This window comes from Cupriavidus necator (assembly GCF_013141915.1).
In the GTDB taxonomy this organism is placed as follows: Bacteria; Pseudomonadota; Gammaproteobacteria; order Burkholderiales; family Burkholderiaceae; genus Cupriavidus; species Cupriavidus necator_B.
Genome location: NZ_SROX01000008.1, coordinates 1 through 114,129 on the forward strand (window position 1 = coordinate 1; position 114,129 = coordinate 114,129).

Consider the following 114,129-nt stretch of genomic DNA (forward strand, 5'->3'; position numbering starts at 1 on the left):
GGAACCCCTCCAGCGTCCATCACCGTTCTTGCTCAAATCCCCACGCTTTCGGCATCACGAAAGCTGCTTATGCACACCAACCCCTCGCTGGATGCGATCGAAACCCTGGCCACTGCACTTCGGATTAGCGTGGCGGAACTCTTCAGTACGCTTTAAACCTAGTGATCTGCAAGTCCCTGGTCTGAAAGGTTTCTATGAAGAGCCAAGGGGGCGCCGCATAATCACAGGCGCCGAACTCTCCCACGGCACGCACCGCTGGTGCGCCTTCCTGGACCGGTCAGCCATAGACCGGCGCCAGAATCGTGCTAGAATCCGCTCCCAAGCCAACGCGGGCGTCGTATAATGGCTATTACCTTAGCTTCCCAAGCTAAAGACGTGGGTTCGATTCCCATCGCCCGCTCCACTTCCCGTCGAGACAAGCCGCCCTTGCCACCGTTACGGTGATCCGCCCGGCGGCTTTTGTTGCCATGCTTCCCCAAGACCCCAGCACCGGGCCGGCCGACGACGCCGCGCCCGCAGACAGCGCCGCACCAGCGTCCGCCCCCTCACCCGCCGATCCTGAAGGCGTTGCGCATCCACGCCGGATCCGTTCGTTCGTGCGCCGCGCGGGCCGGACCTCCACCGGGCAGCAGCGCGCCATCGACGAAGTCGGGCCGCGCATGCTTGTGCCGTACGCGCCGCAGCCGCTGAACTGGGAGGCGACCTTTGGCCGCCAGGCGCCGTCGATCCTGGAGATCGGCTTCGGCATGGGCGAGACCACCGCGCATATTGCCGGGCTGCGGCCGCAGGACAACTTCCTGGGCTGCGAAGTGCATGAGCCGGGCGTGGGCGCGCTGCTCAAGCTGATCGAGGAGCGCGGCCTGTCCAATGTGCGGATCCTGCAGCACGATGCGGTCGAGGTAATCGCGCATATGCTGACCGACAACAGCCTCGACGGCGTGCACATCTACTTTCCGGACCCGTGGCACAAGAAGCGCCACAACAAGCGCCGGCTGGTGCAGCCGCCGCTGGTGAAGGTGCTGGCCGGGCGCCTGAAGCCGGGCGGCTATATCCATTGCGCGACCGACTGGGAAGAGTACGCGCACCAGATGGTCGAAGTGCTGTCGGCCGAGCCGCTGCTGGAGAACACCTCGACGGCGCCGGATGGTTTCGCCGAGCGGCCCGATTACCGGCCCGTGACCAAGTTCGAGCGGCGCGGCGTGCGGCTGGGGCACGGCGTGTGGGACGTGGTGTTCCGCAAGCGCGCCTGAACATCGACGGCGGATAAACAAAAAGCGTGGCATCTGCCACGCTTTTTTATTGCCTGCGCCAACGCCCCGGTCAGGCGTGCCAGGACACCAGGCCGGTGTACGCGGTCACCAGCACCACGATGCCGAAGGCGATGCGGTACCACGCAAACGGCTTGAAATCATGCGTGGCGACGAAACGCAGCAGCCAGCGCACGCACAGGAAGGCGGACAGGAAGGCAAAGACAAAGCCGACCGCGAAGATGCCGAGGTCGTCGGCGCTCAGCAGCGCGCGCGCCTTATACAGTTCGTAGACCGTGGCGCCGAAGATCACCGGGATCGCCAGGAAGAAAGAAAATTCGGTGGCCACCTGCCGCGACAAGCCGAACAGCATGCCGCCGATGATGGTGGCGCCGGAGCGCGAGGTCCCGGGCACCAGCGCGAAGCACTGCGCCAGCCCGACCTTGAGCGCGTCGCGCCAGTTCAGGTCATCGACCGACTCGATGCGCGGCGCGCCGGCCTTGGCGGCTTCCAGCAGCGCGTTGCCCTGCGGATGCGAGACCGTGCCGCGGCGCGCCTCGCGCCATTCGGCCAGCAGGATCACCACGCCGCCAACGATAAAGGCCAGCGCCACCGAGATCGGGTTGAACAGATGGGCCTTGATCCATTTGCCGAAAATCAGCGCCAGCACGATGGCAGGTACTGAGGCGACGATCACGTTGACGGCAAAGCGCTGCGACAGCGGGTCGTCGCGCAGGCCGCGCACCACCTTGCCGATGCGCGCGCGGAACTCCCAGCAGACTGCCAGGATGGCGCCGAACTGGATCACGATCTCGAAGATCTTGCCCTTCTCGTCGTTGAAGTCGAGCAGCTGTCCGGCCAGGATCAGGTGGCCCGTGCTCGAAATGGGAAGAAACTCGGTCAGGCCTTCGACGATGCCGAGGATCACGGCCTTCAGGGCAAGTGCGATTTCCATGCGGAACGAAAGAAACGTAGTCACTGGCGTTGTCCGGCTGCGCGCTGGACCGCCTGCATTGTTGTTCGAGGCGCCCCGGTCAGGGGCGGTTGATCTTGACGTTGATACCGTCAGGCAAAACGGTGATTGTACCGGGCTCTACCTGCGTGCCGGCAAGGCGCAACTGGTCTTCGCGGAAGGTATAGAGCGGATAGCCCTGCAACAGCTGCTCGGCGAGGATGCCGCCCAGCGCGTTGAGCTGGCGCGCAAACTGCGGCGGCATGCCCTGCACGTCGAAGCGCTTCACCTCGGGATCCTGCAGCACCACCGAGCGGGTCGGCTCGTCATAGCGCAGCCCGCTGTCCAGCGCGAAGCGCCCGGTCAGGGCCTGGCTGAAGAACAGCTTGTTGTCGATGGTGGCGTCGAACTGCACGTTGACGCGGTTGCGCACAGAATCCAGCGTCAGCTGCGGATTGGCCAGCTGGATGTCGAATAGCTCCAGGTAGCGCTTGTTGAACGGAAACTTCCGTTCGAGCGCCGCCTGCAGCTGGCTTTGCGAAAAGGTGTATTCGCTGCGGAAGGCGCCGCAGGCAACCAGCCCCACGGCCAGCGTGGCCGCGGCAGCCGCGGCGAGCCAGCGCCGTCGGGAAGTCCGGATCATATTGCCTCCGATTGCGGGATATCAGGAACCACTGCGGGGGTCATGCCGCGCCCTGGCCTGTCACTGACGGCGCGGTCAGGATCTCGAGCCGGGCCAGCCATTGCAGCGCCGCTTCGCGGGAATCGCCGCACATCTCGGCCGACGGCTTCAGGCCGCCGCAGAATGCGGGCCGGTCGGGGCTGCCGAACACCGCGCAGCGCATGTCCGGCAGCAACTGCGCGCACGCCACACCCGCCGGCTTGCCGCCTGGCATGCCGGGCAGCGCCGAGGCGATCGACGGGGCGATACAGCAGGCGCCGCAGCCCGCGCGGCAGGAAAGGTCTGACCGGCAACTCATGATGATGGTTCGGGAGCAGGCACCCACGAAGGCTGCCAGCATAAAGGCGCCATTGTGCCCGAAGGGCTGCTGGCCTCCTGTAAGAAAACGAAAACGCCGTAAGGCCCGCGCCAGCGGATGCGCCCCATCCATCACATAGAGAAAGGCAAGCTTGGTGGCGGTCTCTTTGGTGCGCTGCCGCCGAAGGGGTGAGCTTGACCCCCCGTGGGCCCTCATCTACATTACTGACCCACAAGTTATTAATTTTTTTCGACGCCCCTCGTGCCCCGCAGTCTTCGCAAACCCGCCGTGACCAAGCCACCCGCCGATCCGCACAAGGACGCCGACAGCCCGCGCTGGAGCCGGCGCAAGGCGGCGCGGCCGCACGAGCTGGTGGCGGCGGCGCTCGACCTGTTTGTCGAGCGTGGTTATGCCGCCACGCGGCTGGAAGACGTGGCCGCGGCGGCCGGCGTGTCCAAGGGCACGGTCTATCTCTACTTCGCCAACAAGGAAGAGCTGTTCAAGTCCGTGGTGCGCGAGAACCTGGTGCCGGCCCTGGCGCGCGGCGCCGACCTGGTCGATGCCTACCAGGGCAGCACGCCCGAGCTGTTGCGCGAACTGCTGCGGGGCTGGTGGGGACTGATCGGCGCCACGCCGGTGGCGGGTCTGACCAAGCTGATCATGGCGGAGTCAGCCAACTTCCCCGACATCGCCCGCTTCTATAACCAGGAAGTGATGGTGCCGGGCGACGAACTGTTCGCCAAGGTGCTGGCGCGCGGCGTGGCGCGCGGCGAATTCCGCCCGCTGCCGGCCAACCCCACCACCACGCTGATCTGCGCGCCGCTGGTATTCCTGATGATGTGGCAGCGCGCGCTGCGCGCCACCGCCGAGAAGGACATCGACCCCGAGGCCTTTCTCGATGGCCTGCTCGACACGCTGCTGTTCGGACTGACCGCCGGCGAAGCCCGCGACCGGCCGCTGCCGCCGCAGCACGGTCCTTATATCTGGGAAGTGATCCGCGACGACATGCTGGCGCAACGCGCCGCCGCGATGGCCGCCGAGGCCGGGCCCTCCCCCGCCGCGCCGCAACCAGGCACCCCGACATGAAGCGAAAGACCCTGCTGATCGCCGCCGCCTGCCTGGCCCTGGCGCTGAGCGCCACGGTGGCGGTGCGCAAGGCCGGCAGCGCGCGCCAGCCGCAAGCGGCGGCACCGGCCGCCAATATCGTGGAGTTCCTGCAGACCGACCTGGTCCGCGTGGCGCGCCAGGACCTGCAGTTGTCGCTGCCGCTGTCGGGCAGCCTGCGTGCGCTGAACCAGGCCTCGGTCAAGGCCAAGGTCTCGGGCGAGGTGAAGCAGGTGCTGGTACGCGAAGGCGAGCCGGTACGCGCCGGCCAGGTGATCGTGCGCATCGACCCGGCCGAATACGAGGCCCGCGTCGCGCAGGCGCGCGGGCAGATGCTGGCCGCGCGCGGCCAGTTCGAGAATTCGCGCCAGACCTGGGAACGCAACCGCGAGCTGGTCGACAAGGGCTTTATCTCCAAGACCGCCTTCGACAAGTACCAGTCCGACCTGGCGGTCGCCCGCGCCAACCTTGACGCCGCCGAGGGCGGGCTGGCGGTGGCGCAGAAGGCGCTGGCCGACACCGTGGTCAAGGCGCCGCTCGACGGCATGGTGGCCGCGCGCAAAGCGCAACCGGGTGAGAAAGTCTCGCCCGATACGCGCCTGGTCGACGTGGTCGACCTGCGCGTGCTGGAACTGGAAGCGCCGATCCCGATGGCCGATGTGGCACGCGCCGCGGTGGGTCAGCCGGTGGCGCTGCAAGTGGAAGGCGCCGGCCGCTTTACCGGCAAGCTGGTGCGCATCAATCCGGCCGTCAGCGAGGGCACGCGCAGCATCATGGTCTACATCCGGGTTGAGAATGCCGACCAGCTGCTGCGCGCGGGCATGTTCGCGCGGGGCGCGCTGGTGCTGGGCCAACGCGCCGGCGTGGTGGCGGTGCCGGCCTCGGCGGTGCGCACCGAGGGCGAACGCGCCTTCGTCTATGCGATCGAGCGCAACACGCTGGCGGAACGGCCGGTGCAGCTGGGCCTGCGCGACGAAGCCGGCGGGATGGTGGAAATCGTCTCCGGGCTGGACGCCGGTGCCGAGATCGTGCGCAACAACCTCGGCACGCTGCGCAGCGGCAGCCAGGTCAGGCGCGTCAAGGCCTGACGGTGTAAAGGACGCGCGCCATGTGGTTCACCCGCCTGTCGATTCGCAACCCGGTGCTGGCCACCATGATGATGATGGCCTTCATCGTGGTGGGGCTGTTCTCTTACCAGCGGCTGCCGGTCGACCAGTTTCCCGACATCACCTTCCCGGTGGTGGTGGTGCAGACCGACTACCCGGGCGCCGCGCCGGAGTCGGTGGAGTCCGATGTCACGCGCAAGGTGGAGGAGATCGTCAACACCATCTCCGGCATTGACGAGATCTTTTCGCACTCCTACCAGGGCACCTCGGTCGTCGTGATCAAGTTCGACCTGAGCGTCGATGTCGGTCAGGCCGCGCAGGACGTGCGCGACAAGATCGCGCTGATCCGCCCGCAGTTCCGCGACGAGGTCAAGGAACCGCGCGTGCTGCGCTATGACCCGTCGGACGCGCCAATCTTCTATCTGTCCGTTTCCAACGCGCCGGGCGCCAGCCGCAGCCAGCGCGAGCTGACCACCATCGCCGACCAGATCGTGCGCAAGCGGCTGGAAACCGTGCGCGGCGTGGGCGCCATCAACCTCGTGGGCGGCACCAGGCGCGAGGTCGAGATCCGCATCCGGCCGGCGCAGCTGGAGGCGCTGGGCATCGGCGTGGACCAGGTCATGAACGCGATCCGCAACGAGAACCAGGAGCTGCCCGCGGGCGAACTGCGTTCCGCGGCGACGGAGACCGTGGTGCAGATCAAGGGCCGCGTGCCCACGCCCGATGCGTTCCGCCAGATCATCGTGGCGCGCCGCGCCGGCCAGCCGGTGACGCTGGGCGAGATCGCCGACGTGCGCGACGGCGAGGAAGAGCAGGAAAGCCTGGCGCTGCTCGACGGCAAGCGCGCACTGTTCCTGTCGGTGGTGAAGGCGCAGGGCCAGAACACCGTCGACACCGTCGACGGCCTGGTGCGCATGACCGAGGAAATACGCAAGCTGGTGCCGGCCGGCGTGCAGCTGAACGTGGTCAACGACACCGCGCGCGGCATCCGCCGCAGCGTGAAGGAGGTGCGCTCGACGCTGCTGGAAGGTGCCTTCCTGACCGTGGCGATCGTGTTCCTGTTTCTCGGCTCGTGGCGCAGCACGGTGATTACCGGACTGACGCTGCCGATCGCGCTGATCGGCACCTTTGGCGTGATGTACCTGTGCGGCTTCACGCTCAACGTGATCACGCTGATGGCGCTGTCGCTGTGCGTGGGCCTGCTGATCGACGATGCCATCGTGGTGCGCGAGAACATCGTGCGCCACAACCTGATGGGCAAGGACCACCGCAGCGCGGCGCTGGACGGCACCAACGAGATCGGACTGGCGGTGCTGGCCACCACCTTCTCGATCGTCGCGGTGTTCCTGCCGGTGGGCTTCATGGGCGGCATCATCGGGCGCTTCTTCCACCAGTTCGGCATCACCGTGGTGGCGGCGGTGCTGATCTCGATGTTCGTCTCGTTCACGCTGGACCCGATGCTGTCTTCGGTCTGGCACGACCCGGACCTGCACGGCACCGGCAACAAGACCAGCTGGTACGGGCGCACCGTGGGGCGGGTGCTGGACTGGTTCTCGGCGAGGATGGACAAGCTTGGCGACGGCTATGCCGGCATGCTGGGGTGGGCGCTGAAGCATCGGCTGGCCACCGCCATCATCGCCGCCGCGACCTTCTTCGGCAGCTTTGCGCTGGTGCCGCTGATCGGCACGGAGTTTGTGCCCAATGCGGACCTGGGCGAGACCCAGGTCGGCTTTACCACGCCGGTCGGCACCTCGCTCGACATCACCGAGGCCAAGGTTCGGCAGGTGGAAGCCGCGCTGAAGGCCTTTCCCGAAGTCGCCTACACCTACGCCACCATCAACTCGGGCAACGCCTCGGGCCGCAACAACGCGCTGGTGTCGGTGCGCCTGACCGAGCGCCGCGCGCGCGCACTGTCCACCGCGCAGCTGAACCCGCTGATCCGCCAGCGCCTGGCCGCCATTGCCGGCATCACGCTGACCATGGTCGGCATGCCCGACGGCGCCGGCGGCCAGAAGGCGATCCAGGTGTCGATCCAGGGCGACGACCTGGACGAGCTGCGGCGCCTGTCGCGCGAAGCCAGCGCGCGCATGACCGCCATCCGCGGCCTGACCGATCTCGATTCGAGCATGAAGGATGACCGCCCTACCATCGAGGTGCGCATCCGCCGCGAGCTGGCCTCGGACCTTGGCGTGGGCGTGGCGCAGATCGGCAATGCGCTGCGGCCGCTGCTGGCCGGCGATGCCATCAGTTCGTGGCGCGCGCCGGACGACGAGAACTATGACGTGCGCGTGCGCCTGCCCAAGGACGCGCGCACCGGCATGGCCGACCTCAGCGCGCTGATGATCGCCAGCAGCCATACCAACGCCGACGGCTCGCCAAAGATGGTGCCGCTGCGCCAGATCGCCGAACTGGTGCCGACCACTGGCGCGAACCAAATCAGCCGGCGCGACCTGAACCGGGAAGTCGAGCTGACCGCCAACGTAGCCGGGCGCTCGGCCGGCGAAGTCGCGCGCGATGTCAAGGCGGCGCTTGACGGCGTGAACTGGCCGGCCGGCTACAAGTACCGCTTCGGCGGCTCGACCAAGTCGATGAACGAGTCGTTCGGCTACGCCGTGTCGGCGCTGGCGCTGGCGGTGATCTTCATCTACATGATCCTGGCCTCGCAGTTCGGCAGCTTCTTCCAGCCGGTTGCCATCATGACCTCGCTGCCGCTGACACTGGCCGGCGTGTTCGCCGCGCTGCTGCTGTTCGGCTCGACGCTGAACATGTTCTCGATCATCGGCTTCATCATGCTGATGGGGCTGGTGACCAAGAATGCGATCCTGCTGGTGGACTTCGCCAATCAGGCACGCCAGGGCCATGCGGACGGCGCGGATGGCCGCGAACCGCTGTCGCGCGAGGCGGCCCTGGTCGAAGCCGCGCGCGTGCGGCTGCGGCCGATCCTGATGACGACGCTGGCGATGATCTTCGGCATGGTGCCGCTCGCCTTCAGCCTGGGGGAAGGCGCCGAGCAGCGCGCGCCGATGGGGCAGACCGTGATCGGCGGGATCATCACCTCGTCGATCCTGACGTTGGTGGTGGTGCCGGTGATCTATACGTATCTTGATGATTTCGGCGCATGGCTGCGCCGGCTGTGGCAGGGCAGGCCCGCCGCCACGCCGGCAGCGCCCGCGGCGGCCGGATCCGGCCGGCCTGCGGCATCCGACCGTCCGGCCCAGGCGGAGGGCAGCGCGGAATGAGCCCGCCGGCGCCTGCAAGGTTAAAATAACGGGTTTGATAAGACTGTCCGGCCGTGGCACCGCGCGGCCGGCGCACAGACCGACAGCGGTTGGCATTGGTAAGGAATGGCAAGATGGATCTCGAAAAAGCCCGATTCAACATGATCGAACAGCAAATCCGCCCGTGGGACGTGCTGGACCAGGAAATCCTGGACCTGCTGGCGGTGGTCAAGCGGGAGCAGTTCGTCCCGCCCGCGTACGCCTCGCTGGCGTTCGTCGACATGGAGATTCCGCTGCCCGCCGGGCAGAACATGCTGGCGCCGCGCGTCGAGGCCCGCATCCTGCAGGACCTGGCGGTGCGCAAGCATGAGACCGTGCTGGAGATCGGCGCCGGATCCGGCTACATGGCCGCGCTGCTGGCCAACCGCGCCCGCCACGTGCTGACCGTCGACATCGTGCCCGAGCTGGTCGAGCTGGCCCGCACCAACCTGGCCAATGCCGGCGTCACCAACGTCGACGTCGCCGAGGGCAATGCCGCCGACGGCTGGGGCGCCGCCGCACCGTACGACGTGATCTGCATCTCGGGCTCGCTGCCGGCCATCCCGCCCTCGATCCTGGCGCAGGTGAAGGTGGGCGGGCGCATCGCCGCCTTTGTCGGCGAGCTGCCGGTGATGGAAGCGCGCCTGGTCACGCGCGTGTCCGAGACCGAGTACCAGGTCGTCAACCTGTTCGAAACCGCGGTCAAGCCCCTGCAGGGCGCGACCCGGCCGTCGCAGTTCCAGTTCTGAGGACACCCCACCATGCAGGTCATCCAAGCGACCGAACTGGCCCAGTGGCTGGCCGATGCCAGCCGCGCCAAGCCGGTCCTGCTCGACGTGCGTGAAGGCTGGGAGGTGCAGACCTGCGCCCTGCCCGGCATCACCCACATCCCGATGCGCGACATCCCGGCGCGCGCCGCCGAACTCGACGAAGACGCCGACATCGTCTGCATCTGCCACCACGGCGCGCGCAGCATGCAGGTGGCGGCCTACCTGGAGCGCCAGGGCTACGCCAAGGTCTACAACCTGACCGGTGGCGTCGACGCCTGGGCCAGCCAGGTCGACCCCGCCATGCCGAAGTACTGAAGCGGCAGGCCAGCGCAGCAACACTAAGAAGAAACGACTGTCGGCCGCGGCACCCGCCCGGCAACCTGGAGGTGTCATGACGTTTGCGCCCAACGCCCAGCCCGGAGCGATCCGGACGCGCCTGGCGATCGCGGTTTCCCTGCTGGCCCCGCTGCTGGCCGTGCTGCCCGCGGCGCCGGCCAGCGCGGCCGACTTGCTCCAGGTCTACCGCGATGCGCAAGCCAACGACGCCCAGTTCGCCAGCGCGCGGGCGCAGCTGCTGGCCACGCGCGAGAAGCTGCCGCAGGGCCGCGCGGGCCTGCTGCCGCAGGTGGTGGGTACCGCGGGCGCCAACCGCACCAAGCTGGACCAGACCGCCTCGCTGCCGATCGGCGGCGCGCCCAGCGCCTCCGGCACGCGTTTCTTCAATAACAACAACTGGCAGCTGCAGCTGAGCCAGCCGCTGTTCCGCTGGGACCGCTGGGAAACCTACAAGCAGGGCGAGCTGGCCGCGCTGGCGGGCGAAGTAAGCTTCCACCAGGCCGAGCTCGACCTGATCACGCGCAGCGCGCAGGCGTATTTCGATGTGCTGGCGGCGCAGGACAACCTCTACCTCGCGCGCGCGCAGAAGAAGGCTATCTCCGAGCAGCTGGAACAGGCCAAACGCAATTTCGAGGTCGGCACCGCCACCATCGTCGACGCCAACGACGCCCAGGCCCGCTTCGACCTGGCCACCTCGACCGAGATCGCCGCGCAGAGCGACCTGGAAATCAAGCGCGCCACGCTACAGCAGGTCACCGGCAAACCGGTCGACGAACTGCTGGGCCTGCGCCCCGAAGCCCCCATCCCCGGCCCGCAGCCGCCCGACGTCAACGCCTGGGCGGCGCAGGCCGAGACCAGCAACCTGCAGGTCAACCTGGCCAGCTACAACCTCGAGACCGCGCAGCGCGAGACCAACAAGGCCAAGGCGGGACACCTGCCGTCGGTCGACCTGGTGGCCTCGTACGGCTTCAACAACCAGACCGGCAGCGCCACGCAGGCGATCTCGACGCACTACAACGCCTCGCAGATCGGCGTACAGCTGACCATGCCGATTTTCTCGGGCGGCCAGATCCAGTCGCGCGTGCGCGAGACCATCGCCCTGGCCGACAAGGCCGCCAGCGACCTCGAATTCGCCCGCCGCACCGCCGCACAGAGCGCGCGCCAGACCTTCTCCGGTGTCTCCAACGGCCTGGCCCAGGTCAAGGCGCTGGAAGCGGCCGAACGCTCGGCCACCAGCGCGGTGGAATCCAACCAGCTTGGCTATGACGTGGGCGTGCGCATCAATATCGACGTGCTGAACGCCGAAGCGCAACTGTTCTCCACCCGCCGCGACCTGGCCAAGGCCCGCTACGACACCATCATGAACGGGCTGCGGCTGAAGGCCTCCACCGGCGTGCTGCAGGAAGCGGACGTGGTGCAGATCAACACGCTGCTGACCTCGTCGCCGGGAGCGCTGTACAAGCTGCCGGTGCCGGCGCCGGCTGGTGCCAAAGCCCAGGCAAAGCCTGCGGCGACGGCGGATCGGCGCGACGCTGCGGCAAGCCGCAAGCCGCGCTCCTGAGCGAAGGCGCAGACCGCCGGCCTTAAATTCCCACTTGGGTGCTCCGCTCTCCCGCCTGCGGGAGAGGGAGCCGCCTGCCTACTTCGCGCGCGTGCGCGACTCCACGTTCAGCAACTGCCAGCGGATCGCCGACGCATCCGCCGGCGGATTCGCCACCTGGTATTCGCGCACGCGCAGCCTGTACGACACGCCCGGCTCGAAATCCAGCCCTTCGATCGGCCCATACCAGAGTTGCCACGGCGCGTCCGGCGACTCACGCCAGCGGTAGCACGTCATCTTGCCCACGCCCGAGCATTCCACGCGCTGCGAGTCGAGATAGACCGTCTTCTCCACGCCCGCGGCCTCCACGCGCGCGCCACGCTTGCCCACCCCTTCGCGCTCGACGAATTGCAGCAGATTGCCGTCCGCGGTCTTCCAGATGATCTGCCGGCCGGTACTGCCCGCCGACGGCTGCGTGCCCACGGTGGCAAACGGCGTCTGCATCGCCTTCAGCAGCGCCGACTCCAGATCCATGCGCGGTGGCGGGCATGCCATGCGCGTGCCGGCGATACGGTCGAAGCGGATGCCGGTATCGGTCTTGCCATAGCTGCCGGTAAAGCGATTGCAGCCGCTGGTGCCGCTGACCGTGCCCTGCGCGGCATCGATGCCCTCGTTGAACTCGAAGATGATCGGCTGGCCGTTGTCGCCATGCGGGATCTCGCGCTGGGAGCCGTCCGGCTGCTGCCACCGCACCAATTCCCAGCGGCTCGGGCCGGAGGGTTGGGTCTGGTTGAGATTGGTACCGGCGGAGGGAAGATTCGGCGCGGTTGCGGTGGTACAGGCGCCGAGCATGGCTGCGACCAGCAAGGCGGCCGCGCCGCGGCCACTTGGCGCGAAGGAAATCAGGCGGTTACGGCTCTGCATGAGAACTCCTGTAGGGGCTATCGAGGCAAATTGGTGCGTCTGAATTCATGGATCTGAATTCATCGGTCTGAGTTCATGGGTCTGACAAGCGGCATGCTGAAAAATGCACCCCGCCATAGACCTTCAGTTTAGCAAGCCGCCCCGCCAAACCGCGACCGAAGCGCTTCAAACGGCACATACATCCTGTAACGGACCGAGGCTCGCATCCGGCTAGGATGCGGAACGTCAAGAAGTGCCACCGTAGCCATCCGATATAATCGCTTCGCCCCGCGCAGCAATGCCAGCACGGGACACCGCTCCTCAGGAGGCGGCGACAATAATAAGACGGATGGAATGGCACGCATCGCAAAGTGCACCAACCTTCCTCCGGAAACCTTTCTCCATGCTCTTGATGACGAGATTGCAAGGGTCCCTATGGTTCGGGATCGACAAAGCTCTGTACCTGAGCGCGTGTGTAGTCCTGGCGGCGTTTCCCGCGCTGATGTTTGTCAAGCCGTCGCTCAGCAACACCTGCTTCGGACTGTTGCTGGGGTGGAGCGCCATCGCGCTGGCTTCCAGCGGGCGCGCGGGCGTGGCCGAATATGGCGCGATCCTGCGCCGGTACTGGCCCTTCATGCTGGCCATGGCGGGCCTGCCGCTGGCAGTGCTGATCCAGCAACTGGCGACTGGGGCCGAGACCCTGCATGTTCCCTATCTTTACCTGCGTTTCGCGCTGTTCATTCCCCTGGTCATTGGCATGGTGCGCCTCGGCCGGCCCGGCATGCAGAGCATCCAGTGGGGCTTCATGGTCTGTGCGCTGGTATCCGCCTTGTGGCTGCATGAGGTCGCCGCAGCCGGGCGCCCCAGCCACGTCGGCTTTTCCAATGTCATTCCCTTCGGCAACCTGGCCCTGCTGACGGGCATGCTCGCGGTGATTTCGATCGGATGGAACCGTCCCGGCGAGTATTTGCAGGCCGGCCTGAAACTGGTGGCTGGGTTCGCCGGCCTGTACGCCTCTTACATGAGCGGCACACGCGGCGGCTGGCTGGCCATTCCGGTGCTGGCGCTGATCGCACTGGCGGCCTCGCGCAGGTTGAAACGGTGGCACAAGGCAGCGGTGCTGGCGGGATTGCTCGGGCTGATGGTGCTAGGCTGGTACAGCAGTGCGATGGTTCAGCAGCGGACGGCTGCGGTTGTATCGGAACTGTCTCAATCTGTTCAGCATGTAACTTCGGATACCTCGATCGGGGTCCGGTTGCAGCTCTGGCGGGCATCGCTCGAACTGATCCAGGCACACCCGTGGACCGGCGTAGGGCCGGAACACTTCGAGGCAGCCCTGCAGACCTTTGCCGCCCGGCACGTCATCACTCCGCTGGCCGCCACCATGCCACATTCCCACAATGAGCTATTGCATGCGGCAGCGACGCTTGGCATTCCAGGACTGCTGGCCATTCTTGCGCTTTACCTCGTGCCCGCCGCTTTCTTTCTGCGCCACCTTCGCGGAACCGATCGGGGCACGCGGGTCGCCAGCGCCATGGGCCTGGCCCTGTGCAGCGGCTTCATGGTGTTTGGGCTGACCGAGGTCATGTTCGCCACGACGCTGGTCAATGCCTTCTATAGCCTGGTCATGGCGTTTTGCTTTGCCTACGTTGTCGCGCGCCAGTCCAAGATGTCGGCGCCCATGGCGCCTTGAACCCGGGCGCGCAGCGTCATATCTGCTTTCTAACCGGCACCCTAAACGCGATGGCCGGCGCGGAACGGATGACCGCCACCATCGCGAACTCGCTCGCTGCGATTGGGCATCACGTCACCATCCTGAGCCTGTGGGACACCGCGAGCCAGTTTCCATTGCACCCCGAGGTGCGACATGAAGCGGTGTTCGCCCAGCGGCCGTCTTTCAAGCGCGCCTATTTCGCCACGCTGGCCGGCATCCGCAGGCACTGCATCGCGCATCGCGTCGATGTACTGGTGCAGGTGGACACCATGCTGGAACTGTTCGTGCGACCCGCCACGCTCGGCCTGGGCCTGCACCATATCGCCTGGGAGCATTGCCACTTCGACGAGGACCTGGGCAAGCCGGCACGCAGGCTGGCGCGCCGGTTGGCGGCGCGATTCTGCCGGCACGTCGTCGTGCTGACCGAACGGGACCGCCACCGCTGGCTTGACGCCCTGCAGCCGCGCAGCGAAGTGGTCTGCATGCCAAATCCCCTGCCCTTTCCCATGCCGGCTGCACCGGCGCCGCGCGCGCGCAAGACGGTGCTTGCAATGGGGCGGCTGGTGCCGGCCAAGGGATTCGACGTCCTGCTGCGCGCATGGCAGACCGTGGCAGCGGAAGCGCCCGAATGGCAACTGGTGATCCATGGCGAAGGCGAGGAGCGTCCCCGCCTGATGGCGTTGATCCGGGAGCTCGGGCTGCAAGGCAGCGCCAGCTTGCCGGGCGTTTGCCATGATCCGTTGCAGACCTATGGCCAGGCATCGGTCTTCTGCCTGAGTTCGCGCTACGAAGGATTCGGGCTGGTGCTGATCGAAGCCATGGCTTTCGGACTGCCGATCGTATCAACCGATTGCGAGACCGGACCGCGTGAGTTGCTCAGTCCGGGCGACGACGCACTGGTGGTCGCCACGGACCACGCCGAGGCGTTGGCCGGCGCGCTGCTGACCGTGATCCGGCAACCCGAGCTGGCGGCACGTCTTGGCGCAAACGGCCGCCACAAGGCCAGCGCGTTTGCGCTGGAAAGCATTGCCCTGCAGTGGGATAAGCTGTTCAGGGCGCCGGGATAAGCGCCGAATCAGCGTTCCAGCGCCGGCGCCACGGCGGCAAGCGTGCGTACCGTGGCGCCCCGATGCAGCCCGGCGAAGGTCTGCGCATGCGCGCGCATATCCGCAAGCCGAGCCCGATCGGCAAGCACGCTTGCCGCGGTACGCATCAGCGCGTCGGCATTGTCCACGCGCAGGCACGCTCCCGCGGCAATCGCGTCATCGGTGGCCTGCGCAAAGTTGAAGGTATGCGGGCCGATCAGCACCGGGGTGCCGACAGCGCAGGCTTCAATCAGGTTCTGCCCGCCCAGCGGCAACAAGCTGCCGCCGATAAACGCGAGGTCCGACGCGGCAAAGTACATCGCCATCTCGCCCATCGAATCACCAAGCAACAGGTCGGCAGCCAATGGCGACCGCACGCCAGCAAGGTCCAGGTTGCTGCGGCGCTCGACCGAGAAGCCCGCTCGCGCCGCCATGGCGGCGACCTCATCGAAGCGCTGCGGGTGACGCGGAATCAGCAGCAGTGCCGGGCGCGGGACACCGCCCGCCAACGACTCCCAGCGTGCGAAGGCATCGAGCAGCATGGCCTCTTCCCCCTCGCGCGTACTGGCCGCCGCCAGCACCGCGCGTGCGCCGAAGACTTTGCGCAGCTGCCCGCCCAGCGCCACACCGGTCGGCGCTGGCTGCATGTCGAACTTGAGGTTGCCGGTAATCTGCACCGCCCGCACACCCAGTGCGCGAAAGCGCTCGGCATCGCCGGCGGTCTGCGCCAGCACGCCGGCAAAGTCGCCATACATCGCCGCCGCGGCGCGACCGAAGCGTGCCGTGCGCCGATAACTGCGCGGCGACAAGCGCGCGTTGACCAGGTACAGCGGCACGCCTGCCTTGCGCGCGCCATGGACCAGGTTCGGCCAGACCTCGGTCTCCATCAGCATGCCCGCCTGCGGCCGGAAATACCTCATGAAGCGCCGCACCAGCCAGGGCAGGTCATACGGCAGGTAGCACTGGAGAATGCGCGGCTCCTGGCCGAACAACTGGGCGCCAGTCTGGCGGCCGGTCGGCGTCATATGCGTCAACAGCAAGCGGTGATGCGGATGCGCGGCGAGCAGCGCTTCGATCAGCGGCTGGGCCGCCCGGGTCTCGCCCACCGACACGGCGTGAACCCATATCCACGGCCCTTGCTTCGGCAGGCTGCCATATGCACCGAGACGCTCGCCGACATGCTGCAGGTAGCCGGGCTCCTTGCGGGCACGCCAAGCCAGGCGCAGCAGCGCCAGCGGCAACACCAGCACCCACAACAAGCTATAGAGAACACGCAGCATCAGGCCGGCACTCCGCGCACGCGGCAAGCTGCCTCGTAGACTTCTTCCACCGAAGGCACCACGCCGTCGTCGCCGACATTGGCAATGCGTTCCGACCAATAGCCTTCCGTCTTCCAGCGCCATGTGGCGGTATAGATTTCCACGGTGGGCCGGCACAGCGCCGCGGCGATATGGACCAGGCCGGTATCGACGCCGATCACGACTTCCGCGCGGTTGATCAGGCCAAAGCCCTGCATGACCGAGAAGCGTGGCAACACCTGCGCCCGCGGCACGCCGGCAGCGATGGCTTCGGCAGCCTGGCGTTCCTTGTCATTGCCCCACGGCAGCAGCATCACCAGGCCCGCTTCATCCAGGCGCTTGCCCAGTGCGTGCCAGTTCTGCAGCGCCCATTTCTTGCACGCCCCCGCGGTCGCATGGAAACACACCGCATAGCGAGGCGGCAGGCCCGCCCACAGCGGATCATCGACCGACAACGTCTGCGCCGCCGACCCGAAGAACAATGGAGGCTCTGCCGGCGCGACACCCGTCAGCGCCGCGCCAAGCAGGCGCGAGCGGCGCACCGAATGGGTCTGGCGCGGCACGGCCACCGGGGTGGTGTAGAGCAGCCGCGCCGCCGGCTCATAGCCCGAGCCCTGCGTGGCATTGCCGAGCCCGATGATCGGCGCGCCCGGCGCGCGCGCGGCGACGCGTGCGACTACCGCGGTCTTCAGCAGGCCCTGGCTTTCGATCACGGCGTCATAACGCTCCTGCCGCAAGGCGTTACGCACCGCGCCGATCTCGCGCCAGGTGCCGCCCTGCAGCAGGCGCTTGCGCCAGCGCCGCAGCGCGAACGGGATGACCCGGCGCACCTCGGGCAGCAGGCGTACCAGGTCGACGTAACCTTCTTCCACGACCCAGTCGATCTCGGCACCGGGCCAGCGCGCGCGCAAATCGTGCACCAGCGGCATGTTGTGCACCACGTCGCCAAGCGACGATACCTTGACCAGCAGAATGCGCGGCCGCTCGGGCAGCGCAAAAGGCACCGCGGCCGGCATGGGCTGTGCCACACCGGCCGCGTCAGACGATGCCGCAGGCACCGTCGTGCGCTCAGAACGGGAGCTGAGCATCCGGCTTCTCGGCGAGAATCACGCGCTTGAACTCGGCCTGGATGCGCGCCAGTGCGGCGTCGTTGTCGGCTTCGAAGCGCATCACCACCACCGGCGTGGTATTGGACGGACGCGCCAGGCCAAAGCCGTCGGCGTATTCCACCCGCACGCCGTCGATGGTGATCACTTCGCGCGCACCGTCGAACCTGGCGTTTGCGCGGATCTTGTCGAGCAGCGTGAAGGGCTCGCCCTCGGCGCACTTGAGCTGCAGTTCCGGCGTGTTGTTCGCGTTCGGCAACGCGTTCAGCACCGCGCTGGGGTCCGCGTGGCGCGACAGGATTTCCAGCAGCCGCGCGCCGGTGTACAGGCCGTCGTCAAACCCGTACCAGCGGTCCTTGAAGAAGACATGGCCGCTCATCTCGCCGGCAATCGGCGCGCCCGTTTCCTTCAGCTTGGCCTTCACCAGCGAATGGCCCGTCTTCCACATCAGCGGCTCTCCGCCGTGCTGGCGGATCCACGGTGCCAGCTTGCCAGTGCATTTGACGTCGTAGATCACCTGCGCACCCGGGTTGCGCGCCAGGATTTCCTCAGCAAACAGCATCAGCTGGCGGTCCGGGAAGATCACCTGCCCGTCCTTGGTCACCACGCCAAGGCGGTCGCCGTCACCGTCGAAGGCCAGGCCCAGCTCGCAGTCGGTCTCGCGCAGGGTCTTCATCAGATCCTGCAGGTTTTCGATATGCGCCGGATCGGGATGATGGTTGGGGAAGTTGCCGTCGACCTCGCAGAACAGTTCGACCACTTCACAGCCCAGACCGCGGAACAGGTCGCCGACGAAGGCGCCCGCCACGCCATTGCCGGCATCGAGCGCGATCTTCATCGGCCGGGACAGCTTGACGTCTCCAACGATACGCGCGAGATACTTTTCGCGCACATCGACTTCTTTGTACGCGCCTGCGCCCTGGGTGAACGCGCCGGCGTCGATGCGCTTGCGCAAGTCCTGGATCTGCTCGCCGTAGATCGCCCGGCCCGCCAGCACCATCTTGAAGCCGTTGTAGTCGGGCGGGTTATGGCTGCCGGTGACCATGATGCCGGAGGTCGGGCGTACACCATCGATTTCGATATTGGTCGCGAAATAGACCATCGGGGTCGCGACCATGCCGAGATCGAGCACGTCCAGTCCGGTGGCGCGCAGCCCCTCGACCAGGCCACCAATCAGGTCCGGGCCGGAAAGACGGCCATCACGGCCGACGGCGATCGAGGTCTCGCCAAGCTCCACGGCGGCGGAGCCGAACGACAAGCCGATCTGGCGCGCGACGTCGCGGGTGAGCGTTTTGCCCACGATGCCGCGAATGTCATAGGCTTTGAAGATGGAGGGATCGATTTGGAAAGTGGCCATAAGGGTCCAAGTGTCGAGGTGTCGAAGGGCTATTCTACCCTCCGCCCCAAGGATGCCCGCCGCGAAAACGCGGCGATAAGCCGCTGGCGGGTGGCCCGAGAAGTATGGTTCGACCTTTGCACCCCATCGCGTAGATCTATGTTCATCGCCTGCTGGACTAAAATCTCGCTTCTTCGACGGCGCAGACAGTTCACATGGCAAGACACACAAACAGCACACAAGCGGCGGTCAGTGTACACCGCATTCCGGTATTTCTTATTTCACGCAACGGCGTCCGCACGGCTGGGGGTGTCGAACGCGTGGTCCAACTGGTTCAGGAGGCGTTGAGCAGAGACGGTATCGGCGTCACCTTGGTGGATGAAGCAAGCATCACCCCTCCCTGGCTGGCGTTCGGTCGGTTCGGCCAGTTCGTGTTTCCAGTCTGGGTATCGCTATGGCTATGGTGCAAGCGCTTGGCTGGACGGCGGTTTATCACAATTTCGAACTCTTCCTATACGCCGCTCTACCCCGCTGAGGTAATCATTGTCCATGGCTCGGCAGCGGGTTATATCAAGGCTCTTGCCGGCACGGGCAAGCGCTTCCTCGGGATGCGCATGATGGCGTGCCTCGAAGCCATGTCCATGCGAGCTGCCAAGCGCGTAGCCTGCGTGTCGGAAACCGTACGGGACTTCGCGGTGGATCTTTACCAAATTGCGCCCGGTAAATGCGAGGTGGTCCATAACGGCATTGATACGTCGATATTCCGGCAGACGCCCAAATTCAGTGGCAACCGCGTGAGGCTCGGATTTGCCGGCCGCTTGGAATTCGGCAAGGGCCTGCCATACCTGATCGAGATAGCTCGCTGGGTTGAATTGCAAAAGGACTTCAGCCTCGTGATTGCGACTATCAATGACGCCCCCCCGGAATTGGCGAACCTGGCCAATGTCACGATCATGAAGCAGGTATCCCCGGAAAACATGGGCCAGTTCTATGACAAAATTGACGTGTTCCTGTTGCCCTCCTTGTTCGAGGGCTTCGAACTGGTGACGCTCGAAGCCATTGCGTCCGGGGTTTGCGTTCTAGGCACACAAGTCGGCGCGTGCAAATTATTCCTCGAGCAGGGTAATCCGTGGGTGCGCGAATTGCCCAGGCACCCTGCGGATTTTCCGCGCGCCGCTCCAGCCTTGATCGGTGAACTGCGGAAAAATTACAATCCGCAAGCCATGAACACCTTTATGTCCGTCCATTTTTCGACCGAGCGCTTTACGACGCAGATCCGCCGCATGGCGCTCGAGGTGCAGCCATGAAAGTCTTGCTCGTTTCGCCAAACGGACTTCAGGAACTGTCGGGCGGGGGTCTGTACCTGCGATCCATCGCCCAAGCGCTGTGTGAAGCGGCCGCTGTGTCGGAGGTGGTAATCATGAGCAAGGAGGTCGGTCAGTCCCAAGCTTTTGATGCACCGCCTCATTGCACCACTGTCTACCTCGAGAAAAATGCGCGCCGTGATATCGCCGCGCGAGCCATGCTATCGCCGACATATCTGGCCACTCACCGAAACGCCATTCTGCGGCACGCGACCGGGGTAGATCTGGTCCTGCTTCACAACTCGCGATGCGGGCCGCTGCTGGAATTTCTGCGCGCGAGGCTTCCGCAAAAGCGCTTCGGCGTCATCAGCGACAATGTCGAGGCCGCGTTGAAGCGCGGGCATGACAGCGATAACGTTCATCAACGGATAATAAATGCACTGGAAACGTGGATCATCGGTCGCGCGGAGGCGATGTGCCTGAAAGCCGACTTTGTGACATTTATTACCGAAGCGGACCAGCAACTATTTCAGTCCGAGTACGGAGCCATCAAGCGGTCAATGGTGCTTCCCATCACAGTACCCCGGGGTGAATGCACAGCCATGAGGCGGGCCGGCAGCCCCGTCACCATTCTCTTCACCGGCCACTTCGGCTTCGCACCCAATCAGAAAGCGGTTGCGGACTTTGCCACGGTGGCGCGACTGTTCAAAACCAGGCATCCGGGCACGTCAGTGCGGTTCGTCGCCGCGGGTGCCCACGCGGCTGCAGCAGCCTCTGCCTATCAGCAGATAGAAGTCGTGGACTCCCCGAGCACAGCGCAGATGGCAGAGCTGTTTGCCTCAACTACGATATATCTCGCACCGGTAAGCTGGGGAAGCGGGATGAAGACTAAAGTCGCCGAGGCGCTCTCCTATGGGCTGCCAGTTGTATGCATGCCTAATGCTGCGGTGGGTTACGAGGCTGCCCTGAATGATCCTCACTTCAGTGCGGCTGTAAGTGTGGTAAGCGACCCACAACAAATGGCTAGCACTCTTCACGATTTGTTACAAGACCCCGAACTGCAGGTGCCGCGGCGGGCTGCATGTGAAGCCTTCGATGCTCTATACTCGCTCGCATCTCAAACCAAGCGACTGGAAACGTTACTGTCCGCGCCATGACGCAGCATCCCCGAACACCCCTCGTCAGCATCATCACGCCCGTCCATAACGACGGCCAATATATCGGTGCGAGCGCAGATGCCATTTGCAATCAGACAATGGGGGATTTCGAGTGGCTGCTGATCGACGATGCGTCCGGCCCGGAAACGGCGGGGATTCTAGCCCGCCTAAGTGCGACGGATTCGCGTATTCGTGTGGTTACACTGCCGGTCAATGGCGGCCCCGCGCAAGCGCGCAATGCCGGGGTGAGAAGTGCCAAGGGCGAATTTATCGCATTTTGCGATGCCGACGATATCTGGGATCCGAAGAAGCTGGAATATCAATGCTGCTTCATGCGAGAGCATAACGTTGATTTCAGTTATCACGACTACGTTTCCTTTGAAGACGGTAGCGGCCGTCCCATGGCACAGATCGGCGGCCCGGACCGGCTGACCTTGTTCTCGCACAACGCCCGGCGTGGCGTTGGCTGCCTTGCCGTAATGATCCGTCGCAGCATGGTCAGGTCCACGCTGTTTCCCAAGATGCCGGCAGGCATGATTGCTGAAGATTTTGCCGCTTGGGCGAGCCTGCTTCAGGCGGGCGTCGAAGGACGGCGTTTGCCTCAGGTGCTGGCCTGGTATCGGGTCCGCAAACGCTCCTTTTCCTCAGACAAGCTGCGTTCGGCCCGCTCGGTCTGGTTCATCATGCGGTCGCTGGAAGGCTTTGGAAAAATAACGTCGACATTTTTCCTTGCCTGCTTCGCCGGCAGCGTATTCTCCTCGCGCGTCCGTGCGCGGCTCGCAGGTCCTCGTCGTTCGCTTGCTGCACCTCCATGGCATTGAACGTCCTGCTATCCGGCCTGGGCGTCTTGATCAAGCTGTTATGCGGACTTATCACCAATAAGGTCCTTTCCGTTCAGCTTGGCCCGGCAGCGTTCGGTGTCTGGGGCAATGTCTTTAGTCTGAGCACGCTGTACTCTGCTTTTTCAAATGGTGGCATTGGCCAGGGGCTGGTAGCGCGGCTTTCCAAGCCGGAGCAGGCTGACATATCGCGCCAGCGCTGGCTCGCAGGCGGCCTGGCATTTGCCTTGGCGGTGCCCATAATGATTGCGGCGTTCCATGCAGCGTTCCGCCAGGCGGACGTGGTCACAGGGAGCCGTGCCCTGACGCCGCTACTGGTGTTGATACTCGCGCTTTGCGCAGCGATATCGCTGCACATCCAGTCGGCCACGCTCGCAAATAATGGAGCCGGCACCAATTCTTTTGTAGTCGCCGTTGGCGGAATGCTGAGCCTTGCAGCGTATTTCCTGTTAGTCCGTCCCGGTTCTGTCGAGAGTGCGGCGCGAGCCCTTGTGGTGGGCGCCACATTAATCTTGCTGCTGTGGTTGATCGCGGCACGTGCCACGAGAGTACCTTGGATGCCCAATGGAGGCCTGCGCCAAGCAGACTGGCACACAATCCGAGAGTTGGTTCCCTACGTGGGCATTGCGCTGGCGCCGGCCTTGGTCGGCACGGCTGCGATCCTGGCCGTTCGCGCCACCGTTGCTGCCGAAGCCGGCGCTGCCGCCGCGGGCCTGTGGCAAGGCATGTTCCGTCTTTCCGACGCAGTGATTGCGCTTGCGCAAGCCGTCGTCGCTTACGTGCTGTTGCCCGCGGTGTTTCGCGCCGAGTCGCCGCGTCGCGCTTTGAAGGGACGTTTCCGTGCATATGCCTTGCTGATTGGCGCGGGATATGCCTTCGGCGCCCTTATTCTCTGGTTTGCCTCTGCGCATGTGGTCAGGCTTTTGTACTCCGATCAATACGATGCCATTGCCGGCTTGCTATGGATTGAATTGATGGGTGACGCGCTCAAGGCACTAGCCATGCCGCTCGTGACGTTCTTTATCTATGAGCGCCGCTTGCGCCTGTCCTGGGGACTAGAATTGCTGTTTTCCTGCAGTTTCCTGATCGGCTGCCAGGTACTGATACGTCATATGGGCTTGGCAGGAGCGGCTTGGGCATATGTCGCGGCTAACTTCGCACTGCTTATGGTGGCTAGCGCGGTCTTCTTAGGAAATCGCGATGCATAGCGCACTGGCATTGATGAGCGGCATTCTGATAATAGCCAACCTCGCGAGCATGGCCGCGGGCGACCTCAGCATCCAGGCGCCGCTGACCGTCCTGACCTTTGTTGTCTGTCTCGGCCAAACTTGCGCGGCATCGCCCAATCGCGTGAACCCCGGCAGCCTGCTATGCCTGACAACAGGCGTTTTTCTGCTCGGTCGGTTCCTCGTTTCCTATGTATTCGGATGGGGCGATTTCCGCCAGGCTGACTGGTTTATGGTCGGCCCAATGGATTTGGTCATCCTCAGCAGGGCGTTAGCGGCGGTCTGCCTGTTTTTATTGGGAGCTGCCATAGGAACGGGCAAGCTCGGTGAACTCAATACGCAGCCCGATCCGAAACTCGGTGTCATCGCACTGCGCATGGGCTTGCTGCTAGCCCCATTCGCGGTGTATCGCATGTACGCGAACGTCAGTTTCTGGCTCAGCGGCAATTATCTCAGCATGTACCTCGATGGAGGGCCGGGCGGCCTGCCCTATGCGTTGGGCGGCTGGGCCATCTTGTCTGTCTTCGCCTTCCTCGCGTCCCGGCCCGCACGCGCCCCGGCCTGGGTGGCATTCATGCTTGGCATCCTGCTTTGCGCCATAGAGACCTTGAAGGGTGCGCGTGGCATCGCCATGGGACAGCTGATCGGCCTCACGTGGCTGTTCGTGTCGAGCCAGGGCATCCGCTTCTCACTCTGGAAGGCGGTTATTGCTGGCTTGGCCATGGTGATGCTTGCCGATTACGTGGGCCGGGCACGCTTTGGCATCTCTGCCGCGGATCTGCCCGCAACAGGTATGGCCGACTCGTTGCTCGGGTTCTTTTTCAGCCAGGGAGTATCACTTATCTTTCTGGTTGCCATGCTGGAGAACCTGCAGGGATTTGTTCCCGGCATAGATGGCATTCGCTCGACATTCGCTCTGATCGTTGACAACTTTCACCGATTGTTTGGCAGTCTGCCTGCAGGCCAAAGTGAGGATTTTGCACGCCTCACCGCTAGCCTTGCCCATCGCCTTGCTTATATGGTGAATCCCGAAATGTACCTGTCCGGCATGGGCATGGGAGGTTCGGCCGTGGCCGAGTCACTGCTCTACTCCTCGCTGTTTGGGCCGTTGTGTGCAGGCCTGGTGACCGGACTCATATTGAAACTGCTGTTCCATGCAGGCCGCAATTCCTCGGCTGGCCTGTTCGTACTGGCCAGTACGTTTCCTTTTCTGCTGCTGGTCCCCCGTGAGACACAGTTGTATTTTCTGATCCCATTGATCAAGGCAAGCATTTTTGTAGTGCTCGCGGCAACCTTTGCAAAGCGTCATGCAAGCAACTAAACGAAAAGTTACGGTGGTCATCCCGACCTATAAGCGGGCACACTTGCTTGCCGAAACCATTCCGACGTACTTGCAGCCGGATGTTGAGGAATTGATCCTCGTCGACGATTGCTCGCCCGACGACACTACGGCGGTTGCGCAGAAGCTGATGCAGACATATCCCCGCATCAGTTACTTGCGGAATGAAACCAACAGCAAGCAGACGGTGTCCAAGAATCGCGGCAAGACGCTTGCCGAAACAGACTATATCTATTTTGGCGACGATGACTCCATCCTTTCGGACGGCGGAATCGCCATGCTACTGGAGAGCGCAGAGAAAAGCGGTTGCGAAATTGTCGGCGCCTCTGCGCTATACCTGCGCAACGACGCCGATACGTTGAGGTCAATCCTGGCGAGACGAAAGCAGGTTGACAATGCCGACGCTATCGTGAATCTCAGCGAATTGCATTTCGACTGCTCTACTACCACGCGCGCGCCGATTGAGTTGCCGGTCTGCCAGGCCTCCTTTCTCATTCGCACCGAAGCGGCACGCTCGGTGGATTTTGACACTGGTTATGTGGGCAACTGCTATCGCGAGGAAACAGATTATCTTATTCGCTGCCGCGCATTGGGCTATCGGATTATCTATGACTCACGAGTTACGCAAATCAATTTACCGCCGTCAAAAGCAACCGGTGGAGCACGCGGTAGAGGACGATTGTCTTACGAAGGTTATGCCCTGTACAATACGGTTCGCTTTATTCTCAAGAATCAATCCATCCTCACACAACTGGACCATCGCTGCCGCTCCGGTGCGATGATCAGTCGTTACATCATGGGCCGAATCCGCTCGGCCATGGCGCGATTCAAGGCGCCGGCACAGTAAAAGGGATTGATGTGAAGTCCAAACTGATCACCGTTATTCTCGCGGGTGGTACCGGCACGCGCCTGTGGCCGGTCTCACGCGAATCCTTTCCGAAGCCTTTTGCCAGCCTGGTAGGCGATAACTCCCTGCTCGAACAGACGCTGGCGCGAGCCGAGGCCATTGGCAGCAATGAAATCGCTGTCGTGTGCAATCGCGAGCACCAGTTCCTTGTGCAAAATGTGCTGGCCGACGTTAGCGTGCCATGCCGACTATTCCTAGAACCGGAACCGCGGAATACGGCGGCAGCAATGGCGGTCGCATGCATCGAAGCGACAGCGCAGGATGGTGCTGACACTGTTCTGCTTGCCATGCCAGCTGACCACCGGGTCAACGATGTGGACGCCTTCCGTCGGACCTGCGGCGAAGCTGTGCGGCTTGCCGAGCAAGGCTACATCATGACGTTCGGCATCGAACCCACGCGCCCCGAGACCGGCTATGGCTATCTCGAATCCGGAGACGCGCTGGCCGGAGGCGGATTCAAAGTCGCCCGCTTCATTGAAAAGCCTGAGCTGGAAGTCGCGATGCGACTGGCGACCTCCGGCCGGCATTTCTGGAACGGCGGCATCTTCTGTTTCAAGGCCGGCGTCCTGCTTCAGGCTCTGGACCAGCATGCACCGGATATTCTGGCTCAGGCACGCCTGGCCGCAGCGAAAGCAGAGCGTTCGCCCAACGGCGACAGGTGTCCTACCGTCCAGTATCGGGCCGACGAGTTCAGCGGTATTCGCTCGGAGTCTATTGATTACGCGGTCATGGAAAAGGCCGGGAACCTGGGCATGGTCCCCGCGGCCTTTGACTGGAATGACGTCGGTTCGTGGCCGTCGGTCTTTGCCGAAGCCGAAGTGCGCGACGTCGACGGCAATGCCGTCCGTGGCGATGTTGCGCTGGTGAATTCGCGCAATGTGTCGGCACGTGCGGAATCCCGGCTGGTCGCCGCTGTCGGGGTGGAGAATCTCATCATTGTGGAAACGGCCGACGCAGTGCTGGTGCTCAATCCCGAGCACGCACAATCGGTGAAGACACTGGCGGAAGGGCTAAAGCGTGAAGGCCACGCTTGCCACGACACGCACCTGACCGTCTACCGGCCCTGGGGCACTTACACCGTGCTCGAAGAAGGGCCCGGCTTCAAGATTAAGCGCATCGTGGTCAATCCTGGCAAGTCCCTGTCATTGCAACTTCACCACCACCGGAGCGAGCACTGGGTCGTTGTGTCGGGTGTCGCCGTGGTCCAGATCGGCGATGAGGAATTTACCACGTACCCGAATGAATCGCGTTTTATTCCAATCGGACAAAAGCATCGGCTCACGAACCGGACGGGAGACGATCTGGTCATGATCGAAGTGCAATGCGGCCAATATCTTGGCGAGGACGACATTGTCCGTTTCGCCGACCACTACGGCCGTCAATAAGGCGATCCACACCCATGACTCCAGACCGCACCCGAGATAGCCGCGACTCCGGCTTGTCGACATAACAACTGCGGCAAAACTCTACGCAACCATGTTCAATTTAAGCATTGGTTTTGTTGTATCCATGCTAGTAACCGCGTGGATTGTTCACTACGCGCATCTGCACCAGAATTTCTCCGCCGACAAGGACCTCAGCGGCGCCCAGAAATTCCATACCCGTCCGGTACCACGTATCGGCGGGACCGGCATCGCGATCGCCCTCGTGGTTCAATCTATCGCGCTTTATTTCAAAGAAGCGCCCCAAGCGGCGAAATTTGCGCTCCTGGTCCTGTCCGCGGTACCGGCGTTTGCCGCTGGGTTCGTGGAGGACATTACCAAACGCGTATCACCGCGAGCCAGGCTGATGGCGACCATAACAGCCGCGCTGGTGGCGGTCTGGCTGCTCGATGCGCGCGTGACCCGCATTGACGTTGCGGCCGTGGACAACCTGATGACTATTCTGCCCTTGTCCATCGCCATTACCGCCCTCGCCGTGGCCGGCGTGGCAAACGCAGTCAATATCATTGACGGTTTCAACGGCCTGGCCGCCATGGTGTCGGCTATGATGTTCATGTCGATGGCCTACGTGGCCGCTCAGACCGGCGACACGCTGATTGTGTCGATCTCTCTGACCATGGCTGGCGCTATTTTCGGCTTCTTCCTCTGGAACTTCCCTGCAGGGCTGGTTTTCCTTGGTGATGGCGGCGCTTACCTGATTGGCTTCATCCTGGCAGAGACGGCTGTGATGCTGGTGATGCGCAACCCTGGCGTGTCGGCTTGGTATCCGGTACTGATGCTGATCTACCCAATTTTTGAAACACTGTTTTCGATCTACAGGAAAAAGATGCTGCGCGGCATTTCGCCCGGCATTCCCGATGGTGTGCACCTGCACATGCTGATTTACAAGCGACTGATGCGGTGGGCTGTAGGTAGCAAGGACGAAAGGCAACGCCTGAAGCGGAATTCGATGACCGCACCTTATCTGTGGTTACTGAGCCTGTTGGCTGTATTGCCAGCCAGCCTGTTCTGGAGCAACGGCGTCGTGTTGTGCGTTTGCATTGGTATCTTCGTGATCGTCTATGTCTGGCTGTACTGGAGTATCGTGCGCTTCAAGACGCCACGTTGGATGATTATCAAAAAAACAGAGAAATGACTGCTGCTAATAATACACCCATGGAATACCGCGACATAACCAAGTCGATAAGCGTCGACGATGTCGTTGATTTCAGCGCACGCCACGCAATCAAAATCGTCATTAGCACTATCGCAGGTGCGGTGTTAGCTGTCGGCCTGGCCGTTTCCATTCCCAAGCAGTGGTCCGCTTCGGTCGAACTCCAAGTGGGTCAGTTTTACTCCACTGGCGTAACCGGTCCGGTGGTTACACAAATTGAGACACCTTCCAGGACGGTGGAACGGCTTAAACTCCCGGCGTTTGTGGATCAGGTACTCACACGCTTGAATTTGCCGCTGGATCTCGGCGCCAATGATGAGGCGTCGCTGATTCGCAGCTCGGCCGACGTACGCGTGATGCGCAATGCTGATCTGGTTCAGATCACGCTGAATGGGAATTCCCCCGAAGCGGCGCTCAAGCATGCGGAGGCCTTCCGCGATACGCTGATCGAGGCCCATCGCAGCCTCGCTCAACCATCCATGGACAAGTTGACACTTGAATTGAAGGAAGTGGATCTTTCACTGACCAAAGAGAGCGAGCAACGCGACCGGCTCGACAAGCTGGCACAGGAACAGCAACGCCTTGGTGCAGCCGGAAGATTCTCCGAATCCGTGTTGCTGGCCCAAATGATTGCTGCCAATGACGCCCAGATCCGGGATTTACGCCTGCGCCGCGCGGCACTCATGGAACAATCGAATCCGAACCGCACCTTCAATACGCGTGTCATCGGTCCAATGAGTGTCAGCAAGCGCCCGGTCTATCCGATGAAAAGCAGGTTTGCCGTTGCCGGCGCCGTCCTGGGTGGTCTGGCTGGCGTGGCAATTTCGCTGCTGATTGACCTTTCCCGTCGCCGCACTCGCACTAGCGTCTAATTCGGTACCTAGCAACGGGGGCGTGGCATCCGATGACAGCCTAGAACTGACTGTATCTTGGCGCTAACGGCCCGAAGACTTCCGCCTGGGCCAGCGGTCTTCCTGCAATATCCTTGGGGGCGAGGATGGCGAGTCCCTCCAGCGGCCATTCCACCCCTATCCCCGGATCGTTCCATAGCAACGTTCTCTCGTTTTCGGGGTACCAGTAGTCGGTCGTCTTATAAAGAACTTCCGCGTGCCCGGATAAGACCAGGAAACCGTGGGCGAAGCCCTCGGGTATCCACAGTTGCTTCCTGTTCGCAGCCGAGATGTTCAGCCCCGCCCATTTGCCGAAAGTGGGTGATTCACGCCGGATGTCCACAGCGACATCGAAGATCTCTCCTGCAACAACGCGAACGAGCTTGCCTTGTGGGTGGCATACCTGGTAATGCAGACCCCGCAGGACATTGCGCGCGGAGCATGAATGGTTGTCCTGGACGAAAGTTCGCCGGATACCGGTCGCCTGCTCGAACTTCCGGGCATTGAAGGTCTCCATGAAAAAACCGCGTTGGTCGCTGACCACCTCAGGTTCGAGCACCAGCACATCTGGCAGCGCTGTAGGGGTAGCAGTGAGAGTCATCTAACCTGATCCGTAATGATGTGCCGAAGATATTCGCCATAGCGGTTCTTGTCGAGCGAAGCGGCAATCTCCAGCACTTTGTCAGAGGTGATCCAACCGTTGCGGTACGCAATCTCTTCGGGGCAGGCGACCATCAGGCCTTGTCGGTGCTGCAGCGTTGCGATAAAGCTCGCCGCATCTAGCAAGAATTCTGGCGTGCCGGTGTCCAACCAGGCATAACCGCGCCCCATGATCTCGACATCGAGCTGGCCGGCCCGCAGATATTGGTTGTTGACGTCGGTGATCTCGAGTTCGCCGCGCGCCGATGGCCGGATTCCTGCGGCGATGTCGCATACCTGGTTGTCGTAGAAATAGAGGCCGGTCACCGCGTAGTTGGAGCGCGGTTTGTGCGGCTTTTCTTCCAGCGACACGGCGCGAAAGTCCGCGTCGAATTCCACCACGCCATAGCCCTCGGGATCCTGTACGTGATAGGCGAATATCGTGGCGCCCTCCGTCCGCCTGGCGGACCGTCTGAGCTGTGCCACCAGATCGTGGCCGTAGAAGATGTTATCGCCGAGTATAAGCGTCGACGGATGATTGCCGATGAAATCCTTGCCGATGATGAAGGCGTGCGCCAGCCCGTCCGGCGATGGCTGCACGGCATATTGGAGGTTGATGCCCCAGGCGCTGCCATCGCCCAGCATCTCGGCGAAGCGCGGCGTGTCCTGCGGCGTGGAGATGACCAGGATGTCACGGATGCCGGCCAGCATCAGGGTGGACAGCGGGTAGTAGATCATCGGCTTGTCGTACACAGGGAGCAGTTGCTTTGATACCGACCGCGTGATGGGATAGAGCCGAGTGCCGGAACCTCCGGCGAGGACGATGCCTTTACGCATGGGAGTCTCGTTCAGCAAGGATCTGGTCCAGCAGATGGCGCACCCCTTCTTCCCATGGAGGAAGGTGAATGCCGAAAGTCTGGCGCACCTTTGCTGTATTTAGCCGTGAATTGGCCGGCCGTGGCGCCGCGGCGGCGTACTCGGCCGCGGAAATGCCATCGATATTGTCAGGCCCGGCCTTCAGGGCGATGCCGCGTACCGCCGCATGGCGAAGGACTTCCTTCGCATAGGCATGCCATGTGGTCTCGCCGGCAGCGGCCAGATGGTAGATACCCGCAGCAAAGTTAGCCCGGTTTCCATACAGCCAGTGGCGCGCAATGATCTGGGCGGTTACGTCGGCAATCAACGCTGCCGATGTTGGCGCGCCATGCTGGTCGGCCACCACCCGAAGGCTGTCGCGCTCGCTGGCAAGGCGCAGCGTGGTCCTGGCGAAATTGCTGCCGTGCGCTCCCGCCACCCAGGACGTGCGCAGGACCAGGGCTGGAATACCTGCCGCGGCGATCGCCGCTTCTGCGGCCAGCTTGCTCTTGCCATACACCGAGCGCGGATTGACGGGGTCGCTTTCGACATAGGGACTGTCCTTGCTGCCGTCGAACACATAATCAGTGGAATAGTGAACCAACAGCGAACCCATGGCGCGAGCTTCTTCGGCCAGCACCTCCACGGCCTCCGCGTTGATGGCAAAGGCGAGCGCGGGCTCAGCTTCCGCCTTGTCGACCGCTGTGTAGGCCGCAGCATTGACAATTACGTCGGGGCAGTGTTGGCGAAGCACGCGGCGGATCTGTTCGGGGGCGCCAAAGTCGCACGTGGATCGATCAAGCGCGACGACATGGCCCAGCGGCGCCAAGCTGCGTTTCAGTTCGAAGCCGACCTGTCCGTTGCTGCCGGTAACGAGAAGCTTGGGGGTTTCCCTGCTATGCGGCATATTGCTTCGCCACCCAATGGCGATATTCGCCGGACAGCACCTCCTGCACCCAGTCCTGGTTGCGCAGGTACCAATGCACGGTCTTGTGCAGGCCGGAATCGAAGGTCTCGGCCGGCTTCCATCCGAGTTCCCGCGCGAGCTTGCTGGCATCGACAGCGTAGCGCCGGTCATGACCGGGGCGATCTTTGACGAACGCGATCTGGTTTCGGTACGACCCGGAGGCCTTGGGCTTCAGAGTATCCAGCATGTCGCAAAGCGTCTGCACCACCTCGAGGTTGGTCTTCTCGTTCCAGCCGCCGACGTTGTACGTTTGACCGGAGCGGCCGCGTGCTAGCACCTCGCGGATGGCCGCGCAGTGGTCGCCGACGTAGAGCCAGTCGCGCACGTTCAGGCCATCGCCATAGACGGGCAGCGGTTTGCCAGCCAGGGCCCTGGTGATCATCAGCGGAATCAGCTTCTCGGGAAGTTGGAATTGCCCGTAATTGTTGGAGCAGTGGGTCGTGAGCACCGGCAACCCATAGGAATGATGGTAGGCGCGGACCATATGGTCCGATGCCGCCTTCGAGGCGGAATACGGGCTGTTGGGCTGATATGACGAGGTTTCCGAGAACGGTGGGTCAGCCGGGCCGAGCGAGCCAAAGACTTCATCGGTGGAGACGTGCAGAAAGCGGAATGCGGCCCGGGTTGGGACGTCAAGTCCTCGCCAATAGGCGAGGACCGCTTCGAGCAGGGTGTGCGTGCCCACCACGTTGGTCTGTACAAAGTCAGCCGGCGCATCGATAGAGCGATCGACGTGGCTTTCCGCGGCAAAATGCAGGACTGCGCGTGGCCGATAGGACTGAAGTAGGCGGGTTATCTCTGCACCGTCGCAGATATCGGTTTGCGAAAAGATGTGCCGAGGATCGCCTTCGACGGCAGTCAAGCTTTTGCGGTTGCCTGCATAGGTCAGCTTGTCGACATTGACAATCGCGTCGGCGCCATCCTGGCACAGCCAGTCGAGGACGAAGTTGGCGCCGATGAAACCTGCACCGCCTGTAACCAAAATGTGCGACAACGCTTGCTCCTGCCAATTTGTGTCGACAAAACCACCCTCCATGCCTGGAAAACTACGGCCATGTATCCCAGAAAGGAGGCTATTCTATCTGCCGACATAACCATCCTACGATCGCCGCAGTTCGTTGGGTAGCCTCAGGCAACAGGCACCGCAACGGACGCGATGCGGCTTACCCTAATGACGATTCGCAATGCATCTCAAGCATCACCCTGCGCCGTTGGCGACCTCCAGGGCTGTGCGCCCTCTCTCAAGGCTCTCCTGGAACGACTCGATCCGAAAATACCGCTGCGCTTCGTCGGTGACCTGATCAATCGCGGACCCGCCGCGGTGCGCACGCTGCGGACCGTCCGTGCACTTGGCGTGCGCGCCGAAACCGTTCTCGGCAACCACGACATCCACCTCCTCGCCGTAGCCGCCGGCGTCCGCAAGAAAGGAAAATCCGACACGCTCGACGACATCCTCGCTGCACCCGATTGTGAGGACTTGCTCACCTGGCTGCGCCATCGCCCCTTGGCCCTGCTGGAAAACAACTTCCTACTGGTCCACGCCGGTGTCCTCCCCCAGTGGACTGCCGCCCAGGTCCTCGACCTCGCCCACGAAGTCGAAGCCCAACTCCAGGGCCGCAACTGGCAAGACTTCCTCGCCAACGTCTTCGGCAACACCCCCGACCGCTGGCACGACGGCCTGCGCGGTATCGAGCGGCATCGCGTGGTGGTCAATGCCCTTACCCGGCTGCGCTATTGCACCGTCGACGGCGTGATAGATTTCAAGACCAAGGAAGGCCTGGGCAAGGCGCTCGACGGCTTTATGCCGTGGTTCGATGTGCCGGGACGGCGAACCCGGGATGTGACCGTGGTGTGCGGACACTGGTCGACGCTGGGCCTGGTGATGCGGCCAGACCTGATGTCGCTGGATACCGGCTGCGTCTGGGGCGGCAAGCTGACGGCTGCCCGCATGGCGGCGGATCCCGCCGAGCGGACCGTGGTCCAGGTCGATTGCCCCCAATATTGTGATCCGTTGGCCTGAGGCGCAGTCCCGCATCGGCGGGAAGGAAAATTGTGTCAACTGATGGCGGCGGAGGCTGCCACGGGTTCGGCCCTAGGCCTGGCGGGCTGATTCAGCCGCTCGACCGTGGCGGCTGCCTCGTCGGCCGCACCCCGTGCGAGATGCTGCACGACCTCGCGCGCGGCGCTTGCCAGCTCGCGGCGGTCGGAAGATGCCGGCCCCAGCGGTGGGCCGATGACGACCCGCGCCTTGATGCGCGGAGCGCGAAGGACGGCGTTCAGCGACTGCAGCAGCGTGGTGTCGTCAATGTAGGCTGCCGCCAGCGTGGGCTCGCCGGTGGCCGCGTCCAGGTAGTTCAGTCCGACTGGCTGCACCGGCAGGCCACCGGAAATCGGCGCCTGCATCAGGTTGGCATGGAACGGCAGCACGCTGGTCCCATCCGTCGTCGTCCCCTCCGGAAACACCCCCACCAGATCCCCCTGCAACATCACATCCGTAATGTCATGCAGCACCCGATGCGCATCCCGCTTGCGCCCGCGTTCGATGAAGATGGTGCCGGTCTTCTCGCACAGCCACCCAACCAGCGGCCAGCTGCGGATTTCCGATTTGGCGACAAACCGCACCGGCTGCCAGCTGTGGATCACGTAGATATCCAGCCAGGAAATGTGGTTGGACACCACCATCGCCCCCTGCCGCGCCGCACCGTTGTGCGCAGCGCCGGTGGCGTCGACCACCTCGACTTCCACCCCGCAGATCCGCAACAGCCGCCGCGACCAGCGGCGGATATGCCATTCGCGGGAGCGCACGCCCAGCCACGGGAACAGCAAGGCGCACGTCAGCAACCCGCGCAGCAGGTGCAGGACCAGTGCGGTCTTGCGCAGCCAGATCATGCCTGGGCGTGGTTGCCGTAGACGACTTGCCCGCCGACCAGGGTCATGCGGACCTTGCCTTCCATTTCGTAGCCGAGCCACGGCGAGTTCTTGCCCTGGCTCTTGAGGGAGCGGCGCTCGACCTTCCACACTTGCTTCGGATCGAACACGCACACGTCTGCGGCGCTGCCGACGGCGAGGGTGCCGGCCTTGAGGCCGATGACGCGGGCCGGTTCGGCGGTGATGCGGGCCAGCGCCTGGGCCAGCGGGACCTTGTGCTCGCTGGCCCAGCGCAGGGTCAGCGGCAACAGCAGTTCCAGGCCGGTTGCGCCGGGCGAGGCTTCGGCGAAGGGCAGCAGTTTTTCGTCGTCGTCCACCGGCGTGTGGTCGGAGCACAGGGCGTCGATGGTGCCGTCGGCCAGCGCGGCGACGATGGCGTCGCGGTCGCGCGGGCTGCGCAGCGGCGGCGAGAAGCGCATTTGCGAGTTGAAGTAGCCGATATCCATGTCGGTCAGCGAGACGTGGTGGATATTGACGTCGCAGCTCACTTTCAGGCCTTCGCGCTTGGCCTGGCGCACCAGTTCCAGGCCGGCGGCGGACGACAGCCGGCACAGGTGAACGCGGGCGCCGGTGCTGCGCATCAGTTCGAAGATGGTGTGCAGGCGCACGGTCTCGGCGATCACCGACACGCCGGACAGGCCCAGGCGCGAGGCCACGGCACCGCTGGCGGCGACGCCGCCGCCCAGGAACGGGTCTTCCGGGCGCAGCCAGACGGTGAAGCCGAAGGTCTGCGCGTATTGCAGCGAGCGCAGCAGCACCTGGGTATTGCGCACCGGCGCCTCGGCCTGGCTGAAGCCGACGCAGCCGGCCTCGGTCAGCTGGCCCATCTCGGTCAGGGTTTCGCCCTTCAGGCCCAGCGTCAGGGCGCCCAGCGGGTAGACGTGGGTCTGGTTGAGAGTGCGGGCGCGGAACTTCAGCATTTCGACCAGGCCGGGCTCGTCGAGCACGGGGTCGGTGTCGGGCGGGCAGACCAGGCTGGTCACGCCGCCGGCGGTGGCGGCGGCCACTTCGGATTCGAGCGTGGCCTTGTATTCGTAGCCGGGCTCGCGCAGGCGCGCGGACAGGTCGACCAGGCCGGGGCACACGATCAGGCCCCGGGCGTCGATGGTCTTGTTGGCGGTGAAGTCCGCCGGGGCGCTGCCGACGCCGACGATCTTGCCGGCGGCAATAAAGAGGTCCTGCGCGGCGTCGGTGTTGCTGGCCGGATCGATCAGGCGGCCGCCCTGGATGTGAATCTTCATAGCTTGGCTTGTCGTGTCGCTTGGCTGGTTCGGTGTGTTGTGGCTCGACTGCGTCATTCGTAACCGCTCATTCGTCGCTATTGCCCGCCACGATGCCCATCACCGCCATGCGCACGGCGATGCCGAAAGTGACCTGGTTCAGGATCACCGATTGGGGGCCGTCGGCCACGGCGGAGTCGATTTCGACGCCGCGGTTCATCGGGCCCGGGTGCATCACGATGGCATCGGGCCTGGCCAGCGCCAGGCGCTCGGGAGTGAGGCCATAGGCCTTGAAATATTCCTGCGCGGAGGGCAGCAGCGCGCCGCTCATGCGCTCGTTCTGCAGCCGCAGCATGATGACCACGTCCACGCCCTTCAGGCCCTCTTCCATGTTGTGGAACACGCGCACGCCCATCTGCTCCAGCCCGGACGGCAGCAGCGTGCGCGGGCCAATGGCGCGCACTTCGGGCACGCCCAGCGTGGTCAGCGCGTGGATGTCGGAACGGGCCACGCGCGAGTGCAGGATGTCGCCGACGATGGCCACCGTCAGGTTGGTGAAGTCCTTCTTGAAATGCCGGATGGTGTACATGTCCAGCAGGCCCTGCGTCGGATGCGCATGGCGGCCGTCGCCCGCGTTGATCACGTGCACGTGCGGCGCGACGTGCTCGGCGATCAGGTACGGTGCGCCCGAACTGGCATGGCGCACCACGAACATGTCGGCGGACATGGCCGACAGGTTATTGATGGTGTCCAGCAGCGACTCGCCCTTGCTGGTCGACGAGGCGTTGATGTTCAGGTTCAGCACGTCCGCCGACAGCCGCTTGGCGGCGATCTCGAAGGTGGTGCGGGTGCGGGTGGAGTTCTCGAAGAACAGGTTGAACACGCTCTTGCCGCGCAGCAGCGGCACCTTCTTGACATCGCGGTCGGAGTCGGACAGCGAGACGAACTGGCTGGCGGTGTCGAGGATGTGCGTGATCATGTCACGCGACAACCCCTCGATCGACAGCAGGTGCTTCAGTTCGCCGTTCTTGGTGAGCTGCGGGTTGCGGAACGTCTTGGTCATGGCTGGTCGGGCGCGGGCAAAAAACGGGAGGTGGTCTGGTCTCGGGGCGGGGTCTCGGGCGCGCGGGCGCCCCTGGCATCGGTGCCGGTTTAGCCAGTGGCGGAATCGGTAGGTTCGGTCGTGAAGGCGAATCGCGCAGCGGCGCCTTCGCCCTGGCGCGATAGCACCAGGGTCGTGCCGGGCGGCAGCGCCATCTCGGCGGCGCACAGGTCGGCGCCGATCGGCAGCTGGCGGCCGCCGCGGTCGACCAGCACGCCCAGCGCCACGCGCGCGGGGCGGCCATAGTCGAACAGCTCGTTGACGGCGGCGCGGATGGTGCGGCCGGTGGCCAGCACGTCGTCGATCAGCAGGATGTTGCGGTCATCGACGGCAAATGGCAGCGTGGTCGGTTCGGCCTGGCTATGCAACCCCTTCTTGGCATAGTCGTCGCGATGGAAGGCCACGTTGATCACGCCATGCTCGGGCAACTGCAAGTCCGCGGCCAGTCGCGCAGCAATCCATGCCCCGCCGGAATGGATGCCGGCCACCGACCAGCGCGCGCGCTCGGCCTCGGGGATCAGGGCCTGGGCCTGGTCCAGCAGCTTGCGGTACAGCGACTCGGCGTCGGGAACGGAGATCTGCGTCATAGCGGGAATTGGTCGAAATACTGTTGCAGGATGATGCGGGCGGCCTCGGCATCCAGTTCACCGCGGCGGGCGCCGGCCATCGACGCGGCGCGCGAGGTATAGCGCTCGTCAACCCACTCCACCGGCAGGCCGAAGCGGCCGTTGAGCTGGTTGCCAAAGCGCCGCGCCAGCTTCATCGACGGCTGCTCGCCGCCTTCGGGGTTGACCGGCATGCCGACGATCAGCTGCACCGGGTTCCATGCCTGGATCAGCGCCGCCACGGCCTCGAAGCGGCCTTCCACGGTGATGTTGGGGAGGATGGTCAGGGCACGCGCCTCGCGCGTGATGAAGTTGCCCAGCGCGACGCCGATCTTTTTTTCGCCGTAGTCAAATGCCAGGACCGTGCCGTCGCGGGGCAGTTCACGCCCCACGGCATCAGGCATGCCCGGCCTCGCCGGACAGCATGGTGAAGTCGATGCCGAGCAGCCGGATGGCGGCGGCAAAGCGCTCGTCGGGCGGGACGCTGAAGATGATCTCGGGATCGGCCTGGACGGTGAGCCAGCCGTTGCGGCTGAGTTCTTCCTCCAGCTGGCCGGCGCCCCAGCCGGAATAGCCCAGCGTCAGCAGGAAGCGGTGCGGCCCGCTGCCGTTGGCCACGGCCTCCAGCACGTCCTTGGAGGTGGTCATCTCGAGCCCGCCGGGCACGGCCAGCGACGAGACATAGACACCCACCGGGTCGTGCAGCACGAAGCCGCGCTCGGTCTGCACCGGGCCGCCGAAATAGACCGGCTGGTGCGCCACGGGCTGGATCTCGAGCTTGAGGTCGATCTTGTCGAACAGCGTGGCCATGTCGATGTCGATGGGCCGGTTGATCACCAGCCCCAGCGCGCCACGCTCATTGTGTTCGCAGAGATAGACGACGGAACCCGAAAAGGTCGGATCGGCCATGCCGGGCATGGCAATCAGGAACTGATTGGTCAGATTGATGGGTGCTTCGGGCTTCGCCATGCCTTGCATTTTATCAAATCGCCGGGGGTCTTCCGGAAAAGATTGGCGTGCGTTCCAGTGCAGCAATGGGCGCTCCGCCATCCGCCGCCGCCGCGGCGAGGCTTAGGCCTTGCTAGTCAGCGCGGCCAGTTCGTCCGCCGTCAGCCAGCGCCACTCGCCTTCGGCCAGTGCCGGATCGAGCTGCAGGCTGCCGATGGCGCTGCGGTGCAGCGCGTCGACGTGGTTGCCCGCGGCCGCGACCATGCGCTTGACCTGGTGGTACTTGCCTTGCACCAGGGTTAGCCGCAGGCTGCGTTCGCCGGTGATCTCGCAGGCTTCCGCCGCGATCGGCGCCGGTTCGTCCAGCAGTTGCACGCCGCTGCGCAGCGCCTGCGCCTGCTCTGGCGTGACCGGCTCGGCAGTGGTCACTTCATAGACCTTGGGCACCTTGCGCTTGGGCGAGGTCTGGGCATGGATGAACTGGCCATCGTCGGTCAGCAGCAGCAGGCCGGTGGTGTCGTGGTCCAGCCGCCCCACCGCCTGCACCTCGCGCTGGCGCAGCGGCACCGGCAGCAGGTTGTAGACGCTGGGGTGATGGCGCGGGCGCTGCGAGCACTCATAGCCGGTGGGCTTGTTCAGCATCAGGTAGGCCTTGGTGCAAGCCAGCCATGCCTCGCCGTCGACAGTCAGGCGCAGGCCATCCACGTCGAATTGCGCGCGCGGGTCTTCACACAGTTCGCCGTTGACCTCGACCAGCCCGGCAGCGATCAGGTCGCCGCAGTAGCGGCGCGTGCCAAAGCCCTGGGATTGGAGAATGCGGTCGAGAGTCATGGTGCTTCTTTTGTGGGTGGTGTCGGGACATACGGCCGGCGGCATGCCGGCCGGGTACCGCTATGTTAGGGTATCGGCGCGATCGGCCCGGCTTTCCACACTTTCGGCTTCGGCAAACCAGTCAGACAGGCACGCGAACATGCAGGCAGCAGGCAACCCCGCTACATCCCGGCCACCGTACCGGATCGGCAAGACCTTTGCGCGGGGGCTGGTCTGGTTCCGGCGCGACCTGCGCGCCACCGACCACGCGGCGCTGCATTATGCCCTCAGGCACTGCGCACAGGTGTCGTGTGTGTTCGTGTTCGACCGCGACATCCTCGATCCGCTACTGGTTCGCGGGCTGCAGGCCGACCGGCGGGTCGAGTTCATCCGCCAATCGCTGCTGGAGCTGGCGCAGGCGCTGGGCGGGGCCGGCGGCGGCCTGATCGTGCTGCACGACCGCGCGCAGACCGCCATCCCGCTGCTGGCACGCAAACTGGAAGCCGAGGCGGTCTTCGCCAACCACGATTACGAGCCCGCCGCCAACGCACGCGACGAAGCGGTGCGCCAGGCGCTGACGGCGCAGGCCTGCGCGCTCTTTACCTTCAAGGATCGGGCAGTCTTCGAGCGCGACGAGATCCTGAACGGCCAGGGCAGGCCATTCGCGGTGTTCACCCCGTACAAGAATGCCTGGCTCAGGACCGTACAGCCGTTCGACCTGCGTCCTTATCCTGTCGACCCGTACCTGCCGGCGCTGGCGCCTGTACCCGCGGCGTACAGCCAGCCGGTTCCGACGCTCGAACAGCTGGGCTTTCGCGCCAGCAACCTCGCCGAGATTGCGATGCCCGCCGGCGCCTCCGGTGCGCAGGCGCTGTTCGACGAGTTCACCGGGCGCATGGGTGACTACGGCCGCCGCCGCGACTACCCTGCCCTGCGCGGCCCCAGTTACCTGTCGGTGCACCTGCGCTTCGGCACCATCTCGATCCGCACGCTGGCGCGCGCCGCGCACGAGACCATGCTGCGCGGCGGCGCCGACAGCGCCGGCGCCGCGGTGTGGCTGTCGGAGCTGATCTGGCGCGATTTCTACTTCATGATCCTGCACCACCATCCACGCGTGGCGGCGGGCGCGGCGTTCCACCCGGCCTACGACGCGATCCGCTGGCAGGATGGCGACACTGGCGAGCGCTATTTCCGCGCCTGGTGCGACGCCGCCACCGGCTACCCGCTGATCGACGCGGCGATGCTGCAGATCCGGCAGAGCGGCTATATGCACAACCGCCTGCGCATGGTCACCGCGAGCTTCCTGGTCAAGGATCTTGGCGTCGACTGGCGCCGCGGCGAGCAGTACTTTGCCGACCAGCTCAATGACTTCGACCTGGCCGCCAACAACGGCGGCTGGCAATGGGCCGCATCCACCGGCTGCGATGCGCAGCCGTGGTTCCGCATCTTCAATCCGGTGACGCAATCGCAGAAGTTTGATCCGCAGGGCCGCTTTATCCGCAAATACCTGCCGCAACTGGCGGCCTTGCCGGACAAGTACCTGCATGCGCCGTGGACCGCGCCCGAGTCGGTACTGGCCGATGCGCGCGTACGCCTGGGCGACAACTACCCGCGCCCGCTGGTGCAGCACGACGTTGCGCGCCAGCAAACGCTGCGGCGCTATGAGGTGGTGAGGCGTGCCGACAGCGCGCAGGTTGCCGGCACGGATACTGAACCCGCCTGAGGCGCGGGTTCAGGCGGCCAGCATCGCGCTTTCCCGATAGTGCCGCTGCGCGTCCTCGAAGCGTTCGGTTTCCTCGAACAGCCGCGCCAGCGCCAGGTGCGTGCGCACGCGCAGGCGGCGCTGCTGGTCGGGATCGGCATATTTCAGCGCGCGCTCGAAGCTGGATTGCGCCTTGCCCCACAGCTTCTCGCCCAGGCACAGCACGCCCAGCGTGTAGTAGAGGTCGGCGTCGGCGGGATGCGCGGCCAGCCATTTCTCGGCTTGCTGGATTTGCGGCAGGGCGTGGCCCGGCACGGCGCAATCGGCATAGCGCAGCACCAGCCGGCTGTCCCAGTTGACCTTGAGCGCGTCTTCGATGATGCGGCGGGCCTCGTTCTGCCGGCCGAGTGCAGCGAAATAGCGCGCCGCCGGTTCGGCGATGCGGGTGGCGCGGCGCTCGTCGGCGGACAATGAGCGCCAGAACTCGGACAGCGCGTCGGCATCGTGGCGGCGCTCCTCCAGCATGGCCTCGACCGCCATCTGCTTGAGCCGCAGCGCGAGCACCGGATGCAGTGCGTTGCGCTTCTCCAGCGAGCGCGCCAGGCGCAGCACTTCGGCCCAGTTCTTCAGGTGCTGGTGCGCGCGCAGCGCGATGCGCTGCACGTGGATCTGGCGCGCGCCCTGCGACTGCAGCTGCGCGATGGTTTCCAGCGCGCCGTCGGCGTCGCGGGCGTCGACCAGCAGTTCGGCCATCGACACCAACCGCGCCTGCTCGCGCTCGGGGTCGGTCACCTGCGCCATCCACGCATCGCGCCGACCGGTTTCCTGCATGCGGTGGGCGGCGCGCGCGCCGATCAGCGCGGCGGTCTGGGACTGGTCGTCCCATGACTGGGCTTCGCGCGCGGCGCGCTCGGCCCGGGCGAAACGGCCCGCGAACAGGTTTTCGATCGACTCGCGCAGTGCCGCCTGGGCCTTGCTCATGCGGCTGCGCTCGCGGTAGGCGGCGGCGCGGCGCGGCATCTCGGCCAGATGGCGGATGGTGGACATCACCGTCCACACCACGAAGAAGATCAGCAGCAGCAAGGCCAGCGCGAGGTTCAGCGACAGCTCGACGCGGTACGGCGGATAGAACAGCACCACATTGCTGTGGTTGAACTGCGTGAACAGGGCCAGCCCGACGGCGCCGCCAAACAGGACCGCAACCCAGAACAGAAGGCGCATGGGCTTACTCCTTCTTCAGGGCTTGCAGCGCGCCCAGGCTTTCGGACATGGTCGGCAGCTGCACCGTGACCGCGCCGGCCTGCGCCTGCCGCAGCAGCGTCAGCACGCCCTGCACGCGGCGCGACTTGGTATCGAAATAGCGGCCGATCATTGCCTGCGCGGCGGCCAGGTCGTTGCGGAACACGGGCTCGTTGCGCGACAGCAGCGCCAGGCGCGCATTGAGCAGGCGCAGCTTGACGTTCTCGCGCAGGAACCAGCCCTGGTCGCCCGACAGCAGCAGTGCCTCGGCATCGTCAACCTTGCGGATGCGGATCACCTGCGCCAGTTCTTCGCGCAGGTAGTCCCAGAAGCGGGTAAACCAGCCCGGACCGGTGCCATTGGCGGCGGCCGGCGCGCTGGCGCCATTGACACCATTTGCGGCGGCACCCTTGCGCGCATCGGCCTCGCTGCGCTCCAGCATGCGTTCGCTGGACAGCAGCGGCAGCGCGTCGACCTGGTTGATGGCTTCGTCCAGCTTGATCGCGGCGCCGGTCAGGTCGGTGTCGGGCACGGCCTTCATGCGCGCCACATCGCGGGCGATGGCGCGGCGCAGCAGGTTGTATTGCGGCTTGTCGGCGCGCGCCAGGCGCGCGTCGGCGCTTTGCAGCGCGGCCAGCGCGACCTGCACGTTGCCAGTCAGCTGCAGCTGCTGGCCGGCGCTGGTCAGCAACTGCTGGATCTCGGCGATTTCCCAGTCGTCGCGGTTGCGCATCAGGTCCTGGTAGACCTGTTCCAGCGCCACCTGCTTGTCGCGGGTCTCGCCGACCTGGTTCTCCAGGGCCCCGACCTTGGCTTGCAGTTCCTTGACGGTGTCCTGCGCGTTGCGCGTCAGCACGCGCGATTCCTGCACCAGCGCGTCGTTGCTTTGCTGGCGGCGCGCCAGCTCGCCGGTGAGGTGGTCGACGCGCTGCTGCAGCCACCAGAAGCCGCCGGCGGTCGCCACCACCAGCACGGCAACCAGCGCCCATAGCGCCGCGGAGCGGCGTGCGGCCGGACGGCCGGCACCGGCATTGCCGGCGCCATGAGGCGGCGCGGACTGCGCCGAGTGCGCCGGGTGGGCAGAGGCCGCGCCAGGCGGCATGGCGGGGGAGGACGTGGTTTCTTGCGTCACGCGTTCGACCTTCGTTGACGTTGCAGGAACTGCGGCAGGCGGGCTGACGGCCGGCGGCACCGTGGCCTGGGGCGGCGCGGCGGGCGCCAGGCCGGACGGCGCCGGCGTGCTCGATGGCGCGGGGCCGGCATGCCCGTCGGCCCACTGCAGGCAGGCTGCCAGCAGGCCGGCATCGCCGGGCGCGGCGCGCTGGATATGGGCAAAGCCCAGCGCCAGCGCCTGTTCGGCGATTCTCGCATGCGGTGCGATGCACTGCACCTGCCGCAGCGAAGCGTCTTCCTGGGGCGACAGATGCTGGCGCGCGAGCACGTCGAGGTTGCGCACCGCCTCGGAACTGGTTAGCAGCCAGGCGTGCGGCGCGGCGCCGGGACGCAGGTTGTCGCGCACCGCCTGCCATTGCATGGCGGTGGGTTCGGGCAGCGTGCGCTGGTAAGCCTCGACCGCTTCGACGCGGGCGCCGGCCTCGCGCAGGCGGTCGCCCAGCCAGTCGCGGCCGCCGTTGCCGCGGATGATCAGCACCGGCTTGCCGGCCAGCGCGGCGGGATCGAGCTGCGCCCACAGGGCTTCGGAGTCGAAGCGCAGCGCCTCGGCATCCGGGCCCGGCTCGTCATGGCCTGGCCCGTTGGCGTTGGCGCCCGCGGGCGCGATCACGCGATACGCCGGTGCGGCGATGCCACGCTCGGCCAGCGCAGCAACGCTGGCCGGCCCGACCACCGCCACCGCGACCGGCGCTGGCCAGCGGGCCACGGCCATGCCTTGCACGCTGGCCAGCGCCTCCAGGGCAAAGGCAATCGCATTGGGACTGACAAAGACCACCAGCGCAAATGTCTCCAGCCGCGCCAGCGCCGCGCGCAGCGGCGCGTCGTCAGCGGCCGGGCCGATCGCCAGCAGCGGGAAGCTGAGTACATCCAGACCGGCGCCCTGCAGGGCCTCGGTCAGTTGCCGGGACTGCCCGGCGGGTCGTGTCACAACGACGGTCGGGCGGGGCATCGGGCAGCCTCAGGCGGGAGCTTGGGAAGCGGCGGGATCGCCGGGATCGGCCAGCGCGGCCAGGATCGACTCGGCCCCCTGGGCCAGAAGATCGCGCGCGCAGGCCTGGCCCAGCGCTTCCGCGGCGGCCAGGTCGGCCGCCGGCCCGGCTGCAGCGGCGCGGATGGCACGGGTGCCGTCGGGCAGTGCGACAAAGGCCTCCAGCTTCAACTGGTCGCCGTCCCAGCGCGCATGGGCCGCCAGCGGGACCTGGCACGAGCCGCCCAGCCGGCGCGACACGGCGCGCTCGGCGGTGACGGCCAGCGCGGTCGGCTGGTGGTTCAGCGGCGCCAGCCATTCCGCCAGTTCCGGGCGGCCGGCCAGGGTTTCGATGCCCAGCGCGCCCTGCCCCGCGGCCGGCAGCGATACCTCGACCGGGATCAACGCGCGGATGCGGTCAGCCAGGCCAAGCCGCTTGAGGCCCGCGGCAGCCAGGATGATGGCGCCATATTCGCCGCGATCGAGCTTGCCCAGCCGGGTGTCGAGGTTGCCGCGCAGCGGCTTGATCACCAAATGCGGGTAGCGGCTGCGCAACGCTGCTTCGCGGCGCAGGCTGGAAGTGCCGACCACAGTGCCAGGCGGCATCTCGTCCAGCGATGCATAAGTGGAAGACACCAGCGCGTCGCGCGGATCCTCGCGTTCCATCACCGCGGCGAGCGCGAAGCCCGGGGGCAGCTCCATCGGCACATCCTTGAGCGAATGCACCGCGAGGTCGGCCCGGCCTTCGTCCATCGCGAACTCCAGTTCTTTGACAAACAGACCCTTGCCGCCGACTTTGGACAGCGTACGGTCTAGAATCTGGTCTCCGCGCGTGGTCATGCCAAGAATGGACACGTCGCACGCGGGATAGTATTGTTGCAATGCAGCACGCACATGTTCTGCCTGCCACAGGGCCAGACGGCTTTCCCGGGAGGCAATGACGAGCTTTTGCGGAAGGTTGCGAGACACGACAGCGGTAGAGGAAGACGGGGTGGCGGACGACATGCGCCAATGGTAGCACGCGCCCCAAGGGCCCCTCCCGCACCATTAGATAAGCTTAGAGAAGCAAGAGGAGATTGCATGACGCAGCATGCTGCGCGCCCCAATGGTCGGAAGACCGCTGCGGCCGCCAAGGATTCTTCCGCCGCAAAAGGTGACGTAGGCGGCGCAACCAGCACCAAGGCGCCCCGCTCCGCCCCCCGCGCAGCCAAGCGCTCGCCCAAGCCCATACTTTCGATCGTGTCGAGCAACGGAACCACCATCGCCGCCGCCCCTGCCCGCCGCACTGCCGACAAGGACGTGCCGCTGCGCGAGGACATCCGCTTCCTGGGCCGCCTGCTGGGCGACTGCCTGCGCGAGCAGGAAGGCGACGCCGCCTTCGAGGTGGTCGAGACCATCCGCCAGACCGCGGTGCGCTTCCGCCGCGAGAACGACCGTGCCGCCGGCGCGGAGCTGGACCGCCTGCTCAAGCGCCTGTCGCGCGACCAGACCAACCAGGTGGTGCGCGCGTTCAGCTATTTCTCGCACCTGGCCAATATCGCCGAGGACCAGCACCACAACCGCCGCCGCCGCGTGCATGCGCTGGCCGGCTCGCCGCCGCAGGACGGCAGCCTGCAGCATGCGCTGGAAAAGATCGACGCGGCAGGCGTCACCGGCAAGCAGCTGCGCAAGTTCCTGGACGAGGCGCTGATCGTGCCGGTGCTGACGGCGCACCCGACCGAAGTCCAGCGCAAGAGCATCCTCGACGCCGAACGAGAGATCGCCCGCCTGCTGGCCGAGCGCGACCTGCCGATGACCGCGCGCGAACGCGAGCACAACACCGCGCAGCTGCGCGCCAAGGTCACCACGCTGTGGCAGACCCGCATGCTGCGCGACGCGCGCCTGACCGTGGCCGACGAGATCGAGAACGCGCTGTCGTACTACCGCACCACCTTCCTGCGCGGCATCCCGCAGCTGATGAGCGAATTGGAAGAAGACATCGCCGCGGTGTTCCCCGCCACGCGCAAGCGCAAGGGCACCCCGGGCGCCCCGGGCACGAAGGCGGCGCCGCTGTCGCCGTTCCTGCAGATGGGCTCGTGGATCGGCGGCGACCGCGACGGCAATCCCAACGTCACCGCCGAGACGCTCGAGCACGCCGCCGGCCAGCAGGCACAGCTGATCCTCGACTGGTACCTGGACGAAGTTCACGCGCTGGGCGCCGAGCTGTCGATGTCGATGCTGATGGTCGATGCCAGCCCGGAACTGCTGGCGCTGGCCGAGCGCTCGCCCGACCATTCCGAGCACCGCGCGGATGAGCCCTACCGGCGCGCGCTGATCGGCATCTACGCCCGCCTGGCCGCCACCTGCAAGACGCTGAGCGGCCATGCCGCGACCCGCCGCCCAGTGGCGCCGGCCGAGCCCTACGACAGCGCCGAGGCCTTCGGCGCCGACGTGCAGATCGTGATCGACTCGCTACGCGCCCATCATGGCCAGGCGCTGGCCAGCCACCGCATCGACGCGCTGGCGCGCGCCATCGCCGTGTTCGGCTTCCACCTGGCCTCGGTCGACATGCGCCAGGTCTCCGACGTGCACGAGGCGGTGATCGCCGAACTGTTCGCCGCCGCCGGCATCGCCCCCGACTACGCCGCGCTGCCGGAGGCGCGCAAGCTGGAACTGCTGCTGGCCGAACTGCGCCAGCCGCGGCTGCTGACGCTGCCGTGGCATGAGTATTCGGAGCAGACCCGCAAGGAACTGGCGATCTTCGCCGCCGCGCGCGAGCTGCGGGCGCGTTACGGCAAGCGCGTCGCGCGCAACTACATCATCTCGCACACCGAGACGCTGTCAGACCTGGTCGAGGTGATGCTGCTGCAGAAGGAATCGGGCATGCTGCAGGGCACGCTGGGCAGCAAGACCGACCCGGCGCGCATGGAACTGATGGTGATCCCGCTGTTCGAGACCATCGAAGACTTGCGCAATGCCGCCGGCATCATGCAGTCCCTCCTGGACCTGCCCGGCTTCGATTCGGTGATCGCCCACCATGGCGTCGAGCAGGAAGTGATGCTCGGCTACTCGGACTCGAACAAGGACGGCGGCTTCCTGACCTCGACCTGGGAGCTGTACAAGACCGAGCTGGAGCTGGTGCAGCTGTTCGAGCAGCGCAAGATCAAGCTGCGCCTGTTCCATGGCCGCGGCGGCACCGTCGGCCGCGGCGGCGGCCCGACTTACCAGGCCATCCTCTCGCAGCCGCCGGGCACCGTGAACGGCCAGATCCGGCTGACCGAGCAGGGCGAGATCATCAACAGCAAGTTCGCCAATGCCGAGATCGGCCGACGCAACCTGGAAACGGTGGTCGCGGCCACGCTTGAGGCCTCGCTGCTGCCGCAGCAGAACGCGCCGAAGGACCTGGATACCTTCGAGGCCGTGATGCAGCAGCTGTCGGACCGCGCCTTCACGGCCTACCGCGACCTGGTCTACGAGACCCCGGGCTTCAAGGACTACTTCTTCGCCACCACCCCGATCACCGAGATTGCCGACCTGAACCTCGGTTCGCGCCCGGCCTCGCGCAAGCTGATGGACAAGAAGAACCGCCGCATCGAAGACCTGCGCGCAATCCCGTGGGGTTTCTCGTGGGGCCAGTGCCGGCTGCTGCTGCCGGGCTGGTACGGCTTCGGCAGCGCGGTGCGCTCGCTGCTGGACAGCGCACCGGACGACAAGGCCCGCAAGCAGGCCGTGTCCACGCTGCGCCGCATGGTCAAGACCTGGCCGTTCTTCTCGACGCTGCTGTCCAACATGGACATGGTGCTGGCCAAGACCGACCTGGCCGTGGCCTCGCGCTACGCCCAGCTGTGCGACGACGCCACGCTGCGCCGCAACGTGTTCAACCGCATCAGCAAGGAATGGCACCTGACCTGCGACATGCTGGCGCTGATCACCGGTCACCAGGAACGGCTGGCCGACAACCCGCTGCTGGCACGTTCGATCAAGAACCGCTTTGCGTATCTCGATCCGCTGAACCACTTGCAGGTCGAGTTGCTCAAGCGCTTCCGCTCGGGCAAGGATGGCGATGACATCCGCGTACGGCGCGGGATCCACCTGACCATCAATGGGGTGGCGGCGGGGTTGCGCAATACGGGTTGAGCGCGCTTCTGCGCTTGAGAGGGCTGCCGGTTGGCTCCCCTCTCCCATTAATGGGAGAGGGGTCGGGGGAGAGGGCAGGCGCTTGCCAGCATGACGCCGCCCGGATCGCCACTACCAGCGCACTGCGGAGATTTGGATCGCCGCAGTCCTGCCACCGCCTGCCCTCTCCCCCGCCCATCTCCCGCAAGCGGGAGAGGGGAGCAACCACTCGGCAAGCTTTCGCTTCACCCAACAAACGCCCCCGGCACCGGATCCTCCCCTAACGCATGCAGCAGCACCGCCCAGTGCATCGCCTCGTCCCCGAGGATGCTGCCGGCGGCGCGCGTCAGTTCGCGGTTGTGGAAATTCGGCAGCACGCCCAGGTAAGCCGCGGTGGCGCCCTTCTCCAGCCCGGCGGCAAAGCGCAGCACATCGGCCTGCGTCTTCAGCTTGTCGGTCGGGAACTCATAGGCGGACGCCTTCTTCGCCACCACCGGCGTTCCGCCGAGCTTCGACACCGTCCCGGCCAGCACCTGCGCATGCGCCTTGTGGTGGTCCTGGAACTTGACCGCGGTGGCCAGCACCGGCTTTTGCAGCAGCCCGCTTTCGGCGCCGACCTGGTACGCGGCGATCGCCTGGTATTCGAGGCCGAGCGCGGTGTTGAGGATATTGATGTCGTCCTTGGTGCTGCCCGACTGCGCCTGCGCCCACGCCGGCATCGACTCGCCGAGCGTGACGACGGCCAGCGAGCCCAGCGCGAACAGGCCGGGCGCCTTGAGCAACCCGCGCCGGCGTGCGTCCGGCAGCGTGACGATGGTTCCGGGCTCGCGCGCGGTCCTCTGTGACATGCGGTCCATGGTGTTCTCCTGTGAGGGATGACAACGTGGCGCCCCTGTGACGGGGTGCCTGGCTTGCGCCTGCCAACATCTACGCACGCGCCGCGCGTTTGGATGCGGCGCTACCTATAATCCGGCAAAGCTCCTTTGCAAGGACCCGCCCCCCGTGCCGCCCTCCTCGCAGCCGTCCTATGCCGCGCCCTCCAGCCCCGATCGGCTGGAGGAACTGTTGCAGGCCGTGGCCGTGGGCGACCGCCAGGCACTGCGCGGCCTCTACGATCTCACCGCGACGAAACTGTTTGGCCTTGCGCTGCGTATTACCGGCAGGCGCGATTGGGCGGAGGATGTCGTGCAGGAAAGCTTTGTCAGCATCTGGCACCACGCCGGCGACTACCGGCCGCAGTTGGCCGCGCCGATGACGTGGATGACCGCCATCGTGCGCAACCGCGCGCTGGACTGCCTGCGCCGGGCGTCTGCGGCGCGCGTGCCGCAGACGGTCGAGCTGGACGAAGGCCTGGGCGAATGGCTGGCCGATGACGCGGCCGGCCCCGCCGAACTGGCCGAGGCCAGCCAGCAGGCACGCGCGCTCAACCGCTGCCTGCAGCGGCTGGAACAGCCCCAGCGCCAGGCCATCATGCTGGCCTATCTGCAGGACCTGAGCCACGCCGAACTCGCCGCGCGCCTGCGCGCGCCGCTGGGAACGATCAAGTCCTGGATCCGGCGCGGGCTGGAGCGGCTGCGCAGCTGCATGGAGGGCGCCGCATGAAGCTGGCCAGCCACCCCGACCTGCTCGACCGGATCGCCGCCCAGTACGCGCTGGGCGTGCTGCGCGGCGGCGCGCGCCGGCGCCTGGAGCGGCTGGCGCATGAAGAGCCGGCGGTGCGCGCGGCGATTCGCCGCTGGCAGGACCGGCTGGCCGGGGTGGCCGAATTGCAGGCCGCCGCCGAGCCGGTCGACAAGGTCTGGTGCGGGATCGAGGCGCGGCTTGGCTGGAAGGCTGCCGAAGACCGTGGTGCTACCGTTGCCGCCAGCGCCCCTGGCCTGCGCGATGCCGGCGGCTGGTGGCAGCGCCTGTGGTCGGCCCCGGTGTTCTGGCGTGGCGCCGCGGCGGCCATGGCGCTGGTGGCGGTGCTGGCCATCGGCATCGGCATGCACCTCGCGCGGCAGCGCGACGCTGCGCCCGCCGAAGTCATCGCCGTGCTGAACGACGGCCACGCGCAGCCGGCGATGCTGGTGTCATGGGACGCGGGGGCACGCCACCTTGTCGTGCGCCGCCTGGATCACCTGCGGCTGGACGAGCGCCAGGTATTGCAGCTCTGGGCGCTGCCGGAGGGCGGCAAGCCGCGGTCGCTCGGCGTGATCGGACGTGTGCCGCAGGCACGGATTGCGCTGGCCCAACCTCCCATGGAAGTGCGCACGCTGGCCGCCAGCATCGAACCGCCCGGCGGTTCGCCCAATGCCGATGGGCCGAGCGGGCCGGTGGTGTTCAAGGGACCGGTGATCCACAGCCGGCCCTGAGCGCCGCGCCAGCGTGGCGGCCGGCACCGCCGGCGGGCCGCCGGGCGATATAATCGCCGTTTCCCAATTTTTCGCGCCCGCCGCCGTCCCCACGCGGCCGCCTGCCGCGAGCCACTGCAGCCGACGTCCATGTCCACCTCCCAACTTGCCAAGAAAGGCGAAGCCTGGTCCGCCCGCTTCTCCGAACCGATGTCCGACCTGGTGAAGCGCTACACCGCCTCGGTGTTCTTCGACAAGCGCCTGGCCCTGTTCGACATCCAGGGCTCGCTGGCCCACGCGGCCATGCTGGCGAAGCAGGGCATCATCGCCGAGGCCGACCGCGCCGAGATCGAGCGCGGCATGGCGCAGATCCGCAGCGAGATCGAGGCCGGCAACTTCGAGTGGAAGCTGGACCTGGAAGACGTCCACTTGAATATCGAGGCGCGCCTGACGGCGCTGGTGGGCGATGCCGGCAAGCGGCTGCACACCGGCCGCTCGCGCAACGACCAGGTTGCCACCGACATCCGCCTGTGGCTGCGCAGCGAGATCGACAACATCATCGTGCTGCTGGGCGCGCTGCGCGGCGCGCTGCTGGACCTGGCCGAGCAGAACGCCGACACCATCCTGCCGGGCTTCACCCACCTGCAGGTGGCGCAGCCGGTCACCTTCGGCCACCACCTGCTGGCGTACAACGAGATGTTCACGCGCGACGCCGAGCGCATGGCCGACTGCCGCAAGCGCGTCAACCGCCTGCCGCTGGGCGCCGCCGCGCTGGCCGGCACCAGCTATCCGATCGACCGCGAATTCGTCGCGCAGCAACTGGGCTTTGACGGCGTCTGCCGCAATTCGCTCGACGCCGTGTCGGACCGCGACTTCGCCATCGAGTTCTGCGCCGCCGCCGCGCTGGTGATGACCCATGTGTCGCGCTTCTCGGAAGAGCTGGTGCTGTGGATGAGCCCGCGCGTGGGCTTTATCGACATTGCCGACCGCTTCTGCACCGGCAGCTCGATCATGCCGCAGAAGAAGAACCCGGACGTACCGGAACTGGCGCGCGGCAAGACCGGCCGCGTCAACGGCCACCTGATCGGCCTGCTGACGCTGATGAAGGGCCAGCCGCTGGCGTACAACAAGGACAACCAGGAAGACAAGGAGCCGCTGTTCGACACGGTCGATACCGTGGTCGACACACTGCGCATCTTCGCCGACATGGTGCCGGGCATCAGCGTCAAGCCGGAAGCGATGCGCGCCGCCGCGCTGCAGGGCTACGCCACCGCTACCGACCTGGCCGACTACCTGGTCAAGAAGGGCCTGCCCTTCCGCGACGCCCATGAAGCCGTGGCCCATGCCGTGCGCGCCTGCGACAGCCGCCAGTGCGACCTGGCCGACCTGAGCGTGGCCGAACTGCGCGACGCTTCGGGCCTCGGCGACCAGGCTGCGCTGATCGGCGACGACGTGCACACCGTGCTGACGCTGGAAGGCTCGGTCGCGGCGCGCAACCATGTCGGCGGCACCGCGCCGGACCAGGTGCGCGCGGCAATTGCCGCGGCACGCCAGACGCTGAACGGCTGACCCTGCGTCAGCGGCACCCTTCAAGGCCAGCAACGGGAGCGCAAGCTCCCGTTTTTTCTTGTCCGGGCGCCGGCATCGAGGACTGTTGCGAATTGCACGAATGGGGGCGAACCGTGCCGTCATTCGATCCGGGGAATATCGAATCATGCCGAAATCCGCCCGGAATTAGCGCATGACTGGTGCGAATGGGCGGGAGAATGTGACGAACTGGGGATTCACCCTAAAGATGCACGGCGTGCGAGGCCGTAGACTAACGCGCCACCCCTGTATCCCCCAATCCCTAGGACGATCACATGTCTTCCCTTATGAGGATCTCGCGGCTTATCGACGCCGTGAATGCTTTCATCGGGCAGTGGGCGAAATGGCTGGTCCTGCTGGCCGTGCTGGTCTGCGCAGGCAACGCCATCATTCGCTACACCTTCAGCATCAGTTCCAACGCCTGGCTTGAACTGCAGTGGTATATGTTCGCCGGCGTGTTCCTGCTGGGCGCGCCGTATACCTTGCGCCGCGACGAGCATGTGCGCATCGACGTCATCGCCGGCCGTTTCTCCGAGCGCACCCAGGTCTGGATCGATATCTTCGGCATCATCTTCTTCCTGCTGCCGATTTCCGCAATCATCCTCTGGCTGTCGATCCCCTATTTCTGGCTGTCGTACGCCGGCCATGAAATGTCCGGCAATGCCGGTGGCCTGATCCGCTGGCCAGCCAAGTTTCTGATCGCGGCCGGGTTCTTCCTGATGATCCTGCAGGGCCTGTCCGAACTGATCAAGCGCTTCGCCTACCTGAAGGGAGAACTGCCGTTCTCGGCCTTCCGCAAGCACGCGGTCGATCCGGCGCTGGAAATCGCCGCGATCGCGCAGGCCAACCAGACGGCCCCGTCTGAAAAACAATAAGAGGCGCGCACGATGACGCAATTCCTGATTGCGAACATGGCACCGATCATGTTCGCCTCGCTGGTCGTATTCCTGCTGTCGGGCTTCCCGATCGCCTTTGCGCTGGCCGCCAACGGGCTGCTGTTCGCCTTCATCGGCATCGAGCTGGGGATGCTGCCGCCCGAGCTGCTGCAGGCGCTGCCGAGCCGGCTGTTCGGCATCATCGAGAACGACACGCTGCTGGCGATCCCGTTCTTCACCTTCATGGGCCTGATCCTGGAACGCTCGGGCATGGCCGAGGACCTGCTCGACACCATCGGCCAGCTGTTCGGCCCGATCCGCGGCGGCCTGGCCTACGCGGTGATCTTCGTCGGCGCGCTGCTGGCGGCGACCACCGGCGTGGTGGCGGCTTCGGTGATCTCGATGGGGCTGATCTCGCTGCCGCTGATGCTCAAGTACAAGTACGACAAGCGGCTGGCCTCGGGCGTGATTGCGGCGTCAGGCACGCTGGCGCAGATCATTCCGCCGTCGCTGGTGCTGATCGTGCTGGCCGACCAGCTCGGCCGTTCGGTCGGCGACATGTACAAGGGCGCGTTCGTGCCGGGGCTGGTGCTGACCGGCATGTACATGCTCTACGTGATGCTGGTCACGATCATCAAGCCGGTCGCCGCACCGGCGCTGCCGATCGAGGCCCGCACCTTCCGCGAGCCCAGCGGCAAGAGCGGGGCGGCGTCGGTGCTGGTGCTGACCGCCATGTCGATCGCGGTGGGCGTGGCGGTGGACAAGCTCTACAAGCCGGAAGCGCCGCTGGACGAGCGCCTGGTGGTTTCGGTGGGCGCGGCGATCCTGTTCGCCTTCGTGCTGGCGGTGATCAACAAGACGCTGAAGCTCGGCCTGCTGTCGCAGATGGCGGAAAAGGTCACCTTCGTGCTGATCCCGCCGCTGGCGCTGATCTTCCTGGTGCTTGGCACCATTTTCGTCGGCGTGGCCACGCCGACCGAAGGTGGCGGCATGGGCGCGCTCGGCGCCCTGATCCTGGCCATGGTGAAGCGCCGGCTTGACCTGAGCCTGACCCGGCAGGCGATGGAGGCGACGCTCAAGCTGTCGGCCTTCGTGATCTTCATCCTGATCGGCGCGCGCGTGTTCTCGCTGACGTTCTACGGCGTGGATGGCCACATCTGGGTCGAGCACCTGCTGACCGCACTGCCCGGTGGCCAGACCGGCTTCCTGGTTGCCGTGAACGTGCTGTTCTTCCTGCTGGCGTTCTTCCTGGACTTCTTCGAACTAGCCTTTATCCTGGTGCCGCTGGTCGGCCCGGTGGCGGACAAGCTCGGCATCGACCTGATCTGGTTCGGCGTGCTGCTGGCGGTGAACATGCAGACCTCGTTCATGCACCCGCCGTTCGGCTTCTCGCTGTTCTACCTGCGCTCGGTGGCGCCGCGCGAAATCAAGACCTCGGACATCTACTGGGGCGCGGTCCCGTTCGTCGTGATCCAGCTGGTGATGGTGTCGCTGATCATCGTCTTCCCGGGCCTGGTCAGCACCGGCACGCACAAGGCGCAGGACCGCAGCATCACGCGCGACCTCAACATCGACCTGGACGGCAGCAAACCCAAACCAGCCGCCCCCAACCTGTCGGTGCCGGGTCCTGCCTCGGCGCCGGCCGAATCCGGCTCGCTCCAGTTGCCGACGCAGCCGCCCGCGGAAAGTGAATCGGCAGCGCCGCAGTTCGAGTTCGAGAAAAAGAAATAACACTGCCCCGGCGGCAGTCTCCGGCAAACCCGCCCGGCCCCGCAGCGATGCGGGGCTTTTTCATTGGGCCACGCCCGTGACCGCGGCGAGGCAATCCGCGCAATTGCGAATCGGCTCATCGACCAGCGCGCCGGCACGGCCCAGACTGACTCCTGCATCCAGCCCATGATCCAAGGAGAACACCATGCCGAGCACCAAATGCGCGGGCCACCCCGCCGCCACCCCGATCTACTGCCTGCCATCGATGCGTGACCGCCGTAATGATAACAATGCTATCATGACTCCATCCAACAGAGAGGAGCTCAAGATGGCAACCCTACTGGTTCGTGGCATCGATGAAGCGCTGGTCCAGCGCCTGCGCGAGCAGGCCGTCGCCAACGGCCGCAGCGCCGAGGCCGAGCACCGTGCCATCCTGGCGCAGGCGCTGGGCGGCACGGCCCGGCGCAGCTTTGCCGAAGTGCTCTCCACCATGCCGGACGTCGGCCAGGACGCCGACTTCGAGCGCATCCAGGATACGGGCGAGGCGCCGCGTGTATTTGATTGATACCAACGTCGTCAGCGAGACGCGCAAGCGGGAGCGCGCCAACCCTGGCGTGCGTGCATTCTTTCGGCAGGCGGCGCGCGAAGGCGCTGCGCTCTACCTCTCGGCGCTGACCGTGGGCGAACTCCAGCGCGGCGTGGCACTGATCCGCCATCGCGGCGACGCGGTGCAGGCGACGCTGCTGGAGCGTTGGCTGGCCAATGTGCTGGCGGACTTCGGCCGGCAAGTGTTGCCGGTCGATGCAGACGTCGCTCAGGTCTGGGGCCAGTTGCGGGCGGCCCGGCCGGAGCACGCGCTGGACCAGCTCATCGCCGCCACCGCGCTGATCCACAACCTCACCGTTGTCACGCGCAATGTCGCCGACTTCCGCGGCACGGGGGCGATGGTGATCAATCCGTTCAGCTAAGGCAAAAACGAAAGAGCCCCGCCTTGGCGGGGCCCTGCTGGCGCGGCGCGATGCCGGCTGGCGCTCAGGCGCCCTGCTTCACGCAGTCCACGAAGTACGCCTTCTTGCCGTCGACCTCGTCCTCGACCAGGCCGTGGATGTCGGTCTCGAAGCCGGGGAACAGCTTGTTGAACTCGCGCGCAAACTTCAGGTATTGCACGATGGTGCGGTTGAAGCGCTCGCCCGGGATCAGCAGCGGGATGCCCGGCGGGTACGGCGTCAGCAGGATGGCGGTGACGCGGCCTTCCAGGTCGTCGACCGGCACGCGCTCGATCTCGCGGTGGGCCATCATGGCCCACGCGTCCGACGGCTTCATCGCCGGCTCCATGTCCGACAGGTACATCTCCGTGGTCACGCGCGCCACATCGTTGGCCTTGTACACGCTGTGGATCGCATCGCACAGGTCACGCAGGCCCATGCGCTCGTACTGCGGATACTTGCCGACGAATTCCGGCAGCACGCGCCACAGCGGCTGGTTCTGGTCGTAGTCATCCTTGAACTGCTGCAGCTCGGTCACCAGCGAGTTCCAGCGGCCCTTGGTGATGCCGATGGTGAACATGATGAAGAACGAGTACAGCCCGGTCTTCTCGATGATGATGCCGTGCTCGGCCAGGTACTTGGTGACGATGGCCGCCGGGATGCCGCGCTCGCTGAACTCGCCGTCGACATCCAGCCCCGGGGTGATGAGGGTGGCCTTGATCGGGTCGAGCAGATTGAAGCCGTCGGCCAGGTCGCCGAAGCCGTGCCAGCGCTCGTTGGCCTTCAGCATCCACGCTTCGCGGTCGCCGATGCCGTCTTCGATCAGCGCGTCCGGGCCCCACACCTTGAACCACCAGTCGCCGTTGTTGCCGGCATCGTAGTCGCCCTCGACCTTGCGCATGGCGCGGCGGAAGTCCATCGCTTCCTGGATGCTCTCTTCCACCAGCGCGGTGCCGCCCGGCGCTTCCATCATTGCCGCGGCGACGTCGCACGAGGCAATGATCGAGTACTGCGGGCTGGTCGAGGTATGCATCAGGTACGCTTCATTGAAGCGGTAGCGGTCCAGCTTGCGCGTCTCGGAATCCTGCACGAGGATCTGCGAGGCCTGCGACAGCCCGGCCAGCAGCTTGTGCGTGGACTGCGTGGCGAACACCAGCGCGTCCTTGCTGCGCGGGCGGTCCTTGCCGATCGCGTGCATGTTGCGATAGAACTCGTGGAACGCCGCGTGCGGCAGCCAGGCTTCGTCGAAGTGCAGCGTGTCGATCTCGGCCGCCAGCATTTCCTTGATCTGCTCGGCGTTGTACAGCACGCCGTCGTAGGTGCCCTGGGTGATGGTCAGGATGCGCGGCTTCTGGTTCTTGGCCTTGCTGGCGAACGGGTGGTTGGCGATCTTTTTCCTGATCGTCTGCGGATCGAACTCGCTCTTCGGAATCGGGCCGATGATGCCGTAGTGATTGCGCGTCGGCATCAGGAACACCGGGATCGCGCCGGTCATCATGATCGCGTGCAGGATCGACTTGTGGCAGTTGCGGTCCACCACCACGATGTCGCCCGGCGCCACGTTGGCATGCCACACCATCTTGTTCGAGGTGGAGGTGCCGTTGGTGACGAAATACATGTGGTCGGAGTTGAAGATGCGCGCGGCATTGCGCTCCGACGCGGCCACCGGGCCGGTGTGGTCCAGCAGCTGGCCCAGTTCATCAACGGCGTTGCAGACGTCGGCGCGCAGCATGTTCTCGCCGAAGAACTGGTGGAACACCTGCCCGACCGGGCTCTTCAGGAACGCCACGCCGCCCGAGTGTCCCGGGCAGTGCCAGGAATACGAGCTGTCCTGCGCGTAGTCGATCAGCGCCTTGAAGAACGGCGGCGCCAGCGTGTCCAGGTAGACCTTGGCTTCGCGGATGATGTGGCGCGCCACGAACTCGGGGGTGTCCTCGAACATGTGGATGAAGCCGTGCAGTTCGCGCAGGATATCGTTCGGGATATGGCGCGAGGTGCGGGTCTCGCCGTACAGGAAGATCGGCAGGTCGGAGTTGCGGCGGCGCACTTCGGCGACGAAGGCGCGTAGTTTTTCGATCGCGGCGGCCTCGAGCTCCTCGCTGTCGCTGGCGAACTCGTCGTCGTCGATCGACACGATAAAGGTCGATGCCCGGCTGGACTGCTGGGCGAACGAGGTCAGGTCACCGTAGCTGGTCAGCCCCATGACTTCCATGCCCTCTTTCTCGATCGCCTCGGCCAGCGCGCGGATGCCCGAGCCGGAGATGTTCTCGGAGCGGAAGTCTTCGTCAATGATGATGACGGGGAAGCGGAATTTCATCGGGCATCCTTGATGGAAAGCAGGACATAAAGGACTTGAGCCACATGGCCGGCAGGGGTTCCCCTGCGACGGCGACATGTGGCTCTCACGTCAGGTTTGGCGGCCCTGGCAGGCTCGCCGTGCCGGCAAACGCCGGATTGTAATGCGCTCAGGTCTTCGGCAGTGTGACACCGTGCTGGCCCTGGTACTTGCCGCCCCGGTCGGCGTACGAGGTCTCGCAGATCTCGTCGCTCTCGAAGAACAATACCTGCGCGCAACCCTCGCCGGCGTAGATCTTGGCCGGCAGCGGCGTGGTATTGGAGAACTCCAGCGTCACATAGCCTTCCCATTCCGGCTCGAACGGCGTCACGTTGACGATGATGCCGCAGCGGGCGTAGGTGCTCTTGCCCAGGCAGATGGTCAGCACGCTGCGCGGGATGCGGAAGTATTCCATCGTGCGCGCCAGCGCGAACGAATTGGGCGGGATGATGCAGACCTCGCCCTTGAAGTCGACGAACGACTTCTCGTCGAAGTTCTTCGGGTCGACGATGGTGCTGTTGATATTGGTGAAGATCTTGAATTCGTCGGCGCAGCGGATGTCGTAGCCGTAGCTCGAGGTGCCGTACGACACGATCTTGCGGCCGTCGGCCTCCCGGACCTGGCCTGGCTCGAACGGCTCGATCATGCCGTGCTGCTCCGCCATGCGGCGGATCCATTTGTCAGATTTGATGCTCATAAGGTTGGGAGGATAGACGGCTCGGAGTGCGCCGCATTGTACAACCATTCGGCGCGCGTCCCTTCAAGCCGGCAGCGGCCCGGCAAGTGGCGGCTACACCACTACATCTTCGGGTAGACGATGACGGAAGCGCTCGCGCCCGGTGTAGAGCAGGAAGTGCTTGCCGGTGCAACGCGCGAACAGCGTCAGGTTGACGCGCCGGGCCATCTGGTAGCCCATCTGGGTCACGCCGGAGCGCGACAGCAGGAACGGAATGCCCATCTGCGCGCCCTTGATCACCATTTCGGAAGTGAGGCGCCCGGTGGTGTAGAAAATCTTGTCGCCGCCGCTCATGCCTTCCAGCCACATGCGCCCGGCAATGGCGTCGACGGCATTGTGGCGGCCGACGTCCTCGACGAACATCAGCAGTTCGGTGCCCTGGAACAGCGCGCAGCCATGCACCGAGCCGGCCTGCTTGTACACCGACTGCTGCAGCCGGATGGTGTCGATGATGCCGTACAGGGTGTCCTGGTCCAGCGTAGCGCCAACCGGCAGCCGGATGCTGTCGACCTCATCCAGCAGCGAGCCGAACACGGTGCCCTGGCCGCAACCCGTGGTCACCACGCGGCGCGCGGTGCGCTCTTCAATGCGGTCCACGCCGTTGCGCGTGGTCACAGCCGCCGATTCGGTTTCCCAGTCGACCTGCACCGCGGCAATGTCCTCGATCGATTCCACCAGGCGCTGGTTGCGCAGGTAGCCCAGCACCAGGTGCTCGGGCGCGCCGCCCAGCGTCATCAGCGTGACCAGCTCGCGCTTGTCGAGATAGACCGTCAGCGGACGCTCGCCCGGCAGGTAGGCCGCGCGCACGCGCCCTTGCTCGTCGACGACTTCAACCTCTTCGATCAGGGGAACGGCTGCCTGGGTAAGCTCGGGACGCAAGGTCATGACGAGGGACTCGGGGCTGCGGGTGAGGCCCCGAGCGGCATGCAGGGGGCGGAAGTTACGGCGCCTTTGCCGGCGATTGTACCGCGCCTGCCGCGGGCGCACCGGCGGTGCTGGCAATGGCCGCGGCCGGGGTCACGAACGGCCCAGGATCGGCGCAGGCGGCCGTCTGCACCGGCTCGCGCGCTGGCTGCCCGTGCCCCTTGCGGTCGGCCAGGTAACGCCCGGCGATCTTGTCCTGGGTGCGGCACAACTGGTAGGCCGCAGCCTTGTCGGACCAGGCGGCGCGCGCCTTGGTCTCGGCGGCCTTGGCCTGCTGGGCTTCGGTTGGCGCGGGCAGCTTGGCCAGCGCGCCGGAGGCCGCGCAGGCGGCACCGGCGGCTACGGCGATCAGCGTCAGGATGCGTGTCATCGTTGAGGATTCCTGCTGTGTCGTAGGCCCTTGCTTCAGGCTTCGCCGGGACTGTGCCGCGCCGGCCGGGCCGCGGCGGCATCGGGGCTGGCCGAACGCTGGGCCGGGATCTTGCCGGACTTGATGTCGTCGTACCAGAGCTCGTGATGCTCCTTGGCCCAGGCCTCGTCGACCCAGCCATCGCGCATGGCGCGGTACGCGCCTTCCATGCCGATGGTGCCCATGTAGATATGCCCGCACGCCATGGCGATCATCAGCACCGCCGCAATCGCGTGGATCACGTTGGCGATCTGCATGGTGGCGCGGTAGTAGTCCATGCCCGGCACGATCATGTCGAGCACCCAGCCCGATGCCGACAACACCAGCCCCGACACGAACACGCCAAACCAGAACCACATCTTCTCGCCCGCGTTGAAGCGGCCGCTCGGCACATGCCTGCCCGAGGCCAGCCCGCCGAGGCTGGTGACCCAGCGCACGTCGTCGCGGCTGGGCAGGTTGTCGCGCACGAACACCGCAAAGGCGACGATCACCGACAGCGTGAAGATCGGCCCCACCACGTTGTGCAGGTTCTTCAGGATATAGCTGAGCCAGCCGAACAGCATATGCCCCATCAGCGGCAGCAGGAAATGCTTGCCCAGCAGCATCACGATGCCGGACAGCGCCAGCACCACGAACGAAATCGCCATGGTCCAGTGCACGATGCGCTCCAGCGGGGTAAAGCGCTCGATCAGGCGGCCGGTCCTGGGGGTGCGCAGCGGAATGGTGCCGCGCCACAGGAAGAAGCCCAGGATCGCCACCGGCACGATCAGCAGCAGCCAGCCGCCCCAGACCGTGATGACGCCGTTGCGGAACAGCCGCCATGACTGGCCGGTGCGCTGGATCAACACCCCGGCTTCCTTGTCGGGCAGGCTGCTGTAGTGGCGCTGGTCGGAATTGACCTCGCGCCAGACCGGCGCATTGTTGCCGGGCTGGGTGATGGTGCGCTGCTGCTGCGAGCTGGCCTCGGCCGCGATATCGCGCCGCGGGATGTTGAAAATATTCTCGGAAGCCACGCCGGCCAGCGGCTGCGCCGGATGCGTGGCCGGGTTGTTGGCGTCGGCGCTGGCCGATGCGGTCGCCGGCCCCGTCGACGGGCCCGGCGCGGGTGCCGGGGCCTGGGCGGCGGCGTTGCCGGCTACGGCACCCAGCGCGAGCGCGCCGGCCGCCAGCCAGCTGCGCCACCCTCCGGTCCGGCATCGATTGTGCGACGGCGTCATAGCCCCTCCTTCAGCGCCCGGATAACGGGACGTCCCCACAGCGGCGCGGTCATTGCACCCGGTTGTACTCGTTCTGCAACTGGTTGCGCTGACGGATCTGGTTGTTCCAGCTGGTGCGGTCGCCGGCGGTCCAGCCCTTGGCCACGAACGGATCGTCCGGCGCCCCCTGGAACGACTGCGCATCCACCTTGCGGTGCGACGGGCCGATGGTCTGCGGCTTCTCGCCGCACCCCGCCAGCAGCACGCCGCACAGCGACATCAGTGCAACCACGCGGATGCGATTCATGACGTTTTCCCTCCCGCAGGTGCCGTGGCTGCCGGCGCGGCGGGAGCCCCCGACGCGGGCTGCGGCGGCGGTGCCGGCTGCGCGCCGGGCTTGGCGCCGCCATAGGCGGTGCCCCAGCCGAACACATCGCCGCCGGTGCCGCGCTTGATCACGCGGTTGCGCAGGATGTCGGCGATCACGTCGCCATCGCCGCCCAGCAGCGCCTTGGTCGAGCACATCTCGGCGCACAGCGGCAGCTTGCCTTCGGCCAGCCGGTTCCGGCCATACTTCTCGAACTCGGCTTCCGAACCGTTTTTCTCCGGGCCGCCCGCGCAGAAGGTGCACTTGTCCATCTTGCCGCGCACGCCGAAGGTGCCGGTCGACGGAAACTGCGGCGCGCCGAACGGGCAGGCATAGGAGCAGTAGCCGCAGCCGATGCAGACGTCCTTGTCATGCAGCACCACGCCGTCCTCGGTGCGGTAGAAGCAATCGACCGGGCAGACCGCCATGCACGGCGCGTCCGAACAGTGCATGCAGGCCACCGAGATCGATTTCTCGGCGCCGACCATGCCGTCGTTGACCGTGACCACGCGACGCCGGTTCACCCCCCAGGGCACCTCGTGCTCATTCTTGCAGGCGGTGACGCAGCTGTTGCACTCGATGCAGCGCTCGGCGTCACAGATAAATTTCATGCGTGCCATGATGTTCCTCTGCGCTTAGGCAAACCGCTCGATCTGGCAAATGGTGGTCTTGGTTTCCTGCATCATCGTCACCGAGTCATAGCCATACGTGGTGGCGGTATTGACCGCTTCGCCACGCACCACCGGCATCGCCCCCTCGGGGTAGTAGTCCTTCAGGTCCTTGCCCTGCCACCAGCCCGAGAAGTGGAACGGGATGAAGGCGGTATCGGGCCCGACCCGCTCGGTGACCAGCGCGCGCACCTTCAGCGTGGCGCCGGTCGGGGTCTTGACCCAGCAGAAGTCGCCGTTGCGGATGCCGCGGTCGGACGCCGCGCGCGGGTTGATCTCGACGAAGTTCTCCTGCTGCAGTTCCGCCAGCCACGGATTGGAGCGGGTTTCCTCGCCCCCGCCTTCGTACTCGACCAGCCGCCCGGAAGTCAGGATGATCGGGAACTTCTCGGCGACCTTGTTCTCGAGATTGCGCTGCTGCACCGACTTGTACAGCGTCGGCAGCCGCCAGAACGCCATCTTGTCGTCGTGGGTCGGGTACTTGACGACCATGTCGGGGCGCGTGGAGTACAGCGGCTCGCGGTGCTGCGGGACCGGGTCCGGGAAGTTCCACACCACCGCGCGCGCCTTGGCGTTGCCAAACGGATGGCAGCCATGGTTCTTCATCACCACGCGCTGGATGCCGCCGGAAAGGTCGGTCTTCCAGTTCTTGCCCTCGGCCTTGGCCTTCTCCGCATCGGTCAGGTCGTCCCACCAGCCCAGCTTCTTCAGCAGCACGTGGTCGAACTCGGGATAGCCGGTGGTAATCTCGGCCCCCAGCGAGTACGAGCCATCCTCGGCAAGCAGGTTGACGCCATCGCGCTCCACGCCGAAGTTGGCGCGGAAGTTGCCGCCACCGTCCATCACGTGCTTGCTGGTGTCGTACAAGTTGGGCGAACCGGGGTGCTTCAGTTCCGGCGTGCCGTAGCAGGGCCACGGCAGCCCGAAGTAGTCGCCGGTCAGGTCATAGCCGGTCACCGGGTCCTTGCCCGACTTGCAGCGCAGCGTCTTGACGTCGAACATCTGCATATTGCGCATGTGCGACTTCAGGCGTTCCGGCGACTGGCCGGTGTAGCCAATGGTCCAGTTGCTGGCGTTGATCTCGCGCAGGATCGATTCCGGCTCGGGCTCCATCCAGGTCCGGCCGGCCCGCTTGACCTCGATCATCTTGTAGTTCTTCGACAGCTCCTTGCCGAAGCCGAGCTTGTCGGCGAACGCCTGCATCAGCGTGTGGTCGGGCATCGATTCGAACAGCGGCTCGATCACCTTCTCGCGCCATTGCAGCGAGCGGTTGGACGCCGTGCACGAGCCCGAGGTCTCGAACTGCGTGCAGGCCGGCAGCAGGTACACCGCGCGGTTGGGGTTGACCTTGTCGCCCTCGGCCGGCGGCATGTTGGCCATGGCCGCGGTTGCCGACGGGTACGGGTCCACCACCACCAGCAGGTCCAGCTTGTCGAGCGCCTTCTTCATCTCCAGCCCGCGCGTCTGCGAGTTCGGGGCATGGCCCCAGAAGAACACGCCGCGCACGTTGTTGTCCTGGTCGATCAGCTCGTTCTTCTCGGTGACGATATCGATCCAGCGCGACACCGTGGTGCCGGACTTCTCCATCAACGCCTGCGAGACGAACTGCTTCTTGATCCATTCGTAGTCGACGCCCCAGACCGCCGCGTAGTGCTTCCAGGCGCCGGTGGCCAGGCCGTAGTAGCCCGGCAGCGAATCGGGGTTGGGACCCACGTCGGTGGCACCCTGCACGTTGTCATGGCCGCGGAAGATGTTGGCGCCGCCGCCCGACACGCCGATATTGCCCAGCGCCAGCTGCACGATGCACGAGGCGCGCACGATCGCGTTGCCGATGGTGTGCTGGGTCTGGCCCATGCACCACACCAGCGTGCTGGGGCGGTTCTTGGCCATGGTCTCGGCCACCATGTAGACCTGGGCCTCGGGCACGCCGGTGACTTCCTCGACCTTGTCGGGCGTCCACTTGGCCAGCACTTCCTCCTTGACCTTGTCCATGCCGTAGACCCGGTCATTGATGAACTTCTGGTCTTCCCAGCCGTTCTTGAAGACGTGGTACAGCACGCCGAACAGGAAGGCGATGTCGGTGCCGGAGCGGATCCGCACGTAACGGTGCGCCTTGGCCGCGGTACGCGTAAAACGCGGATCGACCACGATCACCTTGCAGCCGCTTTCCTTGGCGTGCAGCAGGTGCAGCATCGACACCGGGTGCGCCTCGGCCGCGTTGGAGCCGATATACAGCGCCGCCTTCGCGTTCTGCATATCGTTGTACGAGTTGGTCATCGCACCGTAGCCCCAGGTGTTGGCCACGCCCGCCACGGTGGTGGAGTGGCAGATGCGCGCCTGGTGGTCGGTGTTGTTGGTGCCGAAGAACGACACCCACTTGCGCATCAGGTAGGACTGCTCATTGCTGTGCTTGGAAGACCCGACGAAGAACATCGAGTCCGGGCCGGTCTTCTGGCGGATGTCTTTCATCCGCGCGGTGATCTCGTCGAGCGCCTGGTCCCAGCTGATGCGCTGGTACTTGCCGTTGACCAGCTTCATCGGGTACTTGAGCCGGTATTCGCCGTGGCCGTGCTCACGCAGCGCGGCGCCCTTGGCACAGTGCGCGCCCATGTTGATGGGGGAATCGAACACCGGCTCCTGGCGGATCCACACGCCGTTCTGCACCACCGCGTCGACCGCGCAGCCGACCGAGCAATGGCCGCACACGGTGCGCCGGACCACGATGCCGGTCTTGCCGTCGCCGACGGCCTTCTTGTCGTCGGCGGCGTCGGCCTTGCGCAGCAGCGTCAGCTGCCCGGCCGCGAGGCCGGCGCCCACGCCGATGCCGGAGCGCTTGAGGAAGCTGCGGCGGTCCATGGTCGGCATGGCGCCGGCCAGGCTGGCAGCGAGTCGTTGGGAAAGCCGGCCTGAACTTGCATCGGCGGATTCGGGCCGGTTGGCGAGGCCGTCAGCGAGGCGGGCGGATGCGCCCTGCGCCGCGCGTTTGCGGGTCAAGATCATGTCTCACCTCAGAATCGGACGATTGGGTAGCGTCCGGTTGCAGGCGGCGCGCCAGACCACGCCGCCGTGGCAGTTACACCAGCGTGGTCCGGTAATACTTGCGGATGTGGTCGGAGACCCGGTAACCCGTGCTGTCCGACGGAGGGTCGGCGGGTTCCGGCAGCGTTGCGGCCTGGCCCGGCATGGACGGCGCGCGCGCGCTCAGCGCTGCCGCGCCGGTGGCGGCCGCCACAACTCCGGCGCCTGCGAGAAACGTGCGGCGCCCGACCCTGGTTGGCTTTTCTCTCATGTGGGGGCTCCTTGGTTGTCAAAGCCCGATGGTTGTGCCGTTATGCGTTGTTATGCATATTCTAGAATCAACTGGAAGGAAAGACCATGACAAGCGCGGGTTTTTCCTTACCTTCTTCTCCAGTTTGGCCTAAGCAGAGCACTGCGCGTTGGCGTCCCGGTCATCGGTGCCGCGCTCAGGTCATCTCGAGCGCCACCGCCTCGACGCCGGCAAACGTGCCCAGCAATCCCGCCACGCTGCGATAGAAGCGGGCCTGCGGGTGCGCCGTCACCGCATCGCACAATGGCTCGATACAGGGCTGCAGGTGCTTCGCATAGAAGCGCTGCTGCTCACCCAGGTTGGACACCGACAGGTCTTCGCCCGCCACCAGGAAGCGCATCACCTCGCACAGCGTGGCGATATGGTCCTCGGTCTCGCTGACGCCTTCGTGGCGCTCCAGGCCATAGCGGGCCAGATCTTCGCGCAGCGCCACCAGCGGGCGCTCGTTGAGGAAGCCAGTCATATAGAAAGAGCCATAGAGGAACACGTCCTGGCGGCCCACGCCCACGAACAGCTGCCGGTACTCTTCCTCGGCCTCGGCCGCGGTGGTCTCGGATGCTGCGTCGCACAACGCATTCCACGCCTTGCCGAGCACCGTATTGGCGTCTTCTCCCACGGCGCGGTTGGCGGCGATGTGATGCAGCAAGGCGGCGTCGGGGGCGCGGTAGAACAGCGTCGCGAGCAGGCCGTACAGGTCGGCGCGGGCGGTGTCTTCGGCATCGTCAACGGGCGGCGCAGCGGTGAGCTGGATCGGCTGGAAATCTGTCATGTCGTGATGTTTTCGTGCTCGCGGGTCAGCGCAGGGTGGCGCCGGTCACGGCGCCGGGATCGAGTTCCATCATGTCTACCACGCGGCAGTCGGGGCACATCCTGAGGCGCTCCGCCGCGGCGCCGGCAAAGGCCGGATGTCCAGCCAAGCGCACCAGCATCGACTCGACCATCTGCGCCGTGCCGAACGGCTTGGCGCAGCGGATGCAATGGAACGGCTGGGCCTCGTTGAGCGTGACCGGGCGGCGTGCCGCATCGCCGGCCAGCAAGCGCGGCACCAGGGTGATGGCGTCTTCGGGGCACGTCTTTTCGCACAGCCCGCACTGCACGCAGTTGCGCTCGATGAAGCTGAGCACGGGACGCTCCGGGTTATCGCGCAGCGCCTGCGACGGGCATGCGCCCACGCAGGCCAGGCACAAGGTGCACTTGCCGGTATCCACCGCAATGGCGCCGATGGGCGCGCCGGCCGGCAGCGGCACGCTCTGCGCCGGTGACGGCGCATGGCGCACCAGATGGTCGAGCGCAAAGTCGAGCATCTCGCGCTTGGCCGCAACCGGCCCGAACGGCGCGGGCGGCAACGCGTTGCGCGCCGGGCGCAGTGCCGCCAGGCCGGCATCGAGCGCAGCCGTGTCCGCGGCCTCGACCAGCGTCAGCACCTCGCCGTCATAGCCCAGCCCGGACAGCAGCGCGCGCCCGACCGCCATCTGCTCCAGCAGCGCGGTACGGTATTGCGGCGCCTCGTCGCCGGTCAGCAGCACGGCAACGCGGCTCGCGCCCCAGCACAGCGCGGCCAGCCACAGCTCCAGCCCGACCGAGGCCGGATGGAACAGCGACAGCGGCATCACCGGCGCGGGCACGCCGCCCGCCTTGCCGCCGCGGGCAGCACGGCCCAGCGCCAGCAGCGCGGGCGTACCGTATTCCTCGCCGTGCAGCAGCACCACCGGATCGCGCGCGCCGGCCTGCCGGTATGCCGACAGCAGCGTGCGCAGCCGCGCGCCGGTCATCTCCGGCCCGGGATAGCCATAGCTGATGGCGCCGCTCGGGCAGACCGTGGTGCAGGCGCCGCAGCCCATGCACAGGTTGGGCGTGACCTCGATGCGCCCCTTGCCGTCGTGCCAGCGCGAGGCGATGGCCTCGGTCGAGCAGATGTCGATGCAGGCGGTGCAGCCGGTGGTCTGGTTGCGGCCGTGCGCGCACAGGCTTTCCTTGTAGCGGAAGAACCTGGGCTTCTCGAACTCGCCCACCAGCCCGGCCAGCAGCAGGGCCTGGTCCTGCTGGCGGGCCGGGTCGGCGCCGGCATGCAGGTAGCCCTGCGGCGGCTGGTGCATGGTGAAGGCAGGCGTGTTGCACAGGTCGAAGACAAGGTCGAAGCGCCCCTGCGCGGTGGCCTGCGGGCGGTCGAAGTCGATCGCCGCCGCCGCGCCGCAGGCGCGCACGCAGTCGCGGTGCGCGCGGCAGCGCGACAGGTCGATCTGGTAGCTGAAGTCGATCGCGTTCTCGGGACAGGCCTCGATGCAGGCATTGCAGCGCGTGCACAGGTCCAGGTCGATCGGGTTGCTGCGGCCGGCGCCGGTTTCCCAGCTGGCCTCGAATGCGCCCAGCCAGCCGGTCAGCGTGGCCAGCCGGCCGCTGTGGACCGGATAGGCGCGCGCCGCGGGCTGCGCGGCTGCGCCGTCGCGCGCGTCGCTGCCGGTCAGCAGTACCGTCACTTCCAGTTGCATCGCGGCCAGCCGCTCGGCCCATGGCAGCGCCCGCGCGGCCGGGCCCAGCACCAGCACCGCGCCGTCGCTGCGGTAGTCGACCACCGGCACCGGCTCGGGTTCAGGCAGCGCGGCCACCGCCAGCAGCGCGGCGATCTTGGCGTTGGCAGTTTTCGGGTCGCGCCGGGCACCCTGCGACCAGCCGCCGGTTTCGCGGATATTGACGAAGCGCACCGGCGCGGTCACCACCGGGCGGCCATCGCCGCCCTGCGCGGCTTGCGCGGCCACCTCGGCAAACAGCTGGCGCTCCTGGGTGCAGGCGACGATCACGTCCTCGGTACCGTCCAGCGCGGCGGTGAAGTCACCGATTTCGCGCCGGCACAGCAGGCGATGGACCTTGAGCGGCCCCTGGCTCGCGTCGCGGGTTGCGTCGGACAGCGCCGCCCCGTCAAGCGGCATGGTGTCGTTGCAATTGCAGATCAGCGTCGGCATGGCGAGTGCGGCTGACCGGTCCGGACGTCCCTTCTTGGCGGGGGTCTGCGGGCCGGCGGATTGTGGGGATGCCTATTGTAGGCTGCGCTGCCGGTCGGGGCTACGCGCGTTTGTGCGGGTCTTGCTGGCCCTGTTGTTCGCTTTGACTGCCTGCTGCCGGCTGCGTTTCGGCGATCACCGGCGCCTCGGCCTGCGCCAGCGGCACGGCGGCTTCTTCGCCCTCCTGTTGCGGCGCTTCATGCGTAGCAGCCGGTACCTGTTCCGCCCCGGACAGCCGGGCCGCGGCTTCGGCTGCGGCGCGTTCCTCGTCGGTCGGCTCGAACAGGCCCAGGGTCTCGGCCTGGCGCAGCTGGCGCAGGATTTCAGGCGGGATCGGGTCCGGCTTGCTGTAGTCGTCGATATAGGTATCGAGCCCGTCCATCACATTGAAGTGGGGATCGGCAAACAATGTCTTGAGCGCGGCGCGCTTGACCGATTCGTCCACGCCGCGCGCGACGAAGCGGGCAATCTCGTCGCCGGGTCGCAGCGCGGCGACATCGGCCAGCGTCGGCGGCGGCTCCTGCGGCGCTTCGCGCAGGGTTTCGACGGTCGCAGGCACTGTCTCGCCCTCGGATGCCGCGGGCGGCGCCGGCTCGGCCGGCACGGCCACGCCCTCGCGCACCGCAGCCTTGCGGCGCGACCAGCGCGACAGGAAGGACGATTCGCTCATGGGCAGGGCCGCTTCTCGGCGGTTCAGTGGTCAGTAGCGGGCGCGCTCTTCCGGCGCCTTGAAGGATTCGGGCCGGCGCCGCTGCTTGGGCTCGGGCCGGTAATGTTCATTGACGTAAGCCTGCAGCCAGTCGCGCTGCTCGGGCGCCAGCGGCACGTTCTCGACGGTCTCGCCGGCATCCAGCCAGCGCCCGGCCTCGTTGTACGACAGCGCCACCGTGACCGGCACCGGATGCGCCGTGTCGCCGTCGCCTTCGTCCTCGGGCATGCGCCACAGCACGAACCAGCACGGCGTGGCCGAGGTCAGGTTCAGGTAGTAGCCTTCGCCCTGGTCGCGGAACAGTTCCACCTCGAAGCCCGGGTAGAGCCAGCGCGCGCCCTGGGCATCGTGCTCCAGGCAAACCGGGTGCGTGCCGAACTCGCCCAGGTCAGGCAGCACCGCGTCCAGCTGCCACTTCCAGGGCTGCCAGCGGTTGGCCAGCACGACCTTGCGCATCACCACGGCCATGGTGACGGCGGGGCGGGCGCCGGGGGACGGCAGGTCGGGGGTGGGCTGGCTGTCCATGGCGGATGTCTGGTGCTCAGGTGTTCTGCACCACGATGCTGGGGAACTTGCTGGTCATGTCGCGCGCCTTGTCGGCGACCTTGATCGCCACCTTGCGCGCGATGGCGCGGTACATCTCGGCCACCGGGCTGTCGGGCTCGGCCACCACGGTGGGGCGCCCGGAATCGGCCTGCTCGCGGATGCGCAGGTTCAGCGGCAGGCTGCCGAGCAGGTCCACGCCGTAGTCGGCGCACATCTTCTCGCCGCCGCCCTGGCCGAAGATATGTTCGACATGGCCGCAGTTCGGGCAGCAATAGACCGCCATGTTCTCGACGATGCCGAGGATGGGGATGCCCACCTTCTCGAACATCTTCAGGCCCTTCTTGGCGTCCAGCAGCGCGATGTCCTGCGGCGTGGTGACGATCACCGCGCCGGTGACCGGCACCTTCTGAGACAGCGTCAGCTGCACGTCGCCGGTGCCGGGCGGCATGTCGACGATCAGGTAATCCAGGTCGTGCCAGTTGGTCTGGCGCAGCAGCTGCTCCAGCGCCGAGGTAACCATCGGGCCGCGCCACACCATGGGGTTGTCCTGCTCGATCAGGAAGCCGATCGAGTTGGCCTGCAGCCCATGGCCCTCGAGCGGCTCCATGGTCTGGCCGTCGGCGGATTCGGGGCGGCCGTCGATGCCCAGCATCATCGGCAGGCTCGGGCCGTAGATATCCGCGTCGAGCATGCCCACGCGCGCGCCTTCGGCAGCCAGCGCCAGCGCCAGGTTGACGGCGGTGGTCGACTTGCCCACGCCGCCCTTGCCCGACGCCACCGCGATCACGTTCTTCACGCCAGGCAGCAGCTTCACGCCGCGCTGCACCGCGTGGGCGACGATCTTCATGGTCACCGCCACGCTGACATTGGTGACGCCCGGCACTTGCCGGACCGCGGCTACCACCAGCTTGCGGATCAGATCGAACTGGCTCTTCGCGGGATAGCCCAGCTCAACTTCCAGCGATACCTCGCCGCCGTCGACACGGATATTCCTGGCCGAGCGGGTGGACACCAGGTCCTTGCCCGTATTGGGGTCGATGACGGTGCGCAGGGCTTCGGTAACCTGCTCAGTGCTGACGCTCAAGACAAACTCCGCTTGGATAGGTGGGGACGGGCGCAGGATGGCCTGCGTCTAATGTATCAAAGTATGAAGCACCGGCCATGAACGCCGGAAATCCGCGCGCAATTCCCTCCGCGAGGTGGGGGATTACAGACATTTACAAATCTCACAAGCTTGCACTTGTGCGCGCGCCGCCATATCCATATTGTAGTGCGGTTGGCGGCCCGGCACCGCGGCACCTCCGCCGTCCCGGGGCTGACGCGCACTATGGGTTACCTGCCGCTTGCGCCTTGGCGTTACCATCGCGATGCGGTACCAAGAACATTTACGGGAACATCAGAAGGAGAAAGCATGAACATCAAGCTCGTTACCGTTTCTCTCGCCGCCGCCACGCTGCTGGCCGCCGGCTGCGCCACCGAACAGCAAACCCATACGGCGGTTGGTACCGGGGTCGGCGCCGCGGTCGGCGCGGGGCTGGGCAACCTGATCGGCGGCAATACCACCGGCACGCTGGTGGGCGCCGCGGTCGGCGGTGCCATCGGCGGCGCGACCGGCTACAACTGGAACGCGATCCGCGGCAAGCTGAACAAGGACACCGCGGGCACGGGCACCCAGATCACCGAACAGCCGGACGGCTCGCTGAAGGTGAACATCCCCAGCCAGGTCACCTTCGACACCGACAGCGCCTCCATCAAGCCGTCGTTCCGCTCGGTGCTCGACCAGGTCGCGCAGACCCTGGGCCAGCACCAGGACGTCAGCGCCAACGTGGTGGGCCATACCGACAGCACCGGCAACCCCAACTACAACATGCAACTGTCGCAACGCCGCGCCCAGAGCGTGGCGGGCTACCTGGGTGACCGCGGCGTCGCTCGCAACCGCCTGTCGGCCGAAGGCCGCGGGCAAAGCCAGCCCGTGGCGGACAACGCGACCGAGGCCGGACGGGCACAAAATCGCCGCGTCGAAATTTTTTTGAAACCAATCCAAGGGTGACCCTGTCATAGAAACAGGTGCCGCTTGCCACCGTTGCTGGCTCGCGATGGGTGGCTGACCTCCCGGGCGGTACCTGATTTCTCCTCCTTTTCCGTTGTGGAAAGCTGCGCCGGCTCTGACCGGCGCTTTTTTTTGCCCGCGCGGTTTCGGCACGCTCCCCATTCCGCGATGCGGAACCACCGCGCGGCGGCCGGCCACTTGTTAAAATAGCCCCTTCCCGGCACGCGTCCGCCCGCCCTGGCTGACGCCGTCCCCACGATCTCCCCGCTCCTGACCGGCTCCTGTTTATGACCGCACGTCGCATCCTCGTCACATCCGCCCTGCCTTATGCCAACGGCCAGATCCATATCGGCCACCTGGTGGAGTACATCCAGACCGATATCTGGGTGCGGTTCCAGCGCATGATGGGCAACGAGGTCTACTACGTCGGCGCCGACGATACGCACGGCACCCCGGTCATGCTGCGTGCTGAAAAGGAAGGCATCACGCCCAAGGCGCTGATCGACCGCGTCTGGACCGAGCACAAGCGCGATTTCGACAGCTTCCTGGTGTCGTTCGACAATTACTACAGCACCGACGCCGAGGAAAACCGCGAACTGTGCGAAAAGATCTACCTGGCCCTGAAAGCCGAGGACCTGATCGCCGAGCGCGAGGTCGAGCAGTTCTACGACCCGGTCAAGAACATGTTCCTGCCCGACCGCTTCATCAAGGGCGAGTGCCCGAAGTGCGGCGCCAAGGACCAGTACGGCGATTCGTGCGAGGTATGCGGCACCACCTATGTGCCGACCGACCTGAAGAACCCCTATTCGGTGGTGTCCGGCGCCACGCCGGTGCGCAAGTCGTCGGCCCACTATTTCTTCAAGCTGTCCGATCCGCGCTGCGAAAGCTTCCTGCGCGAGTGGGTGGCTGACCTGGCCCAGCCGGAAGCCGCCAACAAGATGCAGGAATGGCTCGGCGCCGAGGGCGAGGCCTCGACCCTGTCCGACTGGGACATCTCGCGCGACGCGCCCTACTTCGGCTTCGAGATCCCTGGCGCGCCGGGCAAGTACTTCTATGTGTGGCTGGACGCCCCGATCGGCTACTACGCCAGCTTCAAGAACCTGGCGCAGCAGCGCGGCATCGATTTCGACGCCTGGGTCGGCCCGCACTCGACCGCCGAGCAGTACCACTTCATCGGCAAAGACATCCTGTACTTCCACACGCTGTTCTGGCCGGCGATGCTGCGCTTCTCGGGCTACCGCACCCCGACCAATGTGTTCGCCCACGGCTTCCTGACCGTGGATGGCGCCAAGATGAGCAAGTCGCGCGGCACCTTCATCACCGCGCAGAGCTATATCGACACCGGCATGAACCCGGAGTGGCTGCGCTACTACTTCGCCGCCAAGCTCAACGCCAGCATGGAAGACCTCGACCTGAACCTCGACGACTTCATCGCGCGCGTGAACAGCGACCTGATCGGCAAGTACGTCAACATCGCCAGCCGCGCCGCGGGCTTCCTGGTCAAGCGCTTCGACGGCAAGGTCGACGAAGCCGCGCTGGCCCATCCGCTGCTGGAACAGTTGCGCCAGGCCGCGCCGCAGGTGGCGCACCTCTATGAAAGCCGCGAGTACAGCAAGGCGCTGCGCCTGGTGATGGAGCTGACCGATGGCGTCAATGCCTTCGTCGACACCGAGAAGCCGTGGGAACTGGCCAAGGACGACGGCAAGCGCGCCGCGCTGCATGCGGCGTGCTCGGTCTCGCTGGAAGCATTCCGGCTGCTGACGATCTACCTGAAGCCGGTGGTGCCCAACGTGGCCGCGGGTGTGGAGCGCTTCCTGAATGTCGAGCCGCTGGACTGGCGCGCTATCGACAAGCAGCTGTCGGCCGCCAGCCCGGTGCAGCCCTACCAGCATTTGATGACGCGCGTCGATGCCAAGCAGGTCGACGCGCTGCTGGCCGCCAACCGCGAATCGCTGCAGGCGGCCGCGGCACCGGCCGCCGCCGCAACCGCAATCGAGCCCATTGCCGACACCATCACCATCGATGACTTCGCCAGGATCGACCTGCGCGTGGCGAAGATCGTCGAATGCCAGAAGGTGGAAGGCTCGAACAAGCTGCTGCAGCTGACGCTGGACCTGGGCGAAGGCCGCACCCGCAATGTGTTTTCCGGCATCCAGTCCGCCTACACGCCCGAGCAACTGGTGGGCAAGCTGACCGTGGTGGTGGCCAACCTGGCACCGCGCAAGATGAAGTTCGGCGTGTCCGAAGGCATGGTGCTGGCGGCCTCGGCCGCGGATGAAAAGGCCGCGCCCGGCCTGTATATCCTGGAGCCGCACAGCGGCGCGGTACCGGGCATGCGCATCGGCTGATCGTTCTATCGCGGTTCCCTCTTCCGCAGTGCGGGAGAGGGCCGCAATCCCGCGGCACGCCCGTGACGCGGGTTCGATCGCGGCGAATCGCCGCCCCGCCCCTGACGGCGCGACCACGCGCCCGCCTGAGTCGCCCGAATTCTGCAATGCAGAACAGCACGGCGCTAAATTCCCCCCTATCCCCCGCTCTATGCACACGCGGCATGTCATACATGGTTCCGGCGCATCGCGCTTGTGACCCCCTGGCTTGCCGCGTAGATTCCACCTCGCAGAATCACAAACCACAAAAACAAGAAGCCGGCGACGCAACCCGCTCGCGCGCTTGCGTGCCGCCGCTTCGCATGGAAGGGGACATTTGTGAAGAAGCTCTTGATCGCCAATCGTGGCGAGATCGCGTTGCGCGTGCAGCGCGCCGCCCGCGATCTCGGCATCGCCACCGTGGCCGTCTACGCCGCCGACGATGCCAACAGCCGTCACCGCCTGCTGGCCGACGAAGCCGTCGCGCTGCCGGGCGAGGGGGCGGCGGCCTATCTCGACATCGCTGCCATGATCGCCGCCGCGCGTGCCACCGGTTGCGATGCCATCCACCCCGGTTATGGTTTTCTCAGCGAGCGCGCTGACTTCGCCAACGCCTGCGCAGCGGCGCAGATCGTTTTCGTCGGCCCCGAGCCCGGGCACCTGGCCCTGTTCGGCGACAAGGGCCGCGCGCTGGCGCTGGCGGCCCGCTGTGGCGTGCCGGTGATGCCGGCCACGCCGGGCGGCGCCACGCTCGACGCGGTGGCGGCGTTCTTCGACGAACAGGACGGCGCCGGCGTGGTGCTCAAGGCCGTCGGCGGCGGCGGCGGGCGCGGCATGCGGGTGGTGCGCGAGCGCGACGCGCTGGCTGAAGCCTATGCGCGCTGCCGCTCCGAGGCCCGCTCGGCGTTCGGCGTCGATGCCCTCTACGCCGAGCGTCTGGTGGCCCGCGCGCGCCATGTCGAAGTGCAGATCGCCGGCGACGGCGACAACGTGATCGCGCTGGGCGAACGCGACTGTACGCTGCAGCGCCGCTTCCAGAAGGTGGTGGAGATCGCGCCCAGCCCGGCGCTGGCCCCGGCAATGCGCCAGCGCATCGTTGAGGCCGCCTGCACGCTGGCGCGCGAGGCGCGCTACCGCAGCCTCGGCACCTTCGAATTCCTGGTCGAAGAACCGGCGGACGGCAACCGCGCCGGCGCCGACCTGCCCTTTGTCTTTATCGAAGCCAACCCCCGCCTGCAGGTCGAGCACACCGTCACCGAGCAGGTCACCGGCGTCGACCTGGTCGCCATCCAGCTGGGACTGGCCGAGGGCCGGCGCCTGGCCGAGTTGGGGCTGGACCCCGAGCATCCGCCGCGCATGCGCGGCTATGCGATCCAGGTGCGCGTCAATGCCGAGGCCACGGACGCGCAAGGGCTGGCGCGCCCGGCGCAAGGCCGGCTGGAGCGATTCGATCCACCTACGGGACCGGACGTGCGCGTCGACACCCATGGCTATACCGGCTACGCGCCATCCGCGCACTATGACACGCTGCTGGCCAAGCTGATCGTCACCTCCGCCAGCGACAACTTCGCCGACGCGGTGCGGCGCCTGCAACGCGCGCTGGCCGAATTCAATATCGCCGGCATCGCCACCAACCTGGACCTGCTGCGCGCGTTAGCGGAGCGCGAAGATTTTGCCGCCCAGCGCGTGCATACGCGCTATATGGAAGCCGCGCTGCCCGCGCTGCTGGAACGCGCCGCGCAGATCGGTGCGCAGGACGCGGCACGGCAAGCCCTGGCGGGCGCCGGCGCGGCCGCTCCGGTGGCGGCGCCATCCAGCACCGCCAGCTTCGACGAGCAACTGGGCGAAGGCTTGTGCGCGGTGCGCGCGCCGATGAACGGCCGCGTGATCGAACTGGCGCGCGAGAACGACGTGGTCCAGGCCGGCCAGACCGTGGCGGTGCTCGATGCAATGAAGATGGAACATGCCATCGTTGCCGAGCACGCCGGCCGCGTGCTCGACCTGCGCAGCGCATGCGGCGAGCAGGTGGCCGAGGGCCAGGTGATGCTGGTGCTGGAGCCCGCCGACGCCGGCGCGCAGGACGGCGGCGAAGCCGAATACGCCGACCCCGCGGCGATCCGCCCGGACCTGCAGCGCGTGCTGGACCGCCATGCCTTCCTGTACGACGCCGCCCGCCCGGAGGCGGTGGCGCGCCGCCGCGCGCGCGGCCAGCGCACCGCGCGCGAGAACGTCGACGACCTCTGCGATGCGGGCAGCTTCCGCGAGTACGGCGGCCTGGCGCTGGCGGCGCAGGCCAGCCGGCGCAGCGAGGCCGACCTGATCGCCAACACGCCCGCCGACGGCCTGATCACCGGCACCGGCACGGTCAACGGCAGCCTGTTCGCGCCGGAACGCGCGCGCTGCGCGGTGCTGGCCTACGATGCCACCGTGCTCGCCGGCACCCAGGGCAAGCGCAACCACACCAAGACCGACCGCATCCTGGAAGTGGCGCTGCGCAACCGACTGCCCACGGTGATCTTTGCCGAAGGCGGCGGCGGCCGCCCCGGCGATGTCGACTTCCCCACCGTGGCCGGCCTGTACCAGCCATCGTTCGGGGCGTTCGCCGAGCTCAGCGGCGAAGTGCCGGTGGTTGGCATCGCATCCGGGCGTTGCTTTGCCGGCAATGCCGCGCTGCTGGGCTGCTGCGACCTGATCATTGCCACGCGCAACGCCAACATCGGCATGGCCGGTCCCGCCATGATCGAAGGCGGCGGCCTGGGTGTGTTCCGGCCCGAGGACATCGGACCGGCCGCGGTGCAGTACCACAACGGCGTCGCCGACCTGCTGGTCGACGACGAAGCCGCGGCCGTGGCCGCAGCGAAGCACTATCTGTCGATGTTCCAGGGCCGGGTCGAAGCCTGGCAGGCGCCCGACCCGCTCGCGCTGCGCCACGTGGTGCCCGAAAACCGGCTGCGCGTGTACGACACCCGTGCCGCCATCGCGGCGCTGGCCGACGTAGGCAGCGTGCTGGAGCTGCGCGCGGGCTTCGGCACCGGCATCCACACCGCGCTGGCGCGCATCGAAGGGCGGCCGGTGGGCCTGCTCGCCAACAATCCGCGCCACCTCGGCGGCGCCATCGATGCCGACGCCGCCGACAAGGCCGCGCGCTTCATGCAGCTGTGCAACGCGCACGGGCTGCCGATCGTGTCGCTGATCGACACGCCGGGCTTCATGGTGGGCCCTGAGGTCGAGGCCCGCGCCCAGGTGCGCCACGTGTCGCGCATGTTCGTGATTGGCGCCAAGCTGCGCGTGCCGTTCCTGGCGGTGGTGCTGCGCAAGGGCTACGGGCTGGGCGCGATGGCGATGGCCGCGGGCGGTTTCCGCGCGCCAAGCTTCACAGTGTCGTGGCCGACCGGCGAGTTCGGCGGCATGGGGCTGGAGGGCGCGGTGCGGCTGGGCTTCCGCAAGGAACTCGAAGCGCTGCCGGCCGGGCCGCAGCGCGATGCGCTGTACCAGCAACTGGTGGCGCAGATGTACGAACGAGGCCATGCCATCAACGCCGCGGCGGCGCTGGAACTCGACGCGGTGATCGATCCCGCTGCCACGCGGCAGTGGCTGGTCAGCGGACTCGACGCGGGCGCCGCCGACCCGCAGCGCTCGCAGCGACCGATACGCCCCTTCGTCGACGCCTGGTAGGCGCGGCGGCAGACACCACACCAGAGCGACAGCAAGAGGAGACAGCAGATGAACGAACAGGCGTTCTTCGCGGACCTGGAAGCCCGGCATCGCAAGATCTGGCCCGCCGGCCTGCCCGACACACCGGTCTATCCCCATGGCGAGGCCCCGCTGGGCGACTACCTGCGCGCCTGGGCGCGCAAGCGCCCGGGCCATGCAGCGCTGGTCTGGTACGGCACCACCGTCACATATGCCGAGCTCGACGAACTGTCCGAGCGCTGTGCCGCGCTGCTCAAGGGCCGCGGCGTGGGTGCGGGCGACCGCGTGGCGGTGATGATGGGCAATTGCCCGCAGTTCCACGTGGTGTTCTACGCCATCCTGAAGCTGGGCGCGGTGTACGTGCCGGTCAACCCGCTCTTCAAGGAGCACGAGCTGGTCTATGAGCTGAACGATGCGGGCGCCGCCACCATCGTCGTGCAGGACCAGCTGGCACCGCTGCTGATGTCGGTGCGCGCGCAGACGCCAGTGCAAGCGGTCTACACCATCAGCGCCGGCGCGATGCTGCCGGCGCAGCCTGACCTGCCGCTGCCGGCCGGACTGGACGCGCCCGCGCTGGCCGTGGAAGGCGCCATCGACCTGCTGCAGGCGCTGCGCGGGACCGAACCGGTGGCGTTGCCGCCGGTGGACCTCGACGCGCTGGCGGCGCTCAACTACACCGGCGGCACCACTGGCCTGCCCAAGGGCTGCATGCACACGCAGCGCGACATGCTTTACACCGCGGCGGCCTCGTACGCGCTGACCGGCGGGGTCGACGCGGCACGCCTGGCCGAGGGCTCGGACGACGTGATGCTGAACTTCCTGCCGATGTTCTGGATCGCCGGCGAGAACCTGGGCCTGATCTACCCGATCTTCAGCGGCGCAACCGTGGTGCTGCTGGCGCGCTGGGACCCGCTCGCGGTGATGGCCGCGATCGAGCGCTATCGCGTCAACCGCACCTTCGTGGTGGTCGACAACGCGGTCGAGCTGATGAACCACCCCGATTGCGGCCGCTACGACCTGCGCTCGCTGCAGCATACGCGCGCGGCCTCGTTCATCCGCAAGATCACGCCCGACATCCGCCAGCGCTGGCACGCGCTGACCGGCAGCATCATCGCCGAAGGCGCCTGGGGCATGACCGAAACCCACACCAGCGACACCTTCACCACCGGCATGCAGGCCGACGACCTCGACCTGCGCGGCCGCCCGGTCTTCGTCGGCCTGCCGGTGCCGGGCACGCGCATCAAGATCTGCGACTTCGACACCGGCGCGGTGCTGCCGATCGGCGAGGAAGGCGAGATCGTGGTGAGCACGCCGTCGCTGTTCAAGGGCTACTGGGGCCGTCCCGAGGTGGATGCCGAGGTGTTCCGCGACGGCTGGTTCCGCACCGGCGATATCGGCGCCTACGACGAGGACGGCTACCTGCATTTCCTGGGACGGCGCAAGGAGATGCTGAAGGTGCGCGGCATGAGCGTGTTCCCGTCGGAGCTGGAAGTGCTGCTGTCGCGCCACCCGGCCGTGCTGGGCTCGGCCGTGGTGGGCCGCCCCGACCCGGACAAGGGCCAGGTGCCGGTGGCCTTTATCCGCCTGCGTCCCGAGCATGCCGACGGCACCACCGCCGCCGCGCTGCAAGCCTGGTGCCGCGAGCAGATGGCGGTCTACAAGGTGCCGGAAGTCCGCATCCTGCCGGAGTTTCCGCTGACCGCCACCGGCAAGGTGCGCAAGGTCGAGCTGCAGGCCCTGCTGGACACCGAGGCCGGCGGCTGAGCGCAAGCGCTACCCCTCTGTCTTGCAGCACCGGCGCGGATGCCACGCGCCTCGGCGCCACCCACGGAGCCCCCACGGAGCCATCGGCCATGCACGATCGATCCACCGGCACCATCAAGGAAGACCGCCATTTCGTCACCGCGCTGGCGCGCGGCCTCGAGGTGCTGGCGTGCTTCCGCACCAGCGACCGCGCGCTGCGCAACCAGGAAATCGCACGGCGCTGCCAGCTGCCCAAGTCCACCGTCTCGCGCCTGACTTCCACGCTGACCCGGCTGGGCTACCTGGCGCGCGCCGAGGGCAGCCAGCAGTACCGCCTGGGCACGGCCTGCCTGCGGCTGGGCAGCGCCATGCTGTCGCGGCTGGATATCCGCAAGGTGGCGCGCCCGCTGATGCAGGAGCTGGCTGATTTCTCCGGCGGCACGGTGTCGCTGGGTACGCGCGACCGCTTCTCGATGATCTATGTCGAGCACTGCCGCAGCAGCGCCGCGATTGCGCTGACGCTCGATACCGGCTCGCGCATTCCGGTGGCCACCTCGGCGATCGGCCGCGCCTGGCTGGCGGTGGTGCCCGAGGCCGAGCGGCAAGCCTTCATGGAGCAGGTGCGCGACGTCGACGACCTGGCCTGGCCGCGGCTGCGCCAGGGCATCGAGCAGGCGCTTGCCGATCACGGCAGCCTGGGCGTGACCTGCTCGATGGGCGAGTGGCAGGCCGATGTCAATGGCATCGCGCGCGGCTTCGAGCCCGGCCAGGGCATGCCGCCGATGGCGATCAACGTGGGCGGGCCGTCGTTCCGGCTGTCGCCATCATTCCTGCTCGAGGAAGTGCGGCCGCGCCTGCTGGAGGTGGTGCGCCAACTGGAGAGCAGCTTCCCGCGCTGAGCGCACCCGTTATCCACACCACAGCGCCGCCCCGAGACGGCGCCACAGGAGGAGCACCATGCAAGTGAAACCGACCGTCGCCGCGCGCCACCGTCCGCTCGCCGGCATCCTCGCCGGCGTGCTGGCCGCGGCCATCGTGCCCGCGGCCCACGGCGCGCCGGCGCCGGCCACCGGCAGTCTCACGGTCGCCTTCGGCGCGGAGTCGACCACGCTCGATCCGGTCAAGATCTCGGCCGGCGTCGACCATTACTTTGTCGGCCAGATCTTCGAGATGCTGGTGCGCCGCAATGCCGCGCTCAAGGACGAGAACTGGCTGGCGCAAAGCTGGAAGCTGGAGACCGGCAAGGACGGCAAGCCGGTGCTGGACGTGCAGCTGCGCAAGGGTGTGCGCTTCCACAACGGCGACCCGCTGACATCCGAGGATCTCGAGTTCTCGTGGCAGCGCCAGCGCGATCCCAAGAGCAGCTTCTTCTCGCACTACGTGTCGTCGGTCGAGCGCTTCGAGATAGTTGATGCGCACCGCTTCAGGCTGCATTTCAAGGAGCCGGACGCGCAGTTCATCGTCGGCAACATGCAGCTGTGGGCCATGCCCAAGAAGTACATCCAGAAGGTCGGCGAGGAAGAGTTCGCCCGGAAGCCAGTGGGCACCGGGCCATGGAAGTTCGTCTCGCGCACGGTCAAGGACGAGCTGAAGCTGCAAGCCTTCGACGGCTACTGGAACCAGGACAAGCGCCCGGGCATCAAGGACCTGACCATCAAGGTGATTCCCGAGGACCTGACCCGGGTGGCGGCATTCAAGACCGGCAAGGTCGATTTCATCGACAACGTGCCGCCTTCGATGGTCGAGGAATTCAAGAAAATGCCGGGCGTCAAGACCGTCACGCTGGTCAGCGGCAACAACCTGTTCCTGAACTTCAACACGCAGATGCCGAAGTCGCCGTTCCATGACGTGCGCGTGCGCCAGGCGGCCGCGCATGCGATCGACGTCGACGCCATCATCAAGCGCGTGCTGTTCGGCCAGGGCGAGCGCTACGCGCAGGTGGGCAAGGGCTCCAACGGCTACGATCCCGCGCTCAAGCCTTATGCCTTCGACCAGAAGCGCGCGCGCGAACTGCTGAAGCAGGCCGGCTACCCCAACGGCTTCGACACGCCCTGCTACAACCTCACCACGCCGCGCGAGCCGGGCGTGAAGGAAGTCGGCGAAGCCATGTACGCCTACCTGAGCGCCGTGGGCATCCGCTGCCAGGTGCGCAACCTGGAATACGGCGCGTGGATCAGCCTGGGCAAGCGCGGCCGCTCGGGGCCGCCGGAGATGGACGGCGTGCTCAGCTGGATGTGGTCGCAGGGCCTGCCTGGCGATCCGGGGCTGGCGTGGTCCGGCCACCTGCACAGCTACCAGGCCGGCGGCGGCTGGGGCACTTACTCCTATACCAGCGACCCCGAGGTCGACGCGCTGCTGGAGAAGCAGCGCCAGACCATGGACCCCGCGGCGCGCACCGCGCTGCTGCAGCAGATCGCGCGCCTCAAGCAGGAGCGCGTGCTGGGCGGCCTGCCGACCTACCGCCCGCTGGTGACCTTTGCCTGGCGCGACAACAAGATCGACTACGTGCCGTGGCCGATCCGCGACTACTGGCGCGCGTTCCAGGAAGTCAGCTGGAAGCAGCACTGATGCGCCGCCGCGTCCGGTCGCGCACCAATGTGCGCGCCGGCGCGGCATCCCCGCTGACATTCTCCGATGGAGCCCGCCATGCCCATTGCCAAACGCCTGCTGCACGGCCTGATCAGCATCCTGGGCGCGAGCGTGATCATCTTCCTGATCTCGCGCCTGTCCGGCGACCCGCTGGCCTTGCTGCTGCCCGCCGACGCGCCACCGCAGGTGATCGAACAAACCCGCCAGCATCTCGGCCTGGACCAGCCGCTGGTGGCGCAGTACCTGGTCTTCCTGCGCCACGCCGTCACCGGCGACTTCGGCAATTCCTACCGCTGGCAGGAGCCGGCGCTCGGCCTGATCCTGGAGCGGCTGCCGGCCACGGTGGAACTGGCGCTGGCGGCGCTGGCGTTCTCGATCGCGATGGCGGTGCCGTTCGGGGTGCTGTCGGCGGTCTGGCGCGGCTCGTGGTTCGACCGCTTTGCCAAGGTCTTCGCCATGGCGGGCCAGGCCATGCCCAACTTCTGGGTCGGCCTGCTTCTGATCCTGTTCTTTGCGGTACAGCTGAACTGGCTGCCGGCGTTCGGGCGCGAATCCTGGAACAGCCTGGTGCTGCCCGCGATCGCGCTGGGCTGGTATCCGGTGGCGGCGCAGACCCGCGTGGTGCGCTCTGCCATGCTCGATGTGCTCGACAGCGACTACATCCGCATGGGCCGCGCCATGGGCCTGCCCGAGCGCGTGCTGATCTGGAAGTACGCGCTGCGCAACGCGGCGATTCCGCTGGTGACCATCCTCGGCGTGTATTTCGCGGCGATGCTGGGCGGCGCCTTCGTGGTCGAGGTCATCTTTGCCTGGCCCGGCGTCGGCCGCACCGTGGTCGAAGCCGTGTTCGCGCGCGATTTTCCCGTGGTGCAGGCGGGGGTGATGCTCACCTCCGTGCTGTTCGTGCTGTCCAACCTGCTGGTCGACCTGAGCTACGGCCTGATCGACCCGAGGATCCGCCATGCCTGAGATCGCCATCCCTCCCGCCGGTGCCGCCGCGGCACCCGCGCGCAAGCGCCCGCGGCGCAATCTGCGCGGCCTGCCCTGGTTTGCGCTGGCGGTGCTGCCGCTGCTGCTGGCCTGCGCCGTCGGCGGCGACGCGCTGCTGCCGCATGACCCCAACGGCCTCGACCTGGGCCTTGCGTTCCAGCCGCCGGCCTGGCTGGAAGGCGGCAGCTGGGCCTATCCGCTCGGCACCGACAACATGGGCCGCGACCTGCTGACGCGCATCATGGCCGGCACCCGCATCTCGCTGGTGGTCGCGCTGTACGCCATCCTGATCTCGGGCGGCATCGGCACCGCCGCGGGCATGCTGGCCGGCTACTTCGGCGGGCGCCTCGACGCGCTCATCATGCGGCTGGTCGACATCCAGATGTCGATCCCGGCGCTGGCGCTTGCGCTGGTGCTGGCGGCGGTGCTGGGCCCCGGCTTCGAGACCGTGGTGCTGGTGATCGTGGTCACCTACTGGACCTGGTATGCGCGCATCGTGCGCGGCGAGGTAATGTCGCTCAAGCAGCGCGACTACGTGGCGCTGGCGCGCGTCGCCGGCTGCGGCACCCTCACCATCTTCCGCCGCCACCTGCTGCCCAACCTGTTCAACACGCTGCTGGTGCTGGCCACGCTGCAGGTCGGCCAGGTGATCATCTTCGAGGCCTCGCTCAGCTTTCTCGGCCTGGGCATCCAGCAGCCCGACGTATCGTGGGGGCTGATGCTGGCCGATGCACGCAACTACATCACCAACGCGTGGTGGGCCATCACCATGCCCGGACTGGCCATCATGGCCACCTGCCTGGCGTCCAACCTGCTGGGCGACTGGCTGCGCGACCACTTCGACCCGAAACGGAGGCAGCTATGACCGGCCCCGATCCGCACGTGACGCAACGCCCGTTGCCGACAACCGCCCAGGACGCCCGCCCGCGCGGCACGCCCATGCTGTCGGTGCAGGGCCTGACCACCCACCTCGAGCTGCGCCGCGGCATGGTGCGCGCCGTGGACGGCGTCGACCTGCATGTGAACGAGGGCGAGACCCTGGGCGTGGTGGGCGAGTCGGGCTCCGGCAAGTCCATGACCATCCTGTCGATCCTGCGCCTGCTGCCGCGCCAGGGCGGCGTGCGCCTCGGCGGCAAGGTGCTGCTCGACGGCGTCGACCTGCTGCAGCTGCCGGAAAAGACCATGAGCACGCAGTACCGCGGCCGCAAGATCGCGATGATCTCGCAGGATCCGCTGACCTCGCTGAACCCGGTGTTCACGGTCGGCGACCAGGTCGGCGCGCCGCTGCACTACCACGGCCGCGCCGACAGTCGCGCGGAGCGGCGGCGCCAGGTGGTGCAGGTGCTGGACAGCGTGCGCATCCCCTCGCCGGAGACGCGGCTGGACGATTATCCGCACCAGTTCAGTGGCGGCATGCGCCAGCGCGTGGTGACCGGCATGGCCATCGCCAGCGCGCCGCGCCTGCTGGTGGCCGACGAGCCCACCTCGGCGCTGGACGTGACCATCCAGGTGCAGATCATGGCGCTGTTCCGCAAAATCCAGGCGCAGACCGGCGTCGGCATCATCCTGATCACGCATGACCTGGGCGTGGCGGCCAGCATCTGCCACCGGGTCGCGGTGATGTACGCGGGGCGCATCGTCGAGACCGGCGACGTGCGCACGCTGTACCAGCGCCCCGCCCATCCCTACACGCAGGCCTTGCTGCAGGCCATCCCCCACTTCGGCGAGCGGCGCGAGCGGCTGTACGCGATCCAGGGCAGCCCGCCCAGCCTGGTCGACCCGCCGCACGGCTGCCGCTTCGCGGCGCGCTGTCCGCACCGCAAGCCGCTGTGCGACGACGCCTATCCCCCCGAGATCGAACTCGAATCCGGCCACAAGGTCAGCTGCTGGCTGGCCTCGGCCGGTTGAGACAGCGCAAGCCAGGAGGCGCCATGCTGCTCGAAGTGCAAGACCTGAAGAAGCATTTCCCCGCGCGCGGCGGCGGCACCGTGCGTGCCGTCGACGGCGTCAGCTTTGCCGTCGATGCCGGCCAGACCTTTGCGCTGGTGGGCGAGTCCGGGTGCGGCAAGACCACCATCGCGCGGCAGTTGCTGCTGCTCGAGCGGCCCAGCGCCGGCGCCATCCGCTTCGATGGCCAGGACGTGCTGGCGCTCGACCGCAAGGGCGTGCTGGCCTACCGGCGCCAGGTGCAGGCGGTGTTCCAGGACCCGTCGTCGTCGCTCAACCCGCGGCTCAAGGTCAGCATGCTGCTGGCCGAGCCGCTGCTGGCGCATGGCCAGGGCGGCAACCGCGCCGCGCTGCGGGCGCGGCTGCTGGAACTGCTGGAGATCGTCGGCCTGCCGCCCGGCGCGCTCGACCTGTACCCGCACGAGTTCAGCGGCGGCCAGCGCCAGCGCATCGCGGTGGCGCGCGCGCTGGCGCTGCGGCCGCGGCTGATGGTGCTGGACGAGCCGACCTCGGCGCTGGACGTGTCGATCCGCGCGCAGATCATCAACCTGCTGTCGGACATCCAGCGCAGCTTCGGGCTGGCCTACGTGGTGATCGCCCATGACCTGGCGCTGGTCGAGCACTTCAGTTCGGCGGTGGGCGTGATGTACCTGGGCAATATGGCGGAAAGCGGCCCCAGCGCCGCGGTGTTCGGCGCGCCACGCCATCCCTACACGCAGGCCCTGCTGGGCTCGGCGCCGCGGCCCGACCCGGATCACCAGCCCGCCGAAGGCCTGATCCTCGGCGATATCGGCTCGGCGCTGCACCCGCCGCCGGGCTGCAAGTTCCATCCGCGCTGTCCGCGCGCGCTGCCGGCGTGCGCGGCGGAGGTCCCGCGCATGCGGCGGCTGGACCCGGCCACCGGCCCGGCCGCGCCGGCGCACGTGGCCGCCTGCCATCTGCTGCAGTGACCACGGGCGCAGGGCGTGCGTCAGCCGCCCTGCATCTTCGACGGATCGTCGCTGCGCGAGGTGGTGGTGACCGCACCGTCGCTGTTGAAATGCACGTTGAAGAAGGCCTTGTCGGTGGAGCTTTCCATCCAGCGATAGCCCCACACTTCTTCCTGCTTCAGCGCGAACGCCTCCACCTTGGTGGGCTTGCCCAGCAGGCGGCGGACATCGTCCTTGCTCATGCCGGGGCGCACGCGCGCGAAGTGCTCGGCCGATAGCACTTGCTCGATCTTCGCGACCTTGCCGTCGGCGCCGATGGTGACCATCCACGTGGTGGTGCCCTCGGGACCGCGCGGGTACTCCAGCCGGCGCCCGCCGTCGGCCTCTTCCCAGACGATCTCGGGCTTGCCGGCCTGGCGGCGCAGGTCCTCCTCGGTCGACTGGCCCGGGACGATGCCCTTGAACAGCTCGCTGTCGGGCTTGATCGCGTTCCAGGTGTTGCGCGCGGTCTCGCCCGCCTTCTTCATGGCTTGGTCGACCTTCTGCTGGTCGCAGCCAAACAGCGCAAGCATCGAGGCAATCAGTCCCATGGCGGCAAGGCGTCGCGGCGACGCGGCAAAGGTCGAAGGGAATTCAGCGGCGCACCGGCTCGGCGATGACGGCTGAGGCCGCCTGCGCGGCGCTTTCGGGGTCGAGCTGCTGACTGTCATCCTGCTGGCTCCTTCTGGTGCCGCGGTTCGAGGCTCCGCTGAACAGGTTGGCCCAGCTGTCGAAGCGGCGGTTGAACAAGACCGACAAACCGTTGATGGAGCCGCCCTTGGCAATCAGCGACCAGCGCCGCGAGAACTGCCAGGTCAGCTTCACCACGTTCGAGGCCGAGGTCAGGCTCTGCTCATAGCCGACCGACATGCGTTCGGTGATGGCCTTGCCCATGCTGACTACCTGCTGGTCGTTCAGGCCCGCGGTGCTGGGCCCGATCGAAAATTCATCGATGCCGAAATGCGAGACGATGCCCTTGCCGGCCTTGCCGCCGATCAGCCCCAGCGCGGCGCCGCCCAATGCCGAGCCGCTCAGCTGGCGCTGCTGGCCGGCGCCGGCGCTTTCCGCGCCGTAGCCGAACATCAGCCACGACAGTTTGTCCTCATCGGGCACGTTGGGCTCCGACACCAGCCGCACGCGCGGCAGCCGCACCGTGCCGGTGACCTCGACGCCAGCTTCCACTTCCTGGTTGCGGCGCATGGCGCGGATGTTCATGTTCGGGTTGTCGATCGGGCCGTTGAAGTTGATGATGCCGCGTTCGATGTCGAGCTTGCGCCCGAAGGCCTCGTAAGTGCCACTGGTAACGCGCACCGTGCCAGTGGCCTTCATCGGCGCCAGCGGTTCGCTCTTCACGCCCATCTGCCCGGCCAGCAGCAGGTCCGCGCCGGCGCCGCGGAAGCGGAAGTTGTTGCCGAGGTCGACGCTCAGGTCGATCACCGGGCTGAAGCGGCTGGCAGGCTTGGATTCGGGCATCTGCGTGGCCGCGGTCTTGACCGCGCGCTGGTCCTTGCGCCGGATCACCACGACATCGTCGCCCAGCACCGGCGCGCCAGCCTTGGGCAGGTCGAACAGCCCGCGGTCGACGCGGAACTTGCCGCGGATCACCACCTGCTTGTTCTCGTTGGCAATGCTGGCATCGCCCGATACCACCAGCGTGCGTTCCGGGCTGGCAAACAGCTGCAGCTTGTCGGCGACGATCTTGCCGGTCAGGTTGGGATCGGCCTCGCCCAGCTTGATGTTGCCGGTGGCGGTGAGCTTGCCGTCGCCGCCATGGAACTCCACCTGCCTGAGCTCGACCGTATTCTGGTCGAGCACCACGCGCACGGTGCCGTCGGTCAGGCGCAGCCCCTGGTCGTACAGCGTGACCGCGAGGTTGTCGCCGTTGATGGTGCCGGTCAGCAGCGGTGCCGCCACCGTGCCCGCCAGTCGCATCGCCGCGGCCAGGCGGCCGTCGAAGGCGTACTGCGGGCCGGTCAGCGCTTCCAGCGACTTCAGCCGCGGCACGTCGACGGTGACAGTGCCGCCCAGCGTCGAGGCCGGGCCCACGGTCTGCAGCCCCTGCTCCTGCACCAGGCCGGCCGAGGCATCGACCACTACCTTGCCGATGCGGCCCGACACCATGCCGCCGCGCAGCGCGATGCGGTTGCCGCCGGCGTCGGCGCGCAGGCTGGTCTCGCCCAGGCCAAGGGTGGTAAAGCCCCGGCCTGCGTTGACCGACAGGTCGCCGCTGCGCCGGCGCAGTTCGGCAAACCCGCTGGCGGTCTCGGCCAGCACCAGGTTCCAGCGGCCATCGATGACCAGGTCGGAGCGCACCGGCGGCCGCTCGCCGGTGAGGGTTTCCATCAGTTCCAGCACGCGCCCCACTTGCAGGCCGTCGAGGCTGCCCGCGCTGCGGATGCGGCCATGGTCCCAGTCCAGGCTGTCGATCGCCAGCGTGGCGCGGTCCAACAGCAGGCGCGTGGCGCCCAGGCGCACGCGCTGGTCAGCCACCAGCAGCTGCGTCGGCGCGGCCAGGCGCAGGTTGACGGTGCTGCGCTCTTCCAGCGTGCGGATGGTGCCGTTCCAGCCGTCCTTGCCTTTCCACGCGCCCTGCCCCGCCAGTGCCAGCTGCAAGGGCCGCTGGTTCAGGGTGCCGGCCGCCTTGACGTCGAAAACGTGGTTGGCCTGGGTGCCGTTGAGCGTGGCATCGAGCGTGCTCAGGCTGGCATGCGGGCCGCGGTAGCCGCGCGCCGCCAGCTGCACCGACAGCGGGCCGTCCAGCCCGCCGCGGATTTCGGCGCGGCCGCTGGCGCTGGCCACCTTGTGCGGCCCCACTTCCAGCGTTTGCGCGTTGTAGTCGGCCACCACCTCGGGCTTCTTCAGCGTGCCGGTGATGGTGGCGTCGAGCTTGAGCTTGCCGGCCACGCCGAACTTCAGCCGGTCCAGCTGCGGCGCATCGACCGCCAGTTTCAGCGCATCGCCGCGCGCGCCAAAGCTGCCGCGCAGGCTGGCCTGGTTGCCGGCCATGCTGAGCGCGGCCTCGCTCGGCAACAGCCGCTCGCCCGCCAGGCGCACCTTGCCGCCGCCGGTCATCGGCAGGCCCGCGTATTCGCTTTCATGCACGGCGAAGTCCAGCGCCACGCCCAATTGCGGCGCCAGCTCGCCGGTCGCGGTGAAATCGGCGTTGATGCGGCCCGCGGCCACCTTGGCCACGCGCGCGGGATCGAACGCCGACAGCTTGCCCTTGAAGCTGAACGGCTGCTTGTCCTTCAGCCCCAGCTTGCCTTCGGCGGTCAGCAGGCCGGTGCCGACCACGGCGCGCAGCGCGGCCAGGGTGACGGTCTCGGCGTCCATGCTGGCGTCGGCGAACAGCTTGAACGGCCCGCCCGACAGGTCCAGCGCGACGCTCTGGCGGCCCGGCTCGATGCGGATCACCACCGGGCCCGACAGGCTGGCGCTGGTCAGCGAGCCGTGCAGCGCCGCCGGGTCCAGCCGGCGTACGTCCAGGTCGAAGCCGCCACGGCCGCCGCGCAGCGCACCGCTGCCGGCGATCTCGGCCTTGCCCGTCAGTGCCACGCGCAGGTCCGACACCGCCTGCGCCATCTCGCTCAGTTCGACTCGCGCGCGCACCGATTGCACCGGCAGCCGCTGCTTGTCGAGCGGGCCGGCCTCCAGGTTGCGGATTTCGATATCGCCGGCGACCGCCAGCGGCGCCGCAGAGGGGGCGGCACCGGGCGCCGACGCGGCTGACGCCGCTGGCGCGGAAGCCGCCGCGGGCGCCGACGCGGCGCCCGCCACCGGTCGCAGTTCAGCATGCACGGTCAGGTTGGCCTGCGGCGCCGACGGACTGAACAGGCGCGGGTTGATGCGGTCGCCATCGACCAGCAGGTGCGTGAACGGGACCTTGCCGAATGGCGTCAGGTCCGCGCCGGCGCGCAGGTGGATGCGCTCGCCGCTGGCCTGCACCTCGGCGCGCAATGCATCGAGGTTGCCATTGGCGGTGGCATTGACGGCGAAGGCCTCGTCCTGCCAGCTGCTTTCCAGCAAGGCTTCCGCGCTGAGTGCAAATGGGGCGGCGGCGCCCAGTTGCGCATTGGCCGCCAGCTTGCCGTAAGGCGTTTCCAGCTTGTCGACGCTGACGCGGTGGCGCTGGCCGTCGCTGTGCAGGGCGCCGGCCAGGTTGCTGAACACCATCGGCTCGGCTGTCGGCGCCGGGCCCTGCAATAGCGACAGGCGCTCGAGCGTGAGCGTATCGACATCGATGGCCAGCGGCAGTTCGAGCGAAGCAGGCTTCTGCATCGGCCCGGTGCTGGGCTCGGCAGGGCCGAGCCGCACTTCGGCCTTGCCGATGCGCAGCCACTGCACATGCAACCGCCGCGGCTGCCAACTCAGGTTCCAACTGCCATCGATGCGGTCGACCGTCACGCGGGTCTGGCCGCTGGCGAACACCACGTCACGCAGGCGCAGGCCATGCGCCACGGTGCCGCCTTCCAGGCGGCCGCCGAGCATGCCGGCCGACAGCCGCGTGGCGAGCGTCCACAGGTGTCGCGTGCCAGTCTCGGTGCGCAGCGCCGCCACGCCCGCGGCTGCCAGCGCCACCACCAGCAACAGCAGGATCCCGGCCAGCCAGCCCAGCACGCGCCACAGTCGCCGGCGCTTGCGCGGCGCGGGCGCGTTCGGCGGGGGCGCCTGGTCGCCGCCGCCGGGCATGGCAGGCAAATCGTGCACGTTCATCAGAACGCCACCCCCAGCGAGATATGCGGCCGGAACTGCCGCTCCTGGATGCCGTAGCCCACGTCGAGCTGCAGCGGGCCCACTGGCGTGCGCCAGCGCACGCCGACACCCACGCCGTTGTAGATCGTCACGCCGCGCAGGTTGTCGGCGGCTGTGCCGGCGTCCCAGAACACGGCCACGCCCCAGTCCGGCTTGAACCAGTACTGGTATTCCAGGCTGCCGGTGCCGAGGTACTTGGCCGGCAAGATGCTGGCGCCGCTGGGCGTGCCGATCGACTGGTAGCTGTAGCCACGGATCGAATCGGTGCCGCCGGCGCGAAAGCGCAGCGTAGCCGGGATCTGGCTGGAGCTGTCGCCGGTCAGGTCGGCGCCCAGCTCGAGGCGGGCCACCACCAGGTCGCGCGTACCGACCGGGATGTACTGCCGGATGCGGCCATACAGCCGCAGGAACGTGGCATCGCTGAGCAAGCCCTTGGCCGCCACACCGATCTGGGTGCTGATCACATTGCCGTGGCGCGGGAACACCGGGTTGTCGACGTCGCGGCGGGTCCAGGCGAAGGCCGGCACCAGCGCCTTGCTGATCTGGCCGGGCTGCCCCACCGGCAGCAGCTTGTCGTAGTAGAAGTCCAGCGACGTGGTCACGTCGTATTTCTCGCGCGAGCGCGAGCGCTTCAGGCCCGTGCGCAGGCTGGTGGTGTCGGTGTTCTCGATGTCGATGGTGCGCTCGTAGCTGCTGTACACGCTGTTGCGGTAGGCACCGCGGGACGGCGGCATCGCCGCCTCGGCGAACAGATAGGAACGCTTTTGTTCGATGCGCGCCTGCGAGTCGAAGGTCCAGGCGCGGTTGAACAGGTTGTAGTACGAATAACGCCCTTCGACCTGCGCCCCGGTATCGGTGGTAAAGCCGACGCCGCTATTGAGCCGGTGCACTGGATATTCGCGCACGCGCACCGACACTGGCGCGGTGACCACGCCGTCGGGCGCCTTGTCGGCGTCCGGCGGCGGCTCCAGGTCGACCAGCACGTTGGAGAAATACGGCTGGTTCTGGATCGCGCGCTGCAGCTCCAGTAGCCGCTCCACCCGGTACGGCTCGCCCTCGTTGAGGGGATTGACGTTGTAGATGATCTGCTCCGGGTACCGGCGCGTGCCGGTGACCTTGAGTGCGCCCAGCCGGTAGGCCGGGCCGCTGGCATAGTGCGTCGACAGGTCCGCGCGCAGCTCGTCCGGCTCGATCCGCGCCTGCGACGCAGCCAGCCGCGCGCCGTAGTAGGTGTGGCTCTGCAGGGTGACCAGCGCGTCTTCCTTGGCCTTGTCCCAGTCGTTCTGGCGAAACGGCTCGCCGACCGGCAGGCCCCATTTGGCCTTCATTTCCGCCACCTGCGCGGGGGCTTGCGTGGCGGCGGGGCCCGTCACCTGGATGTCGACGTTGCGAATCAGCGTGCGCGCGCCGGGGTCGACCATCACGTGGACTACACGCTTGTCGCCCTCGCCTTCCACGCGCGTGGTGGTGGTGGGATCGAAATAGCCTTCGGTGGAGGCGAAGGCCCGCACCTGCTCGCCGACAGTCTCGACCATATAGTCGAACTGGTCCTGGGACAGGTCAGTGCGCTCCTTGTAGCGGGCCAGGTCGAGGTGCTCTTCGAGCATCTCGCGGATCGGCTTGGGCGCTTCGACGTCAACCTTGTAGGCGGCTCTGGCCGTACCGGCCGCCAGGGCCAGCGCCAGCGCCCCGAGCGCCGCCAGGGCGCGCGCGGCCGGGCGCCTGGCGGCGCGGCCAGCCGAGTCAGCGGTGTTAGCGGTGTCTTGCGGCATCGCCCGATTGTCCACACATACAAAGTCGGTATTTGACCACACCCGGCCTGGCGCCCGGAACTTTCCTGCGCATGACGGCAGTTTGCGGCGCCCGAGCCCCCGGCTGGCGTGCATCCCGGGGTGCCGATACTGTAAAATCATGGCCCACTGTACCTATCTGGCGCCCGCACGGGTGCATCCCGGTTGAACATGGCCCTCTACGAATCCGATATCACCCAGTTCCTGAAGCAGCTCAAGCAAGAGCGCCCGACGCTGGAGGCCGAGCAGCGCGACGGCCGCGCCCTGCTGTGGGACAAGGCCCCGATCGACCTCGAAGAGCGCGCCCGCGCCCAGGCTTCGCGCGTGGCGCAAAAGCCTTACGTCTACTCGCAGGACAACTGATTCCCGCCGCCCCCGCGTCCGAGCCGACAGCATGAGCGCAGGCGACCAGGACAAGCTGCCGCTGCCCGTGGAGCTGCCGGCCGTCGCGCCCGCTGCCGCGCCCGGTCCGGCCGGCCCCGCCGACATGGTCGACGGGATGGCGTTCGCGCGCCTGTACGGCGAGCCGCTGTTCAAGCTGCCGCAGGACCTGTACATCCCGCCCGACGCGCTCGAAATCTTCCTGGAAGCCTTCGAAGGCCCGCTGGACCTGCTGCTGTACCTGATCCGCAAGCAGAACTTCAACGTCCTCGACATCCCGATGTCGCAGGTCACGCGCCAGTACCTGTCCTACATCGAGCAGATCCGCAAGACCAACCTGGAGCTGGCCGCCGAATACCTGCTGATGGCGGCGATGCTGATCGAGATCAAGTCGCGCATGCTGCTGCCGGTCAAGAAGGCCGACAGCGACGATGAGGCCGAAGACCCGCGCGCCGAGCTGGTGCGCCGCCTGCTGGAATACGAGCAGATGAAGCTGGCCGCGCAGCGCCTCGATACCGTGCCGCAGCTGGGCCGCGACTTCCTGCGCTCGCAGGTCTATATCGAGCAGAGCCTGGTACCGCGCTTTCCCGAGGTGGAAACCGTGGACCTGCAGGCGGCCTGGGCCGACGTGCTCAAGCGCGCCAAGCTCAACCAGCACCACAAGATCTCGCGCGAGGAACTGTCGGTGCGCGAGCACATGAGCCAGATCCTGCGCCGGCTGCAACATGCGCGCTTCATGGAGTTCTCGGAGCTGTTCGAGGACGCGGTGCGCTCCGGCAAGGGCGTGCCGGTGGTGGTGGTGAACTTTATCGCCATGCTCGAGCTGTCGCGCGAAGCGCTGGTCGAGATCACCCAGGCCGAACCGTTCGCGCCAATTTATGTGCGATTGGCGTACAGCCCCAGCTGACCCACCCGCGCCGCGGGGGCCGGCCCCGCGCCAGTTGTTCTACAATCCGCCGACAGCCGGCCCAGACCGGCAAGGCTTGCGCCGTCCGCCAAGGACAGGCGTCCGGGTCACACCTACACGACCAGCACACCAAGGCAGATGAAAGTCATTTCCTCCATCCAAGAGCTGCGGGACCAGCTGCGCGGCCAGAACCGCGCGGCCTTTGTCCCCACCATGGGCAACCTGCACGAAGGGCACCTGTCGCTGATGCGCCTGGCGCGCCAGCATGGCGACCCGGTGGTGGCATCGATCTTCGTGAACCGCCTGCAGTTCGGCCCCAACGAGGATTTCGACAAGTACCCGCGCACGCTGCAGGACGACATCGAAAAGCTGCAGAGCGAAGGCGTCTACGTGCTGTTTGCGCCTTCCGAGCGCGACATGTACCCCGAGCCACAGGAATACCGCGTCGAGCCGCCGCATGACCTGGGCGACATCCTGGAAGGGGAATTCCGCCCCGGTTTCTTCAAGGGCGTGTGCACGGTGGTGATGAAGCTGTTCTCGTGCGCGCAGCCGCGCGTGGCGGTGTTCGGCAAGAAGGACTACCAGCAGCTGATGATCGTGCGCCGCATGGTGCAGCAGTTCGCGCTGCCGATCGACATCATTCCCGCCGAGACCGTGCGCGCGGAAGACGGCCTGGCGCTGTCGTCGCGCAACCGCTACCTGAGCCCGGACGAGCGCGCCGAGGCGCCGGTGCTGTACCGCACCCTGCATGAGGTGCGCGACACCGTGCTGGGCGGCGACCGCCCATCGGCCGACCTGCTGGCGGTGGAGGCCAACGCCTGCGCTGCGCTGGAACAGCGCGGCTGGAAGCCGGACTATGTGTCGATCCGCAAGCGTGTCGACCTGCAGGCGCCGACGCGCGAGGAGTTCCTCGCCGGCGAGCCGCTGGTGATCCTGACGGCGGCCAAGCTCGGCGCGACCCGGCTGATCGACAACCTGGAAATCTGAGCGGCGCAGCCGCCGTCCCGGCAGAGACAGAAGCAAAAGGCAGGCCCCGCGGCCTGCCTTTTTTCATGCCCGGCGCATGTTGGTGCGCTGCGCGGTCTTCACCACATGCCGCTGGTGGCCGCGCCGGCGCTTCCACCAGATCAGCGTGCCGGTCACGGCAAACGCCAGCGGTGCCAGCCCGAACAGCGTGATAAAGATGCGCCCGGGCAGGCCAAAGGCTTCGCCGGTATGCAGCGGGAACAGCCAGTTCAGCAGCGTGTCGCCGGCCGGTGCCTGCTGCGGATCGCGCACACCCAGGCGCGCGCCGGTCCAGGCATCGAGCCACAGCCGCGTGGCGCCAGTGTGCTGGCGCACCTCGCCGGGCTGGCGCAGCCGGACCTCGAAGGCGTCGCCGGGCTTGCGCGGAAAGCCGATGCGCGTGACCTGCGCCTGCGGGTACTGCGCCTGCGCCGCGGCCATGATCGCGCCCGCCTCTAGCGGCCGCGACCCGGCCGGCGCGGGGGCCGAGACATGTTTGGCCGCTGGCGTCACGGTCATCACCCCCGCCACGATCGGCGTGACCCACTTGGGCAGGTTCAGGTACCAGCCAGAAAACGCGATGGTGGCCAGCACCGGCGCGGCCAGGACGCCGCCGGCGCGGTGCAGCGAATAATTGAAGCGCGACCACGAGCCGCCATGCGTGATACGGAACGCCTGCACCACCGAGCGCAGCTTCATCTTGGGCCACCACACCGCCACCCCCACCAGCGTGGTCAGCAACAACAGCATGCCGGCCACGCCGGTAATGGTCTTGCCGGTCTCGCCCGACAGCAGGTAGCGGTGCAGGTGGAACAGCGTCGGCAGCAGCAGCCGACGCGACAAGCCGGCCTCGCCCCAGACGCGCTCGCCCTTCACTTCCAGCGTGACCGGGTCGACCATCACCTGGCGCGAACGCCCGGGCACGAGGCCGCCGGGCCCCTTGACCGGATACCAGGCGACAAAGACGCCGTCGGCATGGTCCGGCAGCATCAGCAGGTTGGGCTTGCCGTAAGGCGCCGCCGCCAGCCGCTCGGTCACGGCCTGGACGGTGTCCGGGGTTACCGGCGCGGTCATCGGCGCGGAGGCGACCAGCAGGTCTGGATTGAGCCAGGCATCGAGCTCATCGCGCCAGGCGATAGTCGTGCCGGTCAGTCCCATCAGGACGAACAGCAGGCCGAGACTGAGGCCGATATAGCGATGGAGCTTGACGAGGACGACGCGCGGGCGGCCGGTGACCATGACGGGGAGCAGTACGTTGAGCGGACGCCGCAAGGCATGGAATATGGCGCAAAAGCCATCCCCGTGCCGCGTTGCGAATGCGAAGGATTCGCGATTCTAGCAGGGCCGTTGCGCATGGCGGCAGCACGCGCCGCAGCGTGTCAGCGCCGCAGCGGCGCCAGCAATGCCCCAAGGTCCAGGTGCGCGGCCATGGTATCGGCCAGGCGCTCGATCGACGCTTCGCGCAGCGCATCGAGATCCACTGCCTCGGCGCCGTCCAGTCCGGCCCAGCGCAGCAGCGCCTGGCAGCCGGCGGGTTCGTCGAACAGGCCATGGACGTAAGTGGCCAGCACCTGCCCGTCAGCCGAGCGCGCACCGTCCGGGCGCACCGAGCCGTCGCCGCGATCGAGCCACAGGGCCGGCTGCTCCAGGCCCTTGCCGGTGGTGACGCCGAGGTGGATCTCGTAGCCGCGCACCGGCGCGCCGGCCGCCTCCAGCGCCAGCCGGCCGCCCACCTGGCGCAGCTGCTTCTCGGCGGCCAGCGTGGTGTCGTAGTCGAGCCAGCCCAGGCCCGCGCTGCTGCCGGCCGGGCCTTCACGGCCATCGGGGTCGTGCACTTGCCGCCCCAGCATCTGCATGCCGCCGCAGATCCCGATCAGCTTGCCGCCGTAGCGCAGGTGCCGCGCCAGCGCGGTGTCCCAGCCCTGCGCGCGCAGGAAGTCGAGGTCGCCGCGCACGTTCTTGCTGCCGGGCAGCACCACCAGGTCGGCCGGCGGCATCGGCCGGCCCGGCCCGACAAACTGCAGGTCGACCTGCGGATGCGCGCGCAGCGCATCGAAGTCGGTATGGTTGGCGATGCGCGGCAGCACCGGCACGACCACGCGCAGGCGCCGCGCCGGCATGCCGGCGGCGGCGTCGGACTGCGCGCCGATGATGGCGTCCTCGGCATCCAGGTGCAGGCCGTGCAGGTAAGGCAGCACGCCGAATACTGGCTTGCCGGTGCGCGCCACCAGCCAGTCCAGCCCGGGCTCCAGCAGCCCGATATCGCCGCGGAAACGGTTGATGATGAAGCCGGTCACGCGCGCGCGCTCGCTGTCGGACAGGCAGTCGAGCGTGCCCACCAGGTGCGCGAACACGCCGCCGCGGTCGATGTCCGCCACCAGCACCACCGGGCAGTCGACGCGCTCGGCAAAGCCCATGTTGGCGATGTCGCGCTCGCGCAGGTTGACTTCGGCCGGGCTGCCGGCGCCCTCCACCAGCACCACGTCATAGGCCCGCGCCAGGCGCGCGTGCGAGGCCAGCACGGCCTTCATCGCCTCCGGCTTGTAGGCGTGGTAGGCGCGCGCATCGAGGTCCAGCCGCGCCCGGCCGTGGATGATGACCTGCGCGCCAGTGTCGCTGCTGGGCTTGAGCAGCACCGGGTTCATGTCGGTATGCGGCAACAGCCGCGCGGCCTGCGCCTGCAGCGCCTGGGCCCGGCCGATCTCGCCGCCGTCGGCGGTGACAGCGCTGTTCAGCGCCATGTTCTGCGGCTTGAATGGCACCACGGGGGTGCCAGCCCGGGCCAGCACCCGGCACAGGCCAGCCACGATGGTGCTCTTGCCGGCATCCGAGGTGGTGCCCTGGACCATCAACGTGCCGCGCAGGGCACCCGGCATCTGGAATTGCGAAGAGTCGGATTGCATCGGCGAATTATCGCACCGCCCCGCACGCGGGCCGTGCCATGCCCGGATGCGGCGGCTACAATACGCGGATGGAAACCCCGGCCATCGCACCCGCCACCGCGCCCGCCGCGTCCGGAACCAGCCCGGCCACCCAGCCGCACGCCGCCGCCAGCGGTGCCGGCAGCCGCCAGCTGACCCTGGTGCTGGGCGGCGCCCGTTCCGGCAAGAGCCATTTCGCCGAACAGCTCGCCACCGATCACGCCACCATCACCGGCGGGCCGGTCACCTACATCGCCACCGCGCACCAGGACCCGGCCCACGTCGACCAGGAGCTCGAGGTCCGCATCGCCCTGCACCGTGCCCGCCGCCCCGCCGACTGGCGCCTGGTCGAAGAGCCGGTGCACCTGGCCGATGCGCTCTACGCCAACGCGCGCCACGACGGCTGCATCCTGGTGGACTGCATGACGTTGTGGATCAACAACCTGTTGTTCCCCGACGGCCGCGACTATCCCGAGCATGGCGTGATCACGCCGCCAGCTGCCTTCACGGAAGAAATCGAGGCACTGCTCAACGCGTTGCCCACGCTGCCCGGCCACGTCATCCTGGTCTCGAACGAGATCGGCTTCGGCGTGATTCCGATGGGCGCCATCACCCGCTTCTATGTCGATGAACTGGGCCGCCTGAACCAGAAGCTTGCCGCCGCGGCCGACTGCGTGCGGCTGCTGGTGGCGGGCATCCCGGTTGCGGTAAAGGGCGCCGATCCCGCATGCTGATGCTGGCCTGGCCGGCATGCGTGGCAGCGGCATGGATCGGGACACTGCTGGACCGCTGGCTCGGCGAGCCGCGCCGCTGGCATCCGCTGGTAGGCTTCGGTCGTATCGCGGCCGCAGTGGAACGCCGTCTCAACCCCTGCACGCACCGCCGTGCGCCGTGGCAACAGCGCCTCGCCGGCATGGCCGGCTGGTGCATGCTGGTGCTGGTCCCGGCCGCGCTGGCATGGTGGCTGGCGGCCGCGCTGGCCGGCTGGCATCCGCTCGCCGCGCTGGCGCTGCATGGGCTCGCGCTGTACGCGGCGCTCGGCGCACGCAGCCTGCACCAGCATATCGCCCCGATCGCCGGCGCACTCGCGGCGGCTGACCTGTCCGCCGCGCGCGCGCTGACTGCCCGCATCGTCTCGCGCGACACCGCCGATGCCGATGCCGAAGCGCTGGCCCGCGCCGCCTGCGAATCGGCGCTGGAAAACGGCAACGACGCGGTCTTCGGTGCGCTGTTCTGGTTCCTGGTCGGCGGCGCACCCGCCGTGATCGTGTTCCGCCTGGCCAATACACTCGACGCGATGTGGGGCTATCGCACGCCGCGGCTGCTGTATTTCGGCTGGGCCGCGGCGCGCCTCGACGATGCGCTCAATCTCGTGCCGGCACGGCTGACGGCGTTGTCGTATGCGCTGCTTGGCGCCACCGCGCAGGCCTTGCGCTGCTGGCGCACGCAGGCCCCGGCGTGGTCGAGTCCCAACGCCGGCCCGGTAATGGCGGCCGGTGCCGGTGCTATCGGCGTGCTGCTCGGCGGCCCGGCACGCTATCACGGTGAAATCGAGCAACGTCCGCCGCTGGGCGCCGGCACCGCGCCCGGGGCGGCGCATGTCATGGCCTGCCTGCGGCTGGTGGAGCGCACGCTATGGCTGTGGCTGGCGCTGGCCGGCGCCAGCGCGCTGCCGGCACTGACGATATCCGCACCGGCATGAGTCCCACCGTGCCCCCGATCCGCCACGGCGGCGACCTGCTGGCCGCGGTGCGCCGCTACGGCCGCCCGGCCGATGACTGGCTTGACCTGTCCACCGGCATCAACCCCGATGGCTACCCCGTGCCGGCGCTGCCCGCGCAGGCGTGGCAGCGGCTGCCGCAGGACGACGATGGCCTGGCCGAACTGGCCGCCGCGGCATGCGGTGCGCCCCATGCGTTGCCGGTGGCCGGCTCGCAGGCCGCGATCCGCACGCTGCCGGGCCTGCTGCGCGCGGGGCGCGTCGGCGTTGCCGCGCTGGGGTACAGCGAATACGCGCCGGCGTTCGCCGCTGCGGGACATGCGGTGGTGCCGCTGGACGAGTCCGATTTCACGCATCCCGGGCTGGCCGACGCGCTCGACCATCTGGTCGTCGTCAACCCGAACAACCCCACCGCGCGCGTGCTGCCCGCCGCCACGCTGCTGCGCTGGCATGCCGCGCTGTCGGCGCGCGGCGGCACGCTGCTGGTGGACGAAGCCTTTATCGATGGCCTGCCCGGCCATTCCGTCGCCGCGCACAGCGGCAAGGACGGGCTGGTGGTGCTGCGCTCGATCGGCAAGTTCTATGGCCTGGCTGGCATCCGCTGCGGCTTCGTGCTGGCACAGCCGGCGCTGCTGGACGCGCTGCGCATGCGGCTGGGCCACTGGACCGTCTCGGGCCCGGCGCGCGAGGTGGCGCGGCTCGCGTTGGCCGACCATGCCTGGCAGCAAGGCGCCCGCGTGCGGCTGCAAGCGTGCGGAGCCAGGCTGGCAGCGCTGCTCGACCACCATGGCCTGCCGCCCGTGATGCACCCGCTGTTCTGCTGGGTGCCGCATCCTGACGCCGCGGCGCTGCACCACAAGCTAGCGCAACGCGGCGTCTGGACCCGTTACTTCGATGCCGCCGGTGGCTGCCCGCCGAGCCTGCGCCTGGGCCTGCCGCCGGAACAGCCGCACGCCTGGCAGCGGCTGGACGCGGCGCTGGCCGCGGTCACTGCCTGAACAATACTGCCGAATGCCATGCCGAACTGTCTGAACCCTGTGATCGCCGCCGCTCTGCTGCTCGCGTCACTGCCCGCAACCGCGGCGGTGTCCGTCGTCGATGACACGGGCCAGACCGTGACGCTGCCGCAGCCCGCGCGCCGCGTGGTCGCGCTGGCGCCGCACGTCACCGAGATGCTGTTCGCCGCGGGCGGGGGCGAACGCATCGTCGGCACCGTCAGCTACAGCGACTACCCGCCACAGGCGCGCGCGATCGCGCGCGTGGGGGACAACAAGGCACTGGATCTCGAACGCATTGCCGCGCTCAAGCCTGACCTGATCGTGGTGTGGCGCCACGGCAATGCGCAGAAACAGACCGACCGGCTGCGCGCGCTCGGCATCCCGCTGTTCTACAGCGAGCCGCGCAGGCTGGAGACGATCCCGGAGAACATCGAGAAGCTCGGCACGCTGCTGGGCACCGACGCCACTGCGCGGCGCGCCGCCGACGGCTTCCGCCAGCAGGTGGAGACGCTGCGCAAGACCTATGCGGCGCGACCGCCGGTGACCGTGTTCTACCAGGTCTGGCAGCAGCCGCTGATGACGCTCAACGGCCAGCACCTGGTCAGCGACATGCTGGCGCTGTGCGGCGGGCGCAATCTGTTCGCCGCGGAGACGCCGCTGGTGCCGACCGTGTCGGTCGAAGCGGTGATCGCGGGCAATCCCGAGGCAATGCTGACCGCGGGCATCGGCGCGACGCGCTCGGACCAGCCGCTGCCGGACTTCGAGATGTGGCGGCGCTGGCCGCAGGTCACGGCGGTGGCGCGCAACAACCTGTTCGTGATCGACGGCGACCTGGTCAACCGTGCCGGCCCACGCGTGGTGCAAGGCGCCGCGCAGATCTGCAAGGACCTCGACACGGCGCGCAGCCGCCGGCCCGCGCGCTGATCAGCCGGCGCGGTTCCACCAGCACAGCCGCGCCGCGCCCTGCCCCAGCCGGAAACGGCAGCTGGCACCAAAGCCCAGCTCCCAGTCGAGCGTGGCCGCCAGCGGCACGCCCAGCCAGTGCGCCGCCAGCATGCGCATCGGGCCGGCATGGCCGACCACCCAGACGCATTGATCGCGTGCCCCCGCCAGCGTTGCGGCCCACTCGACGACCCGGGCCATCGCCTGCGCCGGCGCTTCGCCGCCATGCGGGCGCGCGTGCAGCAGGTCGGCCGCCCACTGGTCCAGCGCGGCACGGTCGATCGCATCCCAGGCCACGCCCTCCCAGCTGCCGAAGTCGATCTCGCGCAACGCGGGTTCGGTTTCGATCGCCGGCAAGGGGCCGGCCCACGCCTGCGCCAGTGCCCGCGCCGTATCCAGCGCGCGCGCCAGCGGGCTGGCCACGATGCGATCGGGTGCGGGCAGCCCGGCGGCGATCTGCGTGGCGGGAGGCGCCAGCGGCGCCAACAGCGGCAGGTCCAGGCAGCCGTAGCAGGTGCCGGGTGCCACCTGCGGCTGCGCGTGGCGGATCAGGACCACGTCCATGCCGCGGCCACCAGGTAGAGCAGGATCTCGGCGCATTGCTGCGCCATGCCGAGGCAGTCGCCGGTATAGCCGCCGATGCGGCGCACAAAGTAGCGGCCGAGCAGCAGGCGCAGACACAACAGCGCCGCGACGGCCGCGGCGCAGAACCATGGCGACACCAGCCACAGCGGCACCAGCCCGCACAGCAGCGCCAACACCAGGCCCGCGCCAGCCAGCTTCTGCGCCACCGGCTTGGCCTTGCCTTGCGCGCGCACATAGGCCAGCGTGGCGAGATAGCTGACCGCCATCGCGCGGCTGGCGGCATGCGCGGCGACCAGCACGGCGAGCAGCACCGCCATGCCGCCGCGCCCGGCGATGGCCACCAGCAGCTGCCACTTGAGCAGCAGCGCCACCACCAGCGCGATCGCGCCGAAGGCGCCGATGCGCGAATCATGCATGATGCGCAGCACGTCCTCGCGCTGCCACGCGCCGCCGAAAGCATCGACGCAATCGGCCAGTCCGTCTTCATGGAAGGCGCCGGTCAGCAGCAGCGTCGCGGCCATCCCCAGCAGCACCGCCACACCGGGCGGCCACCACAGCGCCGCGCCCCAGGTGACCAACGCGCCGGCGCCACCTACCAGCAGGCCGACCAGCGGGAAATAGCGCGCGGCGGCATGCAGGTAATGCGGTTCGAATCCGACCCAGCGCGCCAGCCAGCCGGGCAACGGCACGCGCGTGAAATAACCCAGCGCCGTCAGGAAATAGCGCAGCTCGCCGGGCAAGCCGGCGGGGCCGCGCGGTTCCGGCACGGGCGCGGGCACCGGGTCGGATGGCGCGCTCATGGCGAAGCGGTGCTGACGCCGGCGCCGCTGAACGTGGCCATCTCGTTCAGGAACGCCGCCGCGGAGGCCAGCAGCGGCCATGCCAGCGCGCAGCCCGTGCCTTCGCCCAGGCGCAGGTCCAGCGCCAGCAGCGGCGCGGCCTCGAACTGCGCCAGCAGCGCGCGATGGCCGCGCTCATGCGAGCAGTGCGTGAACACGCAGTACGGCAGCACGTTGGGGTCCAGCCGCTGCGCCACCAGCAGCGCGGCCGTGGCGATAAAGCCGTCGACCAGGATCACCATGCGGCTGGCCGCGGCGGCGAGGAAGGCGCCGGCCATCATCGCGATCTCGAAGCCGCCGAAGGTAGCCAGCACGTCCAGCGGCGCCTGCGCGTCGGCATGCAGCGCCAGCGCGCCCGCCAGCACCTCGCGCTTGCGCGCGAGGCCGGCATCGTCCAGCCCGGTGCCGCGCCCGATGCACTCATCCAGCGGCAGGCCGGTCAGCCGCTGCATCAGGCACGCCGCGGCCGACGTGTTGGCAATGCCCATCTCGCCGAAGCCGATCACATTGCAGCCCTGCTGCGCATGGCGCAGCACGCGCGCCATGCCCGCGGTCATCGCCGCGGCGGCCTGCGCCGGTGTCATCGCGGGCTCGGCCGCGAAGTTGCGGGTGCCGTCGGCGATGCGGCAGTTGACCAGGCCCGGCGCCGCCGGCAGCGGCACGCGCACGCCCGCGTCGACGATCTCCAGCGCAATGCCGTGCTGGCGCGAGAACACGTTGATCGCCGCGCCGCCGGCCAGGAAGTTCTGCACCATCTGCGCCGTGACCTCGGCCGGATAGGCGCTGACGCCGGCGTCGGCGACGCCGTGGTCAGCGGCAAACACGACCACCGTGGGCCGCCGCAGCGCCGGCCGCGCCGTGCCGAGGATCAGGCCCAGCTGCAGGGCCAGCGCTTCCAGCCGGCCCAGCGCGCCGAGCGGCTTGGTCTTGTCGTCGATGGCGGCCTGCAGCACGGGGCGCAGGGCGTCGTCGAGCGGAGTGATTTCGGGAAACTGCATGATGCCTTGACTCGGTAATCCAGAAAAATGGGCCTACATTTCCACGCCGCGCTGGGCCTTGATGCCCTGCTGGAACGCATGCTTGACGGGGGTCATGTCGGTGACGGTGTCGGCCGCGTCGACCAGCGCCGGCGGCGCGCCGCGGCCGGTAATGACGACGTGCTGCAGCGGCGGGCGCGCGCGCAGGTCGGCAATGACCTGTTCCACATCAAGATAGTGCAGCTTGAGCGCGATGTTCAGTTCGTCGAACAGCACCAGGCCGATGCCGGGATCGCGCAGCATGCCGCGCGCCACTTCCCATGCGGCCTCGGCCTTGGCCACGTCGCGGGCGCGGTCCTGGGTTTCCCAGGTATAGCCCTCGCCCATCACGTGGAAGGCGCATTGGTCGGGAAAGCGGCGCAGGAACATCTCTTCGCCGGTGGGCTGCGCGCCCTTGATAAACTGGACCACGCCGGTGCGCATGCCGTGGCCTAGCGCGCGCACCACCATGCCAAAGCCGGAGCTGGACTTGCCCTTGCCATTGCCGGTGGTGATGACGATCACGCCGCGCTCATCCTGCGCCGCGGCAATCTTCGCGTCGACGACTTCCTTCTTGCGCACCATGCGCGCCTTGTGGCGGGCATCGCGGTCCGGGTCCTGCGCGGCGGGGTTCTGGTTTTCTTCAGTCATGGTCTCTATCGGGTGGAGTCGCGCGCGCCATCGGGGACCAGCGCGGTGTGCACGCCGTCGCTGACGCTGACAATGGGGGTGCGCAGCGCACGCGAGCAGTGTTCGGGGGTCAGCACCTGCGCGGCCGGGCCGTGCAGCGCGATGCCGTCTTCGGCCATCAGCAGGGCATGGGTGGCGTAGCGCAGCGCCAGTGTCAGGTCGTGCAGGATCACCACCACGGCATGGCGCCCTGCCCTGGCCAGCGCGGCCAGTTGATCCAGCACCAGGATCTGGTGGCGCAGGTCAAGGTGCGAGACCGGTTCGTCGAGCAACAGCAGCGGCGCCTGCTGCGCCAGCGCCGCGGCCAGCGAGACGCGCTGGCGTTCGCCGCCGGACAGCGTCAGCACGTCGCGCGTGGCCAGCGCCTCGATATCCATCGCGCGGATCACGTCATGAACGATGCGGTCGTCCTCGCGCCCGCTCCAGCCCCAGCCGGACAGGTGCGGATGGCGGCCGACGCGCACGGCGTCGAGCACCGGCATCGGGAAGGTGTCATGCACGGCTTGCGGCAGGTAGGCGCGCTGGCGCGCCAGCACCGCGGGGTCGACGCGCGCCGGCGCGGTGCCGTCGATCTCGACGCTGCCGCCATCGGCGTGGCGCAATCCGGCTAGCACTGTCATCAGCGTGGACTTGCCGGCGCCGTTCGGGCCGGCGATGCACCAGAGCTCGCCGGCACCGATGGCCAGGGTCAGGTGGTCCACCAGCACGCGCTGGCCGGTGCGCAGCCGCACCTCGCGCAAAGTCAGCCGCGGACACACGGCGCGCGGCAGGGACCAGTGCGTGCCAGCGCTCATCGCGGCCTCCGCAACAGCAGGTAGAGGAAAGTCGGCACGCCCAGCAGCCCGGTGATCACGCCCACCGGCAACTGCGCCGGCGCCACCACGGTGCGTGCGATCAGGTCGGCGGCCATCAGCAGTGCCCCGCCCAGCAGCGTCGCGGCCGGCAGCAGCAGGCGCTGGTCGTTGCCCCAGGCCAGCCGCACCAGGTGCGGCACCACCAGTCCGACAAAGCCGATCGAACCGGCCGTGGTGATGGCCGCGGCAATGCACAGCGACGCCAGCATGAAGGTGGCCAGCCGCACGCGGCCCACGCGCACGCCCAGCGACTGCGCCACGGTCTCGCCCAGCAGCATCACGTTGAGCGCCCGCGCCATCGGCATGGCCAGCATCAGCGCCACCGCCAGCATGGCGAGTGCGCCGCCGTAGCTGGCAGTGCCGCTCAGGTCGCCGGTCAGCCAGAACAGCATGCCGCGCAGGCGCGACTCCGGCGCGACGGACAGGATCAGCGTGATCACCGCGCCCCAGCCGGCGGCCAGGATCACGCCGGTCAGCAGCAGCCGCGCGCCGGCTTCGCGGTGGCCGCCCTGCACCTGCGGGTGCAGCAGGTCGCGCCGCGCCAGCGAGGCCACCAGCACCATCGCCAGCAAGGCACCGATCGCCGCGGCGGCCTGCACACCCCACCAGGGCGCCAGCGCCAGCATTGCCAGCAGCGCGGCGGTGGAGGCGCCGCCCGATACGCCGAGCACATAGGGCTCGGCCAGCGGGTTGCGCAGCAGCACCTGCATCAGCGCACCGGACAAGGCCAGCAGGCCGCCGCAGGCAAAGGCCGCGGCCGCGCGCGGCAGGCGCAGCTCGCGCACGATGGCGCCGGCGGTGCCGGTGTCGGCCCCGGTCAGCGCCAGCCACAACGCGCGCGCATCGAGCGAAACGCTGCCGAGCGCCAATGACAAGGCGAACGCCAGCAGCGCCGCGAGCGCCAGCACCAGCCAGATCGCCAGGGCGCGCCGGAACTCAGACATGGCGCGCCCGCGCGCTCATCGCTGGCGCCAGCCCAGCGTGATGAAGCCCGCGCGCCCCTGCGTGTTGTAGGGGTAGGCGAGCTGGTAGTCCTTGTCGAACAGGTTTTCGACGCGGGCGGCGATGAACCATTGCTTGTCGATGTTGTAGCGGGCGTTCAGGTTGACGATACCGTATCCGCCCAGCCGGCGCGAGCCGGCATCCATGCGCGACGACGACACCAGCCATTCGCCGCCAAAGCGCCAGTTGCCGAAGTTGCGGCCCACGTCGAGCGCGGCATGGCGGCGCGCGCGGCGCAGCAGCTGGGTGTCGGACTGCTCGTCGACCGGATTCTGGAAAGTCACGCTGGCGCCGATATCGGTGCCGTAGACGCTGGCGCGCCAGGAAGCCTCGATGCCCTGCACCTTGGCCTTGTTGACGTTTTGCGCCAGGAACATGCCGTTGGGCTGCAGGGCCGACACGATTAGGTCGTTGTAGCGCGTCTCGAACGCGGTCACGCGCAGCAGTCCGGCGCTGGCGGTGGTGTACTGCACGCCGGCCTCGACCGACTTGGCGCGCTCGGGCTGCAGGTTCGGCTGGCCGAAGTTGGGGTAGTACAGCTCGTTGAAGGTCGGCGCGCGGAAGGCGTTGCTGACGTTGGCGATCAGCTTCAGCGCGTCGGTCAGGTTGTAGCCATAGCCGGCAAAGAAGCTGCCCTGGTTGCCGAAGTCGGAATAGTGGTCGTTGCGCGCATTGAGCTGCAGCTGGTGCTTGCCGAAGCGCCCGTCATAGCCGCCGAAAACCGAGAACACATTGCGCGTGGGGGCGCCGTAGGCGCTCGAGTCCAGCTCCTGCTGCAAGTAGTCGGTGCCGAACAGCAGCGTGTGGCCGGCGGCCAGCGCATACTCGTTCTGCCAGTTGAACTGGCGGTTGCGCGTATTGAAGGTGCCGTTCGGGTTGCCGTTGAGGAAGGTGTCGCTGCGGTCCTCGCTCTGCGACAGCTTGAAATGCGTGCTCCAGTCCGCGCCGAGCTTGCCGTTGACGAACGCCGACAGCGTGTACAGCTCGCTGTTGGTGCGGTTCTCGTCGGTGGGACGGCCAAAGGCGCTGTCGAACGACAGCTTGCTCTTCGCGTAGTAGCCGGTGACGCCCGCATCCCAGTCTGGCGTGAAGCGATGCTTCACCTGGCCCGACACGCTCTGGTTCTCGTACGGGTTGTCGTTGGGGTTCGCGCGCGGCGCCTGCTTCGTGTTGATCGACGAGAAGCCGTCGGTCTTGAACGCCGACCCGGTCAGGTTGAACGAGGTATCGCCGACCTGGCCGCCATAGCCGACCGTGCCCTGGCGCGTGTTGTTGCTGCCGTACTCCACCTGCGCATTGGCCGCCGGCGCCTGGCCGGCGCCGCTCTTGGTGAAGATCTGCACCACGCCGCCGATCGCGTCCGAGCCGTACAGCGCCGAGACGTTGCCGCGCACCACCTCGATCCGCTCGATCTGGTCGGGCAGGATATTGGCCAGCTGCGCGGTGCCGCTGCTGGCCGACGAGACCCGCATGCCGTCGATCAGGATCAGCGTCTGGTTGGAATTGGCGCCGCGCATGAACAGCGAGGTGTTGCTGCCCATGCCGCCGTTGGTGGAGAACTCCACCCCGGCCTGGCTGCGCAGCAGCGTGCGCAAGTCAGGCGCCTGCGCGTTGGCAATGTCCTGCTGCGTGACCACCGTGGTATGCGGCAGCGCCTCCGTAATGGCTTGCGCGGTGCGGGTGGACGTGACCACCACCGGCGCAAGCTGCGCGGCGCTGCTATCCGCCGCTTGTGCCGACGCAGTACCGGAAACCAGGGTGAACGAAGCCATGGCCGCCAGGATGGCGGGCACGGACGGACGCACCGCCGGGCTTGCCGGGCGGTTCGACCTGTGGAGCGATGAACGCATGATGCAGGACTGGATAGAAACGGCCGGGCCCGTTCCCCCGCGGGCCATATGGCGATGAGGCGTGCCGCGCACGGGCGGCAGCCCGCGTTCAGGCCGGTATCCGGGCTGGCGACACGAAACCGGCGCCTTCCCGAACCTGCGGTTCAGTGGCGTGTGGCCGGTCCTGCGGGCATGTGGCCTGGCATCCGATGACGGATGGGGCCCGCCAGCAGCGTTGCCGACAGTGACTGTCGGCGAGGCTGGCGGATGCGCACCGCGGTCGCTTACCGTTGCGGGGGCAGCACAGGTTGGCCTGTCCGGCGCGCAGCCGGCCCGACTCCCTGTTTCCCGTTGAACTGCCCTTTCGCCTGGGGCGAACCGGGCGAGCACCTGGAACGTGCGCGAGTCTAGGGCGTTTCGCTCGCCGCGTCAACGCGATCACCGCGCGCCGACGGTAGCGTTTTGTCACACTCTCGCAGCGTCTTGTGTGCAGAAGCCTGCAACTTCCATGCGGGTGGCCGGTCACAAACCTTTCCTCCACATTGTGCATGCCGGCGCATCGGCTAGAATCGCGATACCTGACACTACTCCCATCATGACAGGCCCTATGCTCACCGAACTCGAACAACTGGCCGCCAAGATCGGGCGCGTGCTGCACCATGCGGACACCCTGGCGGCGGAGAACCAGCGGCTGCGCGACGAGATCGCGCGGCTGGAGGGCGAAGCCGCGCAATTGCGCGGCGAGCGCGAGGCCATGGCCGCCGACCGCGAACTGCTCAATATCAAGATCGAGGAAGCGCAGCTGCGCATCCAGTCCATCCTTGACAAGCTGCCGACCGCCAGCGACACGCGCCAGCTCGACCTGCTCGGCGAAGCGGCCGCGGCGCAGGGCGCCGAAGCGCACAAGGCCCCCGGAGAACACGCATGAGCAACAAGCAAGTCGAAGTCAACATCGCCGGCCAGGCCTACCGCTTTGCCATCGCGCCCGAGAACGAGGCCGCGCTGCTCGAGGCGGTCGCACTGGTCGACACGCAGATGAACAAGCTGCGCAGCGGCAGCGCGGCCAAGGGCGTGGAGCGCGTGGCGGTGATGGCCGCCATCAGCATTGCCTCGGACCTGCTGTCGATGCAGCGCAAGCAGCAGGCCGAGGGCGCGATCCCGGTCGACGCCATCCGCGCGCGCATCCGCGAACTGAACGACCGCGCCGACGAGGCGCTGCGGCAATATGCCCACGTGGGCACCGGTACGCGCGGCTGAGCGCGGCAAGGGGATGTGCTGCGGATGCCGCGCTGCCACGCAAAATGTAACGACACGCGCGAGTGGACTTGGTATGCCCTGCGACGCGGTGTATAGTGTAGCCAGACTGCACGAGGCACCACAGAAGTGCAGCTGACAGGTCGGGTTATCGCGCCCGGCCGCCGTTTTCATCCCATCCTAGTCCGAAACGGCAAACGTCTGATATCCCGCACGTGGAGAGTCAGACGTTTGACAGTTTCCCTGCCTGGTTCGTGAGGGTCATAAACTCCTTGAACCGATATGCATTGCATGGTGCGGGATTATGTCGCGTGGGCGAGCGCGTCGTCGCATTCATAGTCCGGGCCTGGCCTGGACTCCCTGAGTGGATGATGTACCCGAAATGCGACTTCCGCAGCCACTCTGAACCTCACTTGGGTTCAGGATGCCGATCCAGCGGCCGAGGCGGGGACCCCCTTAAAAAGGCGGTGGTTTTCTGAACCATCGCCTTTTTTCTTGCCTGCATGCCTGCCCGTATTTTCCCGCACGGGCCTTCCTTTCCTGAGCAGCGCCGTGAGCCCTAACCAGAACCAACGCGCCCGCCAGTACTGGCTGATGAAATCGGAACCGGACGAAGCCAGCATCGATGACCTGGCCCGGGAACGCACGCTGCCGTGGACCGGCGTGCGCAATTACCAGGCACGCAACTTCATGCGCGATGCCATGCAGGTCGGCGACGGCGTGCTGTTCTACCACTCTTCGTGCCCGGAGCCCGGCATTGCCGGCCTGGCCGAGGTCTGTTCCCCACCCTACCCTGACCCTACCCAGTTCGACCCCAAGAGCCCGTATTTCGATGCCGCCTCGAAGGCGGAGGCTCCGCGCTGGCTGCTGGTCGACGTGCGCTTCGAAAGCAAGAGCCGCCTGATCCCGCTGGCCGAACTGCGCGAGCATGAAGCGCTGGCCGACATGGTCGTGCTCCGGCGCGGCAACCGGCTCTCGATCACGCCGGTGACGCCGGCGGAATGGCGCTTCATCACCGGCAAGCTGATGCGCTGAGCCCGGATGCGCCGGGCCCTGCCCCCCGCGCGCGGCAAGGCTGCCGACCACAATAACAACGACCTTCCAGACACGATGCCGTTCGACAACCTGCCGGTGCTGATCCCCGCCCTGCTGGCGCTGGGCGCTTTCACTGGTTTCTGCGCCGGCCTGCTGGGCGTGGGCGGCGGCATGATGATGGTGCCGTTTCTGACGCTGCTGTTCACCAGCCTGGGCTTTGCCGGCGAAGCCATCGTCCATATGGCGATCGCTACCTCGATGGGCACCATCCTGTTCACCTCGCTGTCGTCCGTGCGCGCGCACCACAAGCGCGGCGCAGTACGCTGGCCGATCGTGCTGGCGCTGGCGCCAGGCATTGTGATCGGTGGCATGGTCGGCGGTGGTAAGGTCTTTGCGGCGCTGAAGACCAGCTGGTTGTCGCTGGCATTCGCAGGCTTCGTCGGCTTCTCGGCGCTGCAGATGCTGCGCAACCGCCGGCCCAAGCCCGGGCGCCAGCTGCCGGGCTTCGCCGGCATGGCCGGGGCGGGCGGCGTGATCGGCTTCCTGTCGAGCCTGGTCGGCGCGGGCGGCGCCTTTGTCTCGGTGCCGTTCATGACCTGGTGCAATGTGCCGATCCACAACGCGGTGGCGACCTCGGCCGCGCTCGGCTTCCCGATCGCCGCGGCGAGCGTGGCGGGCTATGTCTGGAGCGGCTGGCAGATGCCGGGGCTGCCGGCGGGTTCGCTCGGATATATCTACCTGCCCGCGCTGCTGGTGATCGTAGGCGCAAGCGTGCTGACCGCGCCGCTGGGGGCGCGCACCGCGCATCGCATGGATGTGGGGCAACTGCGCAGGATCTTTGCCGTGCTGCTGCTGTGCCTGGCCACGTATATGTTGTGGAGGGCCAGGCAGGCGTTCTGACGAGCCGTGTCACCCGCACGGGGGACGCCAGAGTCTGGCCCGACGGCGTTGCAACAATCGTTTGCAATGTCGCGGAACGATCGCCCGGCCTGCCACGTCTGACACCCATCACGTTTGAATGGGAGAACCACATGAAACAATGGCTCGCCGCCACCCTGCTCGGCACCACCGCCATCGTCGCCTCCGCACACGGCGGCCCGACGGAAACGCCGTCGGGCGTGCTGTCGCTGACCGCGCAGGCCGTCACCGAGGTGCCGACCGATATCGTGCACCTGACGCTGGCCGCGGAACAGGAAGGCGCGGAACCGGCGGCGATTTCCTCGGGCCTGTCGAGCCGGACCCAGGCCGTCATCACGCAGGCGCGCCGCGTCCAGGGCGTGACCGCCGAATCCGGCGGCTTCACCATCCATCCCAGCACCGACCGCAACGGCCGCATCAGCACGTGGCGCGGACGCTCCGAAGTCATCCTGAAGTCGCGCGATTTCTCGGCGGTGTCAAAGCTTGCGGGCGAGCTGGCCAGCCAGATGCAGGTGCAGAACATCGCCTTCTCGCTGTCGCGCGAAGCACGCGAGGCCGCCGAGGCCAAGCTGGCCGAGCAGGCCATCGCGTCGTTCCGCAGCAAGGCGCAGGCCACCACCCGGCTGTTCGGCTACAACAGCTTCACCATCCGCGAAGTCAGCGTCAACGAAACCGGCATGGTGCCGCCGATGCCGCGCATGTACGGCGCCGCCAAGGCGATGATGGCCGACGCCGCGGTGCCGGTGCCAGTTGAAGGGGGCAAGACGCAGGTGACGGTGTCGGTGAATGGATCGGTGCAGATGCTGAAGTAAGCTGGCGCCTTCGATCGACCGCTTGTTTGCTCCCCTCTCCCGCAAGCGGGAGAGGGGAGCAAACCGCGCAGTGTTTGAAAACCCCACGCCGTTTCGCGACCTTCCTTAAAGCACCGCAAACTTCTCCCGCAACACGTTCTTCTGCACCTTGCCCATGGTATTGCGCGGCAACTCGTCCACCACGTGCACGCGCTTGGGCACCTTGAAGTTGGCGATGCGGCCCTTGAGGGTGCCGATCAGCGCGCCCTCGTTTATGTCCGCCCCGGGCTTGCGCACCACCACGGCCACCACCGCCTCGCCGAAATCCGCGTGCGGCACGCCGATCACGGCACTCTCCGCCACGCCCGGCATCTCGTCGATAAAGCTCTCGATTTCCTTCGGGTAGACGTTGTAGCCGCCCGAGATGATCAGGTCCTTGCTGCGCCCGACGATGGTCAGGTAGTGGTCCGGCACCGCGCGCTCACCGGCCTGGCTGACCATGGCGCCGCCGAAGCGGCCGACGTCGCCGGTCTTGAACCAGCCGTCGTCGGTGAACTCTTCCCGGGTCTTCTCCGGCATGCGCCAGTAGCCCTTGAACACGTTCGGGCCGCGGACCTCGACATTGCCGATCTCGCCCGGCGCGCAGGGCTTGCCTTCGCCGTCGACCACGCGCACCGACACGCCCGGCAGCGGCATGCCCACGGTGCCGCCAATGCGCTCGCCCAGCGCCGGGTCATACGGGTTCGACACCAGCATCACGGTCTCGCTCATGCCGTAGCGTTCCAGGATGGTATGGCCGGTGCACTCGCGGAAGGCGTCGAAGGTTTCCAGCAGCAGCGGCGCCGAGCCCGACACGAACAGGCGCATGCGGCGGCAGGTGTCGTCATCGAAGCGCGGCTCCTGCAGCATGCGCACGTAGTAGGTCGGCACGCCCATCATCACGGTGCAGCGCGGCAGGAATTTCAGCACTTGCGCCATGTCGAGCTTCGGCGCCCAGATCATCTTGGCGCCCGCCAGCAGCGCGCCGTGCGACGCGACGAACAGGCCGTGCACGTGGAAGATCGGCAGCATGTGCAGCAGCACGTCGTCGCTGCGCCAGCCCCAGAAGTCATGCAGCGTCTGCGCATTGGAGGCCAGGTTGCGGTGAGTCAGCATCGCGCCCTTGCTGCGGCCGGTGGTGCCCGAGGTATAGAGGATGGCAGCGAGGTCATCGTCCGCGCGCGCCACCGTGTCGAAGGCATCGGCCTTGCCCGCCGCGCGCGACAGCAGCGAGCCGCTGCGGTCGTCGTCCAGCGTAAAGACGTGGTTCACGCCGTGGCGGAACGCTACCTTGGAGACCCAGCCGAAGTTCTTGCTGCTGCAGACCACTACCGACGGCTCGGCGTTGCCGACGAAGTAATCGATCTCGGCTTCCTGGTAGGCGGTGTTCAGCGGCAGGTAGACGTAGCCGGCGCGCAGGGTGGCCAGGTACAGGAACAGCGCTTCGGGAGATTTTTCTACCTGCACCGCCACGCGCGCGCCTTCGGGCAGGTGCAGCGAGGCCAGCAGGTTGGCCAGCTTGGCGGTGGCGCGGTCAAGGTCATCCCAGCTGTAGTACAGCCCGTC

General features: G+C 67.1%; 99 protein-coding genes, 1 tRNA gene and 1 other RNA gene (1 of these 101 only partly in view). 52 read left to right on the forward strand and 49 right to left on the reverse strand.

Annotation, left to right across the window (positions count from 1 at the left end; all coding sequences use genetic code 11):
• The first annotated feature begins 328 nt into the window (after positions 1-328).
• Positions 329-403: transfer RNA gene (locus tag E5S69_RS16115), tRNA-Gly, on the forward strand.
• A gap of 64 nt (positions 404-467) precedes the next feature.
• Positions 468-1,250, forward strand: coding sequence for a tRNA (guanosine(46)-N7)-methyltransferase TrmB (trmB, locus tag E5S69_RS16120; protein ID WP_171515667.1), 783 nt, complete (start codon positions 468-470; stop codon positions 1,248-1,250).
• A gap of 70 nt (positions 1,251-1,320) precedes the next feature.
• Here the strand turns inward: trmB and E5S69_RS16125 are convergent, their stop codons facing one another.
• The 3 genes from E5S69_RS16125 to E5S69_RS16135 all read right to left on the reverse strand — a co-directional run bounded on the left by E5S69_RS16125 (position 1,321) and on the right by E5S69_RS16135 (position 3,179).
• Positions 1,321-2,202, reverse strand: a complete 882-nt coding sequence (locus E5S69_RS16125) for an undecaprenyl-diphosphate phosphatase (protein WP_171515907.1) — start codon at positions 2,200-2,202, stop codon at positions 1,321-1,323.
• Between the two features lie 79 nt (positions 2,203-2,281).
• Positions 2,282-2,842, reverse strand: a complete 561-nt coding sequence (locus E5S69_RS16130; RefSeq protein ID WP_171515668.1) for a DUF1439 domain-containing protein — start codon at positions 2,840-2,842, stop codon at positions 2,282-2,284.
• 40 nt (positions 2,843-2,882) lie between these two features.
• Positions 2,883-3,179, reverse strand: coding sequence for a YkgJ family cysteine cluster protein (locus E5S69_RS16135; RefSeq protein WP_171515669.1), 297 nt, complete (start codon positions 3,177-3,179; stop codon positions 2,883-2,885).
• A gap of 261 nt (positions 3,180-3,440) precedes the next feature.
• Here E5S69_RS16135 and E5S69_RS16140 point away from each other — a divergent pair, with 261 nt between their 5' ends.
• The 6 genes from E5S69_RS16140 to E5S69_RS16165 all read left to right on the forward strand — a co-directional run bounded on the left by E5S69_RS16140 (position 3,441) and on the right by E5S69_RS16165 (position 11,313).
• Positions 3,441-4,265: a TetR family transcriptional regulator gene (locus E5S69_RS16140; RefSeq protein ID WP_171515670.1), complete on the forward strand. Its 825-nt coding sequence runs from the start codon at positions 3,441-3,443 to the stop codon at positions 4,263-4,265.
• The gene (locus tag E5S69_RS16145) at positions 4,262-5,371 is read left to right on the forward strand and encodes an efflux RND transporter periplasmic adaptor subunit (RefSeq protein WP_171515671.1); all 1,110 of its coding nucleotides are present in this window, start codon (positions 4,262-4,264) and stop codon (positions 5,369-5,371) included. Before E5S69_RS16140 ends, E5S69_RS16145 begins: the two co-directional genes overlap by 4 nt.
• Before the next feature lie 20 nt (positions 5,372-5,391).
• Positions 5,392-8,628, forward strand: coding sequence for an efflux RND transporter permease subunit (locus E5S69_RS16150; protein WP_171515672.1), 3,237 nt, complete (start codon positions 5,392-5,394; stop codon positions 8,626-8,628).
• A 113-nt stretch (positions 8,629-8,741) separates the two neighbouring features.
• Complete coding sequence (locus E5S69_RS16155; RefSeq protein WP_171515673.1) at positions 8,742-9,395, forward strand: protein-L-isoaspartate O-methyltransferase family protein; 654 nt, start codon at positions 8,742-8,744, stop codon at positions 9,393-9,395.
• A 12-nt stretch (positions 9,396-9,407) separates the two neighbouring features.
• Complete coding sequence (locus E5S69_RS16160) at positions 9,408-9,731, forward strand: rhodanese-like domain-containing protein (protein ID WP_171515674.1); 324 nt, start codon at positions 9,408-9,410, stop codon at positions 9,729-9,731.
• Positions 9,732-9,807: 76 nt separating this feature from the next.
• Entirely contained in the window at positions 9,808-11,313 is a 1,506-nt protein-coding gene (locus E5S69_RS16165) for a TolC family outer membrane protein (RefSeq protein ID WP_171515675.1), read from the forward strand.
• A gap of 78 nt (positions 11,314-11,391) precedes the next feature.
• On the opposite strand, the gene E5S69_RS16170 is transcribed toward E5S69_RS16165, so the two are convergent.
• Positions 11,392-12,216: an META and DUF4377 domain-containing protein gene (locus tag E5S69_RS16170; RefSeq protein WP_171515676.1), complete on the reverse strand. Its 825-nt coding sequence runs from the start codon at positions 12,214-12,216 to the stop codon at positions 11,392-11,394.
• Between the two features lie 382 nt (positions 12,217-12,598).
• Here E5S69_RS16170 and E5S69_RS16175 point away from each other — a divergent pair, with 382 nt between their 5' ends.
• On the forward strand, positions 12,599-13,888 hold the full coding sequence (locus E5S69_RS16175) for an O-antigen ligase family protein (RefSeq protein ID WP_171515677.1): 1,290 nt from the start codon (positions 12,599-12,601) through the stop codon (positions 13,886-13,888).
• A gap of 68 nt (positions 13,889-13,956) precedes the next feature.
• A complete protein-coding gene (locus E5S69_RS16180) occupies positions 13,957-14,976 on the forward strand; it encodes a glycosyltransferase family 4 protein (protein ID WP_423766644.1) in 1,020 nt (339 codons plus the stop codon).
• Positions 14,977-14,984: 8 nt separating this feature from the next.
• Here E5S69_RS16180 and waaA read toward each other — a convergent pair whose 3' ends face one another.
• From waaA to E5S69_RS16195, 3 genes are read right to left on the reverse strand one after another with little or no spacing between them, the layout of a single operon-like run.
• The gene (waaA, locus tag E5S69_RS16185; RefSeq protein WP_171515679.1) at positions 14,985-16,274 is read right to left on the reverse strand and encodes a lipid IV(A) 3-deoxy-D-manno-octulosonic acid transferase; all 1,290 of its coding nucleotides are present in this window, start codon (positions 16,272-16,274) and stop codon (positions 14,985-14,987) included.
• Positions 16,274-17,380 (reverse strand): lipopolysaccharide heptosyltransferase I, encoded by a 1,107-nt coding sequence (waaC, locus tag E5S69_RS16190; protein ID WP_171515680.1) that lies wholly within the window; start codon positions 17,378-17,380, stop codon positions 16,274-16,276. The genes waaA and waaC overlap by 1 nt, the downstream gene beginning before the upstream one ends.
• Positions 17,361-18,755 (reverse strand): phosphomannomutase/phosphoglucomutase, encoded by a 1,395-nt coding sequence (locus tag E5S69_RS16195; protein WP_171515681.1) that lies wholly within the window; start codon positions 18,753-18,755, stop codon positions 17,361-17,363. The genes waaC and E5S69_RS16195 overlap by 20 nt, the downstream gene beginning before the upstream one ends.
• Before the next feature lie 194 nt (positions 18,756-18,949).
• Here E5S69_RS16195 and E5S69_RS16200 point away from each other — a divergent pair, with 194 nt between their 5' ends.
• From E5S69_RS16200 to E5S69_RS16240, 9 genes are all read left to right on the forward strand, one after another.
• Entirely contained in the window at positions 18,950-20,041 is a 1,092-nt protein-coding gene (locus E5S69_RS16200) for a glycosyltransferase family 4 protein (RefSeq protein WP_171515682.1), read from the forward strand.
• Positions 20,038-21,195: a glycosyltransferase family 4 protein gene (locus tag E5S69_RS16205; protein WP_171515683.1), complete on the forward strand. Its 1,158-nt coding sequence runs from the start codon at positions 20,038-20,040 to the stop codon at positions 21,193-21,195. The genes E5S69_RS16200 and E5S69_RS16205 overlap by 4 nt, the downstream gene beginning before the upstream one ends.
• Positions 21,192-22,016 (forward strand): glycosyltransferase family 2 protein, encoded by an 825-nt coding sequence (locus E5S69_RS16210; protein WP_171515684.1) that lies wholly within the window; start codon positions 21,192-21,194, stop codon positions 22,014-22,016. Before E5S69_RS16205 ends, E5S69_RS16210 begins: the two co-directional genes overlap by 4 nt.
• On the forward strand, positions 22,007-23,242 hold the full coding sequence (locus E5S69_RS16215; RefSeq protein ID WP_171515685.1) for an oligosaccharide flippase family protein: 1,236 nt from the start codon (positions 22,007-22,009) through the stop codon (positions 23,240-23,242). The genes E5S69_RS16210 and E5S69_RS16215 overlap by 10 nt, the downstream gene beginning before the upstream one ends.
• Positions 23,235-24,581, forward strand: a complete 1,347-nt coding sequence (gene wzy, locus E5S69_RS16220) for an O-antigen polysaccharide polymerase Wzy (RefSeq protein WP_171515686.1) — start codon at positions 23,235-23,237, stop codon at positions 24,579-24,581. The genes E5S69_RS16215 and wzy overlap by 8 nt, the downstream gene beginning before the upstream one ends.
• Positions 24,568-25,446 carry a glycosyltransferase family 2 protein gene (locus E5S69_RS16225; RefSeq protein WP_171515687.1) on the forward strand — a complete coding sequence of 293 codons (879 nt, stop codon included), beginning with the start codon at positions 24,568-24,570 and terminating at the stop codon, positions 25,444-25,446. Before wzy ends, E5S69_RS16225 begins: the two co-directional genes overlap by 14 nt.
• A gap of 11 nt (positions 25,447-25,457) precedes the next feature.
• Positions 25,458-26,891, forward strand: coding sequence for a mannose-1-phosphate guanylyltransferase/mannose-6-phosphate isomerase (locus tag E5S69_RS16230; RefSeq protein ID WP_336510598.1), 1,434 nt, complete (start codon positions 25,458-25,460; stop codon positions 26,889-26,891).
• A gap of 91 nt (positions 26,892-26,982) precedes the next feature.
• Positions 26,983-28,083, forward strand: coding sequence for an MraY family glycosyltransferase (locus tag E5S69_RS16235; protein WP_171515688.1), 1,101 nt, complete (start codon positions 26,983-26,985; stop codon positions 28,081-28,083).
• Between the two features lie 20 nt (positions 28,084-28,103).
• A complete protein-coding gene (locus tag E5S69_RS16240) occupies positions 28,104-28,973 on the forward strand; it encodes a chain-length determining protein (RefSeq protein ID WP_171515689.1) in 870 nt (289 codons plus the stop codon).
• 40 nt (positions 28,974-29,013) lie between these two features.
• On the opposite strand, the gene rfbC is transcribed toward E5S69_RS16240, so the two are convergent.
• The 4 genes from rfbC to rfbB are packed head-to-tail and all read right to left on the reverse strand — an operon-like array spanning position 29,014 to position 32,446.
• A complete protein-coding gene (gene rfbC / locus E5S69_RS16245; RefSeq protein ID WP_171515690.1) occupies positions 29,014-29,592 on the reverse strand; it encodes a dTDP-4-dehydrorhamnose 3,5-epimerase in 579 nt (192 codons plus the stop codon).
• Complete coding sequence (rfbA, locus tag E5S69_RS16250; protein WP_171515691.1) at positions 29,589-30,467, reverse strand: glucose-1-phosphate thymidylyltransferase RfbA; 879 nt, start codon at positions 30,465-30,467, stop codon at positions 29,589-29,591. Before rfbA ends, rfbC begins: the two co-directional genes overlap by 4 nt.
• The gene (gene rfbD / locus E5S69_RS16255; RefSeq protein ID WP_171515692.1) at positions 30,460-31,392 is read right to left on the reverse strand and encodes a dTDP-4-dehydrorhamnose reductase; all 933 of its coding nucleotides are present in this window, start codon (positions 31,390-31,392) and stop codon (positions 30,460-30,462) included. Before rfbD ends, rfbA begins: the two co-directional genes overlap by 8 nt.
• Positions 31,382-32,446, reverse strand: a complete 1,065-nt coding sequence (gene rfbB / locus E5S69_RS16260; RefSeq protein WP_171515693.1) for a dTDP-glucose 4,6-dehydratase — start codon at positions 32,444-32,446, stop codon at positions 31,382-31,384. Before rfbB ends, rfbD begins: the two co-directional genes overlap by 11 nt.
• 177 nt (positions 32,447-32,623) lie before the next feature.
• Between rfbB and E5S69_RS16265 the strand changes: the two genes are divergently transcribed.
• Positions 32,624-33,472, forward strand: a complete 849-nt coding sequence (locus E5S69_RS16265) for a symmetrical bis(5'-nucleosyl)-tetraphosphatase (protein ID WP_171515694.1) — start codon at positions 32,624-32,626, stop codon at positions 33,470-33,472.
• Between the two features lie 35 nt (positions 33,473-33,507).
• Here the strand turns inward: E5S69_RS16265 and E5S69_RS16270 are convergent, their stop codons facing one another.
• The 7 genes from E5S69_RS16270 to E5S69_RS16300 form a co-directional block, all read right to left on the reverse strand.
• Positions 33,508-34,341 carry a lysophospholipid acyltransferase family protein gene (locus E5S69_RS16270; RefSeq protein ID WP_171515695.1) on the reverse strand — a complete coding sequence of 278 codons (834 nt, stop codon included), beginning with the start codon at positions 34,339-34,341 and terminating at the stop codon, positions 33,508-33,510.
• Entirely contained in the window at positions 34,338-35,621 is a 1,284-nt protein-coding gene (locus E5S69_RS16275) for a dihydroorotase (protein ID WP_171515696.1), read from the reverse strand. The genes E5S69_RS16270 and E5S69_RS16275 overlap by 4 nt, the downstream gene beginning before the upstream one ends.
• A 67-nt stretch (positions 35,622-35,688) precedes the next feature.
• The gene (locus E5S69_RS16280) at positions 35,689-36,663 is read right to left on the reverse strand and encodes an aspartate carbamoyltransferase catalytic subunit (protein ID WP_171515697.1); all 975 of its coding nucleotides are present in this window, start codon (positions 36,661-36,663) and stop codon (positions 35,689-35,691) included.
• A gap of 89 nt (positions 36,664-36,752) precedes the next feature.
• A complete protein-coding gene (gene pyrR, locus E5S69_RS16285) occupies positions 36,753-37,289 on the reverse strand; it encodes a bifunctional pyr operon transcriptional regulator/uracil phosphoribosyltransferase PyrR (protein ID WP_171515698.1) in 537 nt (178 codons plus the stop codon).
• Positions 37,286-37,711, reverse strand: coding sequence for a Holliday junction resolvase RuvX (gene ruvX, locus E5S69_RS16290; protein ID WP_012353630.1), 426 nt, complete (start codon positions 37,709-37,711; stop codon positions 37,286-37,288). The genes pyrR and ruvX overlap by 4 nt, the downstream gene beginning before the upstream one ends.
• Positions 37,704-38,276, reverse strand: a complete 573-nt coding sequence (locus tag E5S69_RS16295; protein ID WP_171515699.1) for a YqgE/AlgH family protein — start codon at positions 38,274-38,276, stop codon at positions 37,704-37,706. The genes ruvX and E5S69_RS16295 overlap by 8 nt, the downstream gene beginning before the upstream one ends.
• Before the next feature lie 102 nt (positions 38,277-38,378).
• A complete protein-coding gene (locus E5S69_RS16300) occupies positions 38,379-39,086 on the reverse strand; it encodes a pseudouridine synthase (protein WP_171515700.1) in 708 nt (235 codons plus the stop codon).
• A 139-nt stretch (positions 39,087-39,225) separates the two neighbouring features.
• Here E5S69_RS16300 and E5S69_RS16305 point away from each other — a divergent pair, with 139 nt between their 5' ends.
• Entirely contained in the window at positions 39,226-40,788 is a 1,563-nt protein-coding gene (locus E5S69_RS16305) for a cryptochrome/photolyase family protein (RefSeq protein ID WP_171515701.1), read from the forward strand.
• A 9-nt stretch (positions 40,789-40,797) separates the two neighbouring features.
• Here E5S69_RS16305 and E5S69_RS16310 read toward each other — a convergent pair whose 3' ends face one another.
• Genes E5S69_RS16310 through hemC form a run of 3 tightly spaced genes read right to left on the reverse strand, consistent with a single transcriptional unit; the run spans position 40,798 to position 45,151 of the window.
• Positions 40,798-41,988 carry a heme biosynthesis protein HemY gene (locus E5S69_RS16310; RefSeq protein ID WP_171515702.1) on the reverse strand — a complete coding sequence of 397 codons (1,191 nt, stop codon included), beginning with the start codon at positions 41,986-41,988 and terminating at the stop codon, positions 40,798-40,800.
• 4 nt (positions 41,989-41,992) lie between these two features.
• Complete coding sequence (hemDX, locus tag E5S69_RS16315) at positions 41,993-44,128, reverse strand: fused uroporphyrinogen-III synthase HemD/membrane protein HemX (RefSeq protein WP_171515703.1); 2,136 nt, start codon at positions 44,126-44,128, stop codon at positions 41,993-41,995.
• Positions 44,129-44,137: 9 nt separating this feature from the next.
• Positions 44,138-45,151, reverse strand: a complete 1,014-nt coding sequence (gene hemC / locus E5S69_RS16320) for a hydroxymethylbilane synthase (protein ID WP_171515704.1) — start codon at positions 45,149-45,151, stop codon at positions 44,138-44,140.
• A 75-nt stretch (positions 45,152-45,226) separates the two neighbouring features.
• On the opposite strand from hemC, the gene ppc reads away from it, so the two are divergent.
• Complete coding sequence (ppc, locus tag E5S69_RS16325) at positions 45,227-48,262, forward strand: phosphoenolpyruvate carboxylase (RefSeq protein WP_171515705.1); 3,036 nt, start codon at positions 45,227-45,229, stop codon at positions 48,260-48,262.
• 224 nt (positions 48,263-48,486) lie between these two features.
• Here the strand turns inward: ppc and E5S69_RS16330 are convergent, their stop codons facing one another.
• Positions 48,487-49,098 carry a ferritin-like domain-containing protein gene (locus tag E5S69_RS16330; RefSeq protein ID WP_171515706.1) on the reverse strand — a complete coding sequence of 204 codons (612 nt, stop codon included), beginning with the start codon at positions 49,096-49,098 and terminating at the stop codon, positions 48,487-48,489.
• 145 nt (positions 49,099-49,243) lie between these two features.
• On the opposite strand from E5S69_RS16330, the gene E5S69_RS16335 reads away from it, so the two are divergent.
• From E5S69_RS16335 to E5S69_RS16365, 7 genes are all read left to right on the forward strand, one after another.
• A complete protein-coding gene (locus tag E5S69_RS16335; protein WP_171515707.1) occupies positions 49,244-49,843 on the forward strand; it encodes a sigma-70 family RNA polymerase sigma factor in 600 nt (199 codons plus the stop codon).
• On the forward strand, positions 49,840-50,595 hold the full coding sequence (locus tag E5S69_RS16340; protein WP_171515708.1) for an anti-sigma factor: 756 nt from the start codon (positions 49,840-49,842) through the stop codon (positions 50,593-50,595). Before E5S69_RS16335 ends, E5S69_RS16340 begins: the two co-directional genes overlap by 4 nt.
• A gap of 129 nt (positions 50,596-50,724) precedes the next feature.
• Positions 50,725-52,143, forward strand: coding sequence for an argininosuccinate lyase (argH, locus tag E5S69_RS16345; protein WP_171515709.1), 1,419 nt, complete (start codon positions 50,725-50,727; stop codon positions 52,141-52,143).
• 293 nt (positions 52,144-52,436) lie between these two features.
• A complete protein-coding gene (locus tag E5S69_RS16350) occupies positions 52,437-53,036 on the forward strand; it encodes a TRAP transporter small permease subunit (RefSeq protein WP_171515710.1) in 600 nt (199 codons plus the stop codon).
• Positions 53,037-53,048: 12 nt separating this feature from the next.
• On the forward strand, positions 53,049-54,767 hold the full coding sequence (locus tag E5S69_RS16355) for a TRAP transporter large permease (protein WP_171515711.1): 1,719 nt from the start codon (positions 53,049-53,051) through the stop codon (positions 54,765-54,767).
• Positions 54,768-55,074: 307 nt separating this feature from the next.
• On the forward strand, positions 55,075-55,311 hold the full coding sequence (locus E5S69_RS16360; protein WP_171515712.1) for a FitA-like ribbon-helix-helix domain-containing protein: 237 nt from the start codon (positions 55,075-55,077) through the stop codon (positions 55,309-55,311).
• Positions 55,298-55,714 carry a PIN domain-containing protein gene (locus E5S69_RS16365; RefSeq protein WP_171515713.1) on the forward strand — a complete coding sequence of 139 codons (417 nt, stop codon included), beginning with the start codon at positions 55,298-55,300 and terminating at the stop codon, positions 55,712-55,714. The genes E5S69_RS16360 and E5S69_RS16365 overlap by 14 nt, the downstream gene beginning before the upstream one ends.
• Positions 55,715-55,778: 64 nt before the next feature.
• Here E5S69_RS16365 and E5S69_RS16370 read toward each other — a convergent pair whose 3' ends face one another.
• The 14 genes from E5S69_RS16370 to apbC form a co-directional block, all read right to left on the reverse strand.
• Positions 55,779-58,049, reverse strand: coding sequence for an arginine/lysine/ornithine decarboxylase (locus E5S69_RS16370; RefSeq protein ID WP_171515714.1), 2,271 nt, complete (start codon positions 58,047-58,049; stop codon positions 55,779-55,781).
• Positions 58,050-58,197: 148 nt separating this feature from the next.
• Positions 58,198-58,764 (reverse strand): dCTP deaminase, encoded by a 567-nt coding sequence (dcd, locus tag E5S69_RS16375; protein ID WP_018008077.1) that lies wholly within the window; start codon positions 58,762-58,764, stop codon positions 58,198-58,200.
• A gap of 93 nt (positions 58,765-58,857) precedes the next feature.
• Positions 58,858-59,688 carry a formate dehydrogenase accessory sulfurtransferase FdhD gene (locus E5S69_RS16380; RefSeq protein ID WP_171515715.1) on the reverse strand — a complete coding sequence of 277 codons (831 nt, stop codon included), beginning with the start codon at positions 59,686-59,688 and terminating at the stop codon, positions 58,858-58,860.
• Between the two features lie 55 nt (positions 59,689-59,743).
• Positions 59,744-60,097, reverse strand: coding sequence for a hypothetical protein (locus tag E5S69_RS16385; RefSeq protein WP_171515716.1), 354 nt, complete (start codon positions 60,095-60,097; stop codon positions 59,744-59,746).
• 35 nt (positions 60,098-60,132) lie between these two features.
• On the reverse strand, positions 60,133-61,353 hold the full coding sequence (locus E5S69_RS16390) for a formate dehydrogenase subunit gamma (RefSeq protein ID WP_171515717.1): 1,221 nt from the start codon (positions 61,351-61,353) through the stop codon (positions 60,133-60,135).
• A gap of 49 nt (positions 61,354-61,402) precedes the next feature.
• A complete protein-coding gene (locus tag E5S69_RS16395; protein ID WP_171515718.1) occupies positions 61,403-61,639 on the reverse strand; it encodes a hypothetical protein in 237 nt (78 codons plus the stop codon).
• Positions 61,636-62,319, reverse strand: a complete 684-nt coding sequence (gene fdh3B / locus E5S69_RS16400) for a formate dehydrogenase FDH3 subunit beta (RefSeq protein ID WP_171515719.1) — start codon at positions 62,317-62,319, stop codon at positions 61,636-61,638. Before fdh3B ends, E5S69_RS16395 begins: the two co-directional genes overlap by 4 nt.
• A gap of 15 nt (positions 62,320-62,334) precedes the next feature.
• Positions 62,335-65,367: a molybdopterin-dependent oxidoreductase gene (locus tag E5S69_RS16405; RefSeq protein ID WP_171515720.1), complete on the reverse strand. Its 3,033-nt coding sequence runs from the start codon at positions 65,365-65,367 to the stop codon at positions 62,335-62,337.
• Between the two features lie 73 nt (positions 65,368-65,440).
• The gene (locus E5S69_RS16410) at positions 65,441-65,656 is read right to left on the reverse strand and encodes a formate dehydrogenase (RefSeq protein ID WP_171515721.1); all 216 of its coding nucleotides are present in this window, start codon (positions 65,654-65,656) and stop codon (positions 65,441-65,443) included.
• A gap of 175 nt (positions 65,657-65,831) precedes the next feature.
• A complete protein-coding gene (locus tag E5S69_RS16415) occupies positions 65,832-66,464 on the reverse strand; it encodes a TorD/DmsD family molecular chaperone (protein WP_171515722.1) in 633 nt (210 codons plus the stop codon).
• 25 nt (positions 66,465-66,489) lie between these two features.
• Positions 66,490-68,655: a 4Fe-4S binding protein gene (locus E5S69_RS16420; RefSeq protein WP_171515723.1), complete on the reverse strand. Its 2,166-nt coding sequence runs from the start codon at positions 68,653-68,655 to the stop codon at positions 66,490-66,492.
• Positions 68,656-68,755: 100 nt separating this feature from the next.
• A complete protein-coding gene (locus E5S69_RS16425) occupies positions 68,756-69,364 on the reverse strand; it encodes a DUF3306 domain-containing protein (RefSeq protein ID WP_171515724.1) in 609 nt (202 codons plus the stop codon).
• Between the two features lie 30 nt (positions 69,365-69,394).
• Complete coding sequence (locus tag E5S69_RS16430) at positions 69,395-69,928, reverse strand: DUF3305 domain-containing protein (RefSeq protein ID WP_171515725.1); 534 nt, start codon at positions 69,926-69,928, stop codon at positions 69,395-69,397.
• A gap of 16 nt (positions 69,929-69,944) precedes the next feature.
• Positions 69,945-71,033 (reverse strand): iron-sulfur cluster carrier protein ApbC, encoded by a 1,089-nt coding sequence (apbC, locus tag E5S69_RS16435; protein ID WP_171515726.1) that lies wholly within the window; start codon positions 71,031-71,033, stop codon positions 69,945-69,947.
• A 327-nt stretch (positions 71,034-71,360) separates the two neighbouring features.
• Between apbC and E5S69_RS16440 the strand changes: the two genes are divergently transcribed.
• The 10 genes from E5S69_RS16440 (at position 71,361) to E5S69_RS16485 (ending at position 86,277) form a co-directional block, all read left to right on the forward strand.
• A complete protein-coding gene (locus E5S69_RS16440) occupies positions 71,361-71,999 on the forward strand; it encodes an OmpA family protein (protein WP_171515727.1) in 639 nt (212 codons plus the stop codon).
• A 287-nt stretch (positions 72,000-72,286) separates the two neighbouring features.
• The gene (gene metG / locus E5S69_RS16445) at positions 72,287-74,347 is read left to right on the forward strand and encodes a methionine--tRNA ligase (protein ID WP_171515728.1); all 2,061 of its coding nucleotides are present in this window, start codon (positions 72,287-72,289) and stop codon (positions 74,345-74,347) included.
• A gap of 357 nt (positions 74,348-74,704) precedes the next feature.
• Positions 74,705-78,040, forward strand: coding sequence for a carboxyl transferase domain-containing protein (locus tag E5S69_RS16450; protein WP_171515729.1), 3,336 nt, complete (start codon positions 74,705-74,707; stop codon positions 78,038-78,040).
• A gap of 48 nt (positions 78,041-78,088) precedes the next feature.
• Positions 78,089-79,822 carry an AMP-binding protein gene (locus tag E5S69_RS16455; RefSeq protein WP_171515730.1) on the forward strand — a complete coding sequence of 578 codons (1,734 nt, stop codon included), beginning with the start codon at positions 78,089-78,091 and terminating at the stop codon, positions 79,820-79,822.
• A gap of 89 nt (positions 79,823-79,911) precedes the next feature.
• Positions 79,912-80,700, forward strand: coding sequence for an IclR family transcriptional regulator (locus tag E5S69_RS16460; RefSeq protein WP_171515731.1), 789 nt, complete (start codon positions 79,912-79,914; stop codon positions 80,698-80,700).
• A gap of 58 nt (positions 80,701-80,758) precedes the next feature.
• Entirely contained in the window at positions 80,759-82,369 is a 1,611-nt protein-coding gene (locus E5S69_RS16465; protein ID WP_171515732.1) for an ABC transporter substrate-binding protein, read from the forward strand.
• Positions 82,370-82,447: 78 nt separating this feature from the next.
• Positions 82,448-83,359 carry an ABC transporter permease gene (locus E5S69_RS16470; protein WP_171515733.1) on the forward strand — a complete coding sequence of 304 codons (912 nt, stop codon included), beginning with the start codon at positions 82,448-82,450 and terminating at the stop codon, positions 83,357-83,359.
• Positions 83,352-84,245 carry an ABC transporter permease gene (locus tag E5S69_RS16475; RefSeq protein WP_171515734.1) on the forward strand — a complete coding sequence of 298 codons (894 nt, stop codon included), beginning with the start codon at positions 83,352-83,354 and terminating at the stop codon, positions 84,243-84,245. Before E5S69_RS16470 ends, E5S69_RS16475 begins: the two co-directional genes overlap by 8 nt.
• Positions 84,242-85,288, forward strand: a complete 1,047-nt coding sequence (locus E5S69_RS16480) for an ABC transporter ATP-binding protein (protein WP_171515735.1) — start codon at positions 84,242-84,244, stop codon at positions 85,286-85,288. The genes E5S69_RS16475 and E5S69_RS16480 overlap by 4 nt, the downstream gene beginning before the upstream one ends.
• Before the next feature lie 23 nt (positions 85,289-85,311).
• Positions 85,312-86,277 carry an ABC transporter ATP-binding protein gene (locus E5S69_RS16485; RefSeq protein ID WP_171515736.1) on the forward strand — a complete coding sequence of 322 codons (966 nt, stop codon included), beginning with the start codon at positions 85,312-85,314 and terminating at the stop codon, positions 86,275-86,277.
• A 20-nt stretch (positions 86,278-86,297) separates the two neighbouring features.
• On the opposite strand, the gene bamE is transcribed toward E5S69_RS16485, so the two are convergent.
• Genes bamE through E5S69_RS16500 form a run of 3 tightly spaced genes read right to left on the reverse strand, consistent with a single transcriptional unit; the run spans position 86,298 to position 92,819 of the window.
• Entirely contained in the window at positions 86,298-86,846 is a 549-nt protein-coding gene (gene bamE / locus E5S69_RS16490; RefSeq protein ID WP_171515737.1) for an outer membrane protein assembly factor BamE domain-containing protein, read from the reverse strand.
• Positions 86,847-86,889: 43 nt separating this feature from the next.
• Positions 86,890-91,008, reverse strand: coding sequence for a translocation/assembly module TamB domain-containing protein (locus E5S69_RS16495; RefSeq protein ID WP_171515738.1), 4,119 nt, complete (start codon positions 91,006-91,008; stop codon positions 86,890-86,892).
• Positions 91,008-92,819 carry an autotransporter assembly complex protein TamA gene (locus E5S69_RS16500; protein WP_171515739.1) on the reverse strand — a complete coding sequence of 604 codons (1,812 nt, stop codon included), beginning with the start codon at positions 92,817-92,819 and terminating at the stop codon, positions 91,008-91,010. Before E5S69_RS16500 ends, E5S69_RS16495 begins: the two co-directional genes overlap by 1 nt.
• A 189-nt stretch (positions 92,820-93,008) precedes the next feature.
• Between E5S69_RS16500 and E5S69_RS16505 the strand changes: the two genes are divergently transcribed.
• The 3 genes from E5S69_RS16505 to panC all read left to right on the forward strand — a co-directional run bounded on the left by E5S69_RS16505 (position 93,009) and on the right by panC (position 95,112).
• Positions 93,009-93,200 (forward strand): DUF3460 family protein, encoded by a 192-nt coding sequence (locus tag E5S69_RS16505; protein WP_018008060.1) that lies wholly within the window; start codon positions 93,009-93,011, stop codon positions 93,198-93,200.
• A 31-nt stretch (positions 93,201-93,231) separates the two neighbouring features.
• Entirely contained in the window at positions 93,232-94,125 is an 894-nt protein-coding gene (locus E5S69_RS16510; RefSeq protein WP_171515740.1) for a segregation and condensation protein A, read from the forward strand.
• 138 nt (positions 94,126-94,263) lie between these two features.
• The gene (panC, locus tag E5S69_RS16515) at positions 94,264-95,112 is read left to right on the forward strand and encodes a pantoate--beta-alanine ligase (protein WP_171515741.1); all 849 of its coding nucleotides are present in this window, start codon (positions 94,264-94,266) and stop codon (positions 95,110-95,112) included.
• A gap of 63 nt (positions 95,113-95,175) precedes the next feature.
• On the opposite strand, the gene E5S69_RS16520 is transcribed toward panC, so the two are convergent.
• Both E5S69_RS16520 and E5S69_RS16525 read right to left on the reverse strand, forming a co-directional pair.
• Positions 95,176-96,369 (reverse strand): PepSY-associated TM helix domain-containing protein, encoded by a 1,194-nt coding sequence (locus E5S69_RS16520; protein ID WP_171515742.1) that lies wholly within the window; start codon positions 96,367-96,369, stop codon positions 95,176-95,178.
• Between the two features lie 140 nt (positions 96,370-96,509).
• Positions 96,510-98,033 carry a cobyric acid synthase gene (locus E5S69_RS16525; RefSeq protein ID WP_171515743.1) on the reverse strand — a complete coding sequence of 508 codons (1,524 nt, stop codon included), beginning with the start codon at positions 98,031-98,033 and terminating at the stop codon, positions 96,510-96,512.
• Between the two features lie 38 nt (positions 98,034-98,071).
• Here E5S69_RS16525 and cobU point away from each other — a divergent pair, with 38 nt between their 5' ends.
• Genes cobU through E5S69_RS16545 form a run of 4 tightly spaced genes read left to right on the forward strand, consistent with a single transcriptional unit; the run spans position 98,072 to position 101,693 of the window.
• Positions 98,072-98,785 (forward strand): bifunctional adenosylcobinamide kinase/adenosylcobinamide-phosphate guanylyltransferase, encoded by a 714-nt coding sequence (gene cobU / locus E5S69_RS16530; RefSeq protein WP_171515744.1) that lies wholly within the window; start codon positions 98,072-98,074, stop codon positions 98,783-98,785.
• On the forward strand, positions 98,779-99,753 hold the full coding sequence (locus E5S69_RS16535; protein WP_171515745.1) for a CobD/CbiB family cobalamin biosynthesis protein: 975 nt from the start codon (positions 98,779-98,781) through the stop codon (positions 99,751-99,753). Before cobU ends, E5S69_RS16535 begins: the two co-directional genes overlap by 7 nt.
• Positions 99,750-100,769, forward strand: coding sequence for a threonine-phosphate decarboxylase CobD (gene cobD, locus E5S69_RS16540; protein ID WP_171515909.1), 1,020 nt, complete (start codon positions 99,750-99,752; stop codon positions 100,767-100,769). Before E5S69_RS16535 ends, cobD begins: the two co-directional genes overlap by 4 nt.
• 18 nt (positions 100,770-100,787) lie before the next feature.
• Complete coding sequence (locus E5S69_RS16545; RefSeq protein ID WP_171515746.1) at positions 100,788-101,693, forward strand: cobalamin-binding protein; 906 nt, start codon at positions 100,788-100,790, stop codon at positions 101,691-101,693.
• Here the strand turns inward: E5S69_RS16545 and E5S69_RS16550 are convergent, their stop codons facing one another.
• Genes E5S69_RS16550 through E5S69_RS16580 form a run of 7 tightly spaced genes read right to left on the reverse strand, consistent with a single transcriptional unit; the run spans position 101,694 to position 108,547 of the window.
• Positions 101,694-102,275, reverse strand: coding sequence for a histidine phosphatase family protein (locus E5S69_RS16550; RefSeq protein WP_171515747.1), 582 nt, complete (start codon positions 102,273-102,275; stop codon positions 101,694-101,696).
• Entirely contained in the window at positions 102,260-103,096 is an 837-nt protein-coding gene (locus E5S69_RS16555; protein ID WP_171515748.1) for an adenosylcobinamide-GDP ribazoletransferase, read from the reverse strand. The genes E5S69_RS16550 and E5S69_RS16555 overlap by 16 nt, the downstream gene beginning before the upstream one ends.
• Entirely contained in the window at positions 103,093-104,133 is a 1,041-nt protein-coding gene (cobT, locus tag E5S69_RS16560) for a nicotinate-nucleotide--dimethylbenzimidazole phosphoribosyltransferase (RefSeq protein WP_171515749.1), read from the reverse strand. The genes E5S69_RS16555 and cobT overlap by 4 nt, the downstream gene beginning before the upstream one ends.
• Before the next feature lie 33 nt (positions 104,134-104,166).
• On the reverse strand, positions 104,167-104,802 hold the full coding sequence (gene cobO / locus E5S69_RS16565; RefSeq protein ID WP_171515750.1) for a cob(I)yrinic acid a,c-diamide adenosyltransferase: 636 nt from the start codon (positions 104,800-104,802) through the stop codon (positions 104,167-104,169).
• Between the two features lie 5 nt (positions 104,803-104,807).
• Positions 104,808-105,635: an ABC transporter ATP-binding protein gene (locus E5S69_RS16570; RefSeq protein WP_171515751.1), complete on the reverse strand. Its 828-nt coding sequence runs from the start codon at positions 105,633-105,635 to the stop codon at positions 104,808-104,810.
• Complete coding sequence (locus tag E5S69_RS16575; RefSeq protein ID WP_171515752.1) at positions 105,632-106,639, reverse strand: FecCD family ABC transporter permease; 1,008 nt, start codon at positions 106,637-106,639, stop codon at positions 105,632-105,634. Before E5S69_RS16575 ends, E5S69_RS16570 begins: the two co-directional genes overlap by 4 nt.
• A gap of 15 nt (positions 106,640-106,654) precedes the next feature.
• Positions 106,655-108,547 carry a TonB-dependent receptor domain-containing protein gene (locus tag E5S69_RS16580; protein WP_171515753.1) on the reverse strand — a complete coding sequence of 631 codons (1,893 nt, stop codon included), beginning with the start codon at positions 108,545-108,547 and terminating at the stop codon, positions 106,655-106,657.
• A gap of 586 nt (positions 108,548-109,133) precedes the next feature.
• Here E5S69_RS16580 and E5S69_RS16585 point away from each other — a divergent pair.
• The 6 genes from E5S69_RS16585 (at position 109,134) to E5S69_RS16610 (ending at position 112,545) form a co-directional block, all read left to right on the forward strand.
• On the forward strand, positions 109,134-109,454 hold the full coding sequence (locus tag E5S69_RS16585) for a hypothetical protein (RefSeq protein ID WP_171515754.1): 321 nt from the start codon (positions 109,134-109,136) through the stop codon (positions 109,452-109,454).
• Positions 109,451-109,783, forward strand: a complete 333-nt coding sequence (locus E5S69_RS16590; RefSeq protein ID WP_115704457.1) for a cell division protein ZapA — start codon at positions 109,451-109,453, stop codon at positions 109,781-109,783. The genes E5S69_RS16585 and E5S69_RS16590 overlap by 4 nt, the downstream gene beginning before the upstream one ends.
• Before the next feature lie 234 nt (positions 109,784-110,017).
• Positions 110,018-110,235, forward strand: a non-coding RNA gene (ssrS, locus tag E5S69_RS16595) — 6S RNA.
• 97 nt (positions 110,236-110,332) lie between these two features.
• Positions 110,333-110,815, forward strand: a complete 483-nt coding sequence (locus tag E5S69_RS16600) for an EVE domain-containing protein (protein ID WP_336510599.1) — start codon at positions 110,333-110,335, stop codon at positions 110,813-110,815.
• A gap of 75 nt (positions 110,816-110,890) precedes the next feature.
• Positions 110,891-111,715, forward strand: coding sequence for a sulfite exporter TauE/SafE family protein (locus tag E5S69_RS16605; protein ID WP_171515911.1), 825 nt, complete (start codon positions 110,891-110,893; stop codon positions 111,713-111,715).
• A 131-nt stretch (positions 111,716-111,846) separates the two neighbouring features.
• Positions 111,847-112,545: an SIMPL domain-containing protein gene (locus E5S69_RS16610; protein ID WP_171515755.1), complete on the forward strand. Its 699-nt coding sequence runs from the start codon at positions 111,847-111,849 to the stop codon at positions 112,543-112,545.
• 105 nt (positions 112,546-112,650) lie between these two features.
• Here E5S69_RS16610 and E5S69_RS16615 read toward each other — a convergent pair whose 3' ends face one another.
• On the reverse strand, positions 112,651-114,129 hold the 3' portion of the coding sequence (locus E5S69_RS16615; RefSeq protein ID WP_171515756.1) for a malonate--CoA ligase. Its footprint extends 75 nt past the window's final position; 1,479 of the gene's 1,554 nt are visible here — the last part of the coding sequence; its start codon lies beyond the right edge, outside the window; its stop codon occupies positions 112,651-112,653.

Bases quoted from the DNA above. Each gene is read 5' to 3' on its own strand.
- trmB (WP_171515667.1), top strand. From the start codon at position 468: ATGCTTCCCCAAGACCCCAGCACCGGGCCGGCCGACGACGCCGCGCCC.
- E5S69_RS16125 (WP_171515907.1), bottom strand. From the start codon at position 2,202: ATGGAAATCGCACTTGCCCTGAAGGCCGTGATCCTCGGCATCGTCGAA.
- E5S69_RS16130 (WP_171515668.1), bottom strand. From the start codon at position 2,842: ATGATCCGGACTTCCCGACGGCGCTGGCTCGCCGCGGCTGCCGCGGCC.
- E5S69_RS16135 (WP_171515669.1), bottom strand. From the start codon at position 3,179: ATGAGTTGCCGGTCAGACCTTTCCTGCCGCGCGGGCTGCGGCGCCTGC.
- E5S69_RS16145 (WP_171515671.1), top strand. From the start codon at position 4,262: ATGAAGCGAAAGACCCTGCTGATCGCCGCCGCCTGCCTGGCCCTGGCG.
- E5S69_RS16150 (WP_171515672.1), top strand. From the start codon at position 5,392: ATGTGGTTCACCCGCCTGTCGATTCGCAACCCGGTGCTGGCCACCATG.
- E5S69_RS16155 (WP_171515673.1), top strand. From the start codon at position 8,742: ATGGATCTCGAAAAAGCCCGATTCAACATGATCGAACAGCAAATCCGC.
- E5S69_RS16160 (WP_171515674.1), top strand. From the start codon at position 9,408: ATGCAGGTCATCCAAGCGACCGAACTGGCCCAGTGGCTGGCCGATGCC.
- E5S69_RS16165 (WP_171515675.1), top strand. From the start codon at position 9,808: ATGACGTTTGCGCCCAACGCCCAGCCCGGAGCGATCCGGACGCGCCTG.
- E5S69_RS16170 (WP_171515676.1), bottom strand. From the start codon at position 12,216: ATGCAGAGCCGTAACCGCCTGATTTCCTTCGCGCCAAGTGGCCGCGGC.
- E5S69_RS16175 (WP_171515677.1), top strand. From the start codon at position 12,599: ATGCTCTTGATGACGAGATTGCAAGGGTCCCTATGGTTCGGGATCGAC.
- E5S69_RS16180 (WP_423766644.1), top strand. From the start codon at position 13,957: ATGACCGCCACCATCGCGAACTCGCTCGCTGCGATTGGGCATCACGTC.
- waaA (WP_171515679.1), bottom strand. From the start codon at position 16,274: ATGCTGCGTGTTCTCTATAGCTTGTTGTGGGTGCTGGTGTTGCCGCTG.
- waaC (WP_171515680.1), bottom strand. From the start codon at position 17,380: ATGCTCAGCTCCCGTTCTGAGCGCACGACGGTGCCTGCGGCATCGTCT.
- E5S69_RS16195 (WP_171515681.1), bottom strand. From the start codon at position 18,755: ATGGCCACTTTCCAAATCGATCCCTCCATCTTCAAAGCCTATGACATT.
- E5S69_RS16200 (WP_171515682.1), top strand. From the start codon at position 18,950: ATGGCAAGACACACAAACAGCACACAAGCGGCGGTCAGTGTACACCGC.
- E5S69_RS16205 (WP_171515683.1), top strand. From the start codon at position 20,038: ATGAAAGTCTTGCTCGTTTCGCCAAACGGACTTCAGGAACTGTCGGGC.
- E5S69_RS16210 (WP_171515684.1), top strand. From the start codon at position 21,192: ATGACGCAGCATCCCCGAACACCCCTCGTCAGCATCATCACGCCCGTC.
- E5S69_RS16215 (WP_171515685.1), top strand. From the start codon at position 22,007: ATGGCATTGAACGTCCTGCTATCCGGCCTGGGCGTCTTGATCAAGCTG.
- wzy (WP_171515686.1), top strand. From the start codon at position 23,235: ATGCATAGCGCACTGGCATTGATGAGCGGCATTCTGATAATAGCCAAC.
- E5S69_RS16225 (WP_171515687.1), top strand. From the start codon at position 24,568: ATGCAAGCAACTAAACGAAAAGTTACGGTGGTCATCCCGACCTATAAG.
- E5S69_RS16235 (WP_171515688.1), top strand. From the start codon at position 26,983: ATGTTCAATTTAAGCATTGGTTTTGTTGTATCCATGCTAGTAACCGCG.
- E5S69_RS16240 (WP_171515689.1), top strand. From the start codon at position 28,104: ATGGAATACCGCGACATAACCAAGTCGATAAGCGTCGACGATGTCGTT.
- rfbC (WP_171515690.1), bottom strand. From the start codon at position 29,592: ATGACTCTCACTGCTACCCCTACAGCGCTGCCAGATGTGCTGGTGCTC.
- rfbA (WP_171515691.1), bottom strand. From the start codon at position 30,467: ATGCGTAAAGGCATCGTCCTCGCCGGAGGTTCCGGCACTCGGCTCTAT.
- rfbD (WP_171515692.1), bottom strand. From the start codon at position 31,392: ATGCCGCATAGCAGGGAAACCCCCAAGCTTCTCGTTACCGGCAGCAAC.
- E5S69_RS16265 (WP_171515694.1), top strand. From the start codon at position 32,624: ATGACGATTCGCAATGCATCTCAAGCATCACCCTGCGCCGTTGGCGAC.
- E5S69_RS16270 (WP_171515695.1), bottom strand. From the start codon at position 34,341: ATGATCTGGCTGCGCAAGACCGCACTGGTCCTGCACCTGCTGCGCGGG.
- E5S69_RS16275 (WP_171515696.1), bottom strand. From the start codon at position 35,621: ATGAAGATTCACATCCAGGGCGGCCGCCTGATCGATCCGGCCAGCAAC.
- E5S69_RS16280 (WP_171515697.1), bottom strand. From the start codon at position 36,663: ATGACCAAGACGTTCCGCAACCCGCAGCTCACCAAGAACGGCGAACTG.
- pyrR (WP_171515698.1), bottom strand. From the start codon at position 37,289: ATGACGCAGATCTCCGTTCCCGACGCCGAGTCGCTGTACCGCAAGCTG.
- ruvX (WP_012353630.1), bottom strand. From the start codon at position 37,711: ATGCCTGATGCCGTGGGGCGTGAACTGCCCCGCGACGGCACGGTCCTG.
- E5S69_RS16295 (WP_171515699.1), bottom strand. From the start codon at position 38,276: ATGGCGAAGCCCGAAGCACCCATCAATCTGACCAATCAGTTCCTGATT.
- E5S69_RS16300 (WP_171515700.1), bottom strand. From the start codon at position 39,086: ATGACTCTCGACCGCATTCTCCAATCCCAGGGCTTTGGCACGCGCCGC.
- E5S69_RS16305 (WP_171515701.1), top strand. From the start codon at position 39,226: ATGCAGGCAGCAGGCAACCCCGCTACATCCCGGCCACCGTACCGGATC.
- E5S69_RS16310 (WP_171515702.1), bottom strand. From the start codon at position 41,988: ATGCGCCTTCTGTTCTGGGTTGCGGTCCTGTTTGGCGGCGCCGTCGGG.
- hemDX (WP_171515703.1), bottom strand. From the start codon at position 44,128: ATGCCCCGCCCGACCGTCGTTGTGACACGACCCGCCGGGCAGTCCCGG.
- hemC (WP_171515704.1), bottom strand. From the start codon at position 45,151: ATGTCGTCCGCCACCCCGTCTTCCTCTACCGCTGTCGTGTCTCGCAAC.
- ppc (WP_171515705.1), top strand. From the start codon at position 45,227: ATGACGCAGCATGCTGCGCGCCCCAATGGTCGGAAGACCGCTGCGGCC.
- E5S69_RS16330 (WP_171515706.1), bottom strand. From the start codon at position 49,098: ATGGACCGCATGTCACAGAGGACCGCGCGCGAGCCCGGAACCATCGTC.
- E5S69_RS16340 (WP_171515708.1), top strand. From the start codon at position 49,840: ATGAAGCTGGCCAGCCACCCCGACCTGCTCGACCGGATCGCCGCCCAG.
- argH (WP_171515709.1), top strand. From the start codon at position 50,725: ATGTCCACCTCCCAACTTGCCAAGAAAGGCGAAGCCTGGTCCGCCCGC.
- E5S69_RS16350 (WP_171515710.1), top strand. From the start codon at position 52,437: ATGTCTTCCCTTATGAGGATCTCGCGGCTTATCGACGCCGTGAATGCT.
- E5S69_RS16355 (WP_171515711.1), top strand. From the start codon at position 53,049: ATGACGCAATTCCTGATTGCGAACATGGCACCGATCATGTTCGCCTCG.
- E5S69_RS16360 (WP_171515712.1), top strand. From the start codon at position 55,075: ATGGCAACCCTACTGGTTCGTGGCATCGATGAAGCGCTGGTCCAGCGC.
- E5S69_RS16370 (WP_171515714.1), bottom strand. From the start codon at position 58,049: ATGAAATTCCGCTTCCCCGTCATCATCATTGACGAAGACTTCCGCTCC.
- dcd (WP_018008077.1), bottom strand. From the start codon at position 58,764: ATGAGCATCAAATCTGACAAATGGATCCGCCGCATGGCGGAGCAGCAC.
- E5S69_RS16380 (WP_171515715.1), bottom strand. From the start codon at position 59,688: ATGACCTTGCGTCCCGAGCTTACCCAGGCAGCCGTTCCCCTGATCGAA.
- E5S69_RS16385 (WP_171515716.1), bottom strand. From the start codon at position 60,097: ATGACACGCATCCTGACGCTGATCGCCGTAGCCGCCGGTGCCGCCTGC.
- E5S69_RS16390 (WP_171515717.1), bottom strand. From the start codon at position 61,353: ATGACGCCGTCGCACAATCGATGCCGGACCGGAGGGTGGCGCAGCTGG.
- E5S69_RS16395 (WP_171515718.1), bottom strand. From the start codon at position 61,639: ATGAATCGCATCCGCGTGGTTGCACTGATGTCGCTGTGCGGCGTGCTG.
- fdh3B (WP_171515719.1), bottom strand. From the start codon at position 62,319: ATGGCACGCATGAAATTTATCTGTGACGCCGAGCGCTGCATCGAGTGC.
- E5S69_RS16405 (WP_171515720.1), bottom strand. From the start codon at position 65,367: ATGATCTTGACCCGCAAACGCGCGGCGCAGGGCGCATCCGCCCGCCTC.
- E5S69_RS16410 (WP_171515721.1), bottom strand. From the start codon at position 65,656: ATGAGAGAAAAGCCAACCAGGGTCGGGCGCCGCACGTTTCTCGCAGGC.
- E5S69_RS16415 (WP_171515722.1), bottom strand. From the start codon at position 66,464: ATGACAGATTTCCAGCCGATCCAGCTCACCGCTGCGCCGCCCGTTGAC.
- E5S69_RS16420 (WP_171515723.1), bottom strand. From the start codon at position 68,655: ATGCCGACGCTGATCTGCAATTGCAACGACACCATGCCGCTTGACGGG.
- E5S69_RS16425 (WP_171515724.1), bottom strand. From the start codon at position 69,364: ATGAGCGAATCGTCCTTCCTGTCGCGCTGGTCGCGCCGCAAGGCTGCG.
- E5S69_RS16430 (WP_171515725.1), bottom strand. From the start codon at position 69,928: ATGGACAGCCAGCCCACCCCCGACCTGCCGTCCCCCGGCGCCCGCCCC.
- E5S69_RS16440 (WP_171515727.1), top strand. From the start codon at position 71,361: ATGAACATCAAGCTCGTTACCGTTTCTCTCGCCGCCGCCACGCTGCTG.
- metG (WP_171515728.1), top strand. From the start codon at position 72,287: ATGACCGCACGTCGCATCCTCGTCACATCCGCCCTGCCTTATGCCAAC.
- E5S69_RS16455 (WP_171515730.1), top strand. From the start codon at position 78,089: ATGAACGAACAGGCGTTCTTCGCGGACCTGGAAGCCCGGCATCGCAAG.
- E5S69_RS16460 (WP_171515731.1), top strand. From the start codon at position 79,912: ATGCACGATCGATCCACCGGCACCATCAAGGAAGACCGCCATTTCGTC.
- E5S69_RS16465 (WP_171515732.1), top strand. From the start codon at position 80,759: ATGCAAGTGAAACCGACCGTCGCCGCGCGCCACCGTCCGCTCGCCGGC.
- E5S69_RS16470 (WP_171515733.1), top strand. From the start codon at position 82,448: ATGCCCATTGCCAAACGCCTGCTGCACGGCCTGATCAGCATCCTGGGC.
- E5S69_RS16475 (WP_171515734.1), top strand. From the start codon at position 83,352: ATGCCTGAGATCGCCATCCCTCCCGCCGGTGCCGCCGCGGCACCCGCG.
- E5S69_RS16480 (WP_171515735.1), top strand. From the start codon at position 84,242: ATGACCGGCCCCGATCCGCACGTGACGCAACGCCCGTTGCCGACAACC.
- E5S69_RS16485 (WP_171515736.1), top strand. From the start codon at position 85,312: ATGCTGCTCGAAGTGCAAGACCTGAAGAAGCATTTCCCCGCGCGCGGC.
- bamE (WP_171515737.1), bottom strand. From the start codon at position 86,846: ATGGGACTGATTGCCTCGATGCTTGCGCTGTTTGGCTGCGACCAGCAG.
- E5S69_RS16495 (WP_171515738.1), bottom strand. From the start codon at position 91,008: ATGAACGTGCACGATTTGCCTGCCATGCCCGGCGGCGGCGACCAGGCG.
- E5S69_RS16500 (WP_171515739.1), bottom strand. From the start codon at position 92,819: ATGCCGCAAGACACCGCTAACACCGCTGACTCGGCTGGCCGCGCCGCC.
- E5S69_RS16505 (WP_018008060.1), top strand. From the start codon at position 93,009: ATGGCCCTCTACGAATCCGATATCACCCAGTTCCTGAAGCAGCTCAAG.
- E5S69_RS16510 (WP_171515740.1), top strand. From the start codon at position 93,232: ATGAGCGCAGGCGACCAGGACAAGCTGCCGCTGCCCGTGGAGCTGCCG.
- panC (WP_171515741.1), top strand. From the start codon at position 94,264: ATGAAAGTCATTTCCTCCATCCAAGAGCTGCGGGACCAGCTGCGCGGC.
- E5S69_RS16520 (WP_171515742.1), bottom strand. From the start codon at position 96,369: ATGGTCACCGGCCGCCCGCGCGTCGTCCTCGTCAAGCTCCATCGCTAT.
- E5S69_RS16525 (WP_171515743.1), bottom strand. From the start codon at position 98,033: ATGCAATCCGACTCTTCGCAATTCCAGATGCCGGGTGCCCTGCGCGGC.
- cobU (WP_171515744.1), top strand. From the start codon at position 98,072: ATGCCCGGATGCGGCGGCTACAATACGCGGATGGAAACCCCGGCCATC.
- E5S69_RS16535 (WP_171515745.1), top strand. From the start codon at position 98,779: ATGCTGATGCTGGCCTGGCCGGCATGCGTGGCAGCGGCATGGATCGGG.
- cobD (WP_171515909.1), top strand. From the start codon at position 99,750: ATGAGTCCCACCGTGCCCCCGATCCGCCACGGCGGCGACCTGCTGGCC.
- E5S69_RS16545 (WP_171515746.1), top strand. From the start codon at position 100,788: ATGCCGAACTGTCTGAACCCTGTGATCGCCGCCGCTCTGCTGCTCGCG.
- E5S69_RS16550 (WP_171515747.1), bottom strand. From the start codon at position 102,275: ATGGACGTGGTCCTGATCCGCCACGCGCAGCCGCAGGTGGCACCCGGC.
- E5S69_RS16555 (WP_171515748.1), bottom strand. From the start codon at position 103,096: ATGAGCGCGCCATCCGACCCGGTGCCCGCGCCCGTGCCGGAACCGCGC.
- cobT (WP_171515749.1), bottom strand. From the start codon at position 104,133: ATGCAGTTTCCCGAAATCACTCCGCTCGACGACGCCCTGCGCCCCGTG.
- cobO (WP_171515750.1), bottom strand. From the start codon at position 104,802: ATGACTGAAGAAAACCAGAACCCCGCCGCGCAGGACCCGGACCGCGAT.
- E5S69_RS16570 (WP_171515751.1), bottom strand. From the start codon at position 105,635: ATGAGCGCTGGCACGCACTGGTCCCTGCCGCGCGCCGTGTGTCCGCGG.
- E5S69_RS16575 (WP_171515752.1), bottom strand. From the start codon at position 106,639: ATGTCTGAGTTCCGGCGCGCCCTGGCGATCTGGCTGGTGCTGGCGCTC.
- E5S69_RS16580 (WP_171515753.1), bottom strand. From the start codon at position 108,547: ATGCGTTCATCGCTCCACAGGTCGAACCGCCCGGCAAGCCCGGCGGTG.
- E5S69_RS16585 (WP_171515754.1), top strand. From the start codon at position 109,134: ATGCTCACCGAACTCGAACAACTGGCCGCCAAGATCGGGCGCGTGCTG.
- E5S69_RS16590 (WP_115704457.1), top strand. From the start codon at position 109,451: ATGAGCAACAAGCAAGTCGAAGTCAACATCGCCGGCCAGGCCTACCGC.
- E5S69_RS16605 (WP_171515911.1), top strand. From the start codon at position 110,891: ATGCCGTTCGACAACCTGCCGGTGCTGATCCCCGCCCTGCTGGCGCTG.
- E5S69_RS16610 (WP_171515755.1), top strand. From the start codon at position 111,847: ATGAAACAATGGCTCGCCGCCACCCTGCTCGGCACCACCGCCATCGTC.